Source organism: Cystobacter fuscus (assembly GCF_044360685.1).
Lineage (GTDB): Bacteria > Myxococcota > Myxococcia > Myxococcales > Myxococcaceae > Cystobacter > Cystobacter fuscus_C.
Genome location: NZ_CP043491.1, coordinates 6,149,419 through 6,264,761, shown reverse-complemented (window position 1 = coordinate 6,264,761; position 115,343 = coordinate 6,149,419). Strand labels below are relative to the sequence as shown.

General features: G+C 67.1%; 92 protein-coding genes (2 of these 92 only partly in view). 54 read left to right on the top strand and 38 right to left on the bottom strand.

Annotated elements, in window-relative coordinates:
- On the bottom strand, nt 1-19 hold the 5' end (the start) of the coding sequence (locus F0U63_RS25660) for a TetR family transcriptional regulator C-terminal domain-containing protein (protein ID WP_395833355.1). 554 nt of this gene lie to the left of the window's left edge; 19 of the gene's 573 nt are visible here — the first part of the coding sequence; the start codon lies at nt 17-19; its stop codon lies off the left edge, out of view.
- 249 nt (nt 20-268) lie between these two features.
- Between F0U63_RS25660 and F0U63_RS25655 the strand changes: the two genes are divergently transcribed.
- A complete protein-coding gene (locus F0U63_RS25655; protein ID WP_395833353.1) occupies nt 269-1,297 on the top strand; it encodes an alcohol dehydrogenase catalytic domain-containing protein in 1,029 nt (342 codons plus the stop codon).
- 68 nt (nt 1,298-1,365) lie between these two features.
- Nucleotides 1,366-2,178, top strand: a complete 813-nt coding sequence (locus F0U63_RS25650) for an alpha/beta fold hydrolase (protein ID WP_395833351.1) — start codon at nt 1,366-1,368, stop codon at nt 2,176-2,178.
- Nucleotides 2,179-2,676: 498 nt separating this feature from the next.
- Here the strand turns inward: F0U63_RS25650 and F0U63_RS25645 are convergent, their stop codons facing one another.
- Nucleotides 2,677-3,441 (bottom strand): hypothetical protein, encoded by a 765-nt coding sequence (locus tag F0U63_RS25645; protein ID WP_395833349.1) that lies wholly within the window; start codon nt 3,439-3,441, stop codon nt 2,677-2,679.
- Nucleotides 3,442-4,226: 785 nt separating this feature from the next.
- On the opposite strand from F0U63_RS25645, the gene F0U63_RS25640 reads away from it, so the two are divergent.
- The 13 genes from F0U63_RS25640 to xerD all read left to right on the top strand — a co-directional run bounded on the left by F0U63_RS25640 (nt 4,227) and on the right by xerD (nt 20,951).
- Nucleotides 4,227-5,303 carry a metallophosphoesterase family protein gene (locus F0U63_RS25640; protein ID WP_395833347.1) on the top strand — a complete coding sequence of 359 codons (1,077 nt, stop codon included), beginning with the start codon at nt 4,227-4,229 and terminating at the stop codon, nt 5,301-5,303.
- Nucleotides 5,304-5,306: 3 nt separating this feature from the next.
- On the top strand, nt 5,307-7,166 hold the full coding sequence (locus tag F0U63_RS25635; RefSeq protein WP_395833345.1) for a hypothetical protein: 1,860 nt from the start codon (nt 5,307-5,309) through the stop codon (nt 7,164-7,166).
- Nucleotides 7,163-8,140: an AAA family ATPase gene (locus F0U63_RS25630; RefSeq protein ID WP_395833343.1), complete on the top strand. Its 978-nt coding sequence runs from the start codon at nt 7,163-7,165 to the stop codon at nt 8,138-8,140. The genes F0U63_RS25635 and F0U63_RS25630 overlap by 4 nt, the downstream gene beginning before the upstream one ends.
- Before the next feature lie 12 nt (nt 8,141-8,152).
- Nucleotides 8,153-9,115, top strand: coding sequence for a hypothetical protein (locus F0U63_RS25625; RefSeq protein WP_395833341.1), 963 nt, complete (start codon nt 8,153-8,155; stop codon nt 9,113-9,115).
- Nucleotides 9,115-12,135, top strand: coding sequence for an ATP-binding protein (locus tag F0U63_RS25620; protein ID WP_395833339.1), 3,021 nt, complete (start codon nt 9,115-9,117; stop codon nt 12,133-12,135). Before F0U63_RS25625 ends, F0U63_RS25620 begins: the two co-directional genes overlap by 1 nt.
- Nucleotides 12,136-12,276: 141 nt before the next feature.
- Nucleotides 12,277-12,831 carry an imm11 family protein gene (locus F0U63_RS25615; RefSeq protein WP_395848424.1) on the top strand — a complete coding sequence of 185 codons (555 nt, stop codon included), beginning with the start codon at nt 12,277-12,279 and terminating at the stop codon, nt 12,829-12,831.
- Nucleotides 12,832-12,914: 83 nt separating this feature from the next.
- Nucleotides 12,915-15,590 (top strand): [protein-PII] uridylyltransferase, encoded by a 2,676-nt coding sequence (gene glnD / locus F0U63_RS25610; protein WP_395833337.1) that lies wholly within the window; start codon nt 12,915-12,917, stop codon nt 15,588-15,590.
- Nucleotides 15,591-15,989: 399 nt separating this feature from the next.
- Nucleotides 15,990-16,445 carry a general stress protein gene (locus F0U63_RS25605; protein WP_395833335.1) on the top strand — a complete coding sequence of 152 codons (456 nt, stop codon included), beginning with the start codon at nt 15,990-15,992 and terminating at the stop codon, nt 16,443-16,445.
- A 39-nt stretch (nt 16,446-16,484) separates the two neighbouring features.
- On the top strand, nt 16,485-16,823 hold the full coding sequence (locus F0U63_RS25600) for a hypothetical protein (protein ID WP_395833333.1): 339 nt from the start codon (nt 16,485-16,487) through the stop codon (nt 16,821-16,823).
- 34 nt (nt 16,824-16,857) lie between these two features.
- A complete protein-coding gene (locus tag F0U63_RS25595; RefSeq protein ID WP_395848423.1) occupies nt 16,858-18,057 on the top strand; it encodes a sodium:proton exchanger in 1,200 nt (399 codons plus the stop codon).
- Complete coding sequence (locus tag F0U63_RS25590; protein WP_395833331.1) at nt 18,054-19,352, top strand: cation:proton antiporter; 1,299 nt, start codon at nt 18,054-18,056, stop codon at nt 19,350-19,352. The genes F0U63_RS25595 and F0U63_RS25590 overlap by 4 nt, the downstream gene beginning before the upstream one ends.
- Before the next feature lie 14 nt (nt 19,353-19,366).
- Nucleotides 19,367-19,981: an L-threonylcarbamoyladenylate synthase gene (locus F0U63_RS25585; protein WP_395833329.1), complete on the top strand. Its 615-nt coding sequence runs from the start codon at nt 19,367-19,369 to the stop codon at nt 19,979-19,981.
- Between the two features lie 10 nt (nt 19,982-19,991).
- Nucleotides 19,992-20,951, top strand: coding sequence for a site-specific tyrosine recombinase XerD (xerD, locus tag F0U63_RS25580; protein ID WP_395833327.1), 960 nt, complete (start codon nt 19,992-19,994; stop codon nt 20,949-20,951).
- An 8-nt stretch (nt 20,952-20,959) separates the two neighbouring features.
- On the opposite strand, the gene F0U63_RS25575 is transcribed toward xerD, so the two are convergent.
- Together F0U63_RS25575 and F0U63_RS25570 are read right to left on the bottom strand one after the other, a co-directional pair.
- The gene (locus tag F0U63_RS25575) at nt 20,960-22,066 is read right to left on the bottom strand and encodes an AI-2E family transporter (protein WP_395833325.1); all 1,107 of its coding nucleotides are present in this window, start codon (nt 22,064-22,066) and stop codon (nt 20,960-20,962) included.
- Nucleotides 22,067-22,191: 125 nt separating this feature from the next.
- Nucleotides 22,192-22,728, bottom strand: coding sequence for a carboxymuconolactone decarboxylase family protein (locus tag F0U63_RS25570; protein ID WP_395833323.1), 537 nt, complete (start codon nt 22,726-22,728; stop codon nt 22,192-22,194).
- A 130-nt stretch (nt 22,729-22,858) separates the two neighbouring features.
- Between F0U63_RS25570 and F0U63_RS25565 the strand changes: the two genes are divergently transcribed.
- On the top strand, nt 22,859-23,434 hold the full coding sequence (locus F0U63_RS25565; protein WP_395833321.1) for a MarR family winged helix-turn-helix transcriptional regulator: 576 nt from the start codon (nt 22,859-22,861) through the stop codon (nt 23,432-23,434).
- 105 nt (nt 23,435-23,539) lie between these two features.
- Here F0U63_RS25565 and F0U63_RS25560 read toward each other — a convergent pair whose 3' ends face one another.
- Nucleotides 23,540-25,618 (bottom strand): M57 family metalloprotease, encoded by a 2,079-nt coding sequence (locus F0U63_RS25560; RefSeq protein WP_395833318.1) that lies wholly within the window; start codon nt 25,616-25,618, stop codon nt 23,540-23,542.
- Nucleotides 25,619-26,080: 462 nt separating this feature from the next.
- Between F0U63_RS25560 and F0U63_RS25555 the strand changes: the two genes are divergently transcribed.
- From F0U63_RS25555 to F0U63_RS25540, 4 genes are all read left to right on the top strand, one after another.
- A complete protein-coding gene (locus F0U63_RS25555; RefSeq protein ID WP_395833316.1) occupies nt 26,081-27,802 on the top strand; it encodes a DUF885 domain-containing protein in 1,722 nt (573 codons plus the stop codon).
- 179 nt (nt 27,803-27,981) lie between these two features.
- Nucleotides 27,982-28,302, top strand: coding sequence for a quaternary ammonium compound efflux SMR transporter SugE (gene sugE / locus F0U63_RS25550; RefSeq protein WP_395833314.1), 321 nt, complete (start codon nt 27,982-27,984; stop codon nt 28,300-28,302).
- Nucleotides 28,303-28,372: 70 nt separating this feature from the next.
- Nucleotides 28,373-28,591, top strand: coding sequence for a hypothetical protein (locus F0U63_RS25545; protein WP_395833312.1), 219 nt, complete (start codon nt 28,373-28,375; stop codon nt 28,589-28,591).
- Between the two features lie 201 nt (nt 28,592-28,792).
- Nucleotides 28,793-29,683 carry an alpha/beta fold hydrolase gene (locus tag F0U63_RS25540; protein ID WP_395833310.1) on the top strand — a complete coding sequence of 297 codons (891 nt, stop codon included), beginning with the start codon at nt 28,793-28,795 and terminating at the stop codon, nt 29,681-29,683.
- A 62-nt stretch (nt 29,684-29,745) separates the two neighbouring features.
- Here the strand turns inward: F0U63_RS25540 and F0U63_RS25535 are convergent, their stop codons facing one another.
- From F0U63_RS25535 to F0U63_RS25525, 3 genes are all read right to left on the bottom strand, one after another.
- Nucleotides 29,746-30,669, bottom strand: coding sequence for a LysR family transcriptional regulator (locus F0U63_RS25535; protein WP_395833308.1), 924 nt, complete (start codon nt 30,667-30,669; stop codon nt 29,746-29,748).
- 65 nt (nt 30,670-30,734) lie between these two features.
- On the bottom strand, nt 30,735-30,995 hold the full coding sequence (locus tag F0U63_RS25530; RefSeq protein WP_395833306.1) for a hypothetical protein: 261 nt from the start codon (nt 30,993-30,995) through the stop codon (nt 30,735-30,737).
- 123 nt (nt 30,996-31,118) lie between these two features.
- Nucleotides 31,119-32,171: an aldo/keto reductase gene (locus F0U63_RS25525; protein WP_395833304.1), complete on the bottom strand. Its 1,053-nt coding sequence runs from the start codon at nt 32,169-32,171 to the stop codon at nt 31,119-31,121.
- Nucleotides 32,172-32,339: 168 nt separating this feature from the next.
- On the opposite strand from F0U63_RS25525, the gene F0U63_RS25520 reads away from it, so the two are divergent.
- Nucleotides 32,340-32,966: a TetR/AcrR family transcriptional regulator gene (locus tag F0U63_RS25520; RefSeq protein ID WP_395833302.1), complete on the top strand. Its 627-nt coding sequence runs from the start codon at nt 32,340-32,342 to the stop codon at nt 32,964-32,966.
- A gap of 123 nt (nt 32,967-33,089) precedes the next feature.
- On the opposite strand, the gene F0U63_RS25515 is transcribed toward F0U63_RS25520, so the two are convergent.
- Nucleotides 33,090-33,521: a DUF3574 domain-containing protein gene (locus F0U63_RS25515; protein WP_395833301.1), complete on the bottom strand. Its 432-nt coding sequence runs from the start codon at nt 33,519-33,521 to the stop codon at nt 33,090-33,092.
- Nucleotides 33,522-33,601: 80 nt separating this feature from the next.
- Here F0U63_RS25515 and F0U63_RS25510 point away from each other — a divergent pair, with 80 nt between their 5' ends.
- From F0U63_RS25510 to F0U63_RS25500, 3 genes are all read left to right on the top strand, one after another.
- Complete coding sequence (locus F0U63_RS25510; RefSeq protein WP_395833299.1) at nt 33,602-35,416, top strand: amidase; 1,815 nt, start codon at nt 33,602-33,604, stop codon at nt 35,414-35,416.
- A gap of 196 nt (nt 35,417-35,612) precedes the next feature.
- The gene (locus F0U63_RS25505; protein ID WP_395833297.1) at nt 35,613-36,830 is read left to right on the top strand and encodes an AHH domain-containing protein; all 1,218 of its coding nucleotides are present in this window, start codon (nt 35,613-35,615) and stop codon (nt 36,828-36,830) included.
- Between the two features lie 10 nt (nt 36,831-36,840).
- The gene (locus tag F0U63_RS25500) at nt 36,841-38,085 is read left to right on the top strand and encodes an imm11 family protein (RefSeq protein ID WP_395833295.1); all 1,245 of its coding nucleotides are present in this window, start codon (nt 36,841-36,843) and stop codon (nt 38,083-38,085) included.
- Nucleotides 38,086-38,106: 21 nt separating this feature from the next.
- Here the strand turns inward: F0U63_RS25500 and F0U63_RS25495 are convergent, their stop codons facing one another.
- Complete coding sequence (locus F0U63_RS25495) at nt 38,107-39,285, bottom strand: DUF4388 domain-containing protein (protein ID WP_395833293.1); 1,179 nt, start codon at nt 39,283-39,285, stop codon at nt 38,107-38,109.
- Between the two features lie 240 nt (nt 39,286-39,525).
- Between F0U63_RS25495 and trpS the strand changes: the two genes are divergently transcribed.
- The 7 genes from trpS (at nt 39,526) to F0U63_RS25460 (ending at nt 49,115) form a co-directional block, all read left to right on the top strand.
- Nucleotides 39,526-40,539 carry a tryptophan--tRNA ligase gene (trpS, locus tag F0U63_RS25490; RefSeq protein ID WP_395833291.1) on the top strand — a complete coding sequence of 338 codons (1,014 nt, stop codon included), beginning with the start codon at nt 39,526-39,528 and terminating at the stop codon, nt 40,537-40,539.
- Nucleotides 40,540-40,557: 18 nt separating this feature from the next.
- On the top strand, nt 40,558-41,427 hold the full coding sequence (locus F0U63_RS25485; protein WP_395833289.1) for a segregation and condensation protein A: 870 nt from the start codon (nt 40,558-40,560) through the stop codon (nt 41,425-41,427).
- Nucleotides 41,414-42,391, top strand: coding sequence for an SMC-Scp complex subunit ScpB (scpB, locus tag F0U63_RS25480; protein WP_395833287.1), 978 nt, complete (start codon nt 41,414-41,416; stop codon nt 42,389-42,391). Before F0U63_RS25485 ends, scpB begins: the two co-directional genes overlap by 14 nt.
- A 19-nt stretch (nt 42,392-42,410) precedes the next feature.
- Nucleotides 42,411-44,450, top strand: coding sequence for a pseudouridine synthase (locus tag F0U63_RS25475; protein WP_395833285.1), 2,040 nt, complete (start codon nt 42,411-42,413; stop codon nt 44,448-44,450).
- A 41-nt stretch (nt 44,451-44,491) separates the two neighbouring features.
- Nucleotides 44,492-46,609: a HEAT repeat domain-containing protein gene (locus tag F0U63_RS25470; protein ID WP_395833283.1), complete on the top strand. Its 2,118-nt coding sequence runs from the start codon at nt 44,492-44,494 to the stop codon at nt 46,607-46,609.
- Between the two features lies 1 nt (nt 46,610).
- Nucleotides 46,611-48,221 (top strand): cyclic nucleotide-binding domain-containing protein, encoded by a 1,611-nt coding sequence (locus F0U63_RS25465; protein WP_395833281.1) that lies wholly within the window; start codon nt 46,611-46,613, stop codon nt 48,219-48,221.
- 75 nt (nt 48,222-48,296) lie between these two features.
- Nucleotides 48,297-49,115, top strand: coding sequence for a hypothetical protein (locus tag F0U63_RS25460; RefSeq protein WP_395833279.1), 819 nt, complete (start codon nt 48,297-48,299; stop codon nt 49,113-49,115).
- Between the two features lie 4 nt (nt 49,116-49,119).
- Here F0U63_RS25460 and F0U63_RS25455 read toward each other — a convergent pair whose 3' ends face one another.
- Nucleotides 49,120-50,367 (bottom strand): SLC13 family permease, encoded by a 1,248-nt coding sequence (locus F0U63_RS25455; RefSeq protein ID WP_395833277.1) that lies wholly within the window; start codon nt 50,365-50,367, stop codon nt 49,120-49,122.
- Nucleotides 50,368-50,451: 84 nt separating this feature from the next.
- Here F0U63_RS25455 and F0U63_RS25450 point away from each other — a divergent pair, with 84 nt between their 5' ends.
- Together F0U63_RS25450 and F0U63_RS25445 are read left to right on the top strand one after the other, a co-directional pair.
- Nucleotides 50,452-52,458 carry an SH3 domain-containing protein gene (locus F0U63_RS25450; protein ID WP_395833275.1) on the top strand — a complete coding sequence of 669 codons (2,007 nt, stop codon included), beginning with the start codon at nt 50,452-50,454 and terminating at the stop codon, nt 52,456-52,458.
- Nucleotides 52,459-52,466: 8 nt separating this feature from the next.
- Nucleotides 52,467-52,853: a hypothetical protein gene (locus F0U63_RS25445; RefSeq protein ID WP_395833273.1), complete on the top strand. Its 387-nt coding sequence runs from the start codon at nt 52,467-52,469 to the stop codon at nt 52,851-52,853.
- A 9-nt stretch (nt 52,854-52,862) separates the two neighbouring features.
- Here F0U63_RS25445 and F0U63_RS25440 read toward each other — a convergent pair whose 3' ends face one another.
- Together F0U63_RS25440 and F0U63_RS25435 are read right to left on the bottom strand one after the other, a co-directional pair.
- Nucleotides 52,863-53,645, bottom strand: a complete 783-nt coding sequence (locus F0U63_RS25440; RefSeq protein WP_395848422.1) for an endonuclease/exonuclease/phosphatase family protein — start codon at nt 53,643-53,645, stop codon at nt 52,863-52,865.
- Between the two features lie 80 nt (nt 53,646-53,725).
- The gene (locus tag F0U63_RS25435; RefSeq protein WP_395833271.1) at nt 53,726-54,733 is read right to left on the bottom strand and encodes an NAD(P)-dependent alcohol dehydrogenase; all 1,008 of its coding nucleotides are present in this window, start codon (nt 54,731-54,733) and stop codon (nt 53,726-53,728) included.
- Between the two features lie 201 nt (nt 54,734-54,934).
- Here F0U63_RS25435 and F0U63_RS25430 point away from each other — a divergent pair, with 201 nt between their 5' ends.
- The 5 genes from F0U63_RS25430 (at nt 54,935) to F0U63_RS25410 (ending at nt 59,436) form a co-directional block, all read left to right on the top strand.
- Nucleotides 54,935-55,240: a hypothetical protein gene (locus F0U63_RS25430; protein WP_395833269.1), complete on the top strand. Its 306-nt coding sequence runs from the start codon at nt 54,935-54,937 to the stop codon at nt 55,238-55,240.
- 51 nt (nt 55,241-55,291) lie between these two features.
- Nucleotides 55,292-55,492, top strand: a complete 201-nt coding sequence (locus tag F0U63_RS25425; protein ID WP_395833267.1) for a hypothetical protein — start codon at nt 55,292-55,294, stop codon at nt 55,490-55,492.
- A gap of 66 nt (nt 55,493-55,558) precedes the next feature.
- Nucleotides 55,559-55,924 (top strand): arsenate reductase family protein, encoded by a 366-nt coding sequence (locus tag F0U63_RS25420; protein ID WP_395833265.1) that lies wholly within the window; start codon nt 55,559-55,561, stop codon nt 55,922-55,924.
- Nucleotides 55,925-56,142: 218 nt separating this feature from the next.
- Entirely contained in the window at nt 56,143-57,612 is a 1,470-nt protein-coding gene (locus tag F0U63_RS25415; RefSeq protein ID WP_395833263.1) for a trypsin-like peptidase domain-containing protein, read from the top strand.
- Between the two features lie 474 nt (nt 57,613-58,086).
- Nucleotides 58,087-59,436: a hypothetical protein gene (locus tag F0U63_RS25410; protein ID WP_395833261.1), complete on the top strand. Its 1,350-nt coding sequence runs from the start codon at nt 58,087-58,089 to the stop codon at nt 59,434-59,436.
- Here the strand turns inward: F0U63_RS25410 and F0U63_RS25405 are convergent.
- Entirely contained in the window at nt 59,426-60,004 is a 579-nt protein-coding gene (locus F0U63_RS25405; RefSeq protein ID WP_395833259.1) for a TetR/AcrR family transcriptional regulator, read from the bottom strand. The two genes, F0U63_RS25410 and F0U63_RS25405, sit on opposite strands and share 11 nt — an antisense overlap.
- 92 nt (nt 60,005-60,096) lie before the next feature.
- Between F0U63_RS25405 and F0U63_RS25400 the strand changes: the two genes are divergently transcribed.
- A complete protein-coding gene (locus F0U63_RS25400; protein WP_395833257.1) occupies nt 60,097-61,008 on the top strand; it encodes an NmrA family NAD(P)-binding protein in 912 nt (303 codons plus the stop codon).
- A gap of 65 nt (nt 61,009-61,073) precedes the next feature.
- Here F0U63_RS25400 and F0U63_RS25395 read toward each other — a convergent pair whose 3' ends face one another.
- Nucleotides 61,074-61,601, bottom strand: coding sequence for a hypothetical protein (locus tag F0U63_RS25395; protein WP_395833255.1), 528 nt, complete (start codon nt 61,599-61,601; stop codon nt 61,074-61,076).
- A gap of 275 nt (nt 61,602-61,876) precedes the next feature.
- Nucleotides 61,877-66,127, bottom strand: a complete 4,251-nt coding sequence (locus tag F0U63_RS25390; protein ID WP_395833253.1) for a kelch repeat-containing protein — start codon at nt 66,125-66,127, stop codon at nt 61,877-61,879.
- Between the two features lie 430 nt (nt 66,128-66,557).
- Between F0U63_RS25390 and F0U63_RS25385 the strand changes: the two genes are divergently transcribed.
- Nucleotides 66,558-66,761 (top strand): hypothetical protein, encoded by a 204-nt coding sequence (locus F0U63_RS25385; RefSeq protein ID WP_395833251.1) that lies wholly within the window; start codon nt 66,558-66,560, stop codon nt 66,759-66,761.
- Nucleotides 66,762-67,568: 807 nt separating this feature from the next.
- On the opposite strand, the gene F0U63_RS25380 is transcribed toward F0U63_RS25385, so the two are convergent.
- Nucleotides 67,569-67,652: a putative immunity protein gene (locus tag F0U63_RS25380; RefSeq protein WP_395848421.1), complete on the bottom strand. Its 84-nt coding sequence runs from the start codon at nt 67,650-67,652 to the stop codon at nt 67,569-67,571.
- 289 nt (nt 67,653-67,941) lie between these two features.
- Here F0U63_RS25380 and F0U63_RS25375 point away from each other — a divergent pair, with 289 nt between their 5' ends.
- A complete protein-coding gene (locus F0U63_RS25375) occupies nt 67,942-69,402 on the top strand; it encodes an RICIN domain-containing protein (protein WP_395833249.1) in 1,461 nt (486 codons plus the stop codon).
- Nucleotides 69,403-69,798: 396 nt separating this feature from the next.
- Nucleotides 69,799-71,046, top strand: a complete 1,248-nt coding sequence (locus F0U63_RS25370; RefSeq protein ID WP_395833247.1) for a vanadium-dependent haloperoxidase — start codon at nt 69,799-69,801, stop codon at nt 71,044-71,046.
- 31 nt (nt 71,047-71,077) lie between these two features.
- Here F0U63_RS25370 and F0U63_RS25365 read toward each other — a convergent pair whose 3' ends face one another.
- The 4 genes from F0U63_RS25365 to F0U63_RS25350 all read right to left on the bottom strand — a co-directional run bounded on the left by F0U63_RS25365 (nt 71,078) and on the right by F0U63_RS25350 (nt 74,124).
- On the bottom strand, nt 71,078-72,511 hold the full coding sequence (locus tag F0U63_RS25365) for a chondroitinase-B domain-containing protein (RefSeq protein ID WP_395833245.1): 1,434 nt from the start codon (nt 72,509-72,511) through the stop codon (nt 71,078-71,080).
- 94 nt (nt 72,512-72,605) lie between these two features.
- Nucleotides 72,606-72,911, bottom strand: coding sequence for a hypothetical protein (locus F0U63_RS25360; RefSeq protein WP_395833243.1), 306 nt, complete (start codon nt 72,909-72,911; stop codon nt 72,606-72,608).
- A complete protein-coding gene (locus F0U63_RS25355) occupies nt 72,911-73,438 on the bottom strand; it encodes a hypothetical protein (protein WP_395833241.1) in 528 nt (175 codons plus the stop codon). The genes F0U63_RS25360 and F0U63_RS25355 overlap by 1 nt, the downstream gene beginning before the upstream one ends.
- On the bottom strand, nt 73,435-74,124 hold the full coding sequence (locus F0U63_RS25350; RefSeq protein ID WP_395833239.1) for a glycoside hydrolase family 19 protein: 690 nt from the start codon (nt 74,122-74,124) through the stop codon (nt 73,435-73,437). Before F0U63_RS25350 ends, F0U63_RS25355 begins: the two co-directional genes overlap by 4 nt.
- A 412-nt stretch (nt 74,125-74,536) precedes the next feature.
- Between F0U63_RS25350 and F0U63_RS25345 the strand changes: the two genes are divergently transcribed.
- The 3 genes from F0U63_RS25345 to rtcA all read left to right on the top strand — a co-directional run bounded on the left by F0U63_RS25345 (nt 74,537) and on the right by rtcA (nt 77,120).
- Nucleotides 74,537-75,484, top strand: coding sequence for a hypothetical protein (locus tag F0U63_RS25345; RefSeq protein WP_395833237.1), 948 nt, complete (start codon nt 74,537-74,539; stop codon nt 75,482-75,484).
- A gap of 179 nt (nt 75,485-75,663) precedes the next feature.
- On the top strand, nt 75,664-75,897 hold the full coding sequence (locus F0U63_RS25340) for a hypothetical protein (protein ID WP_395833235.1): 234 nt from the start codon (nt 75,664-75,666) through the stop codon (nt 75,895-75,897).
- Nucleotides 75,898-76,004: 107 nt separating this feature from the next.
- A complete protein-coding gene (gene rtcA / locus F0U63_RS25335) occupies nt 76,005-77,120 on the top strand; it encodes an RNA 3'-terminal phosphate cyclase (RefSeq protein ID WP_395833233.1) in 1,116 nt (371 codons plus the stop codon).
- Here rtcA and F0U63_RS25330 read toward each other — a convergent pair whose 3' ends face one another.
- Entirely contained in the window at nt 77,121-78,536 is a 1,416-nt protein-coding gene (locus F0U63_RS25330) for a cellulose binding domain-containing protein (protein WP_395833231.1), read from the bottom strand.
- 156 nt (nt 78,537-78,692) lie between these two features.
- A complete protein-coding gene (locus tag F0U63_RS25325; RefSeq protein ID WP_395833229.1) occupies nt 78,693-80,024 on the bottom strand; it encodes a ricin-type beta-trefoil lectin domain protein in 1,332 nt (443 codons plus the stop codon).
- A gap of 195 nt (nt 80,025-80,219) precedes the next feature.
- On the opposite strand from F0U63_RS25325, the gene F0U63_RS25320 reads away from it, so the two are divergent.
- Nucleotides 80,220-81,410 carry a glycoside hydrolase family 5 protein gene (locus tag F0U63_RS25320; protein ID WP_395833227.1) on the top strand — a complete coding sequence of 397 codons (1,191 nt, stop codon included), beginning with the start codon at nt 80,220-80,222 and terminating at the stop codon, nt 81,408-81,410.
- 46 nt (nt 81,411-81,456) lie between these two features.
- On the opposite strand, the gene F0U63_RS25315 is transcribed toward F0U63_RS25320, so the two are convergent.
- Nucleotides 81,457-85,083 carry a discoidin domain-containing protein gene (locus F0U63_RS25315; protein WP_395833225.1) on the bottom strand — a complete coding sequence of 1,209 codons (3,627 nt, stop codon included), beginning with the start codon at nt 85,081-85,083 and terminating at the stop codon, nt 81,457-81,459.
- Between the two features lie 205 nt (nt 85,084-85,288).
- On the opposite strand from F0U63_RS25315, the gene F0U63_RS25310 reads away from it, so the two are divergent.
- From F0U63_RS25310 to F0U63_RS25285, 6 genes are read left to right on the top strand one after another with little or no spacing between them, the layout of a single operon-like run.
- The gene (locus F0U63_RS25310; protein ID WP_395833223.1) at nt 85,289-86,887 is read left to right on the top strand and encodes a hypothetical protein; all 1,599 of its coding nucleotides are present in this window, start codon (nt 85,289-85,291) and stop codon (nt 86,885-86,887) included.
- Nucleotides 86,888-86,899: 12 nt separating this feature from the next.
- A complete protein-coding gene (locus F0U63_RS25305; RefSeq protein ID WP_395833221.1) occupies nt 86,900-87,931 on the top strand; it encodes a DUF1175 domain-containing protein in 1,032 nt (343 codons plus the stop codon).
- Nucleotides 87,913-92,619, top strand: a complete 4,707-nt coding sequence (locus F0U63_RS25300) for an alpha-2-macroglobulin family protein (protein WP_395833219.1) — start codon at nt 87,913-87,915, stop codon at nt 92,617-92,619. Before F0U63_RS25305 ends, F0U63_RS25300 begins: the two co-directional genes overlap by 19 nt.
- Nucleotides 92,616-93,323, top strand: a complete 708-nt coding sequence (locus tag F0U63_RS25295) for a DUF2135 domain-containing protein (protein ID WP_395833217.1) — start codon at nt 92,616-92,618, stop codon at nt 93,321-93,323. Before F0U63_RS25300 ends, F0U63_RS25295 begins: the two co-directional genes overlap by 4 nt.
- A 5-nt stretch (nt 93,324-93,328) precedes the next feature.
- Nucleotides 93,329-95,320, top strand: a complete 1,992-nt coding sequence (locus tag F0U63_RS25290; protein WP_395833215.1) for a SpoIID/LytB domain-containing protein — start codon at nt 93,329-93,331, stop codon at nt 95,318-95,320.
- On the top strand, nt 95,301-95,966 hold the full coding sequence (locus tag F0U63_RS25285; RefSeq protein ID WP_395833213.1) for a hypothetical protein: 666 nt from the start codon (nt 95,301-95,303) through the stop codon (nt 95,964-95,966). The genes F0U63_RS25290 and F0U63_RS25285 overlap by 20 nt, the downstream gene beginning before the upstream one ends.
- A 1-nt stretch (nt 95,967) precedes the next feature.
- Here the strand turns inward: F0U63_RS25285 and F0U63_RS25280 are convergent, their stop codons facing one another.
- The 7 genes from F0U63_RS25280 to F0U63_RS25250 form a co-directional block, all read right to left on the bottom strand.
- Nucleotides 95,968-97,002: a ketoacyl-ACP synthase III family protein gene (locus tag F0U63_RS25280; RefSeq protein ID WP_395833211.1), complete on the bottom strand. Its 1,035-nt coding sequence runs from the start codon at nt 97,000-97,002 to the stop codon at nt 95,968-95,970.
- Nucleotides 96,999-98,549: an AMP-binding protein gene (locus tag F0U63_RS25275; RefSeq protein ID WP_395833209.1), complete on the bottom strand. Its 1,551-nt coding sequence runs from the start codon at nt 98,547-98,549 to the stop codon at nt 96,999-97,001. The genes F0U63_RS25280 and F0U63_RS25275 overlap by 4 nt, the downstream gene beginning before the upstream one ends.
- Nucleotides 98,546-99,034 (bottom strand): nuclear transport factor 2 family protein, encoded by a 489-nt coding sequence (locus tag F0U63_RS25270; protein WP_395833207.1) that lies wholly within the window; start codon nt 99,032-99,034, stop codon nt 98,546-98,548. The genes F0U63_RS25275 and F0U63_RS25270 overlap by 4 nt, the downstream gene beginning before the upstream one ends.
- Before the next feature lie 211 nt (nt 99,035-99,245).
- Nucleotides 99,246-100,988, bottom strand: a complete 1,743-nt coding sequence (locus F0U63_RS25265; RefSeq protein WP_395833205.1) for an RICIN domain-containing protein — start codon at nt 100,986-100,988, stop codon at nt 99,246-99,248.
- A gap of 39 nt (nt 100,989-101,027) precedes the next feature.
- A complete protein-coding gene (locus tag F0U63_RS25260) occupies nt 101,028-102,806 on the bottom strand; it encodes a sensor histidine kinase (protein ID WP_395833203.1) in 1,779 nt (592 codons plus the stop codon).
- Nucleotides 102,803-103,510, bottom strand: coding sequence for a response regulator transcription factor (locus F0U63_RS25255; RefSeq protein WP_002631807.1), 708 nt, complete (start codon nt 103,508-103,510; stop codon nt 102,803-102,805). The genes F0U63_RS25260 and F0U63_RS25255 overlap by 4 nt, the downstream gene beginning before the upstream one ends.
- A 9-nt stretch (nt 103,511-103,519) precedes the next feature.
- Nucleotides 103,520-104,728, bottom strand: a complete 1,209-nt coding sequence (locus F0U63_RS25250; protein ID WP_395833200.1) for a VWA domain-containing protein — start codon at nt 104,726-104,728, stop codon at nt 103,520-103,522.
- A 405-nt stretch (nt 104,729-105,133) separates the two neighbouring features.
- Between F0U63_RS25250 and F0U63_RS25245 the strand changes: the two genes are divergently transcribed.
- Nucleotides 105,134-106,408 (top strand): AbfB domain-containing protein, encoded by a 1,275-nt coding sequence (locus F0U63_RS25245; protein ID WP_395833199.1) that lies wholly within the window; start codon nt 105,134-105,136, stop codon nt 106,406-106,408.
- A gap of 17 nt (nt 106,409-106,425) precedes the next feature.
- Entirely contained in the window at nt 106,426-107,850 is a 1,425-nt protein-coding gene (locus F0U63_RS25240; RefSeq protein ID WP_395833197.1) for a family 43 glycosylhydrolase, read from the top strand.
- A gap of 57 nt (nt 107,851-107,907) precedes the next feature.
- Here F0U63_RS25240 and araD read toward each other — a convergent pair whose 3' ends face one another.
- The 7 genes from araD to F0U63_RS25205 all read right to left on the bottom strand — a co-directional run.
- Nucleotides 107,908-108,606 carry an L-ribulose-5-phosphate 4-epimerase AraD gene (araD, locus tag F0U63_RS25235; protein ID WP_395833195.1) on the bottom strand — a complete coding sequence of 233 codons (699 nt, stop codon included), beginning with the start codon at nt 108,604-108,606 and terminating at the stop codon, nt 107,908-107,910.
- A gap of 38 nt (nt 108,607-108,644) precedes the next feature.
- The gene (gene yjfF, locus F0U63_RS25230; protein ID WP_395833193.1) at nt 108,645-109,760 is read right to left on the bottom strand and encodes a galactofuranose ABC transporter, permease protein YjfF; all 1,116 of its coding nucleotides are present in this window, start codon (nt 109,758-109,760) and stop codon (nt 108,645-108,647) included.
- A complete protein-coding gene (locus F0U63_RS25225; protein ID WP_395833191.1) occupies nt 109,757-110,833 on the bottom strand; it encodes an ABC transporter permease in 1,077 nt (358 codons plus the stop codon). The genes yjfF and F0U63_RS25225 overlap by 4 nt, the downstream gene beginning before the upstream one ends.
- Complete coding sequence (locus tag F0U63_RS25220; protein ID WP_395833189.1) at nt 110,830-112,377, bottom strand: sugar ABC transporter ATP-binding protein; 1,548 nt, start codon at nt 112,375-112,377, stop codon at nt 110,830-110,832. Before F0U63_RS25220 ends, F0U63_RS25225 begins: the two co-directional genes overlap by 4 nt.
- Before the next feature lie 32 nt (nt 112,378-112,409).
- Nucleotides 112,410-113,381: an ABC transporter substrate-binding protein gene (locus F0U63_RS25215; RefSeq protein WP_395833187.1), complete on the bottom strand. Its 972-nt coding sequence runs from the start codon at nt 113,379-113,381 to the stop codon at nt 112,410-112,412.
- A 106-nt stretch (nt 113,382-113,487) separates the two neighbouring features.
- A complete protein-coding gene (araA, locus tag F0U63_RS25210; protein ID WP_395833185.1) occupies nt 113,488-114,990 on the bottom strand; it encodes an L-arabinose isomerase in 1,503 nt (500 codons plus the stop codon).
- Nucleotides 114,991-115,038: 48 nt separating this feature from the next.
- On the bottom strand, nt 115,039-115,343 hold the 3' end of the coding sequence (locus F0U63_RS25205) for a ribulokinase (RefSeq protein WP_395833184.1). Its footprint extends 1,393 nt past the window's final position; the window shows 305 of its 1,698 coding nt (coding positions 1,394-1,698); its start codon lies off the right edge, out of view — the gene reads right to left on this strand; the stop codon is at nt 115,039-115,041.

Genomic DNA, 115,343 nt, shown 5'->3' with positions numbered 1-115,343 from the left:
GGATGCTGGGTCTTCCCACGTGTCCGCTCCCTCTGTGCTCGTTTCACTCTAGATAATGGGTGCCGGTCCGAACGGGCAATGCCATTGCCTCCGGACCGCCACCCGGCCTGGCCACTCCCACGATCCCCACGACGCGGGGGTGCTCCGGCCACGGGCCCGGTGCCCTCCCGCGCGACGAAAGAACGCCAATTCGCTTGACCGCTACCCTCACGACTCGTATTTATACGACCGGTCATATTAAGGCGATTCCAAGAGAGGAACGACGCACATGTCCGCAGCCACCTATCGAGCGGTTCAGGCCCTGGGAGGAGGCAAGTTGGAGCTCGTGGAGCGCCCGCTTCCCAAGCCGGGCCCCGAGCAGGTCCTCCTCACGGTCGAGGCCTGCGGTATCTGTCACACCGACGCGCTGACCATCGAGGGCGGCTTTCCGGGCCTCGAGCATCCCCGGGTGCCAGGTCACGAGGTGGTGGGCCGTATCGCCGCGGTGGGCACGCGGGTCGCCGCGCGCTGGAAGGTGGGCCAGCGCGTGGGCGTGGGCTTTCTGTCCGGGCGCTGTGGCGAGTGCGATTCGTGCCGCCGGGGTGACTTCGTCAATTGCTCCAGTCAGCCAATCACCGGCATCCATGTCGACGGAGGTTACGCCGAGGCGATGCTCGCCGATCAGCATGGCCTCATCGCGATTCCCGAGGAGTTCAGCTCGGTCGACGCGGCGCCGCTGCTCTGCGCCGGTGTCACGACCTTCAATGCGTTGCGCAAGTCGCCGGCGCGGCAGGGCGAGCTGGTCGCGATCCAGGGCATTGGTGGACTCGGGCATCTCGGAATCCAGTTCGCCCGGCACATGGGCTATCGCACCGTGGCGATCGCGCGCGGCGCGGGCAAGAAGGCGATGGCGCTGGAACTGGGCGCCCACCACTACATCGACAGCGAGGCGCAAGAGCCGGCGAAGGCCCTTCAGGCGCTCGGAGGCGCGAGCGTCATCGTCGCCACCGCCGCCAATCCGGCGAGCATGGGGCCCCTGCTGGGGGGATTGAAGAGCCAGGGGCGGCTGGTGATCGTCGGCGCGGGCGCGGAGCCGCTGCAGGTCCCCGTCAGCGAGCTGCTGTTCGGCGAGCGTTCCATCTCGGGCAGCAACACCGGGACCCCGGTCGAGACCGAGGACATGCTGAACTTCAGCCTGCCGCGGGACATCCGCGCCCGGATCGAGACCCTGCCACTGGAGCGGGCGGCGGAAGGCTACGCCAAGATGATTCGCAACGAAGCGCGCTTCCGCATGGTGCTGACCACCGGCGTCAAGTGAAGACAGACAAGGTCCGCGATGGCGAATCGCCAGCGGATGAAACACAGCAGTTCAAAGGAGCCGACATCATGAGCCAGAATGGATTGCATTTCACGGACACCCGCTTTGGACGGCTGGCCTATCGCGTCGATGGACAGCGAGGCGGCGTTCCTCTCGTTCTCTTGCAGCGTTTCCGGGGGACGCTCGACGACTGGGACCCGGCGTTTGTCTCCGCGCTCGCTGCCCACCGGCAGGTGATCCGGTTCGACAACGCGGGCATTGGCGGCTCCAGCGGCCAGGTGCCGGACAGCATCGAGGGGATGGCCGAGGTGGCGGCCGCGTTCATCGATGCGCTGGAGCTCACGAAGGTCGATCTGCTCGGCTGGTCGTTGGGAGGGACCGTCGCCCAGCAGGTCGCGCTCGACCGCCCCCAGCTCGTGCGCCGGCTGGTGATCGCGGGCTCCAGTCCGGGCGGGATCACGGATGGCCCGCAGGCGCACCCCCGGGTGCCCGAGGTCATGACCCGGCCCGTCAACAGCGACGAGGACTTCCTGTTCCTGTTCTTCACCGAAACGGATACGGGCCGCGCTGCCGGGAAGGCCTCTCTGGCCCGGCTGGGTGCCCTCCATGACAGGGTGCCCGACGTCACGAAGGAGTCCTTCCTGCGTCAGGTCAAGGCACTGACTCAGTGGAAGGGGACGCGCGCGCGCCTCGGGGAACTCAAGCTGCCGGTCCTGGTGGCCAATGGCACCTCCGATGTCATGCTCCCCGCCTATCGCTCCTACGTCATCTCCCAGGAAGCACCCAACGCGAAGCTGATTCTCTACCCCGACGCTGGACATGGGTTCCTCTTCCAGGAGATCGAGGACTTCGCCGGCCAGGTCACCCGGTTCCTGGAGTGACCGCTTGGGACCAGGCCTGGACCTGAGCGATGGTGGCCGGGACGATCGACCGTTCCGAGCCCTCCATGAGCGTCCCGCCCATCGCCCCCCCGCAGCCACCCACCACGAAACAACGTTTCTTTGATCTGAGTATCGACGTTGATGCGTGGGCTCGCTGGTATTTGACCACGCCGACCACTGCCGATGGCGAGCAAGTGGATGATGTCTGGGCGTTCACCAGCGGGGAGCGGATAGATTCGCCCGGTAGGGCGATACCGTGCCGTTTCCGGACTGCGCATCGACAAGTCGCGGGTGGGTGATGCTCGAGTGTTTCGGCTATGGAGGTGGCACTCCGCCCTTATCGTGGATGGAGAGATCAAGGAGGAGCTGGAGCGAACCGGCATCTCTGGCGGGCGGTTCATGAGGTCTGAATCGTCCACTGCCGCGTCCCCCTTGCTGGCTCGCTCCCGGTGTTTCCCTCCGGTGGGCCCCTGAGCGTCTGGCCCGGGAGTATCCGGGTCAGGGCTGAACAGAGCGTGGCTCCGGAGTCTTTTCCTTGACTGGCATGTAGCACTTCCCTTGGTACTCGGCCGTGCTGGGAGGGCAGGGAGGAAGCTGCGCGTGCTGAACCCAGCACCCGCCTCGGATCTCCGTCTCTGTCACTGGGATACAGGGAGGCTTTTGCTGCCCTTTGAAAGGAGCAATTGGCATGGGGTACGCGATGACGGGGAAGGCGTTATCCCGCGCATCAATGAAAGCTAGAGGTTCTTCCATTGCCACCCGCGTCCTTGAACCAGGTTCGTGATGCATCTGCGATTCCTGGAGAGGGTGTGTCCAGAGGAAGAGCAGCGTTCCGGCCGCCAGGGCCAGTCCCACCCCCGCGAGTCCCCAGTGCGCCGCCACCCGGCGGCGACGCGGAAGGGGCGTGGACTTGTGGCTGAGGTGGGCCTGCGCCGCCTTTCGGTCCTCGATGCTCGCCGAGGCTCCCGCGAGTCGGATGAACATCAAGGTCAGTTCGTGGAGGGCCGAGTCCTCCACCTCAGAATCGTTCTGGACTTCTATGACGTGCGCAGACGGATGCGCGTAGCTCGTGGCCCGGATGCTCCAGGCAAAGCGCGCGCCCCACGCCTCGTTCTCCGTTGGAAGCAGCACGAACGCGGGCGCGCCCGTCTCGATGTGGTGGGCCTCGTAGATGCGCCCGATCTCCGCCGGGATGTCTCGGTAGCAGTTGCCGACTTGATAGGGCCCGATCCGGCCGCCCTTCCATTCAGAAGTATCTCTCATTGTGCTCCTCATCTTTCGGGTCCTCCTACCTGAAATGTCGCGTGACTGTACAGACGTAAGGAGTCGTGGGCGCAGATTCTCTGCACCGCGTAACCCGATCGGCACTGTCTCAACGTTGGGACGCTGCGTCGCAGCCCATCGCTGCAACTCCACGCCCTTATCCTCGGGTTCCTGGTGGCTGTGGTGTACCTGGAACCACTGCGCCCGCAGTCACGTTCCGAGGAAGGTGCGCTAGGTCACCTGCCCTGACCCGGTGGGTTCATTTTTGAAACGAGCTCTAACTTCAAGCAGTTGGCCAAAGAAATGGCACTGCGTGGGGGAGCGGGGTGGGGTCGAGACGGAGAGGAGACGTGGGTGAAGGAGGTCAATCCAGGAGAGAGCCTCCTTGAGCGAGGAGAAGGGCTTGTCGGGGAAGGAGGGGCGGTACTTGGGAGTACGGAAGAGGGCTTCGAAAAGGGGTTGTCGTCGGAGAGGCGTAGCCGACTGAAAGAGGGACCGATGTCCAGCCACCGCTGGGTGGCCACAGGGTGACGCCCTTCGGAGGCACCGCGGACCGTCTGGCCCGGGCCTCCGCGCTGCTCGCCCGGACTGGCAGTTGTGTCTGGAGGGTGTAAAGCCTCGTTCATGTCCCGGGGTAGTGCTCGTGCAGATGATTCTAGGGTGCCTTGACGCGTTGCGTCGGACTCCTCCTTGAGGGCCAAAGAAGGACGATGTAGGATGCGACTTTGGGTTAGGATACCTTGGTCACCACTCTCTTCAGATTTCCACCCTCGGGACCCTTACAAATGGCGTCGATACGCTTGCTTCACCTTAGTGACTTCCACCAAGGACTGAAAGGGCAAAAAGTCATTTGGCCCGAGGTGAAAGATGCGTTTCGGCAAGACTTGGGACGACTACTCCAGAAAATCGGTCCTTTGGATCTCGTGGTCTTCACCGGAGATATGACCCAGAGCGGAACCCAGGAGGAGTTCGAACAGTTTGAGCGCATGCTGCAGGAGCTTTGGAGTTGGTTTAAGGAGCATGGATGCAATCCTGGTTTTCTGGTTGTCCCTGGAAATCACGATCTCGTTCGCCCCAAGTCGACATCTGCGGTTGTTAAGGCACTGACCCTTTGGAATCATGATTCCGAGATTCGGGAAACATTCTGGAACGAGCCGAAAGGAGAGTACCGTCAAGCAGTCGAGAAGGCGTTCAAGCCCTTTAGTGCATGGGCGAGACATCGTGCACAGAACTCCCCACTTATCTTGAGGCCGGGGCTACTGCCGGGCGACTTTTCGGTCAGTTTCGAAAAAAATGGGCTTCGCTTAGGTGTAGTTGGTCTGAATTCAGCATTCCTGCAACTTAGTGGGAGGGATTTTGAAGGCGACCTGGACATAGATCTTAGGCAATTCAACGCTGTCTGTGGTGGTGATCCGCCAGAGTGGCTACGACAACATGATGTATCTCTCTTGTTGACCCACCATCCGGCATCCTGGCTTAGCCAGGAATCTCAACAAAGGTTTCGAGCTAACATCGACCGGCCTGGCTTTTTCCTAGCTCATCTGCACGGCCACATGCACGAGCCAGTCGCCTCTTTTTCAAGAGAGGGTGGTGCGTTGCCTCGAAGAAGACTTTGTGGAGTCTCGCTTTTCGGTTTGGAGTATTGGGAGCGTGCCCAAAGCCGCGCGGGTCGAAGGGTCCACGGCTATTGCGCTATCGAACTCAAGGTGGATTCAGGACGTGGTGCGTTGACCCTATGGCCCCGAAGCATGGAATTCAACGAACAGGCGCAGTATCGGCGCATAATCCCTGATAGTCGTCGGTACGATCTCGATGCAAATGAAGCAACGACAGAAGATTTTCAAGTAGCCGAGAGGCACTGAGCCTTGGCCTTTATAAACTGCCTCCATCTGACTGATTTGCGCCTGGGAAACCCGGCACAATGCTCATTTGCCCCGCATCATCACTCAATTTTTTATGCGGACATTGAGGCGCTTCATAGAAAGGCTGGTCCCTTCGACTTGGTTCTGATTAGCGGCAATCTGACCGACTCAGGAACCGAGAAGCAGTTCGAACTCGTTACGAAATTCGTAGAGGCATTGTGGGCGCGGTTGGAGAAGTTGGGATCAAAACCCAAATTGCTAACCGTCCCCGGAGAACGAGACCTTTTGTTGCCGCGTGATGACGATTCAGGCGTGCTCGCTTTAACAAGCTGGCATCAGAGTAGCCGTGTGCGCGAGGCTTTTTGGAAATCAAAAAGCCCCTTACGGAAGAAGGTTGCCAACGCTTTCGCTCCCTATACTCGGTGGCTGGAAAAATGCAAGCAAGCATCAACCATTTCCAGATCCACCGGGCTCATCCCCGGAGATTTCTCAGCCACAGTGGAAGCAAATGGGCTGAAATTGGGAGTGATAAGCCTCAACTCAGGTTTCCTGGGTGTTGCCCAGCACAAAGAGTTAGAATTAGACGTACTGCAACTCAATGAGGTCTGCAGCAATGATCCTCCGGGTTGGCTAGAGAAGCGGGATCTCAATCTGCTGATTACTCCTCACTCATGCGCCAGACTTCACTCGCGATCAAGCAGCCATTTCCATGAATTCATCTATCCGCCTGGCCGGTTCGTTCTCTATTTATTCGGGGACGCGAAAGAAAAACCCAGGTTTGAAGAAGTTGGTGGCGCGGAGATGCGGCGATATGTCCCAGGGCTTTCGCTATTCGGATGTCAGCCAATTGATGGAGTATGTCACTTCGGATATGAGGCACTCCGTATAGAACTTGACCAAGGTGTTTGTAACCTGCAGATCTGGCCGCGGTTAGCCCAGCAGAACGAGGTCGCTCAATATACTCGTTTTGTTCCAAACAATATCACTTGGCGGCTTAACGAAGAACGTTGGAGTGAATCATTTACTCTGTCCCGTCGGAACATTACTCACATTCAGCCCGCTCTGGTTCCACCATTGGTGCTCCGGCAAGTGATTGAAGAATTGGAGCATATAAAAGATCCAGCTCCGCTCAAGAAGGCCTTACAGGAATTGGACGCGCAACTACCTACAGATCAGCACCTGACCGACCTTGCCCAAGCACTTGCTCATCATTTACTAACTCCTCCAGCATTCACATCAGAGAGCATGAAGAGCATGGCCCAAGCGATAAGATGGCTGGGCCCTCATCTTGGAAGAGAGCGAGCAATACGACTCTTAGAGCTTATTACACCGTTCCGATGGGTCCATCCCGATGCCTCGCAAAAATTAGTGGACGTGACCCAAAGATCTCCTTTGGAGCGCGTGGCAGGAATCAATGGAGAGAAATTGGATTTCACCGGAAGATATTACGTATGCAGGGCCCAATTTGAGGAAGAGAAACTCCCGTGGATACGGGTCTCTCTCTCGAAGCTCACTGAATACTCATTCGAAGAAATCAAGAGCCAGATCTATGAGTGTCTCAAGCGAGCATTATGGAATTGTGATTCAGATGAAGCCGTTGATGCACTGCTGGAGGGGCTGGAAGATGGCATGGAGTTGCCGGTCGTGATTCAGCTTTTGGCACCGCCTACGCTCTCGTCCAGTGTGGTCCAAAGACTCAAGGAGCACTTCAGAACAATCACCCTTCTTTTGTTTACTGGGCAGGCGAATCCACCTGGCTCTATTGAAGTGATTGTTCCTCGGCTGCAGTTAGAACAGGAAAAAAGGGCGTTTATTTTGTATTCAGCCACTATGTCGGCGGCAATGGGGATCTACATTCCATGATGGATAATTATAAAATGCAATATAAAAAGATATTTGATCCCGAGAAGCCGTACGAACCCGTCTCTACCCTTGAGATGCGGAACCATTCGGTAGATCGTCGGGACGGGATTCTCTATGAGTATACCGAGTCTATCGTACTCGCAGTAAACGTAGCATTGGCAACTGGTCGCCCCTTGCTGCTTAGAGGTCCCTCTGGTTCAGGTAAATCTTCGCTCGCTCCATGGGTGGCTAGAATTATGGGCTGGCGTTACTACGAGGACGTTATCTCCTCTCGAACGCAGGCGAAAGATTTGCTCTGGCATTTTGATTCCCTGCGCCGACTTAATGACGCTCAGGCTATGCATCAGCTTCAAAATGATATCCACTATATCGAGCCTAGTGTTCTGTGGTGGGCATTTGACAGAGAGAGCGCGGAACGGCGTGGCGCAGGCAAAGGAATTGATGTGACACCTGTGCAGGAGCCAAATCGAGAAATAAATGAGCTGCGTCGACGCTTGGGAGTGGATGATCGGGCAGTAGTTCTGCTTGATGAGATTGATAAGGCTGAGCCGGACGTCCCCAATGATTTGTTGGTTCCGCTGGGCTCTCTCCAGTTCTCAGCAGGGAAGGCGGGGATGATCCAGGCTAAACAACCACCCTTTGTGGTCATGACTTCCAATGACGAGAGGGAATTGCCAGTTGCCTTTTTGCGCAGGTGTGTTGTACTGGAACTGCCGACGCCAAGCAGTCAGAGGCTAATTCGAATTGCCACCATTCATTTTGGCGCTGAGCATAAGAGGTTATATGAGCAGCTCGCCACCAAGATTGATCAATTGAGAGATGCTGCGATTGCACAGGGCCGACGCCCACCAAGCGCACCTGAATTTCTTGACGCGGTGAGGGCCTGCCTGCAACTAAGGAGTGATGCAGCCCAACCCGACGATCAATTCTGGGAGCAAATACTTCAGGTCACTCTTATCAAGCGCTCGTGGTAATTGAGACCGCCCATGGGAGATATCCTCCTCTCAGATCTGCTTCTTGCACTGATGAAACTCCAGCCTGCAGACTTGGGTACTTCGCAGCAAATTGCGGGATTTCTAGGCCTAGGCTGGATCGACACAATAAATCACCAAAATGAGAATGTAAAAGAGGTGGAGGGCATCCATCGACGCGACTCGAACGTATCTCGGGATGCAAGTGCCATTCAATTGGAGTCACTGCCTGTGTTATCGACGGATTCAGCGCCCGACAACGCTGACTGGGCAGAAACAACGATTGAGGCGCTGAAACAAAGGTCACTGCCTCCCCCGTATTGGTTTAATTCTGTTCAGGCTATGCCCGCGCCTTCTCCAACGAGGGGATCCACAACGCTTGAGCCTCTGTTTGAACCAGCCTTGACTCGGAATTTGCTTACAGCAGCACTTCAAACAGAGAGAAATGCTGAACTCATTGATCTTGAGAAGATTATTGTGCAACTCTCTCGTGGCGAACCGCTGTACAATCTTCCGGTGGAACGGTTGCCCACGCTCAGCAAAGGCGTCCAAGTCCTCGTGGACAAGAGCGAAGCGATGCTTCCCTTCTCACGCGACCAGAAGGAGTTGCTCGTTCAGTTGCGTAGAGTGATTGGTTTTGAGAGAGTTCAAGTTGATGTTTTTAATGGTCTTCCCGAGCACGTATTGACTCGTAGTGGAAGCAGGCTCGTTTCGCCACTTCCTGGAACTCCGGTCCTGCTACTAACCGATTTAAGAGTTGGCGGATCAGCATACTCTAAAGCTAATGCTAGAGTTGAGGATTGGTTGGTGTTTGCCCGTCGTCTGGCGCAAAGGGGTTGTCCGGTGGTGGCGTTTGTTCCTTATCCGCCATCGCGTTGGCCTACGCCACTGCGTCATGTGATACGTATTGTTCAATGGGATAGACGTACTACCGTGGCGCAAGTTCGAGCTCGCATGCGGTGTGCGAGGGAGGGGTGATGAACCACAGCGAGTTCGAACCGAAGCCGGAGGTTATCGTCCAAAGCTTCCGTCAATTGAGGCCAGGGGCTGTTCGTCTCGCGCAGTGCGCGTCCCTTGCTGCTCGAGTTGAACCCGAACTCCTGCGAAGATTGCGGATTGAGATTATACCTGAAGTGGACGCGTCTGCCGAAGCAGATCTTTGGTTTAGCCCTCTTGTCCAAATTGGAAGTCCAGTTGGATTGGTCTTGGTTCCGGAGATCGCCCAGCATCTTCGTTATGAGTTGCTGGGTGAGCCTGTGTTGATCGATAGGGTGAGGGCCGTCCTGCTGCGCGAACATCAGAATGCTCCCAGAGCAATTCAGATTGAGGAACGTTTGCTCTATCTCTCGCTTCTCCCTGCATCGCCGGAGATTGATAAGGAGGTAGAGCGACTCTTAGCCGAGATCATCCATGCATGTCGGACTCCCGGGCGAGAGGGGGTGGCTGGCTGGGCAGAGCAAGCGTTAGCGCAATTGCCACCCCGACTACAGGAACTCGAAGCTGCTCAATTCCTCGTAGTTGTCGTACGGATGCTTACTACCGGCCGTTTACATCTGCCGAAGCCAATGGGGAAGCACCACATTCCCTCATGGTTGCCCTGGGCGCTACCAAGCGACTTGACAAGGGTTTCTGTCGGATTGCGACTGGGCAGACAGTCGTTGGAGGTGGGTGGTCCTGAGATTGCTGGGGCGCATTGTCTTGATTTGCCTGAAACGCGCCCGCTTGTTCTGGAGGTGCGTGCGAGTGATTGTTATGTGATTACCTTTGAAAAGGGGGAGCAAAGGGCAATCCCATTTGTAGAGGATCAAGCTGAGCTTAGGACGGTGCTGGGTGAACGATTTCTATTGAAGCGTCGCCAAGGTCGTGTGATTCAAGAGCCTGGATTCAACTCTATCGCACAGGAGCACCAACCTGTTCGGCGTGACGTCCGTCTTTCCGAAATATCCACTCCAAGGAACGAGAATGAAGGGGCGCATGAGCAGCTCCGCATTACGTCTCGGCAGGAGGATCTGACAAACGACAAACTTGAGGAACGCAATCGCGAGCATGCAACCTCGTCGACTTCGGATCAACATCCGCCAAGCGACTCTCACCTGAGGCTGGGTCTTCTCTGGAATGACGCCCGCTTCGGGCCCATAACTGTTCCCGATGAGGATTCTGAGTTAATCGAACTCCTCGCATGGGCCCTGTCAGCCGTCACAAATGAGCTGAATGCCGGGTACCATTTCGAAGCAAGACTGGTGGGAGAGACTATCTACGTTGATATATCTCCAGGAGGAGCGGGGATTTATGTAGTCATGTGTAATGGTTCAACCCAAGGTGGAATCCTTACGCGGCAACTCGAACAAGCGAGGAATGAGTCGAAGGGGCGCATCCCCGTTGTTGTTCGCACCATGGATTTCCCGAGCAATCCCAAGACGACTTCTGCCATGGCACTCGGTAAGCTTCTTCGTGAAGGAGGGCGTCGTGCAGTGCTCAGCGATAATGACTGTCGCACAATGATTGCTCTGCGCGCATTTGGCAAAAGATACGAACACCGTGCTGACTTCGCCGCATGGCTGAATTCGGAACGACCGCTCACTCATATCAAGGCGTTACGCGAGATCCTCAACTTGGAACATCTCCGACCCATGGCTCGCTCGGAGTCTGTTTCTGCTCAGCCCCGCACCACCCAGCTAGAGTTCAAACCTAGCGCTAATGCTAAAGCTCCACCATCTCTGCGTTCGGTTCCAATTCCTACGATGCCCTATCGGAAGTTTGAGCCACTCCGCATCGGCGAGATGAGCAGCTTGCTGCGCGAACCGGTGCTATTCAACCCTGACGAATTGGCCCGGCATGCCATATTCCTCGGTAGCACAGGCAGCGGTAAGACGACGCTCTCGCTCAACGTCATCGAGCAGCTTGCCTTGCAGGGAGTGCCCGCCATCCTTGTAGATCTCAAGGGAGACCTCGCGGGTTACGCCTCCGAGGCTTTTTGGACAAGCGCCCTCACTGACCCACTCAGGGCAGCGCGACAGGCGGCGCTGCGCGAGCGACTCGACGTGGCGCTCTTCACCCCAGGCCATCCCGGTGGCCGCCCACTCGCCATCCCAATCGTCCCGGATGGACTCGATGCCCTGCCGGACTTCGACCGGCAGCAGGCCACGCGCCACGCCGCCGAGGCGCTCGCGGGCATGCTGGACTACCGCCAGAGCCCCAAGGACAAGTCATGCCGCACGCTGCTCGCCCAGGCCATCGATCAGTACGTCCAACTCACACGCGAGAGCGTCTCCCTGGACAGGCTCGTGAAGTTCATCGGGGACAAGGATCCGCGCCTGGTCAACGCCGTGGGACGTCTGGACGTGAAGCTCTTCGACAAGCTCGCCGATGACCTGGACCGGCTGCGGCTCGACGCCAAGATGTTGCTCGACAGCGGGGCAGAGAAGCTCGACATGGATCTGCTGCTCGGCCGGGGTGCCCACGCCATACCGGGGCGCACGCGCCTGAGCATCATCAGCACCAAGTTCCTTGGGGACAACAATAACGTGATCTTCTGGGTGTCCCAGTTGCTCATCGAGGTGACGCGCTGGCTCGGCCGCAACCCCTCCCCGACGCTGCAGGCGGCAATCCTCTTCGATGAGGCGGACCTGTACTTGCCCGCCATGCGCCAGCCATCCACTAAGCAGCCAATGGAGAACTTGCTCAAACGCGCGCGCTCGGCGGGGCTGGGGCTGATGCTCGCCACGCAGAATCCGGGAGACTTTGACTACAAGTACCGCGACAACATCCGCACTTGGTTCATTGGTCGCGTGAAGGAGAAAGTAGCGCTGGACAAGATGAAGCCCATGCTCAGTGCGGCTCGGGTGGATCCCGCAAAGATTCCCGGACAGGTCGCCGGTGAGTTTCATGTGGTCCGGGATAACCAAGTGGAACACTTCAATGCTGAGCCCTCTATTTTGAACATTGAGCAGTTCTCTGATGAGCAGATTCTGCAGATCGCTTCATCCCGTCCGATATGATGACAATGTGAATTGTCATGTGAAATTTGGTATTTGTGTGGTTGGTGATGTTGTTTATGATTTTCTTTGTGTGGATTGCGTTGGTTCTGAGTTGGGCTCGATTTTGCATCTGAGCAGGATATGGAACGCCTGCGTAAGGTCATGAAACAACACTTCTTTGATCTGAGTATCGACGTTGACGTGCAGGAGCGGTGGTATTTGACCACGCCGACCACTGCGGATGGCGAGCAAGTGGATGATGTCTGGGCGTTCTCCAGCGGAGAGCGCATAGATCCTCCCGGCAGACTGCGTGTTCCAGTCTCTCGTCCGGGCAGTCCGCTGGACTTTACTTCGGCGGGCGTCGGGCTCACGCCCATCCTCAGCAGGCAAGTCGCGTCGGTGTTCCGCGAGATGGCACCCAACGACGTCCAACTCTTTCCCGTGGAGGTCGACGGGCAGGCCGAGCCCTATTACCTCCTAGTCGTGGCGCGCACCGTCCGCTGCATCGAGGCGCGACTCTGGACGCCGGAAGATGGCCGACCCGAGAAGGTGGGCCGATACCGTGCCGTTTCCGGTTTGCGCATCGACAAATCGAGGGTGGGTGACGCGCGTGTGTTCCGGTTGTGGGGGTGGCACCCCGCACTTATCGTTGACGGAGAGATCAAGGCGGCGCTGGAGCGAACCGGCATCTCTGGGGGACGGTTCGACGAAGTCTGAACGCCCTTGGGCATGTGGTGCTTGGGGACGGGCCCGGACCTGAGCGATGGTGGTTGGGACGACCGACCGGTTCCGAGCCCTCCATGAGCGTCCCGCCCATCCCGACTCCCCCCGCGGCCACCCACCACGAGACCTTTGGCTCGCTCCCGGTGTTTCCCCCCGGAGGCCCCGCGGATCGTCTGGCCCGGGCCCGGGACTACCTGCGCGAGGCCTCCGCCCGTGTCGAGGCCTTCCACCGCGGCGGTGCCGCCGGCCTGTCCACCAGCCGTCTGCTCGCCGCCGCCACCGACACGCTCGTCCAGGGCCTCTTCTCCGAGCTGTCCGCCGAGCTCGATGCCCCTCCGGGCCTCGCCCTCGTGTCGCTCGGCTCCTACGGCCGCCGCGAGCTGTCCCCCCACTCGGATCTGGATCTGCTGCTCCTGCGCCCCCCGGGCGTTCCCGAGGCCGCCGCCGCGCCGCTCGCCCGCGCCTTCCCCACGCTCCTGTGGGACTTGAAGCGCGCCGTCGGCTGGAGCGCCCGCTCGCCCGAGGAATGCATCCGCGCCGCCGACGGCGACCAGACCATCCGCACCGCGCTGCTCGACGCGCGCTTCCTCTCCGGCGACGCCGCCACCTTCGCGCTCTTCACCCAGAACGTCCTGCCCCGGCTGCTCACCCACCGCGCCGACGCCTATATCCAGGAGAAGGCCCAGGAGCTGCGCGCCCGCCGCGAGAAGTTCGGCGACTCCGTCTTCCTGCTCGAGCCCAACCTCAAGCAGGGGGAGGGCGGCTTGCGCGATCTGGAGACGGCCTTGTGGATCGCCCGGGTGCGCTTCCACACGCGCGGCCTCACGGGCCTGCTCCAGCAGTCCATCCTCCCGGGCTCGGAGGTGGCGCGCCTCAAGGCCGCGCGCGACTTCCTCCTGCGCATCCGCCACCACCTGCACTTCCTGCGCGGACGCAAGGAGGACCGGCTCACCTTCGACTTGCAGGAGGAGGTGGCGCGCTTCCTCGGCTACCAGCAGGGGCCCGTGCTGCCCGTGGAAGCCTTCATGCGCGACGACTACCTCGCCGCCAGCGCCATCCGCCAGGCCGCCGACGCGCTCATCGCCCGCTGCGAGGAGCTGAGCGCCGCGCGCCGCGTCTCCTTCCTCCCGGGGCGCCGCCTGGGCCCCTTCCGCGTCTTCCACGGCAAGCTCACCGTGTCCGACCCCGCCCTGTTCACCCGCGAGCCCGCCTCGATGCTCGACTTCGTGCGCACCGCCGAGGAGCACGGCGTGCCGCTCTACTCATGGGCCCGGGGACAGGCGCAGCAGGCCCTGCCCGCGCTGGAGGCCGCCCGCGCCACGCCCGCCGTCACCACCGCCTTCAAGGCCCTCTTCGCCCGGCCCGGCACCCGGGGCGAGCTCCTCTTCGAGCTGCACGACATGGGGCTGCTCGGCGCGGTGGTGCCCGAGTTCGGCCGCGTCACCGCCCACCACCAGCACGACCTGTACCATGTGTACACCGTCGACGTGCACACGCTCTTCGCCGTGCGCCGCCTCTACACCCTGCGCGCGGGAGAGCTCGTGGCGCAGGAGCCCGAGCTGTCGCGCGAGATGCGCGAGCTGACGGATCCGCTCCCGCTCTACCTGGGCATGCTCCTGCACGACGCGGGCAAGGGCATGGGGGGAGACCACTCGGAGAAGGGCCGCCTGTTGATGGTGGCGCTCGGCGAGCGGCTGGGCCTCACCGCGCGCCAGCGCGAGGTGGCCGAGTTCCTCGTGAAGGAGCACCTGGCGATGAGCCACACCGCGCAGCGCCGGGACCTGAGCGATCCGGCGCTCATCGCCGACTTCGCCCAGCGGGTGGGGGACGTGGAGAAGCTCACCTGTCTCTACCTGCTCACCTGGGCGGACATCAGCTCGGTGGGGCCACGCATGTGGACGGCGTGGAAGGGGCAACTGCTGCGCGAGCTGTATGACAAGGCGCGCGCGCACCTGGTGGGCCGGAGCGCGCCCACGGGCGGACCCCTCGTGCGCGAGCGCTTCCACGCGCGCTGGGCCCGCGTGCTCGGCGAGGCGCGGGCACGCGAGCTGGAAGGCAGCCTCCCGGAGCGCTACTTCCTCGGGACGGATCCCGCGCGCGCCACGCTCCATGGCCGGCTGCTCGCCCGGGCCGCGCGCCAGCCCCTGGCCGCCGCCTTGCGCCACCACCCGGACGCGGGCTCCAGCGAGCTCACCCTCGCGGCCCGGGACAGACCGGGTCTGCTCGCGCTGCTCGCCGGCGTGCTGTCCGCCCACCGCATCGACATCCTCTCCGCGCGCATCGTCTCCACCTCGGACGGGCTGGCCCTGGACGTGTTCGACGTGCGGCCTCCCCAGGGACAGCGCCTGGAGCGCTCGCGCTGGCGTCAGGCCCGGGCGGACCTCCTGCGGGTCCTCACGGGCGCGGCCCCCATCGAGGAGGTGCTGCGCCGGCGCCGCGCGGGCTCGCTGCCGCAGCGGCACCTGCCTCCCGTGGCGCCCCGGGTGACGGTGGACAACCGCGCCTCGCGGGACTTCTCCGTGGTGGACGTCCTGGCGCGCGACCGCGTGGGCCTGCTGCACGCCATCGCCTCGGCCCTCACGCGCTCGGGGGCGAGCATCGCCCTGGCCAAGGTGTCCACCGAGGCCCACCGCGCCATGGACTCGTTCTACGTCACGCGCACGGGCGCCCGGGTGGAAGGCGCGAGCGAGGAGGCGGCCCTCGTGGACGCCATCACCGCCGCCCTCGAGGCCCTGGAGCACGAGGGCTCCTGAGCGTTCCCGGACGGCTCCCGGTGCCCGTGGCGGACGAGAGGGCGAGCCCTCCCTGTGCCGCCCGCCCGAGTGTCCGGATTCCAAGCCAGAGCTCGCCGGGGCCGTTACCCCTCTCGTGATCGCCCGCCTGTGGGGGCCGAGGTGGGAGATCTATCGGGAATCCACAACGCGGGCTGGTGTGTTCTCAACATTGAAGCGTCCAGGCGGACAGGCCGTAGTCTGGCGTGCATGGAGGGCTTTGGGGTGTAAGCTGCTGAAATCATTGAGGTTTCAGGTGCTTCCCTCGGATTGTGAACGGCTGGCGGAGTACAGAGCTTGCTTGCATCGGGGCGCCTCCGTCCCAAGTTTTCAAGCAAGGGGCACCCGCGTGGGGACGGGGCAACGCAGGAGGAGACGGACATGCAACAGGACAAAGACAACAAGGGCAGCATGACGGTGGCTGAGGCGGGGCGTAAGGGCGGAGAGACCGTGCGCAACGAGCGAGGTCGCGAGTTCTACGAGACCATCGGCCGCAAGGGCGGCGCGACGGTGAAGGCGGAGCGTGGCCGCTCGTTCTACGAGGAGATCGGCCGCAAGGGCGGCGAGACGGTCAAGGCCGAGCGCGGCGCCAAGTTCTACGAGGAGATCGGCAAGAAGGGCGGAGACCGGGTGAAGGCCACGCGGGGACCGAACTTCTACGAGGAGATCGGCCGCAAGGGTGGGCAGAAGGTGAAGAAGCTCATCGAGGAAGGCAAGCGCGCGGCGCGGGCACTGCAAGAGGCCCAGGCGGGCGCGGCGGCGGCGGCTCCGGCGGCCGAGGAGGAGCGTGCGCCCGCGGCGGCGGCCGAGGAAGCCACCCCGGAGCGCACGGAGTAGCGTGACGGGAGGGGCACGGACCGGATAGACACCGGAGCCGTGTACCTCTTGCTCGCTTTTCTCGACCATGTGGACCAGCCTGAACGAGCCATCCGGCGGTTCCGGGACTTTGGGATTCCCGAGCCGCTGGTCGTCCGGGCCCGGAGCGCCGCGGCCACGCTGTCGGCCGAGGTTCCCGTCTTCGCCGGCCTGCGCGGACTCGCGCTGGGGGCGGACGAGGACAAGCTGATCCTCGTGAGTGTGCTGCAGTCGCTGCCCACCGAGGAGGTAGAGCGGTTGGTGCAGCGCGTGCAATTGGAGATGGACGCGGATGATCCGCCCATGGGCCGGCTGGTGGCCCTGCCGGTGATCGGAGCGTCCTTGCATCGACGGGAGTGACGGCGCGCGTCCGGCGGTGTTAAGCACCCGGGCCGTGCAGGCCCTGCTCGTTCTTCTCGCCATCTCGGCGCTGTCGCTGCTGGCCTCCCACCGCCGGGTGCTGGAACCGAGCCATTCACCGGTCCTGGTCCAGCTCGTCGCCAGTGGTCTGCTCTTCCTCGCCCTGGGCGCGGTGTTGGGGCCGGATCTGGTGGGGTTGCTGTCCTGGAGCGACTTGAACTCGCTGCAGCCGCTGCTGGCCCTGGGCCTGGGGGTGGCGGGGATGAGCGTGGGGTTGGATCTGGAGCCGCGGCTGTTGAGGCTGCTGCCGCGCGAGGTGTACGCGGCGGCGCTGGCGCACTCCGGGACGGCCTTGCTGTGGGTGGCGCTGCCCCTCGCCGGGCCCCTGCTGTTCACGCTGGGGCTGCCGCCGGGCAAGGCGGTGGGAGCGGCGGCGCTGCTGGGCGCGGCGGCGAGCCTGTCCTCGGGACACTTCGCGGTGCTGGGCTACCGCAGTGGCCGCATGGAGCGGCGCACGGGGCTGTCCGTGGCGCTGCTCACCATGTTGGACGATCTGGTGGGCCTGGGGGTGCTCATGGTGGCGCTCACCTTCGGCGCGGCGGCGCATCCCGGGGAGGGGTTGGGGCTGGTGGCGCTCGCGCTGCTCTTGGGGGTGGCGTGTGGCGGGCTGATCGCCATCCTCATGCAGGGGCTGAATGATCAAGGCGAGTTGATGGCGGTGCTGCTCGGCGGGGTGGCGCTCGTGTCGGGGGCGTCGGCCTACCTGCGCGTCTCCACGCTGCTGACAGGGGTGGCGTGCGGGGCCACGCTGGCGCTGGTGGGGGGCCGCGCGGTGCGGGGAGCGGCGCGCGTGCTCGGCCGCTTCGAGCGGCCCGCGTACCTGCTGCTCATCTTCCTGGTGGGGGCGCACGTGCAGCCGCGAGACGTGCTCGCGTGGGCGCTGGTGCCGGCGTACCTGGGGCTGCGCTTCCTCGGCAAGGTGATGGGGGGCGCGCTCGCGCAGCGCATCGCCGGGCAGACGCTGGCGCTGCCGCCGCGGCTGGGCTACGCGCTCATCGCCCAGGGCGGGCTCGCGTTGTGCCTGGTGGTGGAGTACCTGGTGCTGGTGCCCGGACCCCTGTCGCAGCGCGTTTTCGACGTGGTGGTGGCGGGGGCGCTCATCAACGAGGTGCTCGGCCACTGGGCTTTCAGTCAGGTGCTCCCGCCCATCCGGATGAGGGGAGGGCCGCGATGAAGCCCGCGCTGATGCGCCTGTTGCTGTTGCTGGTGCTGCTGGCGGCGATCTCCCGGGCCCAGTTGTGGCGGGTGGACACGGGCACGTCGGTGGCGCTGGCCGCCGGGGCGCTGCTGTTGTGCGGCCTGTTCGCGGGCAAGGTGGCCAAGGGCTTGGGGCTGCCCCGGCTCACGGGCTACCTGCTGGTGGGCGTGGCGGTGGGGCCGTACGCGCTGGGCTTCATTCCCGGCGCGGGGGTGAAGGGGTTGGAGCTGGTCAAGGGGCTCGCGGTGAGCCTCATCGCGCTGGTGGCGGGCACGGAGCTGGAGTGGGGGCTCATCCGCCGGGTGGGCTCCAAGGTGGTGACGCTGTGCTGCCTGGTGTGCGGCGTCACGTTCCTGGTCATCTTCGGCGCGCTCCTCGCGCTCCGGCCATGGCTGCCCTTCCTCGCGCCCATGACGCTGGCGCAGGCGCTGGCCGTCAGCTCGCTCATCTCCATGGTGGTGGTGTCCTTCTCGCCCACCGTCACCATCGCCATCGTGCAGGAGACGGCCGCGCGGGGCCCCTTCACCGAGTTCCTCATGGCGCTCGTCATCATCGGCGACCTGGTCGTCATGGTGGGCTTCGCCGTGGCGGCGGGCCTGGCACGGGCGAGCTTCGGCGGCGGGCTGGACGTGGGGGGGCTCTTGACGGGGGTGGGGTGGGAGTTGTTCGGCTCCATGGCGGTGGGCGCCGTGCTGGCGCTGTGCCTGCTGCTGTACATGCGGCAGGTCAAGCGTGAGCTGCCCCTGTTCCTGGTGGGGCTGTGCTTCGCCTCGGCGGAGGCTGGCGCGCGCCTGCACCTGTCGCCGCTCATGGTGTCGCTGTCGGCCGGCGCGCTCATCGTCAACCTGGATCCGCGCGAGGGCGAGCGCATCCACCACGCCATCCAGCGCGCGGGCCTGCCCATCTTCGCGCTCTTCTTCGCCGCGGCCGGCGCGGGGCTCAAGCTGGACGCGCTCGTCACGGTGGGGCCGGCGGCGATGCTGCTCGTGGCCCTGCGCGCCGTGGCCATCTATGGCTCGTGCCGGCACTTCGCCCCGGTGGAGGATCCCCGGCTGCGGCAGAACCTGTGGATGGGACTCATCTCCCAGGCGGGCGTCACCTTCGGTCTCGCGGCGCTCGTCTCGCGCACCTTCCCCACCTTCGGCCCCCAGGTGGAGGTGCTCATCGTGGCGATGATCACCGCGCACGAACTCATCGGCCCCGTCCTCACCCGGCGGGCCATCCAGCGCAGCGGCGAGTCCCACGCGGACGAGTCGCCGGGCGCGGCCTAGCGGAGACACACCCCATGGCGCCAGTGGCACCCATCCTCGAGGTCAACGCGGAGCACCCCCAGCCCCGGCACGTGCAGCGCGCCGTGGACGTCCTCTCCGGCGGTGGCCTCATCGCCTACCCCACGGACACCTACTACGGTCTCGCGTGCGATCTCGGCTCGAAGAAGGGCATTGAACGGCTGTACAAGCTCAAGGGGCGCGACCGGAAGAAGCCCCTGTCCATCCTGTGTCCGGATCTCTCGGACGTGGCGAAGTACGCGCACGTGAGCAACTTCGCCTACCGAACGATGAAGGGGCTGACGCCCGGCGCCTTCACCTTCATCCTTGAGGCCACGCGGCTCGTGCCCGAGGTGATGATGTCCAAGCAGAAGCAGGTGGGCATCCGGGTGCCGGACTCGGCGCTGGCGCGCGCGATCGCCGCCGGGCTGGGCCGCCCCCTCGTCACCACCTCGGCCACGGACCCCGAGGGCGAGCCGCTCACCGACGCGCGGAGCATCAAGGACGCACTCGGCCACGGGTTGGATCTCATCCTCGATGGCGGGGTGACGCTGCTGGAGGCCAGCACGGTGGTGTCGCTCATCGGCGATCAGCTCGAGGTGCTGCGCCAGGGCAAGGGCCAGCTGGACTGAGGGGCGCGGCATGGAAGCCTACCTGGATGCGTTCATCGCCTTCATCCGCGCGGAGCGGGGGCTGTCGGGCAAGACGGTGGATGCCTACGCCGCGGACCTGGCGGTGTACTTCGCGGAGCTCAAGCAGCGGGGCATCACCCAGCCCGAGCGCGTCACGGCCGAGGACATCCTCCGCCACCTGTCCGCGCTCAATGCCCGGGGGCTGTCGCGCCGCAGCCAGGCGCGGCACCTGGCGGCCATCCGCGGCTTCCACCGCTTCCTGGTGGCCGAGAAGTACCTGGAGAAGGACGCCACCGAGGACATCGACACGCCCCGCTCGGCGCGCAAGCTGCCCGTCTTCCTCACCCTGGAGGAGGTGGAGCAGTTGCTCGCCGCGCCCGAGGAGCACACCCCCGTGGGCCAGCGCGACAAGGCCATGCTGGAGGTGCTCTACGCCACGGGTCTGCGCGTGAGCGAGCTGGTGGGGCTGGGCATCAACGACATCCAGCTGAGCGCGGGCTACCTGGTGGCCAAGGGCAAGGGCTCCAAGGAGCGCATCGTCCCGGTGGGCACCATCGCCGCGGAGAAGGTCCAGGCGTACCTGGAGGGCGCGCGGCCGGTGTTGCTCGGCAAGCACGAGTCCAAGGCGCTCTTCGTCACCCCCCGGGGAGATGGCTTCACCCGGCAGGGCTTCTGGAAGCTGCTCAAGCGCTACGCGCTCAAGGCCGGCATCCGCAAGCCACTGTCGCCGCACAAGCTGCGCCACTCGTTCGCCACGCACCTGGTGGAGCGCGGCGCGGACCTGCGCGCGGTGCAGGCCATGCTGGGCCACGCGGACCTGGCCACCACGCAGATCTACACCCACGTCAACAGCGCCCGCCTGCGCGCGGTGTATGACCATGCCCATCCCCGAGGGGACGACGTGCGCGGACGGGGCGGTGGAAGCATGGGCGGCAAGGCGCCCGCGCGCAAACCCGCCCGGAAGACGTAGCCCCCGGCTCAGGGCACGGGCACGCGGTCGCCGAGCTTCTCGCGGCGGATGAGCAGCAGCTCGCGCAGGATGATCTGCGCGGTCGCCATCAGCGGCACCGCCATCACCGCGCCGATGATGCCCGCGAGCTCCCCGAAGAAGACCACCGCGAACAGGGTGAGCAACGGGTTGACGTGCACCGTGCGCCGGAAGATGAGGGGCGCGAGCACGTTGCCCTCCGTCACCCCGTAGAGGACGAAGTAGACGAAGACGAGCAGGGCCTTCCAGGCGCCCGCCGTGGCGAGCGTCAGCAGGGTGACGAAGCCGCCCGCGACGATGGGGCCCGCGTAGGGCACGAGGCTGGAGAAGCCGCTGGCGATGCCCAGGGGCAGGAAGAAGGGCATGCCGAGCAGGGCCAGGCACGTGGAGGTCAGCAGGGCGTTGATGCTGCAGATGAGGGTGAGGCCGCTCAGGTAGCCGCCCGTCGCGCTGTACACCTTCTCCAGGACGCGCTCGTAGCGGGGCCGGCGCTCGGGCAGCGCCTGCGAGAGGATCCGCTGGACGAGCCCCGGGCCGAAGACGAGCATGAACACCATCAGGAAGATGACGGTGATGCTCGCGCCCACCAGGCTGAAGGCCCCGGTGACGGCCTCGAGCAGGGGGGGCAGCGCGCCCGAGGCCAGTCCGGCCGGATTCTGATCCTTGCGCTGGAGCTGATTCAGGACATCGAAGCGCTGATCCACCAGCTTGAAGAACCGCGAGGAGCGCACCTTCTCGATGAGCTCCGGGGCCTCGTTGGCCAACGCCTCGCCCTGGGTGATGGCGGCCGGGATGACGATCAGCGCGAGCGCCGTCAGGACGAGCAGCACCGCGGAGAGCACCACGGCGATGGCGGATCTCCGTTTGAACCTCGCGCGTTGGACGAGCAGGCTCACCAGGTGATCCAACGACACGGCGAACAGGGCGGCGAGTCCCGTGAGGATGAGCGCCGCCTCCGTCTTGACGATGAGCACCGCGAACACGGCCACCGCGAGCACGGCGAAGCAGACGGTGAAGGCTGTCTTGAGGGTGACTTGCGACGGTTGTCCAACCGACGACTGGATGTCCGCGTCCGCCACGTGTGCCAACCCCCTCACCCAATGCTTCCCCAGTGCCCAGGGTGTGTCCGGACTCGGGCGGCGGCAACGGACGCCCGTCCGCCTGCCCGCCCACCGAGCATCCGCCCACGTCACGTGGAGGCAGCCCCCGCTCGCACTTGCCTTCAGGCCACCTTGGGGAAGTCCACCTCGGTGCCGGCGACCACGTTGAGGTAGTTGGTGAGCACGTTCTGCGCGACCGCGGTGATGACCTCGACGAGCTCCGCGTCCGTGAGACCCGCCTGGCGAGCGGCGGCGAGCTGCCGGGCCGTGTCCGCGCCGTGCGTGCGCACGATGGCCAGCGCCAGGTCGAGGATGGCCTGCTCCCGCGGATTCGCCGCGCGGCCGGAGCGGAAACCGGCGAGCTCATCGGCCGGGACGCCCTGGAGCTTGCCGAGCGCCGTGTGCGCCGACAAGCAGTAGGTGCAGCGGTTGACCTCGGCCACGGCGATGGCGATGGCCTCCTGGGTGCGCGCCGGGAGCGACGCCTTCCCCATCGCGCCGAAGTAGCCGGCCACCGCCTCGAGCGCCGCGGGCGAGTGGGCGAACGTCGCGAACATCTTCGGCACACCGCCGAACTTCACCTTGAGGGCCTCCAACGTGGGCTTGGACGCCTCGGGGGTCGTGGTGGGGGTGACGGGGGTGATGGCGATCTGGGACATGACGTTGCTCCTGGAGGGAGAGAGGCCGGGGCCAGGGAGGCCTCGGCCGGTCGATTGGTTTCGACTCGATACCAAATAGGGGCCTGGGGTTTTCTTGTCAAGAAGGTTTGGTGTCGATACCTTCCTGGGCATGAGTGCCGGATCCCTGTACGCGCTGCTCGAGCGCATCACGAACCTGCTGCGCAACGAGGAGCGCGCCGTGGGGCAGGAGCATGGGTTGCAACCGGTGCACCTGCAGGCGCTGCACTACCTCTCGGTGTGCAACCGCTACAGCAACACCCCCGCGGGGCTCACGGAGTACCTGGGCCTCACCAAGGGGACGGTGTCGCAGACGATTGCGTTGCTGGAGGGCAAGGGGCTGGTCGAGAAGGAGAGCAGCAGCACGGATCGCCGCGTCACCCATCTCCACCTGACGGGGCAAGGCCGAGCCCTGCTGGGGGCGGTGCTGCCACCCGCGCTCTTCTCCCGCACCCTCGAGGAGCTGCCGGACGGTGGCAGCGGGCTGGAGGCCTCGCTGACGGGCCTGCTCCGGGCCCTGCTGGTCGCGCACGGTCAGCCGAGCTTCGGGGTGTGTGCCTCCTGCCGCCACTTCCAGCGGGAGGCGCAGGGACGCTTCCGCTGCGGGTTGACGCAGGAGCCGCTCAGCCGAGTGGACAGCGCGCTGCTGTGCCGGGAGCACTCGGCCCCGGACGTGCCGGCGTCCTGAGCTCGTCCGGAGGTGTTGGCACTCACTTCGTGGGCTAGATGCGCTCCGCGTGGTCACCTCCGCCCCCCTCGTTGGGAGGAGGGGGCGGAGCAGCGCAGCTCGTCGCTACCGCGTGAGCCACGTTTCGAATTTGCTGCCGGCGGACATGAAGTCGGTGCGGCCGTCCCCGTTGAAGTCACCGACGATCACGTGATTGGCCTCGGTGCTGAGGCAGCCCGTGGCGCCCGTGGTTCCACACCAGGAGGGCGGCGCGACGGGAGTCCATCCACCGATGGACCCGTCTCCATTGGAGAACCACGTGTCGAATCTACTGTTGGCGGACATGAAGTCGACGCGGCCGTCCTTGTTGAAGTCACCGACGATCACGTGATTGGCCTCGGTGCTGAGGCAGCCCGTGGCGCCCGTGGTTCCGCACCAGGAGGGCGGGGAGGTGGTGACCGGGCTCCGGAAGGTACCGTCCCCATTGGACAGCCACGTGTCGAAGTTGCCGTTGGCGGACATGAAGTCGGTGCGGCCGTCCCCGTTGAAGTCGCCACCGACTACGTGGTTGGTGACCGTGCTGAGGCAGCCCGCGGCGCCCGTGCTCCCACACCAGGAGGGCGGGGAGGTGACGGTCGAGCCCCGGAAGGTGCCGTCCCCGTTGGACAGCCACGTGTCGAAGTTGCCGTTGGCGGACATGAAGTCAGTGCGGCGGTCCCCGTTGAAGTCGCCGACGATCACGTGATTGGCCTCGGTGCTGAGGCAGCCCGCGGCGCCCGTGCTCCCACACCAGGAGGGCGGGGAGGTGGTGACCGGGCTCCGGAAGGTACCGTCCCCATTGGACAGCCACGTATCGAAGTTGCCTTTGGCGGACATGAAGTCAGTGCGGCCATCGCCGTTGAAGTCACCGACGACCACGTGATTGGCCTCGGTGCTGAGGCAGCCCGCGGCGCCCGTGCTCCCACACCAGGTGGGGGGCGAGGTGGTGACCGGGCCCCGGAAGGTGCCGTCCCCATTGGACAGCCACGTGTCGAAGTTGCCGTTGGCGGACATGAAGTCGGTGCGGCCATCCCCGTTGAAGTCGCCGACGACCACGTGATTGGCGTCCTTGCTGAGGCAGCCCATGGCACCCGTGCTTCCGCATCCGGAGGGCGGGGAGGTGACGGTCGAGCCCCGGAAGGTGCCATTCCCATTGGACAGCCACGTGTCGAAGTTGCCGTTGGCGGACATGAAGTCGGTGCGGCCGTCCCCGTTGAAGTCGCCGACGACCAGATGATTGGCGTCCTTGCTGAGGCAGCCCGCGGCGCCCGTGCTCCCACACCAGGAGGGAGCCGAGGTGGAGATCGAGTAGCCGAAGAGGCTCGAATCCGCGGCGCCATACAGCGTAGCGGCACCCGTCTTGTCCGAGTCGGTCAGTTTATAATCACCGTACCCCCAATTACTGCCGGGGCACTGGCGATAGTGCATGACCGAGCCCGCGTCATAGGCGGTCAATTCGCGCCAGGAGGAGTCCTCATAGCAGCTCCCCGTCATCCGCGTGTGCTCGTGCCGGAAACCCAAGGCGTGTCCAAGCTCGTGCCGCAGGATCCCGGTCAGGGTCTTCGGTGCGGAGTTGGTCGCATTGTTCCAGTCAATGAGGAGCTCACGACGCCCGCGGGAGTAGGACGGGAAGAACGCACTCGCATTGTAGGGCGTGCCACTCACCTGACGCACATTGAACACGACATTGCCATTGTCCGAATCGCACGTCGCGTCTTCGGTGCTCTGGTAGATGAACCTGACGTTGGCGGCCGCTTGCCAGGCCGCGGCGGCCTCCGCCATGGCTTGCACGACGGTGCCATGGTTGGCCCCAAAGGACGTGCTGACGCAGTAGAAGAGGTTCAGATTCTGCGGGAAGGGCCACCGGTCATCTTCTGTGTTGACGGTGTTGACGATGAGGGCTCCAGGCCTGCCGCTCTGCTCCTGGAGCTGCCTGAGGAACTCGTCTTCATAGACGCGAATGTCTCCCTCGAACAGATAGGCACCGCTCTCGGCGTCACGGGGCAACTGGGACTTGAACGCCTCGAAATCCATGGCCGTATTGCCCAGCGGCTCGTTTTCGTTGGAGGACTCGAGGCTCCCTTCAGGATTGCAACCAACGGTCGCCAGGGCGCCAAGGAGAGCCACGGACAGGAACAAAGGGCGGTGAGAGCAGGACTTCTTCATGGTTCTGATTCTTTCGGTGTACGGCGACAGGAGGTGGACGAGCCTTGATTCTTCAGGTGGCCGTGGCGTCCGGCGACCGGGTATGCATCAGACTGCCTTCAACGCGGGGTGGGTGCTGTGACGCGCTTCACGGGTGCGACGTGAGACAGATCACGCGGAGACTGGAGCAGGCGTGGACGGGCCCTGGCTCCTGGACCTCCACCGGCGCGACGACCCGAGCCCACGGCGGCCACGCGGCGACGCCGCGACACTCCGTAGAGGGAAACGTCCGGACGCAGGCGTCCGCCCGGCATCCAGGCGGGAGACCTTGCCGCCGCAGGCCCGCTCGGGAGGCTTTGATGATCCTCAGTCACTCTTCTGCGGCGGAGGTGCCTTCGGGATGGGAGTTGCCTCAATCGATGGATAGAGTGACGAACCGAGGAATTGCCAGGAAGGGGGCCGAGGATGTCCTGGAGAGCCGACATGAGCAAGCAACTCATCTGTCTTCTTTTGGCTGGCGCGATTCCCACGCTCGTCAGCTGCGCCAACACAGGTGCCAGGGACGCCACACAACGCCCCCCCGGCTGGCAGGATTTCATGCAGGCTCATATCGAGCAGAGCTTTCGGGCCAGTCCGCCGTTCGCCGTCGCGCAGGGGCGCCATGAATTCGATGGTCAGCTTCCGGACTGGAGCGAAGAGGGGCTGAACGCCGAGAAGGTTCGCCTCAAGAACGCGATCGCGGCCGCCGAGGCTTTCGACCCGGCCACCTTGACTGCTGCACAGCGGTTCGAGCGCGACTATCTGATCGCCAGGGCGAGGAGCGATCTCTTCTGGCTCGACGTCGCGGACCAGCCGCATCTGAACCCGGCCTATTACATGAACAACGGCCTCGATCCGTCCGTCTATGTGACCCGGCCCTATGCGCCGCTGGAAACCCGGATGCGCGCCTTCATCCGCTATCTCGACAACATCCCTCAAGCCACCGCACGGATACGGACCAATCTCAGGACACCGCTGCCGCTGAGCTTCATCGATTATGGAAAGGCGGCCTTCGAAGGCTTCGCGAGCTACTATCCGACGGACGGGCAGGCGGCCTTCGCCGCGGTCAACGACGCCGCGCTCCAGGCTGAGTTGAACCGCGCGGCGTCGGCAGCCGCCAAGGCGATGACCGACCTCGCCAACTGGCTGGACGCCCAGCGGCCGCAGGCAACGCAGGACTTCATGCTCGGGGCCGACAAGTTCGCTCGAATGGTACGCGATACCGAAATGGTCGACGTGCCCCTCTCCGAGCTTGAACGTATCGGGAACGAGGATCTGCGGCGCAACCAGCAGGCGCTGCAGGAGGCCTGCGGCCAATATGCTCCGGGCGCGACGATTCCGGCGTGCGTGGAGAAGATGAACGCGAACAAGCCCCAAGGCGGAGTTGTCCAGGGCGCCCGCGAGCAACTGGCGGGGCTGAAGAGCTTCATCCAGGAAAAGGATCTCGTCACCATCCCCGGTACCGAGGAAGCCCAGGTCGAGGAGGCACCGCCCTACAACCGGCAGAATTTCGCCTATATCGACATTCCGGGACCCTATGAGCAGGGCCTGCCCAGCGTCTATTATATCGCGCCGCCGGACCCGAGCTGGTCACCCGAGGTTCAGGCCGGCTTCGTTCCCGGCAAGGCCGACCTTCTGTTCACCTCGGTGCACGAGGTGTGGCCCGGCCACTTCCTCAGCTTCCTCCACTCCAATCGTTCGCCCTTCACCTTCGGCAAGGTCTTCGTGGGCTATGCCTTCGCCGAGGGCTGGGCCCATTATGCCGAGGAGATGATGTGGGACGCGGGGCTCGGCAACGGGGATCCCGAAACCCATATCGGGCAGCTTTCCAATGCGCTGCTGCGCAACTGTCGCTACCTCTCGGCCATCGGCATGCATACGGGCCGCATGACCATGGAGCAGTCGCTGCAGATGTTCCGCGAGCAATGCCATCAGGACGAAGGCAATGCCCGTCAGCAGGCGGCGCGCGGCACCTATGATCCCGCCTATCTCAACTACACGATGGGCAAGCTGATGATCCGCAGACTCCGCGACGACTGGACCGCCACGCGCGGCGGTCGCGCGGCGTGGAAGCCGTTCCACGATCAGTTTCTGAGCTATGGCGGCCCGCCGATTCCTCTCGTCCGCCAGCAGATGATGGGCGATGAGGCCCGGGCGGTGTTTTGACTTCGGACCCCCAGGTCTCCCATCGGAGCACGGCTGGAGCCTGGGCCTGTTGGCGAGCCCAACAGGGTTGCAATACCCCCCCACCTTTGTTAGTTCATATTCAAAGCACAGGGCGGGGACGACCCCGTTCCTCTGATTCCAACGTGGGGACGGCCTCACACCAAGCTCGGAGACGAGCCATGGCGTGGGGCATTTTGTTTCTCGCTGGTCTGCTGGAGGTAGCCTGGGCGGTCGGGCTCAAGTACACAGAAGGATTCACCCGGCTCGGGCCGACGGTCTGCACAGCGGCGGCGCTGGTCAGCAGCATGGTGCTCTTGGGCGTTGCGCTCCGGACCCTGCCCTTGGGCACGGCGTATGCGGTATGGACCGGGATCGGAACGATCGGGACGGCAATCCTTGGGATCGTCCTATTTGGCGAACCCGCGACCGCGCTTCGCTTGGCGTGCATTGCACTCATCGTGACGGGGATCATCGGGCTGAAGCTCGCATCCACCGCGTAGCAGACCTTCCCCGGGGGCAACGTGGTCCTGAGCTACGGCCTCTCGGTCGAACGCACGTGGTCGCCCACGAGTGCGGGCCGTTGTCGTCTCGACGGCTTGCGATGGCTGTTCAGATCCAGATCACCTTGGAAGCCATCCGGAATTCCTTGCCGAGGTGGGTCCTTTGGTCTCTCAGGGCAAGATCAAGTACAGCGAGGAGTTCGTGGACGGGTTCGAAAACATTCCGGACGCTTTTTTGAGGCTATTTGACGGCCGCAACCGCGGCAAGCTGATCGCCAGGGTTGGCTGAGATCGAATTCTCCACCCACCTCGGCGACGAAGGTCGGCCTGGAGGCCAGGCGCCCGAGCCAGCGCCCGCGGTCCGTCCGGGCGACAGCTTCAGCGGCGATTCTTGCGTAAAGTGAAAGACTGACTTCAAGGCGAAGTACATTCTTCCGCGAGGGGAGGGGAATTAGATCTGTCCTCGTCAACGCAACCCACGGAGAACAACATGTCCGCCACCACTTCGATCCCCCTTCCCGTCACCCACCATCGGACCACGAAGGTCGGGGGTCTGGAGATCTTCTATCGCGAGGCGGGGCCCGCCGATGCGCCCGTGGTCGTGCTGCTGCACGGCTACCCCAGCTCGTCCCACATGTACCGCAACCTGATCCCCGCGCTGGCGGATCGCTACCATGTGATCGCGCCCGACCTTCCCGGCTTCGGCCTGTCGGCGATGCCCTCACGCGAGGCGTTCACGTACAGCTTCGCGAGCTACGCGGAGCTCATCGACGCCCTGCTCGAGCAGCTCGGTGCGAGGCGTTACGCGCTCTATGTCATGGATTATGGCGCGCCGACGGGCTTCCGGCTCGCGCTCAGGCATCCCGAGCGGGTGGCGGCGCTCATCACCCAGAATGGCAACGCCTATGAAGAGGGACTCCAGGCCTTCTGGGATCCCATCAAGGCGCTGTGGGCCGACAATTCACGCGAGCATCGCGACGCGGTGCGGCCCTTCATGACGCTCGAGGGCACCCGGTCCCAGTATGTCAATGGCGTCAAGGATGTGTCCCGCCTCGACCCGGCGGCCTGGCTCCATGATCAGTTCTTCCTGGATCGGCCGGGCAACATCGAGATCCAACTGGAACTCATCTACGACTACCGGAACAACGTGGCGCTCTATCCGAAGTTCCAGGAGTTCTTCCGGACGTATCAGCCGCCCACGCTGATCGTCTGGGGCGCCAACGACAACATCTTCCCGGCCGAGGGCGCGAAGGCCTTCCTGCGCGATCTGCCCAATGCCGAGCTGCACCTGCTGGACAGCGGCCACTTCGCCCTCGAGGACAAGGCCGACGAGATCGTGCCGCTGATGCGCGACTTCCTGGCGCGCCACCTGCCGGCCTGAACCCTGTTTGAAAGACGCGGACGGGAAGGACGGCGTCCGCGAGCGAGGGGTCCTGAGCGTCCTCAGTCCGCGCAGGCGCGCTGCCGGCGGGCGAACTCCGCCTTGAGTTGGGGGGCGGCGAAGTCGAAGAAGGCGCGAACCTTCGGCACGGACAGCCGCCCCTCCGGGGTGATGAGATGCACCGGGAGCGGCGGGGGCTCGTCCTCGGCCAGGATGATCCGGAGCCTGCCCGCGGCCACCTCCTCGGCGATCTGATACGAGAGGACGCGCGTGATTCCGCGCCCCTCCAACGCGGATTCCACCGCCGCCTCCACCGTGTTGACCACGAGTCTCGGTTCGATCGTCACGTGCCGGGCCACGCTCGCGCCGCGCACGGGGGGGAAGTTCCAGGACTCCTGTCCGAACGCGCTCATCTGGATGCAGCGATGGCTCGCGAGATCCGCCGGGCTCTCGATGGGTGCGGCCGAATCGAGATAGGAGGGCGACGCGCAGAGCACCTTGCGCACTTCACCCACGCGCGTGGCGACGAGGCTGGAGTCGGGCAGGTGCGCGATGCGCAAGCCCACGTCGATGCCTTCGTCCACGAGGCTGACGGTGCGATCGAGCAGCAGCAGGCGGGCCCTCACCGCGGGTTGCAGTTCGAGAAAGGCGTCGAGGATGGGTCGGAGGATGCGGGAGCCGCTGACGAGTGGGGCGGTGATGGTGAGAAGACCTCGGGGCGCGCCGCGCTCGCCAGCCGCCAGCATGTCGGCTTCCTCGAGGTCGGTCAGGATGCGGCGGCACGCGGCCGCGTAGCGCTCACCGGCTTCGCTGAGGCGGATCGAGCGCGTGGTGCGGTGCAGGAGCTGAACGCCCACGTGGCTCTCCAGGAAGGTGATGGCGCGCGTGACGGTGGCGGGCGAACGTCCGAGGACGCGGCCCGCGGCGGCCAGGCTTCCCTCATCGAGCGCGGAGACGAACACGCGCATGGCGTCGATACGGTCCATAATCATCTTCCTTCACGCGGGAATGGCTCGGAGCCGGGAGCCGAAGGGTCTACCAGCAGACGCTGTCATGACCGCGCTCCTTTCTTGGACGAGCGGGAAGCGAAGCGCGCCGCGAGGAGCTGCGTCCGCTGCACCTCCATCGACGGTTGGTCCGCGAGCAACCCGTCGAGCGCGAGGAGGAAGACCTCGGCGCTCGCCTCATCGCCCAAGATGGCGATCACGCACTCGAGCGCGACCTTGCGATAAAGCGCCTCGCTCTCGGGATCGATCCGCATCGACGCCCCGACCATCTCGGCCCAGGGCTCGAGCACCAGCAGACGGCACACGCTGAGCAAGCGCTCGTAGGGGCTTGCCAGGCCCCTTCGCCGCCTGCTTCGCGGAGCCACTTCCCGCCTGGATTGCCAGCCGTCGCCGCTCAGGCTTGATTCAAAGTCGGACGAGATTCGGGGTCACGCGACGGATTCGGCCGGGGCGTCGATCTGCCCGAACTTGCCGCCCGTGTAGAGCTCCCTGATCCGCGGATCATTGAGCACCGTGTAGGGGAAGACCGGCGGGACCGCGCTCACCTTGTCGAGACGCGCGACGTGCTCGGGCGACAGCGTCACCTTTGCCGCGGCGAGGTTGTTTTCAAGCTGAGCGAGCGTGCGTGGCCCGATGATCGGAAGCGAGCCCTTGGCGGCGACCCAGGCGATGGCGATCTCGCTGGGCGTAGCGCCGGCCTCTTCGGCGACCGCGATCAAGGTGTCGAGGATGGCGGTGCGCTGCGGGGTGTTTTCAGCCTGGAATCCGGCCCCAGCCAGACCCTCGTCGCGTCCCTTCTCGCCGTTGCGGTTGCGGTATTTGCCAGTCAGCATACCGCCGCCGAGCGGCGAAAAGGCCACGACACCGAGACCCAGTGCATGGCCGGCCGGGAGAAGCTCCTGCTCGGTCGTGCGTTCGACGAGGCTATGCTCGACCTGAAGGCCCGCGATCGGAGCGGCGCCACGCAGCTCGGCGATGGTCGCGGCCCGAGCGACCCGCCACGCGGGGAAATCGGAAAGACCCGCGTAGAGGATCTTGCCGGCCCGGACGAGGTCATCGAAGCCCCGCACGATCTCCTCGAGCGGCGTGACACCATCCGAGACGTGGGCCCAGTAGAGATCAATCCGCTCCGTCTTGAGTCGCTTCAAGCTCGCCTCGACGGACGAGACCATGGCTTGACGGCTATTGCCTGTGACGAGGATGCCGGAGTTGGCATCTGTCTTCACGGTGTACTTCGTGGCCAGCACGAAGTCGTCGCGCCGTCCCGCCAGCAAGTCGCCCAGGAACTCCTCGGACTGACCGTCCTGATAGCCGTTGGCCGTGTCGATGAAGTTGCCGCCTGCATCGGCGTAGGCGTCGAAGATGCGGCGGGCTTCCTCCGGTCCGGCGCCATGTCCCCACCGCGTACCGAAATTCGCGGTCCCGAGTACGAGCTCGGAGACCCGCAGCCCCGTGTGTCTGCCAAAAATTTTGTAACGCAAAGTGATGCCTCCTTCTCGACTGCGCGGTCGAGGTGAGTACCGCTCATGGCCCCTCGGCTCCTCGCTCTTCAAGCCGAGGGACCACCGTTTTGATTGTGACCGCAATCTAAGTGACTTTGGTGGTGCGTGCAATTAAAACCGTGACATCAACGTTCGGGACCTCCTGAAATGCGTGTTTCCAAGAAAAAGGCCGAGGAGAACCGGGTCGCGCTGCTGCGAGCGGCAAGCCAACTTTTCCGGCAGCGGGGAATAGATGGCGTCGGTGTCGCGGAAGTCGCCAAGGCGGCCGGGTTGACCCATGGTGCGCTCTACGCGCACTTCCCATCGAAGGATGCGCTGGTGGCCGAAGCCTTCTCGTACGGGTTCGAGAGAAACCTGGCCGAGGCTCAAGCGTCGGCGGGAGATCGACGCCCCTCGTTCGAGGAACACCTCGCCGGCCTCTTCTCAATCGAAGCGCGCGACAAGTTGGAGACGGGTTGCCCGATGACGGCGTCCGCCAGCGAGATCGCGCGACAAGGAAACGACGTGAGCGCCAGGTTCGCGGGCGTTTTCGAGGAGGTCGTGACGATGCTCGAGGAATCGCTCGAGGAGGTGGTTCCCGCGGCCAAGAGACGGCGGCTCGCTGTTGCCGCCGTTGCGGCGCAAATTGGCGCCATCGCGGTATCGCGCGCGGTCGCCAAGGCGGACAAGGCCTTGGCGGATGAGGTGCTTGAGTCCACTCGAAAGACGATCTCCGCGGCCTGCAAAGTCGAAACGGCCAGCGTCCGCGAAAGCGCTCTCCGCCAGCGCGAATGATCAGGTCTTCGTCCGACTGGAAAAGCCCAGCAACCCCTTGAGCTTGCTGGGCCTTCCATGTTGTCCCCGACGGGCGTCGAACCCGTGTTCCTCCCTTGGGAGGTCAGCGCGGGAATTTGCCGCTCAGTCGAAGGCGACGCACGAGGGTGAGTCGATGCGCAGCACGGACTCCTGGTGGAAGCGCTGCTTGTACTCCTCGCGGATGGCGTTGATGTCCGCCGAGCGCGCGGCGCTGCCATCGTGGAGCAGCACGAGGATCTTGCTGTTCTCGTGGACGAGGTTGCCGTTGTCCATGAGGTACTGACCATCCGCGTCGTACACGGTCAACCCGTCCTTGAAGCGGGGGGTGACCACGGTGTCGACGAAGGCGTTGAACTCGGCGTCGGTGACGGGCACGTCGTTTGCCCGATCCATGCCGAAGAACAGCTCCGTGCGGAGCTGCTCCGAGCCGACGAGGCAGGCACTCTCTGGCACGCCACCACAAGCGGAGAGACTCAGGCCCAGGGCGAGCACGAGGACAGGGGACAGGTGCGAGACAGCGGTGGCGAGGGACATGCTTCGGACTCCTGAGGGGGGGAGGAATGCGCTTTATTCCAGGGCCGGGGGCGGCGTCACCCGCCCAGGAGAGGTTTCCCATGTCGGATTCATCACGCAGGTGGTTCTTGACCCAGAGTGTGCTGGGAGTGGCGGGCGCGGTGGTGGCGGGTCGCGTGGAGGCGGCGCCTCCCGATGCGGGAACGGGCACCCCGGCCCCGGCGGGCTCTCCGCCCGCGTTCGGCACCGCCCCGTCCGTGGGCCCGGAGGTGAACGCGGCCACCTTCGAGGAGGCCAGCAAGTTGATGCGCGTCACCCTGACGCCGGCCGAGCGCGCGCAGGCGGCGGGCAACTGGCGCGAGATGATGGCTCCGTTGCTCGAGCGGCGCACGGGACCGCGCCGGGTGGCGTTGGAGCCGTCGTTGGCCCCCGCGACGCGGTGGGCTCCGGCGCTGCCGGGAGTGAAGACCGTGCCCTCGCGCAACCGCTTCGTGCGGAGCAAGGCCACGGGGGCGCCGCTGCCGCAGAAGGACGAGGACATCGCCTTCGCCCCCGTGTCCCAGCTCTCGCGGTGGGTGGAGTCGCGCGCCCTGACATCCGAGCGGCTCACGAACATCTACCTGGAGCGCTTGCGGCGCTTCGATCCGAAGCTCCAGTGCGTCATCACCCTCACGCCGGAGCTGGCACTCGAGCAGGCGCGGCGCGCGGACAAGGAGATCGCCGCGGGCCGGTACCGTGGTCCACTGCACGGCATTCCCTGGGGGGCGAAGGATCTCGTCGACACGGCGGGCATCGCGACGACCTACGGTGCCGAGCCCTTCCGCGACCGGATTCCCACCACCGATGCGACCGTGGTGGAGCGGCTGCACCGGGCGGGGGCGGTGCTCGTGGCGAAGCTGAGCCTGGGGGCGTTGGCGCTCAATGACATCTGGTTCGGGGGTGAGACGAAGAACCCCTGGGTGTTGGAGGAGGGCTCGTCGGGAAGCAGCGCGGGTCCGGGGTCGGCGACGGCGGCGGCATGCGTGGGCTTTTCCCTGGGGAGCGAGACGGGAGGCAGCATCGTCGCGCCGTCGATGCGCTGCGGGGTGGCGGGGCTGCGGCCCACGTATGGCCGCGTGCCGCGCACCGGGGCGATGACGTTGAGCTGGACGCTCGACAAGCTGGGGCCGATGGCGCGAGGGGTGGAGGACACGCTGCTGGTGCTCTCGGTGCTCTCCGGCCCCGACGCGGGGGATGGGGCGAGCGTGCCCTCGCGGCTCGACTTCGACGCCTCCGCGGGGGTGAAGGGCTTGCGCGTGGGGTACTTCCCCGCGTGGATGGAGCAGAGCCCGGCGACGGACGTGGATCGGGCGGCGCTCGAAACGCTCAGGAAGCTGGGGCTGACGCCCGTCGAGGTGAAGCTGCCCGACTGGCCGTATTCCTCGCTCAACGTCATCCTCTTCGCCGAGGCGGCGGCGGCGTTCGAGGAACTCACGTTGGAGCACGGCGTGGACGCGCTGGCCATGCAGGTGCCCGACGCGTGGCCGAACCTCTTCCGGCAGTCGCGCTTCCTGTCGGCGGTGGACTTCGTGCAGGCGGACCGGCTGCGGCACAAGGTGGCGCGGGAGATGGTGCGGCTCATGGGGGAGGTGGACTTGCTGCTCGTGCCGTCATTGCGCGAGGAGATGCTCACCGTGTCGAACTTCACGGGTCACCCCTCGCTGACGTTGCGCACGGGCTTCGTCGAGGTGGAGCGGGCGCGGAGCGACTGGGCGCCCAACCCCTCGCGGCCACTGCCCACGTTCTCGCCCACGCGCCGCGTGCCCCATGGTGTCACGCTGATTGGGCGGCTCTTCGACGAGGGGACGCTGGGGCGGGTGGGGATCGCGCTGGAGCGGGCCTCGGGCGTCGCGGACGAGCGGCCTCCGGGGTTCTGAGCCTGGTCTCGTGCGGTTCCAAGCAGTGGTTCACTGACTGGGGAGGTGCACTGTGTTCACACGTCTTGAGGGTTCGTGTCCGGCGAGCGCGCGGCGGCGTCCCTGGTTGGGGGGTTGGGTCCTCCTCGTCCTATTCCTCCACGCCGCCTGTGCCGCGCCGACGGCCGGAGTGAAGGCCGAGGCGGTGGCGAGGGGTGTGGCCGAGGACGAGCGGGTGCACCTCACGTTGCCCACCCGGTTCGGGGCCGTGCAGGTGAGCGACTTCGAACTCAACGAAGCCATGTCCACCCTGGTGCTGAACATGCCGCTCCGGGTGGCGGGCCCCCATTTTCCGCTCTATCTCCACCGGAAGCTGGCGCTGGCCTCGGTCACGGGCGAGGAGTGGCACACACCCCTGGCGCGGTCCTACGGGCGACTCTGCGATCGGCAAGGCACGCCGGGAGACTGCCTGGAGTTGTTCAAGGATGGGCCAGGTTTAGACGGCGAGGACAAGCGCGACATCGCCCTGGCGCTCTCCGTGAATACAGCGCTGGAGGCTCGGGACGCGGAACTGCGTTCCATGTTCTCCACGACGCAGCTGTGGACGACGCTGAGTCTCACCCTCACCGGCTACATGGCGCTGGTTGCGGCACCCGAGCCCGTTTCCAAGGGTGTGGCCGCCGCATTGACCTTTTTGCTGTGGGGGTATCTGGGTTGGGAACTCTTCGAGCTGATACAGGCCTGGTTCCAGCTGTGGGAAGAAGCGGCCGAGGCCAGCACGTTCGCGGAGCTGCACGAGGCGGGGGAGCGCTTCGGCAAGGTCATCGGGCCCAACAGCATGCGCATCCTCCTCCTGTTGGGCACGGCGGCGGTGGGGGAGACGGCGGCGCTCGTGTCCAAGGCGCCGAAGCTGCCGGGCTTCGCGAAAGCCGCGGGTTCGCTCAAGTCCCAGGCCGGCATTCGTGACGTGCTCACGGCGGTTCAGGAAGCAGACAGAGTGAAGGTCGCCGTGTCGGAGGGGACGTTCAGCGTCGTCCTGCCCGCGAATGCCTTGAGCATGGCCGCACGGAGCCCTCCCGCGACCTCGGACCCGCCGAAGAAGAAGCCGCAAGTGCATCACATCGCCACCGTCGAGAACGAGGTGTCCACCGTGCGTGGAGGGCCTTGGACGCAACGGTTCAAGAAGATTTTCGACAGGGCAGGCATGTCGATGGAGGACCCTGTCAACAAGGTTGAACTGCCTGGGCACAAGGGGCCTCATCCCGAGGCGTATCATGCGGAAGTGTATGCCAGACTGGAAAGAGCAACGAAGAACTGTCGAAGCACGCAGGAGTGTCGAATCGTTTTGACCGCTGCACTCAAGAAGCTGGGTGAGCTTATTTCCGAAGAGGGTACCACCCTCAATCGGTGGGTGACCAAAGGCGATCCACGCTAAGACAAATACCATGCCCAAACGATTTTTCGAGCTGAAGGACAGGGTAGATATCCCGGGGCGATGGGAGTTGGGTTATCTGCTGGACAGCAAGGGACAGCAGATTGATGACCCTTGGCGATTCACGGTGGGCAAGGCAGCTCCCGTTTCGGAGCAACTCAGGACACCCGTCGAGCTCCGTGGCAACCCGTTGGACTTCTCCCACGCGGCTTTCAGCACGCCGATCGTTCACGCTCGGGTGGCTGCTCTCTTCACCGAACTGGCTCCCAATGATGTGCAGCTCCTGCCCGTAACGGTTGAGGGTCAACAACAGAAGTACTTCATCCTCAACGCGACTCGCTTGGTGAAGTGTATTGACGATCAAGCCTCCGAGGAGGTGAGTTACTGGAAGCCCGAGGATGGATTGCCGGAGAAGGTTGGCACGTACTTCTCTATCTATGGAATGCGCATTGATGCGTCCAAGGTTGGGGACGCGCGGGTATTTCGGACCTGGGGATGGGAGTCGCTCATCATCTCCGAAGACATCAAGGACGCACTGGAGCGTGTGGGGGCCACGGGCACCAGGTTCACGGAAGTCACCGGTCCGGCTGTCAGCACTCCGGAGGAGCGCGAACGCAACCGGAAGAGCCGCGAGCTTCTCGAGTCGGCGGAAACCGCCCGAGAGGCAACCTGGCGCACCCTGGGCTCGCTGGACGAGGAAGTCATCATGCCTATCGCCATGAGCGACGCGTGGCCGGGCCAACGGCAGCTCTGGCGTGTCATCCGTCGCGAGGCTGGACGCACCTTGCTCGTGACGCACGGGCTCTCGGATCCGTTCATCGAGCGCCTGGAGCCCTCCGTGGGATTTGGCCTGGAACTCGCCCTGGAGGTGGATGCGGCCGTGAAGGACATCTCGAAGGGCTGGCCTCTGCTGCTACTGGAGCGCGTGGCGAATGAAGTCGCCCATCACGAGCATGTGCGCGAGGGGTTGAAGGCGGGCCTCTTCTCCATGGAGGTGTCTGGAAAGGGTATGCCCAAGTCGCTCATCAACAAACAGGGGCGGGTGGCCGTGCTGCTGGGCGTGGAGTCACGCACGCTGCCGAAGCGCTTCTCCACGCCGTACGGAGAGGTGAAGCTCGTCACCGTCAAGGCGCTGCTTCCCGCGGAACTGGCGCACGTGCTGGAGCACGGTGCGGAGGGCCAGACCGAGCTGGCGCGGCGCTTCGCGGAAAGTGGCGAAGAGCACCTGTCCCGTGTCCGGAGGAAATCCGCGGTGTAGAGGGGTCGAACCCCGCGCCGCTCAGCCCACCACGACGATCGGAACCCCATACGGATCCGTCTTCGTGCGCCCTTGCGCCGCCCCCTCCTCCTGCTCGGGCCGCAGCCGGACGACGCCCGCGGCCATGAGCCGCCGCAGCGCCCGGTACGCCGCCAGCTCGCCCATGGCCGTGTTGCGCAGCACCTCGCGCACGCTCCGGCTGCCGCGCAGCTTCGAATACAGATACAAGTCATCCGCCGTCAGCGAGGGCGGGGTGGGGCGGGGCAGGGGCTCGAACACGAGCCGCCCATCCAGCGCCAGCACCTCGTCCGCCAGCGCCACCATCAGCCGCACCTCCGCTTCCCGGTACAGCGCGTGGGCCTCGGGAATCGGTGCCCGCTCCAGCGCCTGGGCCGCCACCGCCACCGCCTCCTCGTACTGGCCCGCCTCCACCCGCCGGCGCGCCTGCTCCAGCAGCGCCGCCAGTGCCGCGGCCTCGTCCTGCCGCGGCCCCTGCGTCTGGCGCGGCAGCAGCGCGCCCCGCCGGTACAGCCGCAACACCCAGCGCGCTCCGTGCACCGGCCCCTCGGGGCTCGCCGCCAGCAGCGCGCCCAGCGTCACGCCCTGCTCGGCCATGCACAACAGGTGCTCCTCCGCCGCCGACGCCGACTCCAGCGCGAACTCCCGGCACACCCCGAACGTGGTCCCCGGTCCCGCGAAGAGCGTCCAGAACACCTTCCACTCGCGCTGCCGCGTCATCGCGTCCCGGTGCAGCTCCCTCAGCGCCATCCGCGGCAGCTCCACCGCCCGGCCCTGCGCCGGCAGCCCCGGCATGAACTCCACCTCCCCGGACTGCCACCCGTAGGAGTCGAACAGCGCCTCGCGCGCCTTGTGCTCCATCGCCTCGAGCAGCTGCGCGCGCTCCACCAGCCCCCGCTCCACCACGAAGGTGCCAAAGGGCACGCGCGCCGTCTCCGCCGCCTCGAAGGCCTGGGCCGCCCGCGGCGCGTCCAGGATGCGCATGCGCGCCAGCACCTGTCCCAGGTGCTCCCGGGGCTCCGTCGAGCTCTCGCCCACCAGGTGCCCGTCCCGGATGAAGAACTGCCGCCGCACCGCCCCCCGCTCCACCTTCAGCGTCCCCTCGAGCCCCGAGGCGTCGACGAACGCGGGCATCAACAGCGACAGCCCATAGCTGGCCAGGTTGCCCTTGAAGCGCTCCATGCCGTGGACTTCCTTCTTCGCGAGAGACGAGACCCCCAGGGTAGCGGAACCCGAAGTTCTCCTCAACCCGTTGAATTCACACACCTTTTGATGTCGGCGCGAGGACGGACAAGCCTCTCCTCCGTCTGGTGGACGGGCGGGCTCGGGGGGAGGGTTGCCCGCACCCGCAGGAAAGTTGCAGGGGGGCCAAGGGTGTGCGAACCAGGGCTGTCACCCCTTTCGACTATAGGCGTGGGAATCATGCGAACCCTTTCCGGCGTGCAGTCCTCAGGTCGGTTGCATATCGGCAACTACTACGGCGCCATCCGGCAGTTCGTGCAGCTGCAGGAGCAGGGCGAGGCCTTCTTCTTCATCGCCAACTACCACTCGCTCACCACGCTCCGGGACCCCCGCCTGGCCGAGACCTACACGCGCGAGGCCGCCATGGCCTACCTGTCGCTCGGGTTGGATCCCAAGAAGGCGGTGCTCTTCCGCCAGAGCGACGTGCGCGAGGTGCTGGAGCTGTACTGGCTGCTCGGCACGGTGGTGCCCGTGGCCAACCTGGAACGTGCCACCAGCTACAAGGACAAGCTGGCCAAGGGCATCAGCGCCGACTTCGGCCTGTTCGCCTACCCGGTGCTCATGGCCGCCGACATCCTGCTCTACAGCCCGGACTTCGTGCCGGTGGGCAAGGATCAGATCCAGCACATCGAGTTCGCGCGCGACTGGGCGGTGAAGTTCAACCTCACCTACGTGCCGGGCTACGACCCCCAGGATCCGGACGGCAAGGAGAAGGGGCACGCCCCCGGCCTGCTCAAGCTGCCCGCGGCGCGCGTGCAGGAGGACACCGCCACGGTGCCGGGCGTGGACGGACAGAAGATGTCCAAGTCCTACGGCAACACCATTGATCTCTTCGGAGACGAGAAGGAGCTCAAGAAGCGCATCATGGGCATCAAGACGGACTCCACCCCCGTGGAGGCGCCCAAGCCCACCGAGAACGCCCCCCTCTACGATCTGCTCAAGCTGATGCTGCCCGCGGACCGCTTCGCCGAGGCGGATGCCTCCTGGCGCGCGGGCGGCAAGGGGTATGGCGACTACAAGAAGCTGCTCCTCGCGGCCTTCCTCGACACCTTCGGGCCGGCCCGCCAGCGCTACACGGAGCTGCAGAACGATCCGGCCGAACTCGAGCGCATCCTCCAGGATGGCGCCGAACGGGCCCGCGCCGAAGCCACCCAGCTGTTGCAGCGGGTGCGTCGCGCCGTGGGCGTTCCCTGAGCGCGTGAAGGACCTCGGGTGAGCACAGGCGGCGGTCCCAGCGATCCTCCCTCCGAGGAGCTGCTCGACGCGGACGTCCCCCGTACGCCGGGGGACGCCTTCCGCATCGCCTTGCCCAATTTCGAGGGTCCGCTCGATCTGTTGCTCCACCTCATCCGGGAGCACCGGCTCGACATCTTCGACATCCCGCTGGCGCTCATCACCGAGAAGTATCTCGAGTACCTGGAGCGCATGCGGGAGATCAACCTGGACATCGCCGGGGAGTTCCTGGTGATGGCCGCCACGCTCGCCCACCTCAAGAGCCGCATGCTGCTGCCGCGCCAGGACGTGGCCGAGCAGGCGGTGGACGCGGTGGCCGAGCTGCAGCAGGAGGAGGCGGGCGACCCGCGCGAGGAGCTGGTGCGCCGGCTCTTGGAGTACCAGAAGTACAAGGATGCCGCCGAGCAGCTCGCCCGCCAGGACATCCTCGACCGGGACATCTTCCCGCGCCGCGTGCCCGTGGAGGCGGTGCCCATCCCCGAGGAGGAGGTGGGGCTGCAGGAGTTCAGCGTCCTCAAGCTGATTGAAGCGCTGGACCGGGTGATGGAGCGGTTGGCGCCCAAGCTGCAGCACGAGGTGGTGCGCGAGAAGGTGAGCCTGTCGGACGCCATGCGCCGCATCGCGGAGAAGCTCTCGGCGGCGGAATCCTGCACGTTCGACAGCCTGTTCGAGGAGCAGCGCACGCGTCAGGCGGTGATCATCACCTTCCTGGCCATCCTGGAGATGGTGAAGCGGCGGCTGCTCAAGGTGAGTCAGGAGGAGCCGCTCGCGGCCATCCTCCTGCGGCCCAACGGGGACGCACTGAAGAACCTGCTCCCCACGGAGATGGACGAGAGTGACTACCGGTAACGAGGGCCCCGGGGACCCCGGGGGCAAGCCAGCACGTGGCTCGGGAGGGCCGAGCCCCTTCACCGAGGAGGAGATCGCCGCCGTCACCGGCCCTGGCGACGTGGACGACCTGGAGGACGCCGACGTCGCCACCATCGAGGCCGACGAGGCGCCCGACCTCCAGTCCTCCTTCGAGAAGCTGCTCGTCAAGAGCCGCAACCTGTCCACCGAGCGCATCCGCACCATCGTGGAGAGCGTGCTCTTCGTGGCGGACAAGCCCTTGGATCTCAACCAGCTCTACGAGGCCACGGGCATCGATCGGGAGAAGATCCAGGAAGCGCTCAACCAGATCTCCGGCATCCACCGCGACGGCATCAGCGGCGTGGTGCTCTATGAGGTGGCCGGCGGCTGGCAGTTCCGCACGGATCCCCACTCGGCCGAGTACGTGCGGCGCTACCTGCGCGTCAAACCCCAGCGCCTCACGCGCGCCGCCGTGGAGACGCTCGCCATCATCGCCTACCGCCAGCCCGTCACCCGCCCGGAGGTGGAGGACATCCGCGGCGTGGACTGCGGCGCGGTCATCAAGGCCCTGCTCGATCGCAAGCTGATCAAAATCCTCGGCAAGAAGGAGGAGGTGGGCCGGCCCATGTTGTACGGGACGACGCGCGAGTTCCTCGAATTCTTCGCCCTCAAGGACCTGTCCGCCCTGCCCACGCTGCGTGAATTCCACGAGCTGACGCAGGAGCACCAGGAAATTGTGGAAAAGGAGCGCCCGGCTGCACCCCCCGCCAGTGGTACGGTGGAGGCGCTGGCGGATCCGGAGTTCCAGAAACGGATGGAGAAGAGCGTGGCGGCTTCCGAGGCCGCGCTCGAGGAGTTGGAGGAGGCCATGAATGCCGCGGAGAAGACGCAGCAGGCCGCCACCAGCCTCTTGAACCCGACCCCCCCGCCCACCGAGGGCGGCTCGGGGTCCGAGCCCGGTTGACGGGCGGAAGGTGTAGGACATGGCGGCAGAACGTTTGCAGAAGTACCTCGCGCGCGCGGGAGTGGCCTCGCGTCGGCACGCCGAGGAGCTCATCACCAGCGGGCGCGTGACGGTGAACAACGAGAAGGTCACCGAGCTGGGCTCCAAGGTGTCCCCGGGAGACCTGGTCATGGTGGACGGCTCGCTCGTCACGCCACCCGAGGAGAGCTCGTACTTCCTGCTCTACAAGCCGGTGGGCGTCGTGACGACGCTGTCGGATCCCCAGGGCCGCCCCACGGTGGCCAGCTACATCGAGCAGACGGGCAAGCGGCTCTTCCCCGTGGGCCGGTTGGACTACGACGCCGAAGGGGCGCTGCTCGTCACGGACGATGGGGCGCTCGCGCACAAGCTCACGCACCCGAGCTTCCAGGTGCCGCGCACCTACCTGGCCAAGGTGAAGGGCTCGCCGGACGCGGCCACGCTGGACAAGCTGCGCGGCGGCGTGCGGCTCGAGGACGGCATGGCCACGCCCCTGTCCGTGGACGTGTTCGAGCGGGCCGAACGCAACACGTGGCTCAAGCTCGTGGTGGCCGAGGGCCGCCCGCACCTCATCAAGCGCCTGTGCGCCGCAGTGGGCTGCCCGGTGGTGCGCCTGTACCGGCCTTCCTACGCGGGCGTCTCCGTCGACACGCTGCGCCCCGGCGAGCTGCGGCCGCTCTCCGACGCCCAGGTGCGTCAGCTCCAGGAGGTCGCGGATGGCAAGGCCACGCCCGCGGACAAGGAGCCGAAGCTGCCTCCCCGGCGGCATGGGCGCTCGGCGCCGGGCTTCGAGGGGGATGCGGACGATGACGACGAGGTGAGCGAGGAGGCGCCGCCGCCGCGGCGCGAGGAGCGCAAGCCGGCGCGGGCCCCCGCGGGCCGTCCCGAGCGTCGGGAGGCCGGTCCTCGTGGGGAAGGCGGCTCCCGGCCGGCGTTCCGGAGCGCGGCGGGTGGCCGTGCCGAGCGCAACACGTGGACGCCTCGGGAGGATGAGCAGGAGGAGGCGAGCGAGGAGCGGAGCGAGCGTCCCGCGCGCAAGTCCTTCGGCGCGGGTGCCGGGCGCGGAGAGCGGCCCGAGCGCAGGTCCTTCGGGGCGAGCGCTGAGCGCGGTGAGCGTCCGGCGCGCAAGCCCTTTGGCGCGGGTGCCGGGCGGGGCGAGCGTCCTGAACGCAGGTCCTTCGGAGCGGATGCCGAGCGCGGTGAGCGTCCGGCCCGCAAGCCTTTCGGGGCGGGCGCCGGACGCGGCGAGCGGCCCGAGCGCAGGTCCTTCGGGGCGGATGCCGAGCGCGGTGAGCGTCCGGCCCGCAAGCCCTTTGGCGCGGGTGCTGAGCGCGGCGAGCGTCCGGCCCGTAAGCCTTTTGGTGCGGGTGCTGGACGCGGCGAGCGTCCTGAGCGCAGGTCCTTCGGGGCGGATGCCGAGCGCGGCGAGCGTCCGGCTCGCAAGCCTTTCGGGGCGGGCGCCGGGCGGGGTGAGCGGCCCGAGCGTAGGTCCTTCGGGGCGGATGCCGAGCGCGGTGAGCGGCCTGCGCGTAAGCCTTTCGGGGCGGGAGCCGGGCGGGGTGAGCGGCCCGAGCGCAGGTCCTTCGGGGCGGATGCCGAGCGCGGTGAGCGGCCTGCGCGTAAGCCTTTCGGGGCGGGAGCCGGGCGGGGTGAGCGGCCCGAGCGCAGGTCCTTCGGGGCGGATGCCGAGCGCGGTGAGCGTCCGGCCCGCAAGCCTTTCGGGGCGGGAGCCGGGCGGGGTGAGCGGCCCGAGCGCAGGTCCTTCGGGGCCGATGCCGAGCGCGGCGAGCGGCCTGCCCGCAAGCCCTTCGGCGCGGGTGCCGGGCGGGGCGAGCGGCCCGAGCGTGGATCCTTCAATGCGGATCCGAGCGCCGAGCGCCGGGTTCCCGCCCGGGCTCCGCGCTCCGGACCGCGCGGCGACATCGGTGAGCGGCCCGCTCGGAAGACCTTCGGAGGAGCGGGAGGCTCGTTCGGCAAGGCCCGCCCGCCGCGCGAGGGTGCTGGGGCGCCCAGGGGGCGAGGGCCCCGTAAGGGTCGCTGAGTTGGGCGCTCGCGCGCGCCGCTGATATAACCCGCCGCACGATGCGAACCGGCGCGCGCCCCCTCCTCGTCGTCCTGGCCCTCCTCGTATCCTCCGGGTGCAGTGGCAACAGGGATCAACTCCTGGCGGACCTCCAGAGCCCTCGTCCCGAGGTGCGAGCGCTCGCCGTGAAGAAGCTGGCCGAGGAGTCGCGCTCCGAGGATCTCGCCCTCTTCACGCGCGCCGCCAAGGACATGGCCGCCATCGTCCGGGGCGAGGCCGCCGCCGCGCTCGGCAAGAGCCAGGATCCCCGCGTGGTGGATCTGCTCGGCGAGCTGCTCGAGGACTCCGACGTGGACGTCCAGGGCAAGGCGGCCATGGCGCTCGCGCAGGTGAAGAACGACAAGGCCAAGGCCTACCTCACCCTGCAGTACGGCCGCCGCGGCCGGCAGACCCGGCAGGTCATCGTCCAGGCACTCATGCAGGCGAACGTGCCGGGGCCCATGGCTGAGGTCGTCGCCGCCGAATCCAAGGGCATCTGGGAGCGCAACCTGCTCACCCTCTCCGAGGGCTCGCTGCCCGAGCGCGTGGGGGCCGCCGAGGAACTGGGCAAGAGTGGCCGCCCCGAGGCCTTCAACCGGCTCCTGCCGCTGGTGCGCGACAGCCAGGTCGTCCTCGCCGCCGCGGCGGTGCGGGGCCTGGGGGACCTGGGCGACAAGCGCGCCGCGCCCGCCATCCTCCCCCTGTTGGACGAGAGCTTCCCCGAGCTGCGCGAGTCCGCCATCACCGCGCTCGTGCGGCTCCAGGAGCCCCAGGCGATCGTCCGGTTGCAGGCCGTGGCCGGGGAGAAGAGCGCGGTGAGCCCCCTGGCCATCGACGGCCTGCTGGAACTGCCCCGCCAGCCCCAGACGGATGCCGCGCTGTGCGCCGTCGCGCTGGATGCCGTCACCGCCGACGCCATCCGCGTCGCCCGCGCCATGCGCGATCGCGGAGGCTGCCCGCTCGAGCCCATCGCCGAGCGGCTGTCCCGCCTCCCCACCGCCGCCAGTGGACTCCAGGCGGTGGTGGGCCTCGGCCCCTCCGCCAAGGAGCTGCTCCCCAAGGTGCTGCCCTTCGTGTCCCAGCCGGATGCCTCGCTGCGCGCGCTCGCCGTGGACGCGGTCGCGGCCATCGCGGACCCCTCCTCCACGCCCGTGCTGCAGAAGGCCTTCGAGCAGGAACTCGCCGCCGTGAAGGCCGCGCGCCAGGACTGGATCTCCCAGCCCCTGCCCGAGAAGTACGGTCAGGGCTTCGATCCCAGCCTGCCGACCGCCCCCGAGGCGGATCGCGAAGCGCTGACGAAGGAGAAGCAGTCCGGCCTGATGTCGCGCGTGAAGGCGCTCAACGCCGCCAAGGCGCGCGAGCTGGGGCGGCCCGTGGTGCAGCCGCGTCCGCCCTCGGAGCTCTTCGACGACGTGGATGCCTCGCGCCTGGAGCCCCTGGCCGGACTGCTGCGCGCGCTCGGCGCCGTGCGTGCTCCCGGGGCGATGGAGCTGCTCAAGGGCTTCACCCAGGAATCCAGCGTGACGCTGCGCACCGCCGCCCTGGTGGGCCTCACGCGGCTGGGACCCGAGGGCGTGGCCGCCGCCCGGGACGGCATGTTCGATCCCGACCGGGAGCTCATCAAGGCGCTGGCCCGGGCGCTCGCCGAGCAGGGCGAGGCCGGTCAGGCCGTCCTGGTGGAGCTGCTGCCCAGGATCAGCAACGAGAAGCTGGTGTTGCTCGACGCGCTCACCCACACCGGGGCGCCGCCCTCCGCGGTGGAGGCGTTGAACACCGTGGTGTCCGAGGGCGGTCCCGAGTCGGTGCTGGCCGCCACGCTCCTCGGCCGGCTCAAGGCGAAGCAGGCGGTGCCCGTGCTGGTCAAGGCCCTGGAGGATCCCACGAGCGTCGGCCGCCGGGAGCTGCTCACCGCGCTCGGGGAAGTGGGTGATGGCTCGGTGGCCGAGGTGGTGGCGCGCGACCTGTACCATGATCTGCCGGAGATCCGCGCCGCGGCCGCCGCCGCGCTGGCGCGCACGGGCACGGGGGAGCAGGCGGGCGCCCTGGACGCGCTCAAGGGCGACTACTACCGCCGGGTGCGCGAGGCGGCCACGTTCGCCCTGTCGAAGACGGCGACCGCCGCCGAGGGATCCCGCTGATATGGAGGCCCGGCAGCTCAGGGAACAGGCCAACGAGGCGATCGCCAGGGGCCGCTTCGGCAAGGCCGCCGAGTTGCTCGAGGCGTACTGCGCGCTGGAGCCGCAAGATCACCAGTCGCGGCTGCGCCTGGGCGACACCTGGGTGAAGGGCGGAGATTCGCGCCGCGCCATCCTGGCCTATCAGGCCGCCGCCGAGGGGTTCGCCCGTGAGGGCTTCCTGCCGCGCGCCATCGCCACCAGCAAGCGCATCCTGGAGCTGGATCCCTCGCACCAGGGCGTCCAGCACACGCTCGCGAGCCTCTACGCGCGCCGGGGAGGAACGGGCCATCCCAGCGCGCGAACACCCGCGCCCGTTCCGCCCGAGCCCCCGCCCCGGACCGCGCTGTTCATCGATCTGCCTCCCGAGATCGACGAGGCCTTGGAGGCCTCCCTCCCCGAGCGGGCTCCCTCACCACCCGTCCAGCCGCCCCCGCCCCCATCTTCGTCTCCGCCGGGCCTGCGCCGGCGCACGATGGAAGTACCGGCGATCCGCACGCCTCCCGAGGCACCGGTCCCCTCCGAAACATCTGTCCCCCCCGAGGCGCCTGCCACCTCCGAGGCGCCGGTGCTCCCCAAGGTGGCCGTTCCTCCCGCGCCGCCCCCGAGTGCGTCCTTTCCGGAGCTCGTCATCGAGGCGGACTCGCTGCTGCACGCCGTGGAGCTGGCGGCGGCGCACGCGCCCGGGCGCGGGGGAGGCGAGGAGCCCGTATCCGCGCCCCCCATGGGCGAGCGGGCGCTGCCGGAGATCCCCCTGTTCTCGGACCTGCCACGCGAGGCCTTCATCGCGCTCTTCGAGCGCTGCCCGCTGCGCCGCTTCCCCGAGGGCACGCGCATCATCGAGCAGGGCAGCCGGGGCAATGCCTTCTATGTCATCTGCTCGGGCCGCGTGCGCATCATGCGCGAGTCCGAGGGGACGACACGCGAGCTGGCCGTGCTGGGTGAGGGGGCCTTCTTCGGCGAGATGGCGCTCCTGTCCGGGGCTCCGCGCTCGGCGTCGGTGGTGAGCGCCGCCGAGGAGACGCAGGTGCTGGAGATCTCCGCCCCGGTGCTCGGGGAGCTCGCGCGCCTCAATCCCCAGGTGGCGAAGGCGCTGCGGCGCTTCTGCCGGCAGCGGCTGCTGTCGCAGGTGGTGAACACCTCGGCGCTCTTCCAGCCCTTTGGGCGCAAGGATCGGCGCGAGCTGGTGGAGCGCTTCCGGGCCCGGGAGGTGCGCCGCGGCGAGGTGCTCATCCGCGAGGGCCAGATGGCGGATGGCCTCTACGTGGTGCTCTCCGGCGAGGTGGCCGTGAGCAAGGGGGGCCAGCCCCTGGCCCACCTGCGCGAGGGGGAGCTGTTCGGCGAGATGTCCCTGCTGAACAAGACGCCCGCCACCGCCACGGTGACGGCGGTGCGCAACGCCTCGCTGTTGCGGCTGCCCCGCGAGGACTTCGACACCCTCATCCTCACCCACCCGCAGGTGCTCGTCCTCGTGTCCGAGCTGACCGAGGCCCGTCAGCGCAGCAACGAGGCCCTCCTCGGCGGCGCCACCGACGCCCCGCACACCGTGTCCTTCGAGGACCTGGTCCTCGTCTGAGCGGCTTCGTCGGGTGCTCGCCAACCGTTGCACCCACCATTGGGTAGGCGCGGGGATCCAGGGTATGTGTGATGCATGACGCGATGCGCATTTCTCGGACTCCTGGCGTTTCTCCTCGTGGGCTGTTCATCGCGGAGGCTGTCGGGCTCCGCGCTGGATGAGGTGCGGCGGCCCGCGTTCATCTCGCGCATCGAGCTGCGCGCGGGTCCACACAGCCACGTGTTCCAGGACGACGGCTCCTACCGGGACAAGTTGAAGAAGCTGGGGCCCCAGGACGCGGATCGCCGGCTCGAGGCGAAGCTCGCCTCGTCGATGACGCGCTTCGAGCTGTCCGAGCGCCTGCGGGTGATGACCTTCCGGCAACTGCCGCGGGAGGCGCCGTGGCTGAACACGGTGGATCCGGCGCACGTGGCCACGGTGCTGGAGAGCTTCCTGGTGGAGGAGGTGCCCGCGCTGCAGCCGGACTACGATCTGCTCAAGACGCTGCGCGCGGACACGGTGGTGGAGTTCGTCATCCAGGACTACGGCATGCGCAGCAAGCGGGGCAAGGCGGGCGCGTACCTGCGGGGCTACGCGCGGATGTTCTGGCTCGAGAGCCGCTCGGAGCTGTGGCGGCACCCGTTCGACCTGGACGAGGTGGACGGGGGCGTGGAGCACCTGGATCCGTTCAAGGTGGGCAAGACACCCGCGCTGTTCCGGGAGCGGATGACGGACCTGGTGGACGTGTTGGCCTCGCGCTTCGCCGAGGATCTGACGCCGAAGGAGCGCAAGGCGGGGGTGCCGCCGCGGCCGGACGCGGGACCGGAGACGGAGGCACCGGGCCAGGAGCGGCCGGTGCCGGTGAAGCCCCGTCCGCCCGAGTTGCCGCCCGGGGAGCTGCCGGATCCGGATTGAGGACTCAGAACAGCGCGTGCTCGGCGAGCAGCACCGCGAGTGCGAGCACGAAGCTGACGAGGGTGATGGGCAGGCCCACGCGCAGGTAGCCGAGGAAGCTCAGGGAGACCTTGTCCCGGGCGGCCTCGAAGACGATGAGGTTGGCGACGCTGCCCACGAGGGTGAGGTTGCCGGCCAGCGTGGAGCCGAGCGCGAGCACGTGCCAGCCGAGCACCGGCTCCTGGAGGGTGGGCACCCAGGGGCGCGCGAGCATGACGAAGGGCACGTTGCTGAAGAGGTTGCTGGCCACGAGGGTGAGTCCGGCGAAGCCGAGCGTCTCGCGCCAGGGGGGGCCGGACATGAAGGGGGAGAAGAGGCGGTGGATGTCCTCGGCCCAGCCGGCCTGGTTCACGCCGAAGACGACGACGAAGAGGCTGGCGAAGAAGAGTAGCAGCACGTAGTCCACGCGCTCGAGCGCCTCGCGGGGGGAGACGCGCCGGGCGAGGGTCATCACCACGGCGGCGCCAGTGAGGGCGCTCCAGCTCATGGGCAGGCCGGCGAAGAAGGCGGCGACCACGCCGAGCAACGTGACGAGCGTGAGCCCGAGGAGGGGGCGATCCACGGGGACGGGAGGGGGATGGGTGGAGAAGCGCTCGTGGGAGAGGTCGTGGCGGAAGATGTAGAGCAGCCCGGCGATGACGACGGCGGTGGAGACGATGGCGGGCAGGGCCATGTAGGCGGCGAACTGGGCGTAGGGCAGCTTCGAGGCGCCCTGGATGAGCATGTTCTGGGGGTTGCCGGTGAAGGTGGCGACCGAGCCCGAGTTGGACGCCATGCACACGGCGAGCAGGTAGGGGATGGGGGGAAGGCGCGCGTCCTCGACGACGACGAGGACGAGCGGGGTGAGCATGAGACAGACGGTGTCGTTGACGAGGAAGGCGGAGAGGAAGGCGCTGGTGGCGGCGACGGCCACGAGCAGCAGGCGGGGGGTGTGGGCCTTCTGGAGGGCCCAGGCGCCGGCGGCGCGGAAGAAGGAGGCGCGCGAGAGGTAGTCGGCGAGCAGCATCATCCCGAGCAGGAGGATGAGCGTGTCCATGTCGACGGCGTGAGGGGAGCCCTCGTTGGAGCCGAAGAGCTGGGAGGGAGCGACGACGCCCGCCACCACCATGAGGACGGCGCCCACGAGCGCGCCGCCAGGGCGGTCCAACCGGGGGAAGGGGAGGCGGACGCCGGCGATGAAGACGTAGGTGAACAGGAAGATCGCGAGGGCCAAGGCGCGCGGCACAGTAGCCGAAAGCCTTCTTCCTGGCTGTAGTCACGGCTACTATCCGCCGCACCAGGCGCAGGGGGAGTCGCGATGCCACCCAACACGAACATCGGGATCGTCATGTGGAACAAGACGCCCGCGCTCCGCTTGCGCTCCAGTGCCGCACAGGGAAGCAACGTGATCGGCAGCCTGGCGTTCAACACCCCCGTGCAGATCTCCGCGCACCTGCCCGGTGGGTGGCTGTCGGTGAGCACACGTGATGGGCGCATGGGCTTCGTCTCCGCCGATTACGTCTGGTCGGCGCCCCAGCATCCAATGCCCGAGCCGAATGCCCGGCTCCACCAGGTCGCCAAGGGCGTCCCCGGCACCGCCATTGCCATCGCCGAGAAGTACTACGGCGACATCGCACGCACGTGGGGCTCGGACCTGCGCTTCTTCGTGGCCGTGCTCGCGGCGGCCAATCGGCGCCCCATCCCCTCCACCACGAGTGGGTGGAAGTCCCTGGCGTTCCAGGCCGATGAGCTCATCTGGATTCCGAGCCAGACATTCGCCAAGGGGATGAGGGGCAAGGTCAACTCGGGCTCCTACAGCTACAATACGCTGGACACGTTGGGGCTCGCCTCCGCCTTCCAACGGGTGGATCAGTTCCTCGGCGATCTCGGACAATCCATCCGGCTGTCGCTCCAATACATCCCCAAGGCGGTCGCCCAACACGTCGAGCAGTCCCTGCGCACCGTCCTCGTCTCGCTGCTCGAGATGGCGGTGGGGGCCATCCTCTTCCTCGCCATCTGCACGGCGGTGGGCGCCGCGCTCGGCGCATTGGCGGGCGGCGCGGGAGCCGCTCCCGGTGCCGCCGCGGGCTACGAGATCGGCCTCGCGCTGCTCGAGTGGATGGGACTGGCCTTCCTCGCCAAGTGGATCGTGGACTCACTGAGCCGGATCGGCTCGGCATTCGCGAAGTTCCTCGGCCAGGTGTGGCAGGCACGCGGGGATGCGCGGAAGCTCGATCAGGCGGCGCGCGAGCTGGCCAACGTGATCGGCATCCTCGCGGGCGTGGTGGTCGAGGCCCTGACGCTGTGGGTCGCCGCCAAGGGAGTCACCGCCGCCCTCAAGGCGCTCAAGGGCACCGCGGTGGAGAAGGCCTTCGGCGAGACCCGGTTGGCCTCGTGGCTCAAGGCGCGCTCCACCCGTATCGCCCAAGGCCAGTCCAAGCTGCCCAGCCCGCGCCGGGTCATCGTCAGCCTGCGCATCTCTCAGCTCGCCAAACAGGCCCATCCGCGCTACCAGAAGCAGCTCGAGCCCGCCCGAAAGCAGATCTCCCAGGTGTTCGAGGGAATGGGCGAGGTCCAGGCGCGAGCGAAGGATCCGGTCTCGGCGGCCAATCGGCTGCAGCGAGCCGTCGACAACTTCGGTGCCAAGGTCACCACCGTCGAGAGCGCCATCGCGAACCTCTGGGATGCTATCGGCACCCGGCTCGTCCTCTCGGACACCTCTCCCGCGGCGATGAGTCGGGTGGTGGGTAGACTCGCCGAGGCCATCCGCCATGGAAAGCTCCAGGTCACGGAGATCAACAACCTTCATGGACCCGGGGGCAAGCCGTACTTCAGCGCGCAGCAACTCCAGACGTTGCAGGTGGCGGCGGCCGAAGCCGGGCACAGCCTTCGCATCAACCAGTCCAAGGTCATGGAGAGCGGGTACACGGTCGTCTGCGCCTACCTGAAGCATGCCAATGGCGTCCGGGGCGAGTTGCAGATCATCGGCCCGCGGGTGCTGTCGATCGCCAACGCCGAGCACATTCCCTATGACGTCTCGTTGGGCAAGCCCCTCGTGCGCAACGTACCGGCCGCCGCGGAAGCCGAACTCAAGCACCTGGTCAAGCCGGTGGAGGCCGCCATGGCCTCGATGAACAAGGCTCAACAGGCGAGCTATCAGGCCTATCTCAACCAGAGCTACATCCACGCGCGTCGCGTGGAACTGGGCGAGGCGTCCACTCCACCCAAGCTGCCCGAGGGGTTGAACAAGGTCTTGAGCATCGAGCAGATCCACGAACTCGAGCGCGCCATCGCGGCCATCAAGTCCAAATACGAGCGCCGCTGAGGAGCCGCATGCAACTCGTTCAGAACGAACAGAAACTGAAGCAGGCGATCGACACCGCGCTTCGACAACTGCGCGAGAGCGCTCGCTCCCGGTTGCCCGCCACGGGCGAGTTCGCCCCGTTGAGCGCCCACTTCTCGTGCGCCGCGCTCGTTCGGGGCGCGGGCGAGGTCGAATTGCGGATCGGCTCGGTGAGCGGAGACGCGGGGACGAAGGAGCGTTTCGTCGAGGTGCGGGTCTTCACCCCCAGCGCGGGCAGCCAGTCCTCCTCCTGGGTGTTCTACGGAAAGTCGGACGCCCTCCAGCAGGAACTCCAGAAGGAAGCGCCCATCCAGGGGAAGATCCGCGCGGCCATCCTGGAGGCGGCGGAGTCCATCCTGCGCAATGAGTTCTCGTGAGGGGAGGCCTCACGGCTCGGTGAAGGTCGCCGTCAGGGCGTGGTGATCGGAGGCCGCGCCCACGTCCACCACGTCTGCCCCCAGGAGCCGCTCGGCCAACCGGGGCGAGGCGAAGAGGTAGTCCGTGCGCAACTCGATGACCTCCGCGCCGCGCTGGCGCCGGGCGGTCACCCACCGGGAGGAGGCGGGCCGCCGCCGCAGCGCATCCACCCAGCCAAAGCCCTCCAGCTCATCGATGACGTCGAAGCGGGGCGGGTGGCCGTACTTGTCCAGGCCCGCGCGGCGGAGGCGGTCGGCGAGGTCCACGGGGTAGGGGTCCGCACGTGACAGTGAGTTGAGATCCCCGGCCAACAGGAACGCGCCCTGGGCGAAGGTCGAGGGAGCCAGCAGCGAGCGCAGGTAGCGCGCCTCCACGAAGCGCAGGTTCTCGTGGTGGGAGTCGAAGTGCGCCGCGAAGAGCGTCAACGGCTCCGTGCCCGTCTCCAGCTCGCACTCGAGCAGGCAGTGGCCGATGAAGTGGGCGTCGTTGTGGGCGCGGGCCGAGCGCAGGGGCAGGCGGCTCGCGACGGCGACGTGGTAGCGGTTGCCACTCGGGCGGGGGCGGGCCGTGCCCAGACGCACGTGCGCGTCGGTGACGGGGAGGTTCATCGCGGCGGCGACCTGGCCGAGGCGCTCGCCATCCTCCCAGCCCAGGCACTCCTGCAGCACGAGCACGTCCGGGTTCTCACGGGCGATGAGCGGAAGGAGCAGGGGCATTCGCTCCTCTCCACCCATCAAGATGTTGAGGGTCATCACCTTCAGCGGCATGCCGGACAGCCTACCCTCGAAGGAGCACGTCCCTGAAGAAGCCCGCACTGCTCACCAGGACCGGCTCACACGGAGATGACGATCTTGCCGAAGTGGCCGCCGGACTCCATGTAGCGCAGGGCCTCGCGCGCCTCGGCGAAGGGGAAGACGCGATCGATGACGGGCTTCGTCTTCTCCCGGCTCATCGCGCGCAGCATGTCCTCGAACATGACGCGGCTGCCCACGTAGGTGGGCACGATGCGCAGCGCCTTGCCGCCCGTGTCCACGCCGTCGGCCTTGGCCATGGCGCCCGAGAGCAGTCCAATGAGGGCGATGTGGCCCCCCTTCTTCGTGGCCCGCACCGAGTGGGGCAGGGTGCCGGCGCCGCCGACCTCGAGCACATGATCCACGCCCTCTCCACCCGTGAGCGCGAGCACCTGCTCCTCCCAGTTCGGCGACTTCTTGTAGTTGATGAGTCCCTCCGCGCCCAGCCGCTTGCCGCGCTCCAGCTTGTCGTCATGGCTGGAGGTGAGGAGGACGCGCGCTCCGAGGGTCCGGGCGAGCTGGAGGGCGAAGATGGACACGCCGCCCGTCCCCTGGGCGAGCACCGTCTGCCCCGCCTTCAGTCCTCCCTGGGGCACGAGCGCGTTCCAGGCGGTGACGGCGGCGCAGGGCAGGGTGGCGCCTTCCTCGAAGGACAGCCAGTCCGGCAGGAGGACGAGCCCCTCGGCGTCCAGGGCCACGTACTCGGCGAGCACGCCGGGCACGCTCCCGCCGAGCGCCTTGCCGACCTTCTCGGGGGTGCTCGGGCCATCCGTCCAGACCTGGAAGAAGGTGGGCGCGACCCGGTCCCCGGGCTTCACGCGCGTGACGCCCGCGCCCACGGCGACCACCTCTCCCGCGCCATCCGAGACGGGGATGACGGGGGCCTTCCCGCCCGGATACGTGCCCTTGGCGATGATGAGATCCCGATAGTTGAGCGACACGGCGCGGATGCGGACGAGCGCCTGTCCAGGGCCCGGTTGGGGCTGGGGCTTCTCGATCTGGACCCAACCCTCGATGCCGGTGGTGCTCTGCAGTTCGTAGGCCTTCATGGTGTGGTCTCCCTGGGAGTTTTCACGGTGGCCCTTCGATGCCCGGCCCCACCTGGCGTTCCGCGCCGAGCAGCACCCGCTGGAGGTGCTCGCACAACTTCGTCGTGCCGCGAACGGATTCGGGGAAGCCCTCGCCTGGAGCCCATGACGCACGCGCCTCCATCGTTTGACATTGGCGCGTTCATGGTCAGGTTGAGGCTCATGCGTGGCTTGCCGCATCACATCGCCCGGTGGTTGAGGCTCGCGCTGGCGTGCCTCACGGTCCTCGGGGCGAGCCTGCCGGCGCACGCGCATCCGGCCTCCGAGGCCGCGGTGGCTGTCTGGGTCGAGCGCCACGAGAAGGCGCGCCAGCGCCCGGCGGTGGAGGCTTCCGTTCGTCTCGAGCACCCGGCCGAGGGTTCCCCCCGTGTGCCCGCCCGTGTGGCGTTGCCGGGTTCCCTCCGGGAGTCGCGCATCGCGGCCCCATCGCGCCGTCTCTTCCTCCTTCACCGCGCGCTCCTCCACTGAGCCTTTCCCGGCACCCGTCGCTGGAAAGTCTCTCACCTGGAGGAGTTCCCCATGACCTTGCTTCCCAAGGCCGTGCGCGCGTTCGTGCGCGCCAGCCTGCGCTTCGCCTTTCGTGTCATCCGATTTCTGTTCATCCTCGCCCTGGTGGCCCTGCCCGCGCCCGTGACCGCCTGGGTGGTCGTCATCCTGGAGCCGCTGCGCCGCAACGTGCCCGCCGAGGTCCTCCGTCAGGAGGAAGAGCCGCCCCGGTGAGTTCGGCGCCGGAGTCCACATCTCCGGACGCGAGCCCCGCCGCCCGCCTCTGGTAGAAGCGGCCGCATGAAGACCGACGTCCTGATGCTGTCGTACTCCGGTTGTGGAACGTGCAAGAAGGCCCAGCAGTGGCTCGAACAGCACGGCGTGGACGCGCGCGTGCGCCCCATCGTCGAGCAACCGCCCACCCCCGCCGAGTTGGCGAAGTGGATCCCCCAGAGTGGGGTGTCCGTGCGCAAGTGGCTCAACACCAGTGGGCAGAGCTACCGCGCGCTTGGCAAGGAGAAGGTGGACGCCGCGAGCGACGCGCAGCTCGTCGAGTGGCTCGCGGCGGACGGCAAGCTCGTCAAGCGGCCGGTGCTCGTGCGGGGCTCGCGGGTGCTCGTGGGCTTCAAGCCCGAGGCCTACGAGGAACTCTTCGCCTCCCCGTGACGGCGCCCTGGGAGGAATGCCCCACGCCCCCGGGGCTTAGGGCATTTTGCCCCGACCTCCCCTGGAACAGGCCCCGGGAATAATCGGCCCGGTGGACCGTGCCCGAGGGAAGAAGGGGTGCGCCGCGCCGGTGCGGGGCCCTGGCGCGGAGGATGCACAGGGACTGCTCCCGAACGGATGCACTGGGTATGGAACCCGGTCCGAAAGGAGTCCCCACCGTGTCCTCTCCCTCTTCTTCCCGCCAGGCCGTGCGCGGCGTCCTGTTTCCCCTCATGATGATGGCGTCCGCCTGCCAGGCCCTCGGCGCGGCGCCTCCCGCGCCCTCTCCGGCCGCGCCTCCCGTTGCCGCCGCGGCCCCCGTGATCCCCTCCGTCACCGTGCCGTCGCCCGGCTCGCTCGCCCCGCTCGTCGAGGCCGTGAAGGGCGCCGTCGTCAACGTCGAGGTGCTGGCGCGCGCGCCCGTCGCCGCCACCCGGGGGATGCTCCGCCTGCCTCCGGGCTGGGCCGAGCAGTTCGGCATCCCGGGCTCGCCCCAGGGCGATGAGCGAGGCCCCGTGCAGCAGGGCCAGGGCTCGGGCTTCATCGTCGACGCCAAGGGTCTGGTGCTCACCAACAACCACGTGGTGGAGAACGCCGAGCGGGTGCGCGTGAAGCTCGACGACGGGCGCGCGTTCGATGCCCAGGTGCTCGGGAGGGATCCGCTCACCGACGTGGCGGTGCTCCAGCTCCAGAACGCGCCCAGGGATCTTCCCCACGTGGCGCTGGGTAACTCGGACGCGGTGCGCGTGGGCGACTTCGTGCTCGCCATCGGCAACCCCTTCGGCCTCGCCTCCAGCGTGAGCTCGGGCATCCTCTCGGCCCGCGCCCGAGACATCCACGCCGGGCCCTACGACGAATTCCTCCAGACGGACGCCGCCATCAACCCGGGCAACTCGGGCGGCCCGCTCTTCAACCTCAAGGGCGAGGTCATCGGCATGAACACCGCCATCGTCCGCGAGGCCACGGGCATTGGCTTCGCCGTGCCCAGCAACCTCATCCACTCGCTGCTGCCCCGGCTGGAGAAGGACGGCGTGGTGCGCCGGGGCTGGTTGGGCCTGGCCGCGCAGGATCTCACGCCGGACCTGGCCAGGGCGCTGGGACTCGAGGTGGACAAGGGCGCCATCATCGCCGATCTCAACGACGGCGGCCCCGGGGCGAGGGCGGGGCTCCAGGACAACGACGTCATCACCCGGGTGGAGGACACGCCCATCGTCTCGGCGGGCAGCCTCACCCGCACCGTGGGCCTGCTGCGTCCGGACAGCCGCGTCTCCGTGCACGTGCTGCGCGACGGCAAGCCGCTGGCGTTGCAGGTGACGCTCGGTACGCGGCCCGCCCAGCGGGGCGAGCCTGAGGTGCCCACGCGCGAGGAGGAGAGCGCCCCCGCCAGGGGCCGGCTGGGCATGCGGCTGGCGGATGATCCCCAGGGTCAGGGGGTGCGCGTGGTGAGGGTGGATCCCGGCAGCCCGGCGGAGCAGGCGGAGCTGCCTCCGGGCTCACTGCTGCGGCAGGTGGGCGAGCAGAAGGTGGCCAACGCCCAGGAGGCCGCCGAGGCGCTGCGCTTGGCCAAACCCGGCAGCATGCTGCTGCTGCGCATCCAGCCGCCCGGCTCGGACGTCACCCTGCTGCGCGCCCTGCCCGTGCCGTCCTGAGCACGCGAGGCGTGCCGACGCCCGGGGGCTTCTATCCGGGCGTGAGTCGCTGGGACTCGGCGTCCAGGCTCAGCCACTCCAGGGCTTGGCTCCTTGCTCGGCGAAGCGCCCCCCACGCTCCACCCTGTGCCGTGTCGTCCAGCTCCCGCTCCGCCAGGTAACGCCTCTCCCTCAGGGCCTCCTCCCGTGAACTGACCAGGAGTGACACGCCTCACTCCGCTGGGGTGAACCCCATCACAGCCTGCTCCGAACGGACCTGGCAGATTACGAGACATCAGGCGCCACACGGCACCTGGAGCCCTGTAATTCACCCGACGAGAGCGCGAAATGAGATTGGCCCTCCTGCTGTTGATGTTTTCGCTGACTGCATCCGCGAGACAGCCCCTCCTGGTTGCCACGTCCAGCGGGAAGATGTGGCGGTGCACTGAAGACTCCGCGACGTCCTGCACTGTCTTCAACACGGCTCCCACCTCCATGAACACCGTGCTGACGACGAACGGCTACATCTACGTGGGTCTGGGCAACGGGGTGATGTGGCGTTGCGATTCGAACAACGCCAACGCCTGCCACACCTTCAACACGCTGCCCGCCCCCATCAACAAGCTCATCGCGGCGAATGCCTACATCTATGCTGGCCTGAACAATGGCCAGATGTGGCGCTGCGATCCGAACAACTTCAACAGATGCGACAAGTTCAACACGCTCGACTCTCCGATCAAGACCCTGCTCTGGGCGAATAAATATATCTATACGGGCCTGGATAACGGGGAGATGTGGCGCTGCGACGCGAACAGTTTCAATGCCTGTTCCCGGTTCAATGCACTGGGAAACAGCATCGTGGGACTTGGCGCGACGGGAGGTTATGTTTACGCCACCACCGAAGAACCCTACTGGACGGAACTAGGCTTCTCCAATTACTACGGTTACCTGTGGCGCTGCGATCCAAGCGTCCGTGACGCTTGCGTCAAAGTCTCCCTCCCACTGCATGATATGTACCAAGCAGAGGCCCGTTCCCTCGCGGTCGCACCAGATGGTGCTCTCTACGTTGGCGATGCGATGAGCGGAGTCGTGTATCGCTGCTCCAAGGACACTTCAATCCCCTGCTCCGTCTTCCGCAGCTTCGATTCGAACGACGGGTGGAGTCCCGCTCCACCCATCAACGCAATGACCATTTCGAATGGCTATCTCTACATCGGCTTCGGCGCCCCTTACATGTCCGAGTTCGGAGTCAGAACCAGCGGCCGCTGCCCTTTGAACAACCCTGGCGCATGCGAGGTCTTTTTCAATGGAGACTCATCCGGTGTGAGTCAGATGTCCATCCCCTACGATACGATGAACCTGAAGCAAGCCTACATCGGCGAGGACTCCAGATGCTCGGTGCAGGGCGACACCCAGAAACAGCTCTGCCTGCCGTATGTCCAGTATCTGAGCAAGGAAGCGCGGCCCGCGCTGATGCTGACCGTCAAGAACGGAAAGCTGTACAACTCGCAAGGGGTCCTGTTCGACACGACGTACGCCGACCCCTCCGTGGTCCCCAACGGCGGTAACGCGGCGATCTTCGTCATGGACACTGCTGGCAACATCTACGCGAGCAATGTCCATCCGAAGACCCTCTTTCGCCAATCGAGCTTCCTGGCGGGCCAGCCTGTCACCGCCGTGGGCGAGTTGAAGGTCGAGCAAGGAGTCATCAAGGGGATCAACAACTGCACCACGTCTTATGAGTCCCAGCCCAACATGGACATGGCCGCCCAGGTGCTGCTGATGTTGGACCGCCAGGGTTATATGGACCAACCTCCGTATACGAGCTGTCCGATCACGCTCTAGGGGTACCGTTCCGGTTTTCAGACCGTATGCCGGTGAGCGCGAGGCGCAGCAACCGGCTCGCGGTGCTCGGATCGTCTTCGGTGGCGACGGCGATCGCGTTCACCAAGAGCATCAGGTCCTCCGCGGTGGCGCCGGCGTGAAGCGCGTCCACGGACGAGGCTCGTGCCACCAGAACCTCCAACACGTCGAGCAGCATGTCGGTGCAGCAGAGCTCTTCTGGCGAGAGGCCATCCGGGCCGGCCAGCAGCGCAGCGGCAAGCCCGCGGTGGGTCGCGGTGTAGACCGTCATCTCCTCGAGCCATGCAGTCAGCTCAGCGATGGGGTCCTCGCCCGGCTGCGCGGCTGCCCGTTCACAGAGCTGCGCGACGCCGGCGCGGAATACCGCCTCCAACAGCGCCCGCCGCGACGGGAAGTGTCGGTGCAGGGTCGCGGAGCCCACCCCCGCCCGCCGCGCGATCTCCTCGAGCGACGCCTGCGCACCATCCCTGCCGACCAACTCCGCGGCGGCGGCGATGATCCGCTCCCGGTTGCGTCGGCCGTCCGCTCGCAACGTCTTCACACGATCCACGGCGATCCTCTTCTTCTCGACAAACGGGGTGGGCCTCCGTATCTTGCCACCGAAGTCTAAACGGGGTGACCCCCCATTTACAGGAGACCCGCATGAGCAGCAGTGCTCCCGTTCTCGTAACCGCCGCCACGGGGCGACAGGGCGGCGCCACCGCCCGGGCGCTGCTGGAAGGCAACACATCGGTGCGGGTGATGGTGCGCAGCCCGGACGCGCCGAACGCGAAGGCCCTCGCGGCGGCCGGCGCCGAGGTGGTCGTCGGGGACCTCGACGATCCGCGGTCGCTGCGCGCCGCCTGCGCCGGGGCACGGGCGGTGTTCTCGATGCAGTCACCCATCATCTCCGCGACCGGCGTTGACTACAGCAAGGAGCGCGAGCAGGGGAAGAACCTCGTCGAGGCCGCGTTGGCCGAAGGCGTCGGCACGTTCGTGCACACCGCGACGTCAGGCGTCGGCGACCACCGGAACGTCGAGGGCTGGGCCGAGGGTCGCTGGAAGTCCCACGAGGACTACTGGGAGAACAAGCTCGCTACCTGCGAACTCGTGCGCAACGCCGGCTTCGACCGCTGGACCATCATCCTGCCCGCCACCTTCATGGACCATCCCATGCTCGATCCCGCCGGCTTCGTCGACGGGCGCCAGCTGGTCACGGTGGTCAGGACCGACCGGCCCATCGGGCTCATCGCCCCGGAGGACATCGGCAAGGCAGCCGCGGCGGCGATCAACGATCCCGCGAGGTTCAAAGGTGTGACGCTGCAGCTCGCCGGCGACCTGCTCACGCTTCCTCAGATCGCCGAGATCCTCTCGCGCCTCGACGGCAAGGAGTACGTGGTGAAGTCGGGCACGGTCGAGGAGGCCGTCGCCGCCGGCCTGCATCCCGGCGTGGCGCAGGGCATGACGTACATGAACGTCGCCCCGGTGCTGGCACGGCCCGAGCTCGCCCGCGCCTACGGTCTCTCGCCCATGAGCTTCGAGACGTGGGCCCGCCAGCAGCGAAGGATGGCCTGACCACCGATGTTCGATAGGGAGGCGCACAGGGCGAAATAGAGGGCCCGTGCGCCCGGAGTCACGGCTCAGTTGAGGATGATGGAGCAGACGCCCGCGGAGCACTGCAATCCGGAGCAGCACTCGGCGCTGGTGCCGCACTCATTGCCGCGGGGGACACACACCGAGGGGCCGGCGTCCGGGCTGCCCGTGCCACCATCAGTGCCGGGGTCCGGAGTCCCCGCGTCGCTCCCACCCGGGTCCGTGGTGCCGCCATCCGATCCCGTGCCGCTCTCGCACGCGTCGAGCGTGTCCCCGTGCATCAGGTGCGCCTTCACCGCGGGCTGCCCCACGGTGATGGTGTGCGCCTGGGAAGGATTGCCTGGAGGAACGTGACAGAGGGTCACCCAGCCGTTGTCCTCGCCGGCCGGGGTGTTCCCCTCGTCGGCCGGGGGGATGCTCCCGCCGCGCCACGGCTCGCCCGTGCTCAGGTTGTCGCCCTGGAAGCGCGGGTCGCTGCTGCTCTCCTCGGCGGTTCCTCCGCAGCCTCCCACGAGGCCCACCCACAGCGTGGCAACGACAATCGAGGCGGTGGTCGATACCTTCTTCAGGCTCATGGAGTTCCTCACGGTGAGAAGTGGTCTTCCCCTGCTCTCCTCTCTTGTTGCGCGTGCCGTTGGGAAATGGATCCGCCAGACGCGCTTTTTGTCCGCTTCTCCCGCGCGTGTCGCGCTGTCGCGCCGGCCCAAGTTCTTTGACACCCTCTCGGGCCCTGTCGGGGACACCCTCGACGGGAGAAGCGTCCGTGAACACCCGTTGGGCGCACGAACGAGAGGGGCCGCCTCCCTCGTGGGGAGACGGCCCCCGGGCCCTCAATCAGCGAGGGCGCGGACTACCTGCCGCCCAGGCTGTACACTTCGCTCGTGTACGCGCTGCCGTTGCTGAGCCCCGCGGTGATGAGCACCCGGCCATCCGGCAGCGGTGTGGCGGTGTGCTTGTAGCGGCCCTGGCCCAGGGAGCCGGTGGTGCACCATGCCCCGGTGTTCGGGTCATACAGCTCGGCGGAGGTGAGGATGCCCGTGAAGACATCGTAGCCGCCCACCGCCAGCACCAGGCCGCCGTTCAGCGGGGTGAGGGAGTGATTGCGCCGGGGCGAGTGCATGTCCCCCGTGGCCGTCCACTGGCCCATGGCCGGGTTGTACACCTCGGCGTGCGCACTGGGGGCGCCATCCACGCCGCCGCCCGTTACCAGCACCTTGCCATCGGCCAGCACCGCAGCCGCGTGGAAGCCACGCGCCGTGGCCATGCCGCCGGTGGAGGACCAGGTGCCCGTGGCCGGGTTGTACACCTCGGCCGAGGCCAGGCAGTTGAGGCCCCGGCACTCGTCCCCGCTGTCGACGAGGCCGCCCGTCACCAGCACGCGGCCATCCGACAGCACGGTGGCGGTGAAGGCGCGGCGGGCCCAGGCCATGCCACCGGTGGAAGCCCAGGTGCCCGTGGCCGGGTCATATACCTCCGCCGAGGAGAGCACCGTGCCGCCGCTGTCCTTTCCTCCCATCACCAGCACGCGGCCATCCGCCAGCCGCACCGCGGAGTGCTCGCGGCGGTACGTCACCAGGTTGCCGGTGGCAGCCCAGGCGCCCGTGGCCGGGTTGTACACCTCCGCCGACTTGATCGCACTGGCGCCATCACCGCCGACCACGAGCACACGGTCATCGCGCAAGAGGGTGGCGGTGTGGCGGCGGTGGGTGGTGCGGGGCATGCCCGTGGCCGTCCAGATGTCGTTGGCCGGGTCGTACAGCTCGGCGTCCCTGTTGTTGCCACCCACCACGAGCACCTTGCCGGACGGCAGCAGCGTGGCGGTGTGCAACTGGTAGACCTTGGCTTGGTTGCTGGTGGACTCCCACCGTCCCGAGTTGGCGGGGCAGATGCCCGTGCCCCCCACGATGTGCACCGTGCGCGTCGTGGTGGCCTCATGGCCGGCTCCATCCGCCACCGTATAGGTGACGGTGTAGCTGCCCGGGGTGGAGGTATCGACGGTGCCGGAGATCCTCACGCGGGAGGAGAGCTCTCCCTCGCAGGAGTCCGAGGCCGTGGCGCCCTGTTCGGTGTACGGGTTTCCCACATCGAGGGTGATGACGCTTGGCCCGTTGAGCACCAGCGTGGGTGCCTGGGTGTCGACGACGTTGACGGACGAGGTGCAGTGGACTTGTTGCCCGGCGGCATCCTTCGCCGAGTAGGTGATGGGCGTGGAGCCGAGCGGGAAGGAGGACTCCGCGGGCTGGGTGACATCCGTCAGCGCACAGGTGTCCGCCGCGGTGGCGGCGGGCGGCGTCACGCGGGCACCGCCTCCCACACACTCGGCGGTGATGGGGGCCGGGCACGAGACGGTGGGGGGCTCGCTGTCCTGCACGGTGACGGGGATGGCGCAGCTGGCCGTGTTGCCCGCTCTATCGGTGGCGGTGCAGGCCGCCTGGGTGGTACCCAGGGGGAAGCTGGCACCGGACGCCGGGGCGCACCGGGTGCTCACGCCGCCGCAGTTGTCGGTGGCGCTGGTGGAGTAGGTGGCCACCGCGCCGCCATCGCGACACTCGAGCACCGGCGTCTCCGCGGGGCACACGAGCGCCGGAGGCGTCAGATCCTCCACCGTGACGGTGGCCTCGCACGACGAGGAGAGCCCCAGCTTGTCCGTGCAGGTGAGGGTCACCTTCTGCGAGCCGAGCGCATACTGGCAGCCCGGTGTCTGCACGCAGCTGATCGTGTCCTTGTCATCCGGGTCGTAAGAACCGTCGTCCACGGAGGCGCAGCCGCTGCAGGCCGAATCCGCCGGGATGGTGATGCCGCGGCAGCGCGCTACGGGTGGGCGGTTGACACAGTAGCCGGAGCAACTTGGCCCATCGGATGGGTCATCCCAGACGAAGTCGGCTTTCCCGATGGCCGCCTCGGGCATACCGTGGGTGAAGGCGAACACCTCGAGGGTGTTGTGGCAGGCGTTGAGTTCGAGAGTGAAGGCGTAGGAAGGATCCAGGCCGCAGTTGTTGCAGACGGGCACCTCGGGACCGCCGTTGAGCCGGTACCAGATGCGGTCCACGAGGGCGGGCTTGCTCTTCACCACGCCGGAGATGGGAATCGTCGGGCCGGTGGCGCAGCCGGAGGCGGAGGAAATGCTCACCGCGAGCGGCGGGACGATCTTCACCCGCTGTCCGCAGCCCAGCCTCACGCTGAGGGGGGCGAAGGTGGCCGTGTTCGTCGTGCCGTCGTCGCTCTTCATGTAGGCGCCGGGCTTGAGCGTGTACTCGCCCTGCGGGAGCACCATCGACACCGAGCCTTCCGACTGGGGCTCTGTCGCCAGGGGCGTGTACCCCCAGATGGCGGGGATGCCGTAAAAGCGGCCGCCCACCGAGTAGGTGCTCTGCAGGTTCCTCCAGTCCCTGCCATCGAATTTGCCGCTCACGTCCGCCCAGGGGTTGTAGAAGCGTCCCAAGGTGGTCGCGTACTGAAGCTGCACCTCGTTGAAGCAGTACTCGTGGTCGATGAGCTTGCGATCCCCGGCGTTCAGCAGCGCGGAGTGGATGCTCGGGACGAGCGTCAGGGAGCCATTCCGGAAGAGCGCTTCGTCATACATCCCAGGCCGGGTGTTGAACGAGGCGCCTTGCGACCAGAAGCGGAGGCTCAGGTACTCCTGGTTCCACGTGCGCGGCAGATCATATGCAGAGGGGAGGGCCTGCTCGTAGTTGGAGGCCAGCTCGCCGCGGATCCGGTCGAAGGTGTGAGGGAAGGCCGTATGGGAGTAGTCCCCCGTCACCGACGCGCGCAGGTAGGTGCCGTTGTTGCCGATGGCTGGGTCGTTCGGAATGCCATCGCCGTTGCTGTCGTAGTCCGCCTCGAACCAGAGCGACTCCAGGGTGCTGCGCGAGCCGGAGTAGAGGGGGATGGAGGGATCCGCCAGCCGGACGGCGCCATAGAAGTAGGCCGGCCGCATGGAGAAGGCGTGCCGCGTCACCCCGTCCACCACCTTGGTCACAGGCGTGACCTGGTTCGCGATGACCGTGACCGGTCCGGCCGGTGTCGAGGGGGACAGCGTGGTGGTGTAGCGGGTGAACTCTCGACCCGTGCGCAGATAGCCCGAGCCCTGGAGAGACCAGTCCCCCACGTCCATCGCGGAGTTCATCGTCCACCAGGTGCTCGGGTCACTCAGGGGAGAGGTCGGGTTCGTGCTGGAGTGGCTGCGGGTAATGGTGGGGAGCGCCAGGTAGGTGGCCGAGATGGCGCGCCGGTAGGTGGAGGTCTCTCCGATGACCTCCCAGGGCCCCGTGAGGTTGCCCTGCGGCGGAGGCCGGAGGTCGTCCGTGATGGGAGTGCAGATGTGGACGACCTGGTCGCAGGCGGGGGTTGCCTGCACGGGCCTGGAGAAGGCGTAGGTGCGGCCGTCCTTGCCCCGGACGTTGTAGTACAGGGTTCTGTTCAAGGTCGTCCCACCCGTGAGGTAAGTCGCGTAGCTCTGCTGGCCCGACAGGCGGAACGTGCTGACGCCCTGCACCGAGGCGCTCAGGAACGCGGGGGACGGCGTCCCGCATGTTTCATCCGTGCCGAAGTCGAACTGGACGGCACCGATGCACGCCTTGATCTCCACCTGGGTGGGATTGGGTTGTGTCTCGCGGGGCCGGACCACGACTCCGGCCGCGGTGGGCAGGGTGTAGGCTCCGCGCCTGGCCGAAACGTTGTAGAAGACACCATCGGCTCCTCCCGCGCTGGATTCGACGAGCAGCGTGAAGTCGAACTCGGAGGGGCTCTTGAACTGGACGGTGCTTGTCTGACCGCTGTAGCCGCTCGGCTTCGTGCTGGTAGCGGTGACCTGGGCGATGGTGGAACTGGTGGAACTGCCGCTCGTGTGCCACGGATCCGCCGCGAGCAGCGCGAGGATCTCCGGAGCCTGGTTGGTCAGCCGCGCGGTCCCCTGGATGACATTGGGCTCCAACTCGATGGTGCCCCCATCCGTGGAGGCCGCGGTCATGATGGCCGACTCGGAGGCCGCGAGCTGGGGTGCCTCCTCCTCGGGGGCGAATCCGATGGGAAAGCCCTCTTGGGTCAGAGGTTCGTTCTGGGCAGGAGGTTCGTCAGGATCCACCAGGAAGGGGCCCACGGTCTTCGGCTCCCCTGACTGGAGCTCCATGGGTCCGGATTGGACGGCCCACGCCTGTCCTGGTGATTCTTCCTCCCAAGCGCTTCCACAAGCCGCCAGGAGCAGACAACTGGATACAGTCAGCACTGCCGCATACGGATGTTTCAAACTTCCCCCTCGTCTCCACACCAGGCGTGGAGATGTTTGATATTGGCAGAAGGCAGTGTCTTCACACAAGTGTGCGCATGCGAGAAATCGCCGTGCCCTCGTGGTGCCCAGGATGGAGCCGCACGGCTTATCGTGGATGTCTTGGATTGCATGATGAGAGCCCAGGAAATCCAGTCACATCTCAGGGTGTTTCGCCTGCGGCCGTCGTCCTACTTGTAAGCCTGTGCCTGGGGGTGAAGTCGGCGCTCCTCCCTGTCGCTGGAATGAAGCAGATGCAGCGGTCATGCTGCTGCCCTTGCTGGGCTGTGGCGGCGGCAACAGCAAGCTCACCATGCTGCTCAAGGACGCACCCGGCGACTTCAAGGCGGCCGTCGTCTCCCCCAATCAAGAAAGGAGGGGGGAGAGCGTGGCACCAGAGGCAGTGGACAGGAATGAGCCGAAGAAAGAGCAGATGTCCGATGAAGCAGGCTCGGGTGCTTTCAGGTAGGGCTTCCGCGGAGGGGCGGCGCACCGTGAAGCAGGAGCCTTTGCCCAGGTATTCTGGGCCGCCTCCCATGACGAAGCCCTCCGAGACGTCCTCCCTCCAGTACGGGAGCTATGGGTCAACCGAAGTAGGCGACCTGGGCGTTTCGCGCACAGGGACGTAGCACCGGCCCTGGTGTTCATAGAACTGGCCGCAGGGTGGCCGTTGCTCCATGCGACTCCAGCACCCACCATTGATCGCCACCTGCCCATCAGGGGGAGGAGCGCACGGCGGGGCCTGCTGGCGCTCCAGACGCTTCGGCGGCATGGGCACGGCGATGGCGCCGCCATCACGAGTCAACCAATCGGTCGCGACTTCCTCGGGCATGGACCGCTCTGGTGAGGGTACGACGCGAATGGGTTTGGGAGGGAGCGAGAGCACGCCCCAGAGCGCGAGGCCCACGGCGAGTGCCCCCACTGCGCGTGGTGCCCACGTGGGTGGTATGTGCCACGCCAGGCGCACCCGCTGTCCTTGAGAGGGCTTGACCCGCAGCACCACACGCAGGGCGACGAGGATGGGCACCACAGTACCCAGAGGCCTCGCGCATTCGACGGAGAAGAGGATGATTCTTCGCCTGCTCAATCCCTGGTTTCCAGCACCGATAAAAACTCGGGCCCACTCCCGCCTTTTCTTGAAGGTCATGATGACGGGGTGACTTAGCGCGTAGTCGAGAGTGCGTCCACTGTCCACGCTGGTGGACGCCGACCCTCCAGCGAAGAAGGATCAGACTGGCATCAGCTCAATTGCCTGACGCGGACGTTCATCGTCTGGTTATGCTTCCTCAAGGAAATGCAATACATGCTCTGCGCAAGCGGCCGCCCATAGCGCGAGCAGGCGGTGATTGGCGTCGCTCAGAATGCCGCCACTGCTGAGGCCGCGGACAGGAAGGAGCCGAAGAAGGAGCCGTGGACCAGGCGCGGCTGCTGCGCGGGACGTTCGCGTTGGACGTCTTTACCTACGGTATAATTTTGGCTTGGCATTGTAAGTGAGCCTCACTTCCAAGGTGTGGCCTCGTCGACGCGGTGAGTCAAACAGGAATCGTCGGCAAAACTGCAAAAGCTGCCAAAGCAGTTGTGATGTCTCGTATCAGCGTGTATATAGCGAGCCCATCGATTCCCTGTCTCCATTCCCGAGAGAGCAAGAGATGGCCTATTCCGCGAAGAAGACCGCGTGGCTGGTGGGCGCGGCGATGCTGTGCACTTCAACTGTGGCGTGTGACCAGGCAGGCCAGGTCGTCGAGCCGCAAGCCATGGACAGCATGGCGCAGGCGGCCATCGTCTCGAGCATCACCGAGGGCGACTATGTCATCCGCTCGGCGATGACCAACAAGTGTATCGACGTGGACTCGGCGAGCACGGCGGACGGCGCGAAGGTGCAGGAGTGGGAATGCAATAGCTCCGCCGCGCAGACCTTCCACCTGTCCCCGACGTCTGACGGCTACTGGAAGATCGCCAACGTCAACAGCGGCAAGGTGCTCGATATCAAGGATGTGAGCACCGCGCAGAACGCCGTCCTCCACCAGTGGTCCTACGTGGGCGCCAACAACCAGCAGTTCCGGTTCGTCGCCCGCGGCAACAACCAGTTCAGCTTCCATCCACGCCACACGGACATGGCGATTGATCTGTACTGGGGCTCGGCGGACAACGGGACCATCCTCGTGCAGTACCCGTACACGGGGGGCGCCAACCAGCACTGGACCTTCGACAAGATCGGCGGGAGCGGTGGCGGTGGCCCGGCCGGCACCGTCCCCGTGGTGGTGACCAACAAGTGTCCCTTCGCCCTCAACGTCGTCCTGTCGGGTGTGAACGACATCCCGCTGGAGAAGGACGGCGCGGGCAACAAGATCTACCGCAACCTCGGCACCGGGGGCAGCTACACCTACTACGCGCCGGGCAACTACCCCAGCGGCCGCGTGAGCGCCTACCGCACGCTGCCCTCGCCCTCCTCGCCGCGCGAGCTGGAGAAGGCCGAGTTCACGCTCGGACCCGACGGCAACGGCGTGCAGAACATCTACTACAACCTCACGTACGTGGATCACGTGGGCCTGCCCATGCAGATCTCCACCGTGGGCAACAACGGCTGCAACATGGCCCAGTGCAACAAGAGCTACAGCGCGCTGAGCTCGGCCATCGCCAACGCGTGCCCGGACGGGCTGCGCTACAACATGGGGGGCGGCACCATCTGCCTCGCGCCGCGCTCCTTCTGCATCGACGGGGAGTACGCGAGCGACCCGCGCCGCGGCTCGGTGTGCAACCGCCTGGACAGCGAGATCGCCCGGTGTGCGAGCAAGTACCCCGGTCAGTGCAACCCGGGCACGGCGAAGACGCCGCAGGTGTACGCCTGCTCGGGCAGCTTCTTCGCCGAGAGCGCCAGGTGGTGCTCGGCCATCACCCGCGGCATGGTGGACAACCCCGACAGCACGAACGTGGCCCAGTACTACAACACCGGCAAGCCCTACAACCAGTACGCCAAGTGGGTGCATGACCAGTGCGGCGCGGTGTACGGGTTCCCCTACGACGACTACCCCATGGCGGCCAACCAGGCCGGCTTCTACACCTGCAACGGTGGCCGGCAGCTCAACGTGACGTTCTGCCCCGCGGGCTGAGTCGCTCGTCCCGCGCCGCCTTCCGCGAGCATGCGTTCAAAAGCCCGGTCCCTCCATAGGGGCCGGGCTTTTATCATTCGCCGTCTTCCTTCAGGCGCACGAAGCCCTTGCCGCGGACCTTGAGCAACGGCGTGCCATACCAGAGGCCCTCCTCGACCTCGGGTCGCTCGGCGCGAGTTGCTCATAAGCGGAAGAGAGGCCGTGTGGAGGGTGAGGGCTGGAGCGGAGGTGCCGAGGAGGGCTGCGGACGGGGGCCGCCCCGAGCAGCGGCCTTCACGCCTCGACGGCTCCCCGGGGGTGAAAGAGGGGAGCTGGGTTCGATTCGTTAAATGACATATAGTTGCGACCTTTTCCCAACAGAGGGGTTGCAACGTGCACGGTTTCCGGAAGCGAAGCATGGGTCTGATGGCAGTGCTGGCACTGGCCGCTTGTCGCGAGGAGCCCGAGGACACCCCGAAGGAGACCAACCGAGCCGTCCTGGAGTGGAGCAACACCTCGCGCGACATCATCCCCTCCGTCGTCGGCGCTTTCGTTCCCCACTCTCGTCAAGTGGCGCTCACCCACGTCGCCATGCATGACGCGATCAACTCGATCCGCCATCGCTATGCGACCTATGGCGCGCCGGTGGCCGCCTCCGCCGACGCCTCGGCCGAGGCCGCCGCGATCGCCGCCGCCCATGACGTGCTCGTGCGGCTCCATCCCGAGCGTCAGGCGGAGCTCGATGCGCACTACACCTCCTCGCTGGCGAGCCTCCCGGACAGCTCCCAGAAGACCGAGGGCATCCGGGTCGGCGAGGCCGCGGCCGCGCAGGTGTGGGAGCTGCGCGCCGATGACCGGGCCAACGACGCGCCCACCTATGTCGCGCCCGCGCTGGAACCGGGGGTGTGGCGGCAGGTGCCGCCCTGGTCGGATCAGGGCCTCTACCCGAACACCTTCATGGCCCAGTGGAGCGCGGTGCGGACGTGGTCCGTCCCGAGCGCCGCGCACTTCCTTTGCCCCCCGCCGCCCGCCCTCACGAGCGAACTCTTCGTGAAGGATCTCGAGGAGGTGAAGCTCCTGGGCGCACGCACCAGCGCGGTGCGCACGCCGGACCAGACCGAGGCGGGCCTGTTCTGGGCGCCCATCACGGCGCCCCTGCTCGCGCTCGACGTGGGCCATCAGCTGGCGGCCCGCAGGGGCCTCGGCCTCGAGGAGACGGCCCGGGTCCTCGCCCTGGGCAGCATGGCCGCGGCGGATGCGGTGATCATCAACGTCCACAGCAAGCAGGCCTACAACTTCTGGCGTCCCATCACCGCCATTCGCGAGGGCAGCCCGGGCGTGGCGGCGGACTCCACCTGGGAGCCGCTGCTCGACACGCCACCGAACCAGGAGTACCCGGCCGGGCACCCGCAGCAGTCGAGCGCCGTGGCGAACACGTACGCGCAGCTCTTCGGCTCCGAGCCCTTCGCCGAGCCGCTCGTGGTGCGCAATCCCCAGGGCCGGGAGCGCAGCTTCACCAGCTTCCAGCAGATGGTGGATGACGTGGTCCTCGGCCGCGTCATCGGAGGCATGCACTTCCGCAACTCGGGGATGGTGGGCGCGGCGTCCGGGCGCCAGATCGCCGAGTGGGTGACGAGCCACAGCCTCCAGCCCACGAGCAACTAGCGCACGTGAGCCAAGGCGCCGCCCTGTCGTCTCAGCGCTGCGACGCCGGAGGCGCTCGCCGCCAGCGCCGGAGGGATGCGGCGTACAGCGGCAACAGGATGAACAGGAATCCGGCCGTGAGGCCCGGACTGGCGTTGCAGCCTCCGTTCGAGGAGTCCTGCCCATTCCCGTCACCGGTGCCCGGGAGGGGTTGGTCGCCCAGGCTGGTGCCGGCGTCGGTCTGGCCATTGCCGGTCCCCGCGTCCGCGCCGGTTCCCGCGCCGCAGTCTCCCAGCGAGTGCTCGAGCGCACCGAGCGTATAGGCCCCTGCCGAGGGACGAGGGCGGGCACAGAAGTCGTCCGTCACCGTGGCCCGCGCCGCGGCGGCTCCGATGAGCTGCGACACGTTGCCCTTGAGCCGCAGGTCTCCGCTCAGGGGCGCCTGGTACCAGGTGTTCCAGGTGGTCGTGGCCACGTTCACCACATTCGTGCCGGCATCGAAGCGGCCGCTGTCGCGAGTGCGAACGACGGAGGACAGCACGTTGCCGTGGGCCTCTCCGGTGGTGGAGGCGAAGCGGAAGTCCACGCCCGTGGTGGAGATGAGCGTGTTGAACAGCACCTTCGTATTGGCGGCCCTGTTCAGGTAGATGCCCACGTCCGAGCAGTTGATGATGACGTTGTTGCGAATGACTCCGTCCGTGTGCTCGGGGTCGCAGGGGACGTTCGGATCGAAGGCGGGTGCACAGTACGCATTGCCCGTGCCTCCGCCGCCGAGGGACAGGCCAATGCGCGTGTTTCCGCTTGGGTAGTCCTTCACGCAGAGGATGCGGTTGCGCTCGAAGACGCCCCGCTTGCCTCCGCTCTTCATGAAGGCGCCGTAGGAGATGCCGCCCACCTTCGAGAAGTCGTGCACCTCGTTGTCGCGGACCACCCAGTCGTCACCGGTGTCGATGTTGATCTTGTTGACGGGGTTGGAGGTCGAGCGCGCGTGCGTGTCGTAGAACTCGTTGCGTTCCACGAGGCCGCGGTGGGGCATCTCATAGACGCCACTGGCGTTCTTCGTGGCGTTCACCTTGAGCTGCGCGTTGAAGTCGCGGAGGCGGCTGTTGCGCAGCACGAAGCCTTCCGCGTGGCCCGTGACATGGAGCGCGTGCTCGCAATTGGTGTCCTGGGGGCAGACCCCCTCGATGGTCAGGCCGTCGAAGGTCCAGTACCGGCCCGACACCTTGAAGCCCTCGGTCGCGTTGAACTGGATGCGCGCCGCGTGCCGGTTCGCGGCGCGCACGGTGATGGGCTGGGTGGCGGTGCCCTCCGCCGCGCAGCTCAGGTTGGCGTTCACCGCGTACGTGCCATCCGCGAGGACGATTTCATCGCCCGCCTGCGCCGAGGCGAGCGCGGACTGCAATTGGGCAACCGTCGAGACGTTCTTCACCGCGGCCACGCTGGGCAGCGGCAGGAGGAGCAGGGCAAGGGAGATCATTCTCATGACCGGCGAGGCTACCCGATCAAGAGGCCTCGGCGCGCCTCCGGGAGCGTTCTGCCCAAAGGAGGCTGCTCGGCACCCCGGTAGGCGCGGTGCGTCAACGACTCTTGCCGCCCTGCTGGGAGGTGACCTTCTGGTTGTACTCGTCGATGACGCTGTTGCAGGTGGAGATGGCCTTCAGGAGGTAGTCATGCTCCAGCGCGCAGCGCTGGAGACTCTGACGATCGGTTTGATAATCGGCCAGCAGCGCCGAGTAGGTGCTGCCCTCCTCGAGGGGCACGGGAGTTGCGCAGGACGGCATGGTGACTTCAGGCATACACTTGGGAGCCTCGAGGACGATGGGAACGCGATGCACGCAGCCGCCCAGCGCGGTCACCATCAGGAGCAGATTGAACGTTTTCATCACGGGATCCTCGCTTGTTGTGTGTGATTTCCGTTGAGGATGCGGATTTCGTCTTCTGGAACCGCGATGGACAGGCATGCGAGCCCGGCCCGCTCATTCTCGAGTTCATCCCGCAGGGTCCGCAGCTCTTGTTCCTTCTTCTGGAGTTCGGCCTCGAGTTCTCCGGCCGCTGTCTGCCTGGCCATTCGCGTGCGGCTGAGTTCGCTATCGATCTGCTGCCGCCTGGATTCCACCGCGGAGATTCGTTCCGCCGAGGACGCGAGCGAGCGCTGCAACGCGAGCTTCTCGGCCTGAAACGTCTGCTCCATTCGAGCCACCTGGCGTTCTTGCTCGGCCTTGAGTGCACTCAGTTCTCGTTGGAGTTCCTCGCGCATGGCCTCATGTGTGCGCCCGGCCTGCTCGGCGGCCTCCTCGAGCGCCGCGAGCTGGGCTCGAGCCCCATCCAGGGACCAGGCACCTATCTGGTACCCCGCCAACGCTCCACCCAGAAGGGCCGCCAGCACAATCAGTCCATACAATGTCTTCACGGCGACCCCTCGATGAACTGCGTGTTGCCAGCGGCGCTCGACCCCAGCGCCTGTTCCGCCAGGAGGAAGTACCGGCGGCGCTCATCGAGCCCGAGCGTCCCTCCGTTCACCTTCTTGGTGATCGCTTCGACCACCTCGATACCGCCCTCGTCCGCGAGCTGGTTCAAGCCATTCTCCAACCAGAAGGCGGCGGCGATCAGGGAGCTCACATCCACCTGGAGGGCGAGATCGGGATTGTTGACGATGTCTTGGCGGATCAGCGCGCCATACCTCGTGTAGTTGTTCCGGCCCGTGATCTGGATGAAGCCGCGCCCGCGGAACTTGAAGCCATCCTCAGGCTGGGTGTTCCCCAGACGATGCCCGTAGGCGAGGTTGGCGATCCGCTCGGGGTTCCTCTGGCACTCGAGCGCAAGCTGCTCGGTGAAGACTCTCGGCCACGTCTTGCGAAGGCCTTCCGCGCTGTAGTTCAGGTTCTCCGCCAGCGGCCGGAAGCCTGATTCATGCGCGAGCTGCGCGAGGAAGTGCGCCACCCGACGCTGGGTGTTGATCTCGAACCGGCGCGCCGCGGTTTGCAGGTTCTGGGCAACGAGCTCGGCTGCGTTGGATTCGAGCTTCGGATGGAGGATGCGAAGAATCGGTGCGCTGATCATGGTGCTTGCCTCTTGTGATGGGGGAATGGCGGACACTCACCCCGAACCAGCTCGGGAGCGGCATCGTGAGTTGAGTAGAGAGTAGACATCCGCCAGCTTGGACTCAGTGCGGCGCTTCACATGTTTCGTATGAAGCCGCGCACACCCCACCGCTTGCCAGGAGTTCCAGCGCCCCTGTGACGGCGCTTACAACGTTCGTGTGAGCTGGCGCACAGCGCTCGCGCGGCGGGACGGGCATGGTTCGTCCTGCCAGCGCCCAGGAGGGTCCGGGACGGATCCGGGCCCCCCTCTCCATCCGGAGCTGGTTCTCTCCGTGAGGTCCCCGATGCCGCTCAGCGAAACCGTTGTGCCAACCCCCGTCGCTCTGCCCAGCCCTTCGCCGGAGCTGTCCGCTCCTGAAGGGGACAAGGACAGCCTGCGCCATCAGCTCCTGGAGCAATGCGACGCCATGGCCCGTTACGCCTTCGCCTCGGGCCTCACGATGCCTTCCGAGCTGTTGGGTCTGCTGCCGATACTGGAGCAGGAGATGAAGGAGGCCTCCGGGAGCAGCTCGCTCTCGGTGATTGGCTCGGTGCATGCCCAATTGGCGGCCGTGGTCGCGCCCGCCACGCCCAAGACGATCCACCTGCTGCACCGGGACCGCTCCCGAGGCAACTGGCTCTCCATGCTCGGCCCGGTCCCCACGGTGCGCCGGCTGATGCTGACGGCGGCCTTCTTCACCCTCGTCTTCGTGCTATCCAGCCTGTCGCCCTACATCAATGTCCCCAGCATGAACCTGGACATCTATCGGATGGATGGGTTGGTGCTGCTCAATGTCCTCGTCTTCCTGATGAGCGCGGCCGGAATGGGCGCCTGCTTCCATGCGCTCTTCATCGCCCACTCCTACATCGCGGAAGGGACCTACGATCCCCGCTACGACTCCTCTTACTGGACGCGCATCGGCCTCGGCATCATCTCGGGCCTGGTGATGTCCCAGCTGGTTCCGATCGGGCCAGACATCTCGGCCGCGGACATGAGGGCGCTCGAGGATCTGTTGAATGAGAAGAACATCGAGGGTGCGGAAAAGGCGCTGAGCGACTTCAACCCGAACCTCATCGGCAAGCCCGTGCTGGCCCTGCTGGGCGGCTTCTCCGCCACCATGGTCTACAACGTGCTCCAGCGGATGGTGGACGCGATGGAGACCGCGCTGGAGTCCCTCTTCAAGGGCAAAGGAACGGAAAGCCGGGCCGAGCGTGACCGGGCGGTGCGCGACATCGTGGCCCGGGAGTTCGGGTATCGCACCGTGGAGGCAGCGCCGGTCAACCTTCGCGGCGGAGCATCCTCCAACAGTGGGGGAACGGCCAACTCGGGGGGCGAGGTCGTCCCGCTGGTTTCTCCGGGACAGCCTTCCCATTGACCAGGAGAACCCGCGGCACCGCGGGGATGCCTCCCTGCCTCCCGGTGCAACCGCCAGCCGGAGGGTGAGGCGGCGAGGGAGCCCTGACCCCTTGTCGGGTGGCGGGAGGCTTCGGACCTTCCTCTCATCACCAGGCTTCGTGCCATGGGGCGCGGGGCTCATCCCAGAGGGAGACGGCCATGGCGGACAACAAGGGACCGGCGGACAAGCGGACGGACAACCCCCAGGCGGACAGGCCCGTGGAGGAGATGGAGCGCGAGGCCCGGCACCAGGACGGCGTGCTGCGCCGGGACGTGTCGGATCGTGACGTGGGCGAGGATCGCATCAAGGAGAAGGGTCTCGGAGGCCCTGGCGCCGATGACTCGAGCGGCAGCGAGCGGCGTGATGCGCCTTCCATGAACGATAGGAGCTGAACCCTCTTCCACCCACGACGAGGCCCCTGGCCACGTGCCCCCTGGCCGAGCCACCAGGAGGTACCTAGGCTTGGGGCTCGCGAGTGGAGCACATCCCCTGGAGGGACATGACGGACGCGGGCCGCGACGAGGCACCAGTGGAGTTGGACGGAAGCGAAGGGGAGGGCGGTGGGCAGATCCTCCGCTCGGCGCTCTCGCTGTCGCTCATCACTGGACGAGCCTTCCACCTGTACCGGGCGCGGGCGAACCGCCAGCCCTCGGGGCTGAGGCCCCAGCACCTCGCCTGCGTGCGGGGAGCGGAGGCCATCAGCGGAGGCCAGAGCGAGGGGGCGGAGGTCGGGGCCTCGGAGCTGCGCTTCGAGCCAGGGCCGGTACGTTCCGGAGACTATGTGTTGGAGGTGGGGACGGCGGGCAGCACGCCGCTGCTCTACCAGTGCCTCTTCTATCCGCTGGCGGTGGCGGGAGGCGGCTCGCTGACCCTGCGCGGGGGGACGCACCTGCCGCACAGTCCGAGCTACCACTACCTCGCGGGCGTGTGGCAGCCGATGGCGCGGGCGTTCGGGCTGCACATGACGCTGCGCCTGGTGCACGCGGGCTTCTACCCGGAAGGGGCGGGGGAGTTCGTCGCGCAGGTGGAGCCGGTGCGCGAGCCGCCGCGGCGGGTGGAGCTCATGGCGCGCGGGACGCTGCGGGACATCGCGGTGGGCTCGTTCGTGGGCGGACTGCCCTTTGGCATCGCCGAGCGGCAATCCAACGCGGCGGTGGCGGCGCTGCGCGAGCGGGGCTTCCACAGCCACGCGGCGAACCGTCCCCTGCCCACGACGCGCTCGGTGGGCACGGTCACCTTCCTGCTGGCGCAGTTCGAGCACACGATCGCGGGGTTCACCTCCCTGGGACGGCGGGGCCATCCGGCGGAGACGGTGGGCCGCGAGGCGGCGGAGGCCCTGGCGGGCTTCATGGAGAGCACGGGGGCGCTGGACGAGCACCTCGGCGATCAGATCCTCCTGCCGGCGGCGCTGCTGGCGGCGGGAAGGCTGGGTCCGGCCGCGCCGGGGACGACACGCTACCTCCCCGAGCGGGTGACCGAGCACCTCACCACCCATGCGCGGCTCATCGAGCGCTTCCTGCCGGTGCGGGTGAGCGTGGAGGCGGATGGGACGGTCGAGGTCGCGCCTCGCCCCCCGGGAGGATCCACCGGAGGGCGGCTCGCGACGGACGGGTGACTACGGAACCACCGTGTCCTTCCGGGCGGTGCCGGCGGTGCGGAAGCCGGCGATGCGGTTGGAGACCTCCGCCGGCGTCAGGACGGCGTCCTTGGCGAAGTACACCCAGTCCGTCTCCTGGTGGTACGTGCGCGAGCTGGTCTGGGTCCGGTCCAGCTCGGCGAACCAGATGTTGAAGTAGATGGACTGATTCACCTCCGGCAGGTACTTGAGCTGGGTGTGCGAGGTCAGCAGCGCCCCATCGATGTAATAATAGATGCCGGTGCTGGAGACCTGGAGCACGAGCGTGTGCCAGCCCGAGTAGTCATTGCTGTTCCAATCCGAGACCCGGTCCGCGTCCTCGACGGACAGCTGCGTGTCCTCCCATGAGGTCATCCACAGGGTGCTGGTGTTTCCACGTCCCCAGCCTCCGTTGGGCATGTACTCGAAGTCCTGCTCCGAGTAGTTCGGGTCGTTCAAGACATAGTTGGTGATGGTGAAGAAGGTCTCGACGGGCTTGTCGGCGAAGTAGCGGGTGCCCGACAGCGGGGTGTTGTTGAACTTCACCCGCGCGGCATAGGTGCCGAACCTGAACTTGCGGCTCTTCGAGGACACCTCGGCCTGCGCCGTGGTCGCGTTGGAGCCGCGGGTGCTCGTCTGGAGCCGCAGCAGCTTGTTGCCGGAGACCGCGGGGTCGGTGACGATCGACACGTTGGCCGCCGCCCAGGGCGCGCCGAACTCCGGCTCGGGCCCAGGACCCGTCCAGTTCGGGTCATTGCGCACGTTCCACCAGTTGCTGAAGGTGCTGTCGCTGGCGCTCGTGTAGCTGAAGTCGTCGAAGAACTCGGTGGTGATCGTATCGCCCCCACCGGGGGTCCCGCCTCCACCCGAGGGCGGTGTGCCGCCGCGCAGCCCTTGCGTGGGCGCGGAGCCGGCGTCGTGCACGGTGATCTTGCTCCAATCGATGAAGCTGGTGTGGCTCCCGTAGGAGTAGTCATTCGTCTCGTCGACGTTGGTGCCGAACACCACGCCGAGATCGATCGCCTGGGTTGTCGCGCCCGGTGCCAGGTTTCCCGCACCACTGGTGAAACGGATTTCCGCGTACCGGTCGGCGCCCGTGTAGGACACGTTCCCGGTGGTCACCGTGAGGTTGGGGCAGGGAGAGGCGCCCCACCACCAGCACTCCGCCGTGACGCCCGAGGCGCTGTCCTTGGTGAACCAGTAGCGCACGACAATGCTGCTCAGCGGAATCGCGGCCGTGGTGTTGTTGCGCAGCCGGATGTTGGCCTCGGCGATGTCGTCGCCCGGGCCGCTGGCGTTGTAATTCAAATACTGAACAGTCACATCGTTCGTCCCCGCGAGGCTCTCACCCACGGGGGCCACCAGTGACACCAATGCGAACAAGCTCGCGCGGGGATACTTCCAGTTCAACCTCATGGACTCATCACCTTTCCGTGCAGGACCGCTCACCGGGACAAGCGGAATACACGGAAAGAGGGATATGGTGAAATTGGCTGCCTTGGCAAGTAAAACAGCTTGTTCACAAACCATGAGAATCGAGGGCAGCGATTGACGCGGGGCGGCGACAGGGCTTCAGCGGCCCATGGCCGAGGACAGCTCGGCGGCCCACTGCCACGGGGCGCCGGTGTTGCCCGGCAGCGAGTTGAAGTACTCCCAGCTCGCCGCGCCGCCGAACGCCTGGTGGGTGCCGACGAGGCCGCCCACCGTGCTCTTGGCGGTGGAGATGTCGATGTAGCCGGAGCCGCCATTGCCCGGGTTGCTCAGCATGCCGGCCACCACCTTCTGCGCGGGGATGAGCCCGCGGTTGATGATGGACTGGTAGTTGGCCGAGGTGCCCATGTAGCCCCAGCCATTGTAGAACTGGCCGTTGAACCAGGAGATCTGCGAGCCCACGTCGCGGTAGAGCTGCTCGTAGTTGAAACCAGACAGGTTGCCGCCGCCGTACAGGGCGGTGGCCACCGGGGCGAGCGTGATGACGAAGTCGGGCCCGAAGTCCGTGCGCAGGGCGCGGATGACACGCTCGATGCCCGCGAGCGACATGTACTCCTCGACGTCCAGGTCCACGCCGTCCAGCTTGTACGTGGTGATGATGTTCTTGAGGATCGGGTAGTAGGTGTTGAAGTCGGTGTCCAGGCGCTGGAAGCTGCCCTGCGCGGCGCCGCCCACCATCCCGAGCACGCGCACGCCCTTGGTCTGCATCGTGGCGAGGTCCCTCCACATCTGCTGGAACCGGGCGTCGCTCGGCGGATGGTCGTTGAGGTGCACCTGCGTGGGGGAGTTGAGGTGGATGGCGGCCACGATCACATCCGTGACGCGCGTGTTGTTGTTGGTCAGGCCCAGCGGGGAGACATACGTGCCGCCGTTGTACTGGGTCTGGTAGTAGACCACCGTGCGCCGGTACGTCCGGGTGTGGGCGGGCGGCGTCCACTTCTGGCTGCTGACACCGACACAATCCCAGATGTGCAGCCGGGTGCCGTTCGCGCTGTTGTTGTTGGCGACGTCCAGGCACTTGTTGGCCTGGGGATTGACGAGATCCTGGCCAGACGTGTGGATCCACTGCTGGGCGCCGGTGCCATTGCAGTCGTAGAGCTGGATGAGCGTGCCGTTGGCCGTGCCGGACTGGGTGACGTCCAGGCACTTGCCCAGGACGCGGAGGGTGCCATCCGCGTTGAGGTTGATCTGCTGGGCGGCGGAGTTGTTGCACTCGTAGAGCTGGATGGGCGTGCCGTTGGCGGTGTTGCCGGACGCCACGTCGATGCACTTGCCGGCGAGTCCCTTGATCGGACCGGTAGGGTTGGGCGCCGCCGAGGTGGACGGAGCGGCACAGAAGACCGCGACCGCGGTGGTGGCGACACTGGCGGCGGCGAGCCGGCGCCCGAGGGAGCGCGTACGCTGGGTGCTCATGGGAGGGTCTCCAAGGAAAGGAAATCCCAGCCCCGTGCACTCCAGGGGTGGGGCCCGACGGGGTCTCTCAATAATCGATATAAACGAGCAAAACAAGTTATAACAGCTTGTCAGTAAAACTCCACCAGGCTCGCTTGATTCCCAACTTTCGGTGGGATAGACGTTACCTGGTAAAACGAGAAATCGAGGGACAAGATGAGCAACTGGGTGAAGCGGATGGCGTGCCTGCTGCCCTTGCTGGTGGGGGCCTGTGGCGAAGCGGACGAGGGGCTCCCGCCCGTCGGACAGGATGAGGGTCTCCCACCCGCCGAGGGGCAGGAGGATGTCGCCACCCCGGGGCTGGCCAACCCCACCGGACGCTTCTACATCGTGGGCAAGGACATCGTGTCTCCCGCCGGGAACAAGTTCTACCCCGTGGGGGCCAACCTCGACGGCTGGGACTTCTTCCAGCGGGATACGGAGGCGCACGCCGAGAAAGCCGCCCGCTGGGGTTGGAATACCATCCGCATCAATGGCGCCCAGCTGGCACACCCCGAGTGGAACACCTGGGGACTCGTGTCGGGCACCTCGTCGGACGCCAACTTCGCGAGGATCGATCGCATCGTCCAGGCCTACACCGCCCGGAAGATCGTGGTGATGATCGAGTTCCACGACGGTGTCTGGTCTGGCAATACCCTCGACGCCAACAAGGTGAGCCAGACGAAGAGCGCCTGGATCGCCCTGGCCAACAAGTACAAGAACAACACCTACGTCTGGTTCAACCTGCTCAATGAGCCGGTGTGGGGCCAGGCGCCAGCGGACTACGTGTCGCTCCACAAGACCCTGCGGGATGCCATCCGCTCCACGGGCGCGGAGAACATCATCGTCGTGGACGGAGGCGTGGCGGGTCAGGAGTGGCCGGGTTGGGGCATTCCGGGCAACCTGATTCCGACCTACGGGCCGCAACTGGCTCAGGATCAGTGCAACCTGCTCTTCTCCATCCACGTGTACAACGCCTGGGCGGAGGCGGGCGGCACGTCCCCGCACACCTCCAACTTCATCAGTTACGTGCAGTCGGTGCAGGCCAAGAACCTGGCGCTCATCGTGGGCGAGACGGGTTGGAACACGAACGACTCGGACGTGGCCCGGTTGAAGGCCGGGTCGATGGTGGCCTTCAACAACGCGCCGGCCCACGGCGTGGGCATCCTCGCGTGGCACGGCAACCCGAACTGGGGCGACACCTTCAATCTGACCAAGACGGGCCAGTTCACGGACGTCGACAACTGGACCACGCCCACCAACCTGACGGACTTCGGCACCGTCCTGTGGAAGCTCGCGCACGCCCCGCCCAATCTCGGGGCGTTCACCGGGAGCTACGCCGCGAGCCGGTGCCCCTCGGCGCAGTAGGCGGAGGACGGCCCGTGCCCCGAGAGGAGGCACGGGCCGCTTCCCGTCAGTTGTTCTGCAGGGGATTCACGCGCACCAGGGAGCGGGCGGGCACGGTGGCCGTTCCGGTGGTTCCGGACGCGTTCTTGAACGTCACCGGGAGCGCGCTGGCGGTGGGGTTCCACACCAGGGCCGAGTAGGTGGTGCCCTTCTTGTACACCGTCGCGCTCGCCCCGCCCGTGGCCCAGACGTCCGCGCTGCGCTGGCCGAGGCTGGCCATGTTGTGGACGAACCAGTACGTGTTGAAGAGCTCGTTCTTCTGCACCGGGGTGGCGTTCCACTTGGCCAGCACTCCCTGGGGATCGCTCAGCGACTGGATGGGCCACACGACGTGCTGCCACGAGGTCTCCGGTCCGCCGTTGTCCTTCACGAAGCCGTTGTACAGGCTGGCCGCCTTGGCGGGGTTGAAGCCGTAGCTCGTCAGGTACTCGGAGGTGGGCAGCCAGTGGATGCCGTAGATGTGCACCGGGGCGCCACTGAAGAAGGTGCCGTAGAAGTTCGACGAGCCGTACACCTGGCCCACCGTCTTGTGCGGCCACTCGGGCAGCCAGTTGTCCCCGTCATAGTTGAACCAGTACTGCTCCACCGCCTTGAGCTCCGTGGTGAAGCCGTAGATGCCCGCGTCGCGGAACGACGTGTTGCCGGTGGCCACACCCCACAGGTACTGGCCCACCCAGCCGAAGAGCGACTCGCCCGCGGCCTCCTGGTTGTTGCCGTTGTTGTTGTCCGCGTAGCCCCCGGCCCACGAGTGGCCCTCGTAAGGATCGAAGTTGCGGAAGAACGGGTAGAGCGGATCCGTCCGGCTCGGGTTCGCGTAGTCGCGGATCAGGTGCTCCACCATGGGGCCATACTGGGTGCGGAAGTTCGCGTCGTACGAGGCCAGCACCGCCGAGGCGAAGACGTAGTAGCCGTAGGTGAAGTGGTGATCCGTGATGCCCGTGTTGGCCCCGAACTCGCTGACCCGGTAGTACGTCGTTCCCCAGTCCGGGTTGTAATAGAAGAAGAAGTCCTTCTCTCCCGGCGTGTACGTGTACCACTCCGTCAACAGGGGCTTGAGCCGCGACAGGAACAGATCGCGGTAGACGGTGTCGCCGATCTCATCCGCGGCCAGCACGCCCATCGCCAGGGGGTGCAAGGCCTTGCCCTGCCAGTAGGCATCCGCCGCCGGTGAGATGTTCGCCGTCTCCCGCTCGAGCGTCAGCAGGTACTGGCTCAGCAGGGCGCGCGAGTACTCGGGGTTGTTGGGCTCGGTGAACTGGGGGACGATTCCCTGGAAACGGTTCGTGGTGAAGAACGTGTTGCCCTCGCGCACCTTCATCGTCCCGCGCACGGAGGGGTAGGCGAGCGCGGTGAGCGGCGAGCCCGAGTTCTTCCACTGGTGGGGAAAGAGGGCCGTCAGGGTCTGGTCGGAGAACCCCGTGCGCTTGAGCTGCGTGGTGAGGGTGAATGTCGTGGTGAGCTGCGCGCTCGCCTCGTCGAAGAGGTAGCTCACGCGGGTGCCCGTCACGAACGCATAGGCGTGCTGGTGGAAGTAGCTCAGGTCGGCCGCCGAGGGCAGGGCCGCGAGCGACAGATAGCCCTGGCCGCCCCCGAGCTGGATCTTGAGCTTCGGGCCCACCTTGCGGAACACGGTGCCCGCCGGCGCGAAGAGCCCGTAGTAGCGCGTCTGGAGCGTGCCGCCGCCATCGGGGTTGGACACCTTCACGGCGATCCGATCGGTCGTCACCGTGGCGCCATCCGTGGTGAGGATCGCGCTGCCCTGGTCATCGAGGATCTGCGTGATGCGCGCGGAGTAGAGCTCCACCGAGTTGGGATCGCTGAACTGGGTGTAGAGGTAGGGCGAGCCCTTGACGAACGTCACCTTGAGCTTGTCCGTGGTGTCGTCGCTGAGCACGGAGTCCACGGACCAGTCGCCGTAGCCGGTCACCCGGTTGGCCATCTTGGACGTGTCGATGGTGTTGGCCATCAGGTACAGGTCCGGGTTGCCGTCCGCGTTCACCGCGGACTTGTCGCCGTTGATGTAGCCCGCGCCCGGGGTCAGGACGCCGAGCCCCTGGCTGAAGAACTTCGACTTGAGGGGCAGGGTGACGATCATGTCCCCGAGCGGCTTGATGAGCAGCGACTGCCACCAGTCATTGGAGGGGAGGGGCGTCTTCAAGGTGTCGGCCCGGTACTGCGGATACTGGGGCTGCGGCATCTTGTAGTCGTTCGTCAGGTAGCTGCCCTGGCCGGCCTGGACGGTGCTGGGGGTGGGGAGGGCCGGAATCGTGTAGGTGGGCTTCGGGTGGCCATCGACGTAGTCGTAGACCTCGAAGTCGAACAGGGAATACCCAAACCCCGTGGCGCGGGCATACCCCTTCATCCGGATGTGGCGGCCAGAGGCGTACAGGGGAATGTCCTGCTTTCCGCCCGCGCCGCGCAGCGTCCGGTAGACGGTCGTCCACTGCGAGCCATCAGGAGAGACCTGCAGGTCGAACACGCGCCCGGCGGCCGTTTCCCAGTTCAAGACGACGCGGCCAATCGTCCGCGTGCTGCCCAGGTCGATGGAGATCCACTCGTCGTCCGTCGCGGCCGAGGACCAGCGCGTCGACGTATTGCCATCCACCGCGTTGGCTGGCGGCAGGGATTGCGAGGTGGAGGAGGCGGTGGCGGTCCGGTTCAGGGCCACGTTGGGGCCGTACTGAGGCGGCGGCTTGTTCACGCCGCCGGTCCCGTAGACCTCGAACTCCACGATGGAATAGCCATAGGCGGTCAGGGCCCGCTTCGTGCCGAGCACGCGCACGAACCGGCCGCTGCCGCTGACCGCCTGGTCATCGACGCCACCGGGCCAGTTCGTCCGGCCATAGAGGTCCGTCCAGCCGAGCTCGTCGTTGGAGATCTGGACCTTGTAGTCCTTGGCGTACGCGCCCTCCCACTGGATCTTGACCCGATCGATCCGCGCCGTGGCGCCCAGGTCCACGTAGAGCCACTGGGGATCCACGCCCCACTGGCTGGCCCAACGCGCGCCCGTGGTGCCGTCCACCGCCAGCTCCGCCGAGTTGTTGCCCTCCTGCGAGGAGGCATAGGCGGGGCGCTTCAACGACAACAGGTACGAGGTTCCCGTGGGCGGAGGCGGGGGCTCGCTCGTCCCGAGCGTGCCGTAGACCTCGAGCTCCAGGATGGAATAGCCATAGTTGGTCATCGCGCGCTTCGTGCCGAGCACGCGCACGTACCGGCCACTGCCGCTGACGCCCTGGATGTCGACGCCGCCGGGCGAGTTCGTGCGGCTGTAGAGATCCGTCCAGTCAATCTGGTTGTTGGAGACCTGGACCTGGTAGTCCTTGGCGTATGCGTTCTCCCACTGGATCTTGATCTCATCGATCTGCGCCGTGGCGCCCAGGTCCACGGAGATCCACTGCGGATCCACGCCCCACACGCTCGCCCAACGCGCGCCCGTGGTGCCGTCCACCGCCAGCGCCGCCGTGTTGTTGCCCTCCACCGAGGAGGCGGTCGCGGGTTTCTTCAAAGACAACAAGGTCGAGGCCGCATGCGCGCTCCAACCGCCGAGGAAGGTCAGCAGCGGCAGCAGGAACGCCGCCGACCTGAGCCCCCGCGAGGTCATCCGCGCGTGTGCTTGTCTATTGGGGAGGTGCATCCTCTTTCTCCGGGATGAAGGGGTGTTGGTTCAAAGCGGAGAAAGCAGGAAAACCTGTTTTAAAGCAATGTTATTCGGTTATTCGGGATTTATGTTGACTCCTGGTATATGTGCACGCTCATCGTGAGTACGCCTAGGCTTCCGGAGCATGTGTGTGCTAGGAAACGGTGCGTTCGGAGCCCACACTCAAGCGGGGGATTAACGAATGCGGAGCCGCTCACTCGCGGCAGTTGCGCTCATCTTCGTCATGTTCTCTGGCTGCACCTGCGGCGACAAGGACGCGAAGAAGGGCCCGGCGCCCTCCGAGTTGTTGAAGTCCCTGCCCAGGGCCGCCGTCTCCCGGCCCTCCGCGCTGGTACCCAAGGCCGTGTTGGACTCCCCCCGCTCCATGGTGGTGGCCGCCGCCGATGCCCGGGGCACCTGGGAGGCCTTCCTGCGCACCGCGCCCGGCAAGGCGCTGGTGGAAGGCCGCGCCATCGAGCACGTGAGCCTCTCCGCGCAGATGGAGCGGCTCCTCTCGTTCAGCCATGACCTGGCCTCCGCCTCGGAGCACCCGCTCGCCGCGGATCGCCTCGCCGAGGCCCTCTCCGGCCCGGCCGCCATCGGCGTGGTGGATGGTGACGACGAGGACGCCGAGCTCGTGCTGGTGAAGGAGGTGGATGGCTCCCAGGAATTCGTGGTCCGCCTCGCCCTGATGGTCTCCACCGTGAAGGGTTCCGGTGTGAGCGCGAAGCAGCACGAGGGCCACTCCCTGCTCGAGCTGCGGCGCGGCAGCCGCACCCTGTATGTGGCCGCCTTCCAGAACGTGCTCATCGCCTCCACCGACGAGGAGCTGGCCAAGGCGGCCCTCTCGCTGGCGCTCGACAAGGGCGGCGAGTCCGTCGAGTCCATTGCTGGCTACAAGAAGGAGGTGGACAAGCTCCAGGGCCACCGCCTCGCCGCGCTGATGTCGCTCGAGCCGGACGGCCCGCCGGCGCTGCTGCTGGGCCTGTCGCGGCTGGTGCTCGGGCTGGACGTGGACTCGGGGCAGCTTCAGCTCGGTGGCGAGCTGTCCGACTCGCCCGACACCGTGGCGGCCTTCCGCGCGCTGGCCTACGTGCCGAAGGACGCGGTGCTCTTCTCGAGCCTCGGCGCGGCGAACGCCGAGGCCTTCCTCGAGCGGCTCGGCGACGCGGGCGGCAACAACGCCAGCGTCAAGGACGTGCGCAAGGCGCTCGTCCTCCCGGCGGAGCTGGAGGATGCCCTCACCGACGAGGCCTTCTATGGGCTGCTCGGCGTGTCGGACACCCGCTTCAACCACCTGCTCGGCCTGGGCCTGAAGGATGGCGCCGCCGCGGCCAAGGCCTTCCCCAAGCTGGCGAAGAACTGGCTGGACGAGCCCGGCAAGAGGGACGTCGCCCCGGGCGTCTCCGCCTTCTGCAACTCCACCGAGGGGCTGTGTCTGGCGCTGGCGAAGGACTACCTGCTGGCGGCCACGGACCTGGAGTCGTTGAAGGCCGCAGTGGAGACGGGGCTCGGCAAGCGTCCCGCCCTCTCGGACGTGAAGGGCTTCCAGCAGGTGGGCAAGAGCGGTGACACCCGCTTCCTCACCGCCTACGTCGACACCGCGAGGGCGGCCGACGCCATGCTCACCTTCTTCCGCGCCGTGGGCCGGGAGCAGAGCCAGGGCTTCGACACCGGGGACGTGGATGCCAGCGTGGCGCCGCTGTGCGAGGCGATGAAGAAGCTGCCTCCCTATGGCGGTGGGCTCGCCGTGGACGGCACCGTGGTGGCCGGCCAGTTCCAGCCGCTGCAGGGGCAGTAAGGGGGCGGACGCGTGAAGTGGGCTCTCGCCATCGCCGCCGTGCTGGCCGCGCCAGCGCTGGGCCTGCGCACCTCCGCGCGGGTCGAGCGCTCCGCGTCCGAGCTGCCCGCCGATGGGAGCGCCTCGATGAGCTTCCACGTCCAGCCGCGCTCGCTGCTGGGGCTCTCCGCGCCGCTGCTGCCCTCCACCCAGGCGAGCCTCTCGCTCTCTCCCTCCCTCGCGCGTGTCTCCTGTGGGGCGGGCGCGCATGGGCCCGTGTGCACCGTCGTCGCGGGCACCACGCCGGGCGAGGTGCGCGGCACCCTGCGGGTGGAGGATGTGCTCGGGCTGGTGACGGAGCTGCCGGTGGAGCTGCGCCTGCGGGCGGATGACTCCGACACGGACCAGGATGGCTTTCCGGACGCGGTCGAGCTGGACTCGGAGGACGACCGCCAGGCCTTCCGCCGCTGGTTCGTGACGCTGGCCGCCGCGCAGTACCCCACGCCCGACCCGCACTGGCCCGAGGTGCACCGCGACTGCGCCGGGCTGCTGCGCTTCGCCTACAAAGAGGCCCTCAAGGCCCACGGGGCGGGTTGGCGCAAGGGCCGCGAGCTCCACACGGCCTCCGCGCCGGACGTGCGCAAGTACCAGTACCCCGCCGTGCCCGTGCTCGGAGACAAGCTCTTCCGGGTGGCGGCCGGCGCCCATGACCCCCAGGGGCCGCTCGAGTCGGCCTTCAGCACGTCCGCCAGCGCGCGCTGGCTCCTGTCCGCCAACGTGGTGCGCATCCCCTCCGGGAGTGCCCTGCCGGGGGACCTGCTCTTCTTCGAGGATCCCGAGGCCCGCGGGATGTCCTATCACTCGATGGTGTACCTGGGTGACCTCGACGGGCTCGGGCCCGAGGTCGTCTACCACACCGGCCCCGACAGCCGGCCCGGCGGTTCCAGGGGAATCGTCAAACGGCTCAGGCTCGAAGACCTTTTGTCGCATCCGGACGAGAAGTGGCGCCCGCGCGACGACAACCCGCATTTCGTGGGGTTCCACCGATGGAAGATTCTCGACTGAAGTTGCTGCTCGCCGTGATGTGGGTGCTCGCCGCGCCGGACGCATCCGCTCGCGGGCGCTTCTACCTGTCCACGCAGACGGTGAGCGCTCCGGGCACCCAGCCCACGGTGAGCATCGAGGCCAGCGGCGTGCGCGCGCTCTCCATGCGCGTCTACCGCATCCCCGAGCCCGAGGCCTTCATGCTCGGGCAGACGGACCTGCACCGTCCGGTGACGCAGAACACCCTGCGCGACAAGCACCTCTTCACGGTGCTCACCGGCGGCTACCGCGCGGCGGCCACCTCGTTGCGCGAGCAGGTGCGCGACGCGGTGTCTCCCAAGGCGCGTGCCTCGGCGCTGGAGGTGCTCGAGCCGGCCAATGCCGGCCTGGCCAAGGCCCAGTCGGTCCCGGCCCGCGAGCAGGTCCGCATCCCGCTGCTCAAGGACTATCCGCTCGTCAGCTACTGGCGGGAGGACCTGGACGGCTCGGCCTCCAGATCGGAGCCGGCGGAGGAGAGCGGCGAGGACGGCGAGAGCTACTCGGGCCACGGCGGGAGCTGGATGCTGCGCACGCTGGCGCTGGGCGTGAAGGAGAGCGGCGTCTACCTGGTGGAGGGCGTGACGGGCGAGGACGTGGGCTACACGCTGGCGGTGGTGTCGCGCATCGGCCTGATGGTGAAGCAGGGCCCGGAGCGGACGGTGGCGCTGGCGGTGGATCAGACGACGGGCGCGGCGCTTTCGGGCGTGAAGGTGACGCTGTTCGACCAGGGCAAGCCGTACGCCGAGGGCGTCACGGACGGTGACGGCCTCTTCACGGCCAAGGTGAAGGCGGCCACGCAGACGCTGGCGCTCGCGCGCAAGGGCGAGGACGTGGCGCTGGCGGATGCCACCTTCTACTCGGGGGCGGCGAATGACCGGGTGGTGTACCTCTTCACGGACCGGCCGGTGTACCGCCCGGGGCACGAGGTGCACTTCAAGGGCATCATCCGCTCGCGCGCGGGCACCGCCTATGCTCCGCCGAAGGGGGGCAAGGCCGACGTGTCCCTGGTGGAGCCGGGCGGTACGGCGGTGGACTCGCTGGAGGTGGAGGTGGCCGCCAATGGCAGCTTCACCGGGCGTTTCGAGCTGCCGGGCAAGGAGACGCAGCCGGCGGCGGGTGTCTGGCGTATCCGCGCCGAGGTGGAGGGGGAGTCCTTCGAGGGTGAGTTCAAGCTGAAGGAGTTCAGCAAGCCGGAGTACCAGGTGAACGTGCAGCTCGGGCGGCCGTCGTACGTCCAGGGCGACGAGGTGTCGGGCCGGGTGCTGGCGCGCTTCTTCCACGGCGGCGTGCTGAAGAAGGGGGACGTGCAGCTCACCGTGTACCGCAGCCGCTTCTTCATCCCGGACTTCGCGGACGCGGAGGCGGACTTCTTCGTCTCCGAGGGCGAGCGCGCCTCGGCGGGGCGGGAGATCGTCCAGGAGCTGTCCGGCAAGCTGGACGCGAACGGGACGTACGCCTTCAGCTTCCCCACCGCCCGGGACGGCCAGGACTACACGTACTCCATCGAGGCCAAGGTGGTGGAAGACTCGGGCAAGACGGCCCGGGGCCAGAAGGTGGTGGACGTGACGGTGGGCCGCTTCTTCCTGTCGGCCCGGGCGGACAAGCTCGTCTACGAGCCGGGTGACGAGGTGTCGCTCCAGGTGGTGGCGCGCGACTACGCGGAGAAGCCGGTGGCCGCCCCCGTACAGGTGGAGGTGAAGTACCAGAAGCGCACGGGTGCCTCGGTGGCCCAGGCGGCTCTGCCCGCGCAGCAGCTCCAGGTGACGGCGTCCGCCACGGGAGGCCTGAACAAGCTGAAGCCCACCGAGCCCGGCGCCTACGTGGCCCACCTCACCACGAAGGATGATGCCGGCTCGGTCATCACCACCACCGTGCCCTTCTTCGTCACGCAGAAGGGCGGGGACATCCCCATGGCGAAGGGCGGGTTCGAGTTGTACTCGGACAAGCCCAGCTACAAGGTGGGCGACGAGGCGGTGGTGCTGGTGCGCGCCCCGTTCGACTCGGCCAGCGTGCTGCTGACGCACCAGGGGCTGGAGGTGCTCTCCAGCGAGGCGCTCGAGCTCAAGGGCTACTCGGCGGTGCTGCGCTTCAAGGTGACGCGGGAGATGTCGCCCAACATGTACGTGGGTGCCATGGCCATCTCCGCCGGACGCACCTTCCGCAAGGAGCTGCTGCTGCGGGTGCCGCCCACGGACCGGGTGCTCCAGGTGGAAGTGTCGGCGGACAAGGAGAAGTACGCGCCGGGCGACACGGGCACCTTCACGGTGTCGGTGAAGTCTCCGGACGGCAAGCCGGTGGCCAACGCCGACATCGCCCTGTCCGTCGTGGACGAGGCCATCTACGCCGTCTCCCCGGAGATCGCCCCCTCGTTGCCGGAGTTCTTCTTCCACCCGGTGCGCGACAACGTGCGCGGCACCAGCTCCACCACCTTCCGCTTCTATGGCTACGGCCGCAGCGTGCGCGAGCAGATGAGCCAGCTCGTGCGGCGCAGCCGCGCGGGCTTCGGTGACCTGAAGACGCTCTCGCGCAAGGTGCGCAAGGACTTCAAGGACACGCTGCTCTTCTCTCCCAACCTGGCCACCGGCCCGGACGGCAAGGCCCAGCTCAAGGTCGTCTTCCCGGACAACCTCACCACGTGGCGGGCCACCGCGCGCGTCATCACCGCCGACACCTCGGTGGGCTTCGGCGTGGGCAAGGCGCGTGTGCACCAGGACTTCCAGGTGCGCCTGGCCACCCCGCGCTTCTTCCGCGAGCGCGACACGCTTCAGCTCGGCGTTCTGCTGGAGAACTCCACCAGCCAGAAGGGCACGGCCACGGTGACGCTCGAGGCCACGGGCGTCGAGCTGACCGAGAAGCAGAAGACCGTCGCGGTGGAGGGCAATGATCAGGCGGTGGTGATGTTCCCCGTCCGGGTGGTGGGGGGGGAGGGCAAGGTGAAGCTGCGCGCCAACGGCACGCTGGGCAACCACTCCGACTCGGTGGAGCTGGAGGTGCCGCGGCTGGCCCACGGCGCGCTGCTCGGTGAGGCCGTCGTCGCCTCGCTGGCCGCCGACTCCACCGCGCCGGTGGACCTGGCCCTGGAGATTCCGGCCTCCGCCCACCCCGAGGCCTCGCGGCTGGCGCTCTACGCCAGCACTGGCATCGCTCCGGCCATCGAGAGTGCCCTGGACTACCTCGTGGGCTACCCGTACGGCTGCACCGAGCAGACGATGAGCCGCTTCGTGCCCAACCTCGTGGCGGTGAAGGCGTATGAGCAGCTCAAGCTGCCGCGCAAGCAGCGCCACGAGGAGCTGCCGAAGATGGTGATGGCGGGGGTGGCGCGGCTGCGCCAGCTCCAGCACGGCGATGGGGGCTGGGGCTGGTGGGAGGAGGACGAGACGGACGCGGCCATGACGGGCTACGTGGTGCAGGGCCTGGCCATGGCGCGCTCGCTCGGCTACGGCAACGAGGAGCTGGACCAGATGCTCACGCGGGGCCTGGCGAAGCTGTCCTCGCTCAGCACGGGGGACATGGAGGACGGACTCCGGGCACGTCTGCTCTACAACCTGGCGCTGGCGGGCAAGTCGTCGGACTCGATGCTCACCGCGCTCGCACAGAAGGTGCGCGAGCAGGTCGAGCTGTCCACCTACACCAAGTCGCTGGTGGTGCTCGCGCTGGCCGAGACGGGCAAGAAGGAAGACGCCGCCGCGCTGGCCGAGGAGCTCGAGCGCTCGGCCAACCGCGTCGGCGAGCTGGTGGTGTTCGGCGGCGGCGGGACGGAGCCCTGGTGGCGGGGCCGCATCCAGCCGGCCATGGCCACCTGGGATGGAGACCCCATCGAGACCACGGCCTCGGCGCTCCGGGCGCTCGCCCGCGTGCGTCCCGCGAGCCCGTTCATCGACGGCGCGGTGAAGTTCCTCCTGCAGCAGCGGCGCGAGGGCCACTGGCAGAGCACCCGTGACACGGCGGTGGTGGTGTCCGCGCTGGCCGACGTGCTCCCGCGCTTCGCCAGCCAGACGCGGGGCGCCACCGTGGCCGCGGTGCTGGATGGCCAGCCGCTCGGCGAGCGCACCTACTCCGGCGAGGACCTCTATGGCCCCGAGCTGATGGTGGGTGAGTCGCTGACGGTGAAGCCAGGGACGCACACCCTCCAGGTCGCGCGCCGGGGCGAGGGTGCCGGGCTGATGCTCGAGGCGCGGCTGTCGTACCTGGATGCCGGCGAGGGGTTGAAGGCGAGCAGCAGTGGTCTGACCATCACCCGCCGCTACCACCGCGTGGAGCGGGAGCAGGGCGGCGCGGGCATCCAGGAGACCCTCGAGCCGCTCGGCAAGAGCGCGGAGCAGGATGAGCTGCTCTTCGTCGAGCTGGAGGTCAACGCTCCGAACGCCGTGGAGTACGCGATGCTGGAGGATCCGCTCTGCTCCGGCTGCGAGGTGGAGGAGTCCGACGTGGGCCGCACGCCCGGAGGCAGGGATCTGCACCCCAAGGGCCTGCACCGCGAGGTGCGTGACGAGAAGGTGGTCTTCTTCGCGAGCGACCTGAAGGCGGGCAAGAACGTCTTCGGCTACATGATGACGCCGGGCTTCGCGGGCAACCTGCACGTGATGCCGGCCAGTGCCTCGCTCATGTACCACCCGCAGGTGCGGGGGACCTCGAACGAGCAGACGCTGCAGGTGGGAGGTGAGCCGTGAACGTCCGGACCTTGCTGCCGGTGCTGGCGTTGTTGCTCTGGGGGGCGGCCCCCGCCTGGGCCAACGACGCGCCCACGGTGACGCTCGCCACGCCGGCCGGGGGATGGACCTCGAACCGGGTGGCGCGCATCACCGGCACCATCTCCGACACCTCGTTGCGCGTCGGCACGCTCTCCATCAACGGCACCGAGCGGCCGTTGCCCCTGCGAGGCGGCGCGTTCGATCTCTCGCTCGTGCTGTCGCCGGGGATGAACGTGATTGAAGTGTCGGCGGCCAATGGGGCGGGCGTGGGCCGCGCCAAGGTGTCGGTGTTCGCCAAGGTGCCGAAGATCGATCTGCGCGTGGTGCTCTCCTGGGACACCGACGAGACGGACCTCGACCTGCACGTGGTGGAGCCCTCGGGCGAGGAGTCCTGGTACGGGCACAAGGAGACCGCGAGCGGCGGCTCGCTCGACGTGGACGTGACGACGGGCTACGGGCCGGAGATCTACACCCAGGCCAATTCACAGACGGGCACCTACAAGATCCTGGTGGACTACTTCTCCGACCACGGCAACGCCCAGACCGAGGTGAAGGTGGACGTGCTCCTCCACGAGGGCACCGACCGCGAGGAGCGGCACACCTTCCGTCACATGCTGACCCGCACGGGCGGCAAGTTCGAGGTGGGAACCTTCACGGTGAAGGCCGCCCGGGTCGTGGAGTAACCCTCGTGCCCCTGGGACTGTTGCTGGTGCTCGCCGTGGCCGGGGGCACGCCCGGACCAGGCACCCGGCTGGCCGAGCGCGCCGAGGCCCTGCTGCCGGACGAGGATGACGCGGCGGCGGTGATGGACCTGGCCACCGGCGAGCTGGTGCTGGCCCATCACCCCGCCGTCCTCACGCGTGCCTTCCCGCCCGGCAGCGTGCTCAAGCTGGCCAGTGCCTACGCGGCGCTCGACACCCACCGGCTGCCCGAGGAGCCGCTGCGCTGTAGTGGCCGCGCGGAGATTGGAGGCCGGGAGCGGACGTGCTGGCTGCACTCGGGCCATGGGCGCATCGAGCTGACGCGGGCGCTCGCCCTGTCCTGCAACATCTACTTCCACGCCCTGGGAGACGTGCTGGAGGGCGAGGAGCTGCTGCGCGCCCTGCGGGACTTCGGGCTCGGAAGGCCCACGGGGGCACTGCCCGGGGAAGAGGGGGGCGTGTTGCCCCAGGCGCTCTCGCGCGAGGACCGGATCCGCGTGGCGGCCGGGGACAGCGAGCGGGTGCAGGTGACGCCACTCCAGCTCCTCCAGATGGCGGCGGTGGTCGCGGGCCGGGGACAGGCGCGGAGCCTGGGCGGCCGGCAGGGGCCGCGCCTCGGGAACCTGGCGGCGGTGGAGGTACTGCGCGAGGCGATGCGGCAGGCGGCCGAGAGCGGCACGCTGGCGGCCACGCGGCTGGGGACGCTGGAGGGCGCGGGGAAGACGGGCACCGCGCGCTGGGACAAGGGCTGGCACACGCATGGCTGGTTCATCGGGTTCGCGCCCTTTCGCGCGCCGCGCTTCGCGGTGGTGGCCTTCGCCCGGGAAGGACGCGGAGCCCACCAGGCCGCGCAGCCGGGGACGGAATTGTTGAGCCTCGCGCTCGGGGGCGATGCGCCGGAGACCACGCCCTGGGAGCGCCCCCCGGGCCACCTGCGCGTCCGCGTCCTGGAGAAGCTGGGCCCGGTGCGTGTCCGGGTCATGACTGAAGGGGGGCGGCTGCGCTGCGATGGGAAGACACTGGAGCTGACGGGAGCCACGGCGGAGATAGATCAGGGCCTGTTGGACCTGGGCCGGCCGGACCGGCGCTGCCGCGAGCTCTACGCACCGGGCGAGGGCGTGGGGGTGCGGCTCGGTAACACCACGCGGCGGTACCGGGGCGCGCTGCGGGCCACCGTGCTGGATGGACAGATCGCCCTGTTCAACGAGCTGTCCGTGGAGGACTACCTCCGGGGCGTGGTGGGCAGCGAGCTGGCCGGGAAGCCGGAGGCGCTCAAGGCCCAGGCCGTCGTTTCGCGCACCTATGCCCTCGCCGGGCGCAACCGGCACGAGCGGGCGGGCTACGACGTGTGCGATCTCACCCACTGCCAGCTCTACCGGGGCCGGGAGGACGAGCGCGCCGAGGTGGACAAGGCGGTGGAGGCCACGCGGGGCAGGGTGCTCCGGGGACGCCAGGCGCGTGAGCCACTGGCGCCGGCCTATTTCCATTCGAGCTGCGGTGGCGCCACGAGCACGGCCGCGAGTGTCTTCGGCGCGTCCGAGGCCTCCAGCGCGGTGGCGGATCGGGTGGGCACGTCCGGGCCGCTGTGCGCCGGCTCACCGCACCACCGCTGGCACTTCGAGGTGTCGCGGCAGGAACTCGCCCGGGCGCTGGGGATTGCCGCCGAGGGCCCGGCTTTCGAGGTGCTGCGCGAGGACAACGGGGGCCGGGCGCTGGAGGTGCGCACGTTCGGCGTGCGCCTGTCGGGCGAGGCCTTTCATGCCCGGGTGGGCCGGGCGCTGGGCTACCAGACGTTGAAGAGCCTCGCGGTGAGCGCGCGCGAGGTGGGCGGGAAGGTGCGCTTCGAGGGGCGGGGACTCGGCCACGGGGTGGGGCTGTGCCAGTACGGCGCCACGGAGTTGGAGCGGCGCGGGTACGGGTACGAGAAGATCCTGAAGCACTACTTCCCGGAGCGTACGCTTGGCGAGCCCCCTCTTTAGCGTGGTGATGAGCGCGGTGCTCGCGGCCGAGGTGCAGGTGGGCGCCACGGTGGTGCGGCACGAGGAGGGTGAGGAGGGCGTGGCCACGCGGGTGGCGCGGGCGCTGGAGCGGGCGCGCCAGTCGCTGCCGCCCTTCGTGGGGACGGAGGTGCTGGAGGTGCGGGCGGTGCTGTCCGAGTCGGTGGAGGCGTTCAGCGCGCGCACCGGCCTGCCGCGCACCGCCGCGGCCGGAGTGGTGGAGGACGAGGTGCTCTTTCCGCCCGCGCGGGTGGTGGATCGGATGGAGGACCTGAGCGCGCTCACGCGGCACGAGGTGGCGCATCTGGCGTTGATCTCCCATGCGGGGCCGGCGCTGCCTCGCTGGTTCGTCGAGGGGTTCGCCACGGCGCTGGTGGAGCCGGGACCCACCGCGAGCGGGCCGGAGGACTGCCGGGCCCTAACGGCGGAGCTGCTGGAGGTGCGTCCGGAGGCGCGGGAGCGGGCCTATGCGCGGGCGGCGGCGCTCGCCCGGCGGATCGCGCGCGAGGCCGGTGGAGTGGAAGCGCTGTGGAAGCGGCTCGACTCGAGGCCGGATGCCCGCGCGTTCTGGCGGATGCGGCTGGGAGACAGAACAGTCAAGGAGCACGCCTGCGCGGCCTCTCCTTGACCTACGCCCAATGTGGCCGGTGCAGGATCCGCACGGCCATGCACGCGATGTTCGCCCCCGTCCCGGTACCGAGCAGCAGGAGGTTGTCCCCCTCGTTCAGCTCGCCCGAGACGAGGAGGTGATCCAGCGAGAGCACCTGGTCGCTGGCACCGACGTGTCCGATGGTGCGGCCGTACTCCCAGGTCAACCTGGATATGGGCAGTCCCAGTGGGACCGCGGCGCGTTCCCGCACCCGCTCCTCGGACCAGTTGACGAAGGCGATCCGGGTGATCTCCGACATGTCCAGGCTCGCCTCCCGGAGGGTCTTGTCGACGACCTCCAGCATGGTTCTGGAGACCAGCGTCGCCATTTCCCGCGGGTCCACGCGCGTGGTCGACAGCCACTGCTCCTTGGCCTTCCCGAGGTCGAGACCGGTGTCCAGGGTTGCCTCCGGCGGGAACAGGGGGATCGCGCCCCGGTGCCTGTCCTCGAACTGGGGCAGTGTCACCGAGTTGATCGCCTCCAGGCGTGCGAAACCGCTCTTCCGGGTGAGCAGCAGCGCGCACGCACCGTCACCGAGCGGGGCGTGCGGGGTGGACCGCCAGCGGTCGATCTTCGGGGTGTTGTAGTTGTCCGCCGAGGTGATCAGCGAAGCGGTGTGCTCGGGTGACGCCATCAGGTGGGCCGCGGCCAGTTCGCAGGCGCAGAACATGCCCATGCAGGCCTGCTTGATTTCCGCCGCGGTCGCCTGTCCGGAGCCGGTGTGCCGCTGGACGTAGTACTGGGGACACCAGCCGTGGGGTCCCTGGTACCAGGTGCTGACGTACAGGAGGAGGCTCAACGCCGCCGGGTCCTGGCCGGCGCGCTGCATCGCCTGCCGGCTCGCCCGGAGCGCCATCTCCGGCGCGGGGAGGTCGCCCGCCACCGTGACGCTCTGGATGCCGTACCGCCTGGCCTCGGCCTCGCCCACGAGTCCCTGGGCCACGGCCCGCTCGACGGGCACCCGCTCGGGGAGATAGGCCCCGGTCGCGCTGATGAATACGCCTGGTGTCTTCATGAGATGTCCCTGTCCGCCCAGTACGGTGCGCGCAGCTCCCGCTTGAGCAATTTGCCGGTGGGCGCCTTGGGCAACCGGGCGACGAACTCCACCGAACGTGGTTTCTGATAGGAGGCCAGGTGCCTGCGGGCGACGTCGATGATGTCCTCCGCTGTCGCCGTCTGGTCTGGCTTGAGCACCACGAAGGCCTTCACCGACTCTCCCCACTGCTCGTCGGGCACCCCGATCACGGCGCATTCCAGCACCGCCGGGTGTCTGCCAATCGCCTCCTCCACCTCGACGCTGTAGATCTTCTCCCCCCCCGAGATGATCATGTCCTTGAGCCGGTCGACGATGTACAGGTAGCGCTCGTCGTCCCAGGTGGCCACATCGCCGGTCCGCATCCACCCGTCGCGGAAGGTGGCCGCGGTCAGGTCCGGCCGCCGGAAGTAGCCGAGCATGTTGGCCGCGCCGCGGACCACGATCTCGCCGGGAGTCTTGCGGTCGCGCGGCACGTCGTGGCCGTCCGCGTCGACGACCCGGATGCGGGTGCCGAAACCCTCGCGGCCACAGGAGCGCAGCCGGTGCGGGTGGACACCCCGCAGGGCGTCGCGGTGGTCCTCCTGGGACAGGAAGGACATGGTTACCCCTTCAGTCTGCCCGTAGCCCTGGATCAACCCGCACGGGAAGGACTCCGCCACCGCGCGCACGATGGCGCTGGGCATCGGGCCGCCGCCGTACTGGATGTTGCGCAGACTCGACAGGTCGTAGTTGCCGAACCCCGGCACCGCCAGCATCCAGTTGAGCATCGTGGTGATGCCGAGAAACGCCGAGACCCGCTCCTGCTCGATGACTTCCAGCGCCTGCCGGGCATCGAAGTTCATCAGCACCACGGGGCAGCCGTGGGCCAGGTAGTTCATCGAAAGCACCACGGGGATGTGGAACATCTGCCCGGTGAGCATGTAGACGTCCGAGGGGACGATCCGCTCCGCCACCGTCTGGTTGAGCATCCCGGCGGTCACACTGCGATGCGTGTGCACCACGCCCTTGGCCATTCCGGTCGTGCCGCCGGTGTAGAGGATGAAACAGGGGTCGTCCTCTTGGACCTGTTCGCTCCAGGGCGGTTCGGTATCCGGCGCCGAGGCGATGAGTTCCTCGTAGCCGCCATCCCCATTGAGTCCACAGTAGAGCAGGCGCACCAGGTCGACCGCCCGGCCCAGCTCCCCGGCCACGTGCCGGAACTCGGCCGAGGCGACCAGGACGGCGGGTTCGGCTTCGGCGACGAGCGTGCGCAGCGCCTCGGTGGACAGCCGCCAGTTGAGCGGTTGCAGCACCAGGCCCGCGCGGCCCACCGCGAAGTAGAGCTCCTGGTACTCGATGCTGTTGCGGCTGAGCACGGCCACCCGATCACCGGAGCGCAGGCCCAGTGCCCGCAGGCCGTTGGCCAGCCTGCGCACCCTGGAGTCCAAGGTGGCCCAGTCGATGCGCCGCTGGTGGGTGATGTCGACCAGGGCGGTCCGCCGGGGAGTGAGGGCCGCCCACTTGGCGGGGAGCAGTCCGAGGTTCATCGAGGGAGCCGGCCCTCAGCGGGGAGGTCGAGTTCGATGTGCCGGGCGCGCAACCGCCAGGACTCCCCGGCCTGGACCACCTCGTCGGTGTACGTGCCGGTGGCCAGCACCTCGAGCTGCACGCCCCGCACCGAGATCAGTGTCACGTAAGACCGCGCGGTGGCCGTGCCGGGACCGGAGAGATCAACGACCAGGTTCGTGCATACGTGCCGCCTGCGGTCGTCCTGCGCCGCGGCGGAGTCCCGCATCAGGCGCATGATCTCCGTGTGTCCCCGGAACGGTCCGGCCAGGTCGCCGCCGGCGACTCGCAGGGACAGCGTCGCGTCCGGGGTGAAGCACTCGACGAGTGCGTCCCAGTCGCGGGTGTCGTAGGCCCACGCGTACCTCGCCACCAGGTCGGAGATGGACTCGCGAGCGGACATCACCACGTGCTGACCTCGACCGGGATCGGCGGATGGCGAGGTCTTGCTGATGCCTTTGGGCATGGTCTTGTCTCGTTTTCTCTTCCGGAGAAGGCAGCCGATATCCCTGTCGAGGGTAGGGAGTCACACCTCGGAAGAGAACACTCGGAAGCCCATGAAAATACTCACCCGAAAGAGGGAGCGAGCCCTCACCCTCCTGGAGCCAGCGGAGGAGCGGCGCCGTGGGAGCCCGCGGCGCCATGCAACCTGGCGGAGTGTCATCCGCTGGGCCGTGTCACGGCGCGAAGCGGAAGCTCTCGTTCGTCGTCCAGCCGCACGGCCACTGGATCAGCAATCCGCCGTCGTCCATGGAGCCGCCTGCGATGTCCAGGCATTGGTTGCTGTGCTTCGCCTGGATCGCGAAGTACTCGTTGCCGTACGGGAGCAGGCGGAAGCGCTGGTTGTCGCCGCCGTTGCAGATGTGCTGGACGACGTTCGTGCCGGCCGTCATGGATGCTCCGGCCACGTCCATGCACTTGCCGCTGTGGCGTGCGCGCAACGTGAAGTACCCGTCTCCCGTCGACTCGAGCAGCCATCGCTGGTTGTCCACGCCCCGGTTGGAGAACTGGGTGAGCTTCTCCCCATCGCTGGTGCTCGCCCCGGGGACATCGATCACCTTGCCACTGTGCTGGAGGTAGATGGCGGTATGGTCCGTGCCCGCCGGGTCGTTCTGGAAGGGCATGTTCTCACCGAGGGAAGACCGGCCGCAGCCGTCCTTCCCGCAGCCGCGCATCGACCGCAGGTCTCCCGTTTGTTCGATCGGATGGCCGATACCATCGAAGCAACCCGAGCCCGTGCAGTTCATCCACGCGGGCGAGTTGCCGCCCCGGGTGAGGGGCACGAGGTTGTTCCAGGTATCCATGTGGTAGTCGTTGCCGCCGGGATTGCGAAAATCCTCGAAGTAGAGGCAACCGCCCGAGCCCCCGGAGTCGTGGTAGGTGCCGTGGGCGTTCTTTCCGACGTAGCCGATGGGATGCGTGCCCTCCACGGTCTCGAACGAACCGGCTTCGCGGCTGTACCACCCGCCGTGCTGGTAGAACGCGACCCGGCTCAGCCGCCCATCGACGACCAGGACCGCCACCGATTCCCAATCCGCGGCGTGCGAGCCCGAGCTGACGAAGCACGTGCTCTGCCACGCATAGAAGTACCAATAGCGGATGAGCACCGTGTTCGTCCCCACCTGGGTGGCGATGTAGTAGGCGGGGATCCGGTTGTTCCGAATCGTCGAATAGTCCTTGTTGCAGAGCGACACGGGGGAGGCGCCTTGCGCGCGTTGCTCGAAGTACGTGGCCGCGTCGCTCGGAAAGCACTTGCTCTGCTCGCCGGAGCCCGTGGTGGTCTCCTGATCGAAGCGAAGGCGAGGCGCGTACCGGGCCGCCATCGCGCTCAGGTCGAAAGACGGCCCGCCGTTGTCCGCCTGGCAGAGGTAGAGCTGCTTGTTGTCACAGTAGCGATCCCAGCATCGGGCGCCCGCGAGGTACATGGACTCCGGGGCCACGAACGTCCCGCCGCTCTCTTCGGAGATGGACTCCGTCCAGTAGCAGTTCGAGCGCACGCCGCCGTTGTCGAGCTGTGAGCACCGGAGGGCGATGCTGTCGCAGTAGTCGCCGGAGCAGCCCAGGCCCGTCACGAAGCCGTTGTTGCCGCACACCTGCTCGTGCGCGCCCTCCTCGGAGAAGGAGTCCGTCCACCAGCTGGTCGTCTGCGTATAGCCAGACTCCACGTTGAGCAGGCTCACGTTGTCGCAGTAGCGGCCGCTGCAACGCAGGCCGTGCGTCAGGAAGGCGGGGCCGCTCTCGATCGCGGACGCGCCATCGGTGGTCCACGGCAGCCAGTGAGGAGGATGGATCTCGGTATGGAAGTACGTGCCGCGCGCGTCGGCGGTGGGTACGCCGAACAGTTGGGGCTCGGTGACCAGGACGAACGTAAGCAGAGCGGCGCCGATCGCGGCGCCGATGTTCTTGATTTTCATGGTCATACGGTATTGCCAGATGGACGGCTCGCGCTACGGGCAGAGCTACGTCTTCACCGTGAAGTGAGGGAGCCACAGCACGAACCGCGCTCCACCCTCCGCCACGCGCTCGTGACGCAGGTCCGCTTTCATGCTCCGCGCCAACCTCCGGCAGAGGGCGAGTCCCAGCCCCACGCCCGGCGCCGTCTTCGCCGCCGTCTGCACGGACTTGGAGAAGGGCTCGAAGAGGCGCCGCGCCGTCACCGCGTCCACGCCGGGCCCGTGGTCCCTCACCACCAGGCCCACCCGGCCCCGGCGCCGCTCCACCTCCACGTGGATGCGCCGATCCACCGCCGGGGCCGCGTACTTGGACGCGTTGTCCACCAGGTTGAAGAGCACCTGCTCCACGGCGGAAGGGTCCGTCAGCACCGTGACGCCCGCCGGCACGTCCACGCACAGCTCCATGTCCGCCTGAGCCGCCCGCTGCGCCAGCCGCTCCTCCATCCGTCCCACCATGGAGCGCACGTCCACCGGCTCCAGCCGGGCCGGCGCCCGCCCGCGCTCGATGCGGGCGTAGGCCAGCACGTTCTCCACCAGGTGGCTCAGCCGCTCCGCCTCGCGGTGGAGGATGTCGAAGTACTCCTGGCGGCGGGCCTCGTCCGGGACCATGCCCGCCGCCAGCATCTCCGTGTACATCCGGAACGTCGTCAGTGGCGTGCGCAGCTCGTGCGTCACCGCGGAGACGAACGCGCCCCGCCGCTCGCTCAGCGCCACCACGCCCACCAGGAGCGCCACCACCGCCGCGCCCGCCAGCAGCACGCCGCTCCACGCCACCGTCAGCACCACCGGCAGCGAGGAGATGGACGCCGTGTCGTACCCGCCCGGCAGCTGTCCCGGCACCAGCCGCACCGGCAGCGCCGCCAGCATCCGGCCATCTCCGTGCGTCGGCCTGCCCGTGACGGGCTCCAGCGTCGCGGAGGGCAGCAGATCTCCCAGCTGTCCCACCAGCCACGTGCGCAGCGAGGGCCAGTCCAGCCAGCAGCCCTGGATGTACTCCCGCCCGTCCAGCCGGACGCGCCGCGCCAGGAGCAACGTGTCCCCCACCCAGAGGGCCCGCATCGCGTCGCCGTCCCCCGGCTGGCTCCGCACGGGGGCGCGTTGGAGGTTGTCCTCGTAGGCGTTCGAGTTGGACCCGCTCATCCCCCGGAGGGCCTGACTCGCGCTCCGGGAGCGGGCGCTGAACTCGCTCACGTTCTTCGCCACCTGGGAGACCTCGGCGAGCGTGCTCTCGTAGCGCACCTTGGGCTCGGGACGCCGGACCTGCGGGGGCGGGTTGCTCAGGGCCCGCCGGAGGTCCGTACCGCCCAGGAGGCCGCGCAGCTTCCCCAGTCGATCCTCCAGCGTGGCCAGCTCGGACGCGGGCAGCGTGGCGCCCACCGACTCGCGCAGCCCGGGTCCCACCACCTGGGGCGAGGACACCGTCCCATCCGAGGCCACCTGGAAGTGGAGCAACACATGCTCCGGGAGAGGGGACAGCAGCGGTGAGGCCAGCAGCGCCTCGCCTCGCGGCATGGGACGCAGCTTCGGGTCGAGCACCCCGCGCGCCGCGGACACGGGACGGTACGCCTCCGGGGCCACCGCGCTCTCGCGGGCCACCAGCGGCAGCAGATCCGAGTCCAGCCGCCACAGCGCCAGCCGCGCGTTCTCCTCGCGCGCCGCGCTCTCCCGGGCCTGACGATCCGCGCGATCCAACCGGAGGGCGAAGGCAGACAGCGCCACCACGCCCGCCAGCGCCAGGCACAGGCACGCGCTCACGGCGATCCAGATGCGCCAGGAGCGAATCACGAGGCGGCGCCTCGCGTGGCGAACATGTAGCCCTTGCCACGGACGGTGAGGATGACGCGGGGCTCCTCGGAGTCGTCCCGGAGCTTTTCCCTCAAGCGCGCCATGGTCATGTCCACCGTGCGCGTCTGCACGCCCCGGGCGGGCAGGTGCCACACCCGCTCCAGCAGCTCCTCGCGGGAGATGGCGCGCCCGGCGTTGTCACCCAGGTAGCGCAGCGCGTCCGCCTCACGCTCGGACAGGTCCACCCGTGAGCCATCGTCGAAGCTCAGCTCGCGCCGCTCCACCTCGAAGTGTCCTCCCGGGAAGTCGATGCGGCCCGTCCCCGTGGGCCGCTCGGCCGAGCGCCGGAGCACCGCGCCCGCCCGGGCCAGCAGCTCCCGCACCGAGAAGGGCTTCACCACGTAGTCGTCGGCGCCGAGCTTCAGGCCGTTGACCCGGTCCTCTTCCTGACCCCGGGCGGTGAGGATGATGACGGGGAGGGTGGGGCGGCTCTTGCGCACCGCCCGGAGCAGCTCCAGCCCGTCCCCATCGGGAAGGACCAGGTCCAGCAACACCAGATCGCACGGGGTGCGCTCGGCCAGCCGCTGTCCCTCCACGCGGGCCCCGGCCTCGAGCACCTCATAGCCCTCGAAGCGCAGGGCATCCACGATTCCACGCCGGATGGCGGGATCATCCTCCACGACAAGCACTCGGCGCGCGGCCATGACGGCATCCTACTCCAGCGTGAGGTGACGCTTCTTGGCTTCGCGCTCCACGACCTGGCCGATGGCCCCTTCCAGCGTGTCCGCTCCCGGCGCGGCCTGCTGCTCGCGCGCCTGGGCGAGGAACCGCTGGCGCTCGGCGTTGAGTGTCTGGATGCGCTGCTGGAGCCGCGTCCGCTCCTGCTCGCGCGCCTCCAGCCACGCCTTGCGGCCGGCGGCGTCCAGCCCGCGCATGGGCTCCGGCAGGTCCTCGGCCGGGACGGACGCCACGTCCACCTGGTTCTTCTTCACCGCGTCCACCAGGTCCCAGCTCTCGTTCGAGTAGTTGCGGGACGACTTGGCCACCGAGCGCGACACCATGCTGGCGATGGAGACACCGAGCGAGTTGTTGTCCTGCGCCTCCTGGCGCAACTGGCTCTTCCTGCCGGCGGTGCCGTAGGCGACGTACGTCTTGTTCAGCTCGACGCCTAGTTGGGCGATCTCCGCGTCCTGCGGCGCGGCGAGCTCCACCACGCGCTGGTTCTGGTCGATGTTCATGTAGCTGCCTTCGGCGAGCACCGCCGCGTCCTTCCATCTCCCGGCGACGCCCTGCTCGTAGTCGCCACAGTGGATGGTGTTGACGGTGATGCCGCGCTCGCGGGCGTTCCTCACCGCGGCATCGAAGTCGACGGGGCCCTGGGTGAAGGGCTCGTTGCCGGCGATGAAGACGAGCCGCATGGCGTCCGGGTCCTTGCTCCAGGAGAGCTGCGCGGAGGCGTCGCGGATGACCTCTCCGCAGTGCTCCGCGCTGCCGGACGTTCTCAGGGAGAAGAGGTGCTCGGAGAGCAGATCCAGGTCCGTGGTGAAGGGCAGCACCTGGCGGATCTGACTGGCGTTGGCGCCCAGCTCGGTGTTGCCGTACGCGTACAGGGCAATCTGGAGCTGCGGTGCCACGCCGTCGCGCTTCGCATGGGAGAAGCGGTTGACGATGTTCCACAGCTGCGAGCGGGCCTGGTCCAGCAGGCCGTCCATGCTGCCGCTGGTGTCCAGCAGGAGGGCAATCTGGATGACGGGCTGATTCGCGTCCGCCTTGGCGATGGGGGCCACGCGCACGGGGGCCGGCCCCATGGGCGGTGCCTCGGGTGTGACCGGAAGGAGAAAGGGCTGGTCCAGCAGGAGGGCGGAGACCGCGAGCACCGCGGCGGAGCCAAGGATGACGGGAAGCTTGAGTGCCGAGTTCATCGTGCGTCCTTTCGTACGTCGGTGCCCGATTGAGCACGCGGAGAACAGTACGAATGAAGGACCGCGCGGGGTGTAACCGGCTTGTAACCGGAGGTGACGGCGACGCCCGGAGTCCGGGGACGGACTGGTGCGGCTGACGATTCACGCCTCGGGTTGGCCAGCGGATGAAGCCTCATCGAGACAGAGAGCGTGCTCTCTCGAACATTGATGCAATGCGTTGCACGAAGCCCGCGAACGCGGCGGCCGTGAAATGTGAATTCAGTGCCTTGACCGTAAAGCAAAGAAGGGGTTCACATAGGTATGACCGTGGCCGTTGATGTCCAGCGCGCGGTCCCTTCCCCGACAACCGCAGGAGTCTTGTTCATGCCCCAGACGAGAGCAACGAGCGATTCGACGCGTTCCGGAATGTTAGCGCTCACATCGATGGCCCTGGCGGTGCTCACGCTCCTGCCGGCTCCGGCCTCCGCCGCCACCCCGGTGTACACGATGACCGCGTTCACGAACTCGAGTGAATCGAACATGTACGTGTACCAGTCCTATGACGGCACCCATTACGGATTGATGAAGGGGCCCGCCTATACACCTCCGTCGGGATTGATCCGCGACCCCAGCATCCTGCGACACACGGACGGGGTGTACTACGTGACGTACACCACGAACTGGGACGGCAATACGATTGGCTTCGCCAAGAGCACCGATCGCGTGAACTGGACCTTCATGCAGAACGTCACGCTTCCGACGGCGAATCTGCAGAACACCTGGGCGCCCGAGTGGTTCAAGGACAGCGACGGCAGTATCAACATCATCGTCTCGCTGCGCACCACGGGCACCAGCAACTTCACCCCCCATGTCATCAAGGCGCTCAACACCTCGCTGACCGCCTGGTCCAGCCCCGTCCCCCTGTCGGGCCTGGGGCCCAACTACATCGACACGTTCATCGTCAAGCTGGGCAGCACCTACCATGCGTTCACCAAGAACGAGACGAGCAAGTACATCGAGTACGCGACGGCTTCCAGCCTGACCGGACCCTACACCTTCAAGGGCACCGGAGATTGGGCGGGCTGGGGCAACTGGGTGGAAGGTCCGGCGCTGATCCAGTTGGACAATGGCTCCTGGCGGATCCTCTTCGACGGATACTCGTCCGGGAAGTACTACTACAGCGACTCGGCCAACACCTTCGCCTCCTGGTCGGCCAAGAAGGAGCTCCCCTCGCTCACGGGCTTCGTCCGTCACCTGACCGTGCTGAAGGAGCCGGGCCAGGCCGGTGACATCCGGCGCCTCCAGTCCTTCAACTTCCCGGACCGTTACGCCCGCCATTACAACTATCAGGCCCGCATCGAGGCGAACGTGTCTCCGGTCGAGGATTCGCGCTTCCGCATCGTTCCTGGACTGGCCGATGGCAACAGCGCCGTCTCGTTCGAGTCGGTCAACCTTCCCGGCTACTTCCTCAGACACAGCAACTACGTGCTGGTCCTGGCGCGCAATGATGGCACGGACCAGTTCAAGCAGGACGCCACCTTCCGGGATGTCGCGGGCCTGGCGAACCCGGCCTGGACGTCCTATCAGTCGTACAACGTTCCCGGCTCCTACATCCGCCACTCCAACTACACGCTTCGCATCGATCCCATCAACAGTTCGACCGGGCAGTCGGACGCGACGTTCAAGGAAGTCAGTCCGTAGGAAAGGAAGAACCTTCAATGGCTCAACGCTCATCCCTCCCGCAACTCGTGCTCTCCCTGGCCGTGGCGGCCCTGTCCCTGGGCCTCTCGGCGGGAACCGCCCTGGCTGCTCCCCCGAAGTATACGAACCCCCTGATTGCCCAGCGGGCAGACGCCCAGATCTTCAAGCACACCGACGGCTACTACTATTTCACGGCTTCCGTCCCGGAGTACGACCGGATCATCCTGCGGCGCGCGACGTCGATCCAGGGCCTGGCCTCCGCGGCGGAGACGGTGGTCTGGCGCAAGCATTCTTCCGGCGAGATGGCGGCGCACATCTGGGCGCCGGAGCTCCATTTCATCTCGGGCAAGTGGTACATCTACTTCGCGGCGGGTGCCTCCAACGACATCTGGAGGATCCGCATGTATGCCCTCGAGAACAGCAGTGCCAACCCGTTGACCGGGTCCTGGACCGAGAAAGGCATCATTTCCACGGGAGTGGATTCGTTCTCGCTCGATGCCACCACCTTCGAGCACAACGGCCAGCGATACATGCTCTGGGCGCAGTACAATCCAGACAGCAATGTGTACATCGCGAAGATGAGCAGTCCCACCACTCTGGCGGGCTCCCCGGTGCTGCTGACCCGGCCCGAGTACGCCTGGGAGACCCAGGGCTTCCGGGTCAACGAGGGCCCCGCGGTGCTCAAGAAGAACGGGAAGATCTTCGTCACCTACTCCGCCAGCAAGACCGATGACCGCTACTGCATGGGGATGCTGACGGCCTCCGACAGCAGTGATCTCCTCAATCCCGCTTCCTGGCGGAAGTCGCCAACGCCCGTGTTCACCAGCAACGTGAACACGAGCCAGTACGGCCCCGGCCACAACTTCTTCACCGTGTCCGAGGACGGCCAGAGCGACCTTCTCGTCTACCACGCGCGCCCCTACCAGCAGATCAACGGGGATCCGCTGTACGATCCGAACCGCCACACCCGCGTGCAGAAGATCTACTGGAACGCGGACGGGACACCGAACTTCGGAATTCCGCTGGCGGATGGGGCCACGTCCTTCCGGTTCAAGTCGTACAACCTGCCCAACTACGTGATCCGTCACTGGGAGTTCCGGGGCCGGCTCGAGACCAATGTGAATCCCTTGGCGGATTCGCAGTTCCGGCTCGTGCCGGGCCTCTCGGGCTCGGGAACGGTCTCGTTCGAGTCGGCGAACTTCCCGGGCTACTTCCTGCGGCACAAGAACTTGGAGGCCTGGGTGGAGAAGAGCGATGGCTCCACCTCGTTCAAGAACGATGCGTCGTTCTACCAGCGCTCCGGCCTGGCGAGCAGCACGGGCTCGTCGTTCGAGTCGTACAACTACGCCGGGCGCTACCTGCGCCACTTCAACTACCTGCTCTACGTCCAGCCGCTCTCCACCGCCACGGACAAGGCGGACGCGACGTTCATCGCGGATTGAGGGCCGGGCGGGATGGACCGCCGGGTACGCGCCACCGCGTGTGCCCGGCGGTCCGCGCTACTTCTGGCCGTAGTACGCGCTCGGTCCGTGCTTGCGCTCGAAGTGCTTGCGAATGAGCCGGTCGGGGAGACGCGCGGCTTCGGGATGAATCCCACGGGTGATGAAGGCCATCTTCGCGAGCTCCTCCAGCACGGCGGCGTTGTAGACCGCCTTCTCGGGGGTTTCTCCCCAGGCGAAGGGCGCGTGTCCGGCCACCAGCACCATGGGCGTGTGCAGGGGGTCGCGGTGGCGGAAGCATTCCAGGATCTGCTGGCCGGTCTCCATCTCGTAGTCGCGTTCCACCGCCTCGGCGCTCATGACCTCCGTGCAGGGCACGTCCTCGGCGAGGTGGTCGGCGTGGGTGGTGCCATAGATGGGGATGGGCTGGTGGGCCTGGGCCCAGCCGGTGGCATAGGTCGAGTGCGTGTGGACGATGCCCCCCACGCCCTTGAGGTTGCGGTACATGACGAGGTGGGTCCGCGTATCGGAGGAGGGCCGCAGGGTGCCGTCGACGATCCTCCCCTCGAGGTCCACCACCACCATGTGCTCCACCTGGAGCTGGTCATAGGGCACGCCGCTCGGCTTGATGGCGAAGACGCCCGCCCGGGCGTCCAGGGCGGAGACATTGCCAAAGGTATAGATGGCGAGCCCACGCCGCGGGATCTCCATGTTCGCCGCCCAGGCTCGTTCTTTCAGTGCGTGGTATTTCGATTCCATGGCGCCTCGATGCCGTCTGGGAAGGGTGCTGCGTGAGGTTACCCGCCCGCCTGGGCGGTCTGCTCGATGGGGGAGGAAATGGGGTGGGGCTGCGCGGTGTCCTGCCGGGCCGCGCGGGTGGACCCCTGGCGCGCGGGCGTTCTGGCCAGCACCTTCTGCAGCAGGCAGAAGACGAGCAACAGCAGGCCAATGACGATCTTCGTCCACCAGGAGCTGAGGCTGCCCTCGAACATGATGAGGGTCTGGATGGTGCCGTAGATCAACACTCCGACCAGGGTGCCCAGGACATGGCCCGCGCCGCCCGTGAGCAGGGTGCCCCCCACCACAACCGCCGCGATGGCATCCATCTCCATTCCCTGCGCGTGCAACCCGTAGCCAGAGAGCATGTAGAAGGTGAAGGCGATGCCCGCCAGGGAGGAACAGAAACCACTGAACGTGTAGACGAAGATCTTCGTCCGCGCGACCGGCAGGCCCATCAGCAGGGCGGACTGCTCACTGCCGCCAATGGCATACAGCGTCCGCCCCAGGCGCGTGGAGTGCGCCAGGTACACCGCTCCGAGCAGGACCCCCAGCGCCATGACGACATTGACGGAGACGGAGGTCTCGAAGGGCAGGGGATAGCGGATCGCGGAGATGTCGGTGAAGAAGGGATGGGAGATGGCGATCGAGTCGACGCTGATGAGGTAGCAGAGCCCTCGGGCGAGGAACATGCCCGCCAGGGTGACGATGAAGGGTTGGAGCGAGAAGTACTGGATGACGAACCCATGGATCAGTCCGATGGTGGCGCCCATCAGCAGGACCAGCGGGATGACCAGCGCGGGGCTCCAGCCCCGGTTCTCGACGAGGTACGCCAGCACCATGGTGGTGAGCGCGGTCACCGAGCCCACCGACAGATCGATGCCGCCGGAGATGATGACGAAGGTCATCCCGACCGCGGCGATCAGCAGGAAGGCGTTGTCGATGAACAGGTTGAGGAAGACCTGGAGGGAGAAGAAGCCGTCGAACGCGAGCGAGCCCGCGCCGAACATCACCCCGAACAGTCCCAGGGTGACCATGAACGGCAGGTGCCGCGGATCCAGCCGGGGCCGCACGGGCGCGCGAGCCGGGAGGGGGCGGGGCGCGGCGAAGAACCTGGAGTCGGTCTCGTTCCTCACAGTGCCTCCCCCAGCCTGGCCATCGAGGTGATGCGGTCGCGCACCCGATCGGACTGCAGGATGCTGACGAGGAAGACGACGGCGGCCTTCACCACCAGCGTCACCTCGGGCGGCACGCCGACGGAGTAGATGGTCGTGGTGAGGGTCTGGATGATGAGGGCCCCCAGCACGCTGCCCACCAGGGTGAACCGGCCGCCATTGAGCGACGTCCCGCCCAGGACCACCGCGAGGATGGCATCCAGCTCGAAGAGGAGGCCCGCGTTGTTGCCGTCCGCGCTCTTGACGTTCGAGCTGATGATGAGCCCCGCGATTCCGGCGCACAGGCCACAGAAGGCGTAGGCCCAGAAGGTGATGGCGCGCGCCCGGACTCCCGCGAAGCGGGCGGCGACGGGATTGAGCCCGACCGCCTCGATGAACAGTCCCAGCGCGGTCCGGCGCGTGAGCACCAGCAGCAACAGCAGCACTGCGGTCACGATGAAGAGTGAGAACGGCAGCCCCGCGAGGAACCCATTGCCGATGAAGAAATAGGGGGTGTGATAGATGGTGATGATCTGCCCGTCCGTGATGAGCTGGGCCACGCCGCGCCCCGCCACCAGGAGGATCAGCGTGGCGATGATGGGCTGCATGCCGAAGAAGGAGATGAGCGCGCCGTTCCACATTCCGAGCGCCATCGCCACGCCCAGGGCCGCGAGGATGACGAGCGGCATCGGATGGCCGGCCGCCTCCGGTGCTCCTCCGCCCGAAGTGAGCTGACCGCCGATCAGCGTCGCCGCCACCGCTCCCGAGATGGCCACCACCGCGCCCACCGAGATGTCGATGCCATGGGTGGCGATCACCAGCGTCAGCCCCATGGCGACGATCATCAGGGGCGCGGCGCGGTTGAGGATGTCGATCAGGCTGCCATACAGATGGCCGTCCCGGACGGTGATGGAGAAGAAGTGCGCGTTGAAGGCCAGGTTGAACAGGAGCAACAGGGCCAGGGTGACCAGCGGCCAGAAGAGCCGCCCCCTGACCAGCGCTCGCGGGAACTCGGACGCCCGGGACGCCCCGGGGGACTGCGTGGCCGCGCTCATACCTGTCCCCCCGCGATGATCTTGAACACCATGCTCTCGTCCGCTTCGCCCGACTTGATTTCACTGACCTTGCGCCGGTCGCGCATGACCGCGATGCGGTCCGAGTAACAGAGCACCTCCTCGATCTCCGACGAGATGAAGAGGATGGCCATTCCCTTGTCACACAGCTCCATCACCTTGCCCATGATCTCGTGCTTCGCCGCCACGTCGATGCCGCGGGTCGGCTCATCGAGGATGAGCATGCGCGGCTCGGTCGCCAGCCAGCGCGCGAGGAGGACCTTCTGCTGGTTTCCTCCCGAGAGCTGCGAGATGGGCTTCTCCGCGCTCGGGGTCTTGATGCCCAGGGCCTCGATGTAGCCCGCCGCGAGCTCGTCCTGACGCTTGCGCGAGAGCGTGCGGAAGATGCCCCGCTTGGCCTGGAGCGCGAGCAGGATGTTCTCGCGGATCGACAGCTCGCCCACGATTCCCTCGTGCTTGCGATCCTCCGGGCAGAAGCCGATGCCGTGCTGGATGGCCTCCAGGGGCGAGGAGAGCCGCGCGGCCCGGCCCTCGATCTTGATGGAGCCCTTCTCGGCCCGATCGATGCCGAAGAGCAGCCGGGCGAGCTCGGTCCGTCCCGAGCCCAGCAGCCCTCCCATGCCCAGGGCCTTGCCCCGCCGCACTTCCAGGCCCACGTCCTGGACCGAGCCCCGCCGGCCAAGTCCCTCCGCGCTGAGGAAGGGCCGCTCGGCCGGGGCTGGCGCCTCGTTCGTGACGGCCTGCGGGCCCTCGGGGACACGCGCGCTCTTGCTCCGGCCCGGGCCCGGCCCGGCCACCTCGCGGCCGACCATCCGGGTGACCAGCTCGATGCGTGACACCTCCTGGACGGGGTACTCGCCGACGAGCTCTCCGTTCCTGAGGATGGTGATGCGGTCGGAGATCTCGAAGACCTGCTCGAGGAAGTGGGTGACGAAGAGGATGGCCATCCCCTGCGCCCGGAGCTTCCTCATGACCGACAGGAGCATCTTCACCTCGTCCTCGGCGAGACTCGAGGTGGGCTCGTCGAGGATGAGGATCTTCGCCTGCGCGCTCAGGGCGCGGGCGATGGCGCACACCTGCTGCACCGCGATGGAGTAGGAGGAGAGGGGAGCGGTGACGTCGAGCTGGAGATTGAGGTCCGCCAGCAGCGCCTCCGCCTTCTGATGCATCTGCTTCCAGCGGATGGCGAAGGTCTCGGAGGCGTCCTGGCCGAGGCAGATGTTCTCGGCGACCGAGAGGTTCGGGCAGAGGTTGACCTCCTGGTACACCGTGCTGATGCCCAGCTTGCGTGCCTCGAGCGGGCTCCGGGGTTTGATCTCCTGACCTCGCAGCAGGATGCGGCCCGAGTCCGGACGATGAACCCCCGTGAGGATCTTGATCAGCGTGGACTTGCCCGCGCCATTCTGGCCCATGACCGTATGGACCTCGCCGGGCAGGAGGCGGAAGTCCACGCCCTGGAGCGCCTGGACGCCGGAGAACCGCTTGGAGATTCCCCTCATTTCGAGCACTGGATCGGCTTGCATCATGTTCCTCTCCTCCGCGCGCGAGGCTCTGGGGCTCAGTACTTGCGGTTCGGGAACTCGCGGGCGGCGCTCTCCTGGGGGAACACGGACTCCTGCGTGACGATGCGCCGGGGCACCTGCTTGCCGGCCACCACGTCCTTCACCAGGCGCATCAGCTGCGGCCCCAGCTGCGGGTTGCACTCCACCGTGCAGTTGAGCTTGCCGGCGATCATCGCCTCGAAGGCGCCCTTCACCGCGTCGATGGACACGATGACCACGTCCTTGCCGGGCTTCAGGCCGGCCTCCTCGATGGCCTGGATGGCGCCAATGGCCATGTCGTCGTTGTGCGCGTAGAGCACGTTGATCTTCTTGCCCTCGGCCTTGAGGAACGCCTCCATGACTTCCTTGCCCTTGGCGCGGGTGAAGTCACCGGTCTGCGAGCGGATGATCTTGAACTTCGGCTGCTCCTTGAGCACTTCCTCGAAGCCCTTCTTGCGATCGATGGCGGGAGCGGAGCCCACCGTGCCCTGGAGCTCGACGATGTTCACCTCGCCCTTGGCGGCGAGCTCCTGGATGGGCGGGTAGCTGACGAGCCACTTCGCGGCGCGGCGGCCCTCCTCCACGAAGTCCGAGCCCAGGAAGGAGAGCCAGAGCGACTCGTCCTTCACGGAGACGGCGCGGTCGGTGAGGATGACGGGGATGCGGGCCGCCTTGGCCTCGCGCAGGACGGGCTCCCAGCCGGTCTCGACCACGGGCGAGAAGGCGATCACGTTCACCCGCTGGGCGATGAAGGAGCGGATGGCCTTGATCTGGTTCTCCTGCTTCTGCTGGGCATCGGAGAACTTCAGGGTGATGCCTTCCTGGGTGGCGGCCTCCTTGATCGACTGGGTGTTGGCCGTGCGCCACTCGCTCTCGGCGCCCACCTGGGAGAAGCCGAGCACGATGGAGTCCTTGGCCAGCACGGCACCGGGAAGCAGCGCGAGGAAGACGACGACCGCGGAAGCGACCTTGAACATGACACTCTTCATGGGGTGGCTCTCTGGAGGGAGGTACGGCTCTGGGGTTTGAGGAAGGGAAAGCCGTGTCACGCCGGGTGTCGGGCCCGCCGTGACACGGTGCGAAGCCGGCGCGTGGCTAGCGGGCCAGCCGGTAGGCGAGGTCGTTCCAGCGCAGCTCGTTCTTGAGGGCGGTGAGGCTCGTCCCCGGACCGATGTGGATGAACTCGAGGCCCGCCATCGCCGCGAAGTCCTGGAGCTGGGAGACGGTGACGGCGCGGCTGAAGCCCGCGTGGTGCGCGCCGCCCGCGAGGATCCACGCCTCGCAGCTGCTCTTGAAGTCGGGCAGGGGCTTCCAGACGGCGTGCGCCACGGGCAGGTTCGGCATCGGGCTCTCGGCCTTCACCACCTCCAGCTCGTTCACGATCATCCGCATGCGTCCGCCCATGTCGACGAGGGTCGCGTTGAGCGCGGGACCGGTCCCGGCCGCGAAGACCAGACGGCAGGGCGGCGCCTTGCCGCCGATGTCGAGCGGGTGCACCTCGAGCGACGGCTTGCTGTCGGAGATCGACGGGCAGACCTCGAGCATGTGCGCGCCGAGCACGAGCTCGCGCCCCTTGGCCAGGTGGTAGGTGTAGTCCTCCATGAAGGAGGCGCCCCCGGGGCGTCCCGCGCTCATCACCTTCATGACGCGCAGCAGCGCGGCCGTCTTCCAGTCACCCTCCGCGCCGAAGCCGTAGCCCTCCGCCATGAGCCGCTGACAGGCGAGGCCGGGCAGTTGCTTGAGCCCGTGGAGATCCTCGAAGGTGGTGGTGAAGGCGCTGAAGCCGCCCTCGCGCAGGAAGCCGCGCATGCCGATCTCCTGCCGCGCCGCATCGCGCAGGCCCGAACGGCGCTCGCCGCCCTTCCGCAGGGCGGGGACGAGGGTGTACGAGTCCTCGTACACGGAGAGCTGGGCATCCACCTCGGCGTCGCTCACGTCGGCGATGCGCCCGACCAGGTCTCCCACCGCGTGGCCATTGACGGACCAGCCGAGCTGGATCTGCGCCTCGAGGCGGTCGCCGCCGGTGACGGCCACCTCCCTCATGTTCATGCCGCCGAAGCGGACGATCTTCATGCGCCGCGACTCGGCGAGGCCGCAGGCCGACCGCGCCCAGCCGTCGAGCTTCGCCAGGACATCCTCGTCCTTCCAGTAGCCGACGATGATCTTCCGCTCCAGCCGCAGCCGGGCCCCGATGAACCCGAACTCACGGTCGCCATGGGCGGACTGGTTCAGGTTCATGAACTCCATGTCGATCTTGTCCCAGGGCAGCTCCCGCTCGGTCTGGGTATGCAGGTGGGCCAGGGGCTTCTGGAGGCGCGACAGCCCGGCGACCCACATCTTCGACGGCGAGAAGGTGTGCATCCAGGTGATGACGCCCACGCAGTTCGGCGAGTTGTTGGCCTCCAGGCAGACGTTCTGGATCGCCTCGGAGTCGGTGAGCGTGGGCTTGCAGACCACGCGGACCGGCAGCTTGCCGCAGGAGTCGAGGTACTCGGCGATCTGGCGTGAGTTGGCGGCGACCTTCGCGAGGGCCTCGTTCCCGTACAGGTGCTGACTGCCCGTGAGGAACCACACTTCCTGCGTCTTCAAGTCAATCATGCTCATGCTCCTGGTTCTCGTCCCGGTCCGGCTCCGGACCGGACATGCTCAAGGGTGGGTTTCGTCCTGCCGGGTCAGCTGCCTCTGCACGAAGCCGCCCAGCTCGAGGTACTTCGGGTAGAGCGATGCATAGTGGTGGGCGCGCGCCGGGTCGGGCCGGTACGTCCGCTCGGTGCCGGGGGACATGGCCTCCTGTGCCGCCTCGACCCGGGGGTAGAGACCCGCGGCGGTCGCCGCGAACATCGCCGCCCCCACTGCCACGGCCTGGTCGCCCGCGCAGACGGAGATCTCCATGTTCATCACGTCCGCCACGGTCTGCATGATGAAGGGGCTCTTGCGCGCCACGCCGCCAA

Coding starts and splice junctions, on each gene's coding strand:
- F0U63_RS25655 (WP_395833353.1), top strand. CDS start 269: ATGTCCGCAGCCACCTATCGAGCGGTTCAGGCCCTGGGAGGAGGCAAG.
- F0U63_RS25650 (WP_395833351.1), top strand. CDS start 1,366: ATGAGCCAGAATGGATTGCATTTCACGGACACCCGCTTTGGACGGCTG.
- F0U63_RS25645 (WP_395833349.1), bottom strand. CDS start 3,441: ATGAGAGATACTTCTGAATGGAAGGGCGGCCGGATCGGGCCCTATCAA.
- F0U63_RS25640 (WP_395833347.1), top strand. CDS start 4,227: ATGGCGTCGATACGCTTGCTTCACCTTAGTGACTTCCACCAAGGACTG.
- F0U63_RS25630 (WP_395833343.1), top strand. CDS start 7,163: ATGATGGATAATTATAAAATGCAATATAAAAAGATATTTGATCCCGAG.
- F0U63_RS25625 (WP_395833341.1), top strand. CDS start 8,153: ATGGGAGATATCCTCCTCTCAGATCTGCTTCTTGCACTGATGAAACTC.
- F0U63_RS25620 (WP_395833339.1), top strand. CDS start 9,115: ATGAACCACAGCGAGTTCGAACCGAAGCCGGAGGTTATCGTCCAAAGC.
- F0U63_RS25615 (WP_395848424.1), top strand. CDS start 12,277: ATGAAACAACACTTCTTTGATCTGAGTATCGACGTTGACGTGCAGGAG.
- glnD (WP_395833337.1), top strand. CDS start 12,915: ATGAGCGTCCCGCCCATCCCGACTCCCCCCGCGGCCACCCACCACGAG.
- F0U63_RS25605 (WP_395833335.1), top strand. CDS start 15,990: ATGCAACAGGACAAAGACAACAAGGGCAGCATGACGGTGGCTGAGGCG.
- F0U63_RS25590 (WP_395833331.1), top strand. CDS start 18,054: ATGAAGCCCGCGCTGATGCGCCTGTTGCTGTTGCTGGTGCTGCTGGCG.
- F0U63_RS25585 (WP_395833329.1), top strand. CDS start 19,367: ATGGCGCCAGTGGCACCCATCCTCGAGGTCAACGCGGAGCACCCCCAG.
- xerD (WP_395833327.1), top strand. CDS start 19,992: ATGGAAGCCTACCTGGATGCGTTCATCGCCTTCATCCGCGCGGAGCGG.
- F0U63_RS25570 (WP_395833323.1), bottom strand. CDS start 22,728: ATGTCCCAGATCGCCATCACCCCCGTCACCCCCACCACGACCCCCGAG.
- F0U63_RS25565 (WP_395833321.1), top strand. CDS start 22,859: ATGAGTGCCGGATCCCTGTACGCGCTGCTCGAGCGCATCACGAACCTG.
- F0U63_RS25560 (WP_395833318.1), bottom strand. CDS start 25,618: ATGAAGAAGTCCTGCTCTCACCGCCCTTTGTTCCTGTCCGTGGCTCTC.
- F0U63_RS25555 (WP_395833316.1), top strand. CDS start 26,081: ATGAGCAAGCAACTCATCTGTCTTCTTTTGGCTGGCGCGATTCCCACG.
- sugE (WP_395833314.1), top strand. CDS start 27,982: ATGGCGTGGGGCATTTTGTTTCTCGCTGGTCTGCTGGAGGTAGCCTGG.
- F0U63_RS25540 (WP_395833310.1), top strand. CDS start 28,793: ATGTCCGCCACCACTTCGATCCCCCTTCCCGTCACCCACCATCGGACC.
- F0U63_RS25535 (WP_395833308.1), bottom strand. CDS start 30,669: ATGGACCGTATCGACGCCATGCGCGTGTTCGTCTCCGCGCTCGATGAG.
- F0U63_RS25520 (WP_395833302.1), top strand. CDS start 32,340: ATGCGTGTTTCCAAGAAAAAGGCCGAGGAGAACCGGGTCGCGCTGCTG.
- F0U63_RS25515 (WP_395833301.1), bottom strand. CDS start 33,521: ATGTCCCTCGCCACCGCTGTCTCGCACCTGTCCCCTGTCCTCGTGCTC.
- F0U63_RS25510 (WP_395833299.1), top strand. CDS start 33,602: ATGTCGGATTCATCACGCAGGTGGTTCTTGACCCAGAGTGTGCTGGGA.
- F0U63_RS25500 (WP_395833295.1), top strand. CDS start 36,841: ATGCCCAAACGATTTTTCGAGCTGAAGGACAGGGTAGATATCCCGGGG.
- F0U63_RS25495 (WP_395833293.1), bottom strand. CDS start 39,285: ATGGAGCGCTTCAAGGGCAACCTGGCCAGCTATGGGCTGTCGCTGTTG.
- trpS (WP_395833291.1), top strand. CDS start 39,526: ATGCGAACCCTTTCCGGCGTGCAGTCCTCAGGTCGGTTGCATATCGGC.
- F0U63_RS25475 (WP_395833285.1), top strand. CDS start 42,411: ATGGCGGCAGAACGTTTGCAGAAGTACCTCGCGCGCGCGGGAGTGGCC.
- F0U63_RS25470 (WP_395833283.1), top strand. CDS start 44,492: ATGCGAACCGGCGCGCGCCCCCTCCTCGTCGTCCTGGCCCTCCTCGTA.
- F0U63_RS25465 (WP_395833281.1), top strand. CDS start 46,611: ATGGAGGCCCGGCAGCTCAGGGAACAGGCCAACGAGGCGATCGCCAGG.
- F0U63_RS25460 (WP_395833279.1), top strand. CDS start 48,297: ATGACGCGATGCGCATTTCTCGGACTCCTGGCGTTTCTCCTCGTGGGC.
- F0U63_RS25450 (WP_395833275.1), top strand. CDS start 50,452: ATGCCACCCAACACGAACATCGGGATCGTCATGTGGAACAAGACGCCC.
- F0U63_RS25445 (WP_395833273.1), top strand. CDS start 52,467: ATGCAACTCGTTCAGAACGAACAGAAACTGAAGCAGGCGATCGACACC.
- F0U63_RS25440 (WP_395848422.1), bottom strand. CDS start 53,645: ATGACCCTCAACATCTTGATGGGTGGAGAGGAGCGAATGCCCCTGCTC.
- F0U63_RS25435 (WP_395833271.1), bottom strand. CDS start 54,733: ATGAAGGCCTACGAACTGCAGAGCACCACCGGCATCGAGGGTTGGGTC.
- F0U63_RS25430 (WP_395833269.1), top strand. CDS start 54,935: ATGCGTGGCTTGCCGCATCACATCGCCCGGTGGTTGAGGCTCGCGCTG.
- F0U63_RS25425 (WP_395833267.1), top strand. CDS start 55,292: ATGACCTTGCTTCCCAAGGCCGTGCGCGCGTTCGTGCGCGCCAGCCTG.
- F0U63_RS25420 (WP_395833265.1), top strand. CDS start 55,559: ATGAAGACCGACGTCCTGATGCTGTCGTACTCCGGTTGTGGAACGTGC.
- F0U63_RS25410 (WP_395833261.1), top strand. CDS start 58,087: ATGAACACCGTGCTGACGACGAACGGCTACATCTACGTGGGTCTGGGC.
- F0U63_RS25400 (WP_395833257.1), top strand. CDS start 60,097: ATGAGCAGCAGTGCTCCCGTTCTCGTAACCGCCGCCACGGGGCGACAG.
- F0U63_RS25395 (WP_395833255.1), bottom strand. CDS start 61,601: ATGAGCCTGAAGAAGGTATCGACCACCGCCTCGATTGTCGTTGCCACG.
- F0U63_RS25385 (WP_395833251.1), top strand. CDS start 66,558: ATGCTGCTGCCCTTGCTGGGCTGTGGCGGCGGCAACAGCAAGCTCACC.
- F0U63_RS25375 (WP_395833249.1), top strand. CDS start 67,942: ATGGCCTATTCCGCGAAGAAGACCGCGTGGCTGGTGGGCGCGGCGATG.
- F0U63_RS25370 (WP_395833247.1), top strand. CDS start 69,799: ATGGGTCTGATGGCAGTGCTGGCACTGGCCGCTTGTCGCGAGGAGCCC.
- F0U63_RS25365 (WP_395833245.1), bottom strand. CDS start 72,511: ATGAGAATGATCTCCCTTGCCCTGCTCCTCCTGCCGCTGCCCAGCGTG.
- F0U63_RS25360 (WP_395833243.1), bottom strand. CDS start 72,911: ATGAAAACGTTCAATCTGCTCCTGATGGTGACCGCGCTGGGCGGCTGC.
- F0U63_RS25345 (WP_395833237.1), top strand. CDS start 74,537: ATGGCCCGTTACGCCTTCGCCTCGGGCCTCACGATGCCTTCCGAGCTG.
- F0U63_RS25340 (WP_395833235.1), top strand. CDS start 75,664: ATGGCGGACAACAAGGGACCGGCGGACAAGCGGACGGACAACCCCCAG.
- rtcA (WP_395833233.1), top strand. CDS start 76,005: ATGACGGACGCGGGCCGCGACGAGGCACCAGTGGAGTTGGACGGAAGC.
- F0U63_RS25330 (WP_395833231.1), bottom strand. CDS start 78,536: ATGAGGTTGAACTGGAAGTATCCCCGCGCGAGCTTGTTCGCATTGGTG.
- F0U63_RS25325 (WP_395833229.1), bottom strand. CDS start 80,024: ATGAGCACCCAGCGTACGCGCTCCCTCGGGCGCCGGCTCGCCGCCGCC.
- F0U63_RS25320 (WP_395833227.1), top strand. CDS start 80,220: ATGAGCAACTGGGTGAAGCGGATGGCGTGCCTGCTGCCCTTGCTGGTG.
- F0U63_RS25315 (WP_395833225.1), bottom strand. CDS start 85,083: ATGCACCTCCCCAATAGACAAGCACACGCGCGGATGACCTCGCGGGGG.
- F0U63_RS25310 (WP_395833223.1), top strand. CDS start 85,289: ATGCGGAGCCGCTCACTCGCGGCAGTTGCGCTCATCTTCGTCATGTTC.
- F0U63_RS25300 (WP_395833219.1), top strand. CDS start 87,913: ATGGAAGATTCTCGACTGAAGTTGCTGCTCGCCGTGATGTGGGTGCTC.
- F0U63_RS25280 (WP_395833211.1), bottom strand. CDS start 97,002: ATGAAGACACCAGGCGTATTCATCAGCGCGACCGGGGCCTATCTCCCC.
- F0U63_RS25275 (WP_395833209.1), bottom strand. CDS start 98,549: ATGAACCTCGGACTGCTCCCCGCCAAGTGGGCGGCCCTCACTCCCCGG.
- F0U63_RS25270 (WP_395833207.1), bottom strand. CDS start 99,034: ATGCCCAAAGGCATCAGCAAGACCTCGCCATCCGCCGATCCCGGTCGA.
- F0U63_RS25265 (WP_395833205.1), bottom strand. CDS start 100,988: ATGACCATGAAAATCAAGAACATCGGCGCCGCGATCGGCGCCGCTCTG.
- F0U63_RS25255 (WP_002631807.1), bottom strand. CDS start 103,510: ATGGCCGCGCGCCGAGTGCTTGTCGTGGAGGATGATCCCGCCATCCGG.
- F0U63_RS25250 (WP_395833200.1), bottom strand. CDS start 104,728: ATGAACTCGGCACTCAAGCTTCCCGTCATCCTTGGCTCCGCCGCGGTG.
- F0U63_RS25245 (WP_395833199.1), top strand. CDS start 105,134: ATGTTAGCGCTCACATCGATGGCCCTGGCGGTGCTCACGCTCCTGCCG.
- F0U63_RS25240 (WP_395833197.1), top strand. CDS start 106,426: ATGGCTCAACGCTCATCCCTCCCGCAACTCGTGCTCTCCCTGGCCGTG.
- araD (WP_395833195.1), bottom strand. CDS start 108,606: ATGGAATCGAAATACCACGCACTGAAAGAACGAGCCTGGGCGGCGAAC.
- F0U63_RS25225 (WP_395833191.1), bottom strand. CDS start 110,833: ATGAGCGCGGCCACGCAGTCCCCCGGGGCGTCCCGGGCGTCCGAGTTC.
- F0U63_RS25220 (WP_395833189.1), bottom strand. CDS start 112,377: ATGATGCAAGCCGATCCAGTGCTCGAAATGAGGGGAATCTCCAAGCGG.
- F0U63_RS25215 (WP_395833187.1), bottom strand. CDS start 113,381: ATGAAGAGTGTCATGTTCAAGGTCGCTTCCGCGGTCGTCGTCTTCCTC.
- araA (WP_395833185.1), bottom strand. CDS start 114,990: ATGATTGACTTGAAGACGCAGGAAGTGTGGTTCCTCACGGGCAGTCAG.